This is a genomic window from Rhodococcus sp. AW25M09, assembly GCF_000333955.1.
In the GTDB taxonomy this organism is placed as follows: domain Bacteria; phylum Actinomycetota; class Actinomycetes; order Mycobacteriales; family Mycobacteriaceae; genus Rhodococcoides.
Map to the genome: position 1 here is coordinate 1 of NZ_CAPS01000012.1, position 115,343 is coordinate 115,343.

Annotated in this window: 100 protein-coding genes, 1 tRNA gene and 3 pseudogenes (1 of these 104 running past the window's edge); 60 read left to right on the top strand and 44 right to left on the bottom strand. The window is 64.7% G+C overall.

Annotation, left to right across the window (positions count from 1 at the left end):
- The 5 genes and pseudogenes from RHODMAR_RS01875 to RHODMAR_RS01895 all read left to right on the top strand — a co-directional run.
- Nucleotides 1–833 (top strand): annotated as a pseudogene (locus RHODMAR_RS01875) (Rv1355c family protein); the annotation flags it as partial.
- A 117-nt stretch (nt 834–950) separates the two neighbouring features.
- Nucleotides 951–2,732 carry a putative bifunctional diguanylate cyclase/phosphodiesterase gene (locus tag RHODMAR_RS01880; protein WP_008710689.1) on the top strand — a complete coding sequence of 594 codons (1,782 nt, stop codon included), beginning with the start codon at nt 951–953 and terminating at the stop codon, nt 2,730–2,732.
- A gap of 31 nt (nt 2,733–2,763) precedes the next feature.
- A tRNA-Gly gene (locus tag RHODMAR_RS01885) sits at nt 2,764–2,837 on the top strand.
- Nucleotides 2,838–2,915: 78 nt separating this feature from the next.
- On the top strand, nt 2,916–3,749 hold the full coding sequence (locus tag RHODMAR_RS01890) for a glycoside hydrolase family 16 protein (RefSeq protein WP_008710691.1): 834 nt from the start codon (nt 2,916–2,918) through the stop codon (nt 3,747–3,749).
- A 156-nt stretch (nt 3,750–3,905) separates the two neighbouring features.
- Nucleotides 3,906–4,862 carry an esterase/lipase family protein gene (locus tag RHODMAR_RS01895; protein WP_008710693.1) on the top strand — a complete coding sequence of 319 codons (957 nt, stop codon included), beginning with the start codon at nt 3,906–3,908 and terminating at the stop codon, nt 4,860–4,862.
- 3 nt (nt 4,863–4,865) lie between these two features.
- Here RHODMAR_RS01895 and RHODMAR_RS01900 read toward each other — a convergent pair whose 3' ends face one another.
- Nucleotides 4,866–6,053, bottom strand: coding sequence for a PucR family transcriptional regulator (locus RHODMAR_RS01900; protein WP_008710694.1), 1,188 nt, complete (start codon nt 6,051–6,053; stop codon nt 4,866–4,868).
- 222 nt (nt 6,054–6,275) lie between these two features.
- On the opposite strand from RHODMAR_RS01900, the gene RHODMAR_RS01905 reads away from it, so the two are divergent.
- From RHODMAR_RS01905 to RHODMAR_RS01925, 5 genes are all read left to right on the top strand, one after another.
- Nucleotides 6,276–7,967: an aldehyde dehydrogenase family protein gene (locus RHODMAR_RS01905; RefSeq protein WP_042937620.1), complete on the top strand. Its 1,692-nt coding sequence runs from the start codon at nt 6,276–6,278 to the stop codon at nt 7,965–7,967.
- A gap of 33 nt (nt 7,968–8,000) precedes the next feature.
- Complete coding sequence (locus RHODMAR_RS01910; protein WP_008710698.1) at nt 8,001–9,587, top strand: GMC family oxidoreductase; 1,587 nt, start codon at nt 8,001–8,003, stop codon at nt 9,585–9,587.
- A 162-nt stretch (nt 9,588–9,749) separates the two neighbouring features.
- Nucleotides 9,750–10,448, top strand: a complete 699-nt coding sequence (locus tag RHODMAR_RS01915) for a hypothetical protein (protein ID WP_008710699.1) — start codon at nt 9,750–9,752, stop codon at nt 10,446–10,448.
- 90 nt (nt 10,449–10,538) lie between these two features.
- Nucleotides 10,539–11,009 (top strand): hypothetical protein, encoded by a 471-nt coding sequence (locus tag RHODMAR_RS01920; RefSeq protein WP_008710701.1) that lies wholly within the window; start codon nt 10,539–10,541, stop codon nt 11,007–11,009.
- Nucleotides 11,006–11,671, top strand: coding sequence for a methyltransferase domain-containing protein (locus tag RHODMAR_RS01925; RefSeq protein ID WP_008710703.1), 666 nt, complete (start codon nt 11,006–11,008; stop codon nt 11,669–11,671). The genes RHODMAR_RS01920 and RHODMAR_RS01925 overlap by 4 nt, the downstream gene beginning before the upstream one ends.
- Here RHODMAR_RS01925 and RHODMAR_RS01930 read toward each other — a convergent pair.
- Entirely contained in the window at nt 11,658–13,019 is a 1,362-nt protein-coding gene (locus tag RHODMAR_RS01930; protein ID WP_081605872.1) for a hypothetical protein, read from the bottom strand. The genes RHODMAR_RS01925 and RHODMAR_RS01930 overlap by 14 nt on opposite strands.
- Before the next feature lie 33 nt (nt 13,020–13,052).
- Between RHODMAR_RS01930 and RHODMAR_RS01935 the strand changes: the two genes are divergently transcribed.
- The 5 genes from RHODMAR_RS01935 to RHODMAR_RS28580 all read left to right on the top strand — a co-directional run bounded on the left by RHODMAR_RS01935 (nt 13,053) and on the right by RHODMAR_RS28580 (nt 16,556).
- Nucleotides 13,053–13,850, top strand: coding sequence for an S-methyl-5'-thioadenosine phosphorylase (locus RHODMAR_RS01935; protein ID WP_008710707.1), 798 nt, complete (start codon nt 13,053–13,055; stop codon nt 13,848–13,850).
- On the top strand, nt 13,847–14,905 hold the full coding sequence (locus RHODMAR_RS01940) for an NAD-dependent epimerase/dehydratase family protein (RefSeq protein ID WP_008710709.1): 1,059 nt from the start codon (nt 13,847–13,849) through the stop codon (nt 14,903–14,905). Before RHODMAR_RS01935 ends, RHODMAR_RS01940 begins: the two co-directional genes overlap by 4 nt.
- Nucleotides 14,898–15,551 carry a glycosyltransferase gene (locus RHODMAR_RS01945; protein ID WP_008710711.1) on the top strand — a complete coding sequence of 218 codons (654 nt, stop codon included), beginning with the start codon at nt 14,898–14,900 and terminating at the stop codon, nt 15,549–15,551. The genes RHODMAR_RS01940 and RHODMAR_RS01945 overlap by 8 nt, the downstream gene beginning before the upstream one ends.
- Nucleotides 15,548–16,246, top strand: coding sequence for a TIGR04282 family arsenosugar biosynthesis glycosyltransferase (locus RHODMAR_RS01950; RefSeq protein ID WP_008710712.1), 699 nt, complete (start codon nt 15,548–15,550; stop codon nt 16,244–16,246). Before RHODMAR_RS01945 ends, RHODMAR_RS01950 begins: the two co-directional genes overlap by 4 nt.
- Before the next feature lie 148 nt (nt 16,247–16,394).
- Nucleotides 16,395–16,556, top strand: a complete 162-nt coding sequence (locus tag RHODMAR_RS28580; RefSeq protein WP_198289381.1) for a hypothetical protein — start codon at nt 16,395–16,397, stop codon at nt 16,554–16,556.
- Between the two features lie 6 nt (nt 16,557–16,562).
- Here the strand turns inward: RHODMAR_RS28580 and RHODMAR_RS01955 are convergent, their stop codons facing one another.
- Nucleotides 16,563–16,997 (bottom strand): MarR family winged helix-turn-helix transcriptional regulator, encoded by a 435-nt coding sequence (locus tag RHODMAR_RS01955; protein ID WP_042937664.1) that lies wholly within the window; start codon nt 16,995–16,997, stop codon nt 16,563–16,565.
- Nucleotides 16,998–17,306: 309 nt separating this feature from the next.
- Between RHODMAR_RS01955 and RHODMAR_RS01960 the strand changes: the two genes are divergently transcribed.
- Nucleotides 17,307–17,930: a class I SAM-dependent methyltransferase gene (locus RHODMAR_RS01960; RefSeq protein ID WP_008710717.1), complete on the top strand. Its 624-nt coding sequence runs from the start codon at nt 17,307–17,309 to the stop codon at nt 17,928–17,930.
- 80 nt (nt 17,931–18,010) lie between these two features.
- On the top strand, nt 18,011–19,846 hold the full coding sequence (locus RHODMAR_RS01965) for an acyl-CoA dehydrogenase (RefSeq protein ID WP_008710718.1): 1,836 nt from the start codon (nt 18,011–18,013) through the stop codon (nt 19,844–19,846).
- Between the two features lie 175 nt (nt 19,847–20,021).
- On the opposite strand, the gene RHODMAR_RS01970 is transcribed toward RHODMAR_RS01965, so the two are convergent.
- The 4 genes from RHODMAR_RS01970 to RHODMAR_RS01985 all read right to left on the bottom strand — a co-directional run bounded on the left by RHODMAR_RS01970 (nt 20,022) and on the right by RHODMAR_RS01985 (nt 26,022).
- Nucleotides 20,022–21,008, bottom strand: a complete 987-nt coding sequence (locus tag RHODMAR_RS01970) for a hypothetical protein (protein WP_042937622.1) — start codon at nt 21,006–21,008, stop codon at nt 20,022–20,024.
- Nucleotides 21,009–21,545: 537 nt separating this feature from the next.
- On the bottom strand, nt 21,546–22,037 hold the full coding sequence (locus RHODMAR_RS01975; RefSeq protein WP_008710721.1) for a flavin reductase family protein: 492 nt from the start codon (nt 22,035–22,037) through the stop codon (nt 21,546–21,548).
- Nucleotides 22,038–22,205: 168 nt separating this feature from the next.
- The gene (locus RHODMAR_RS01980) at nt 22,206–24,539 is read right to left on the bottom strand and encodes a VanW family protein (protein WP_008710723.1); all 2,334 of its coding nucleotides are present in this window, start codon (nt 24,537–24,539) and stop codon (nt 22,206–22,208) included.
- Nucleotides 24,540–24,771: 232 nt separating this feature from the next.
- Nucleotides 24,772–26,022, bottom strand: coding sequence for a PucR family transcriptional regulator (locus RHODMAR_RS01985; RefSeq protein ID WP_269744592.1), 1,251 nt, complete (start codon nt 26,020–26,022; stop codon nt 24,772–24,774).
- A gap of 202 nt (nt 26,023–26,224) precedes the next feature.
- Between RHODMAR_RS01985 and RHODMAR_RS01990 the strand changes: the two genes are divergently transcribed.
- Genes RHODMAR_RS01990 through RHODMAR_RS02010 form a run of 5 tightly spaced genes read left to right on the top strand, consistent with a single transcriptional unit; the run spans nt 26,225 to nt 31,024 of the window.
- On the top strand, nt 26,225–27,046 hold the full coding sequence (locus RHODMAR_RS01990; protein ID WP_232433548.1) for an ABC transporter ATP-binding protein: 822 nt from the start codon (nt 26,225–26,227) through the stop codon (nt 27,044–27,046).
- Complete coding sequence (locus RHODMAR_RS01995) at nt 27,036–27,758, top strand: ABC transporter ATP-binding protein (protein WP_008710729.1); 723 nt, start codon at nt 27,036–27,038, stop codon at nt 27,756–27,758. Before RHODMAR_RS01990 ends, RHODMAR_RS01995 begins: the two co-directional genes overlap by 11 nt.
- Before the next feature lie 26 nt (nt 27,759–27,784).
- A complete protein-coding gene (locus tag RHODMAR_RS02000) occupies nt 27,785–28,663 on the top strand; it encodes a branched-chain amino acid ABC transporter permease (protein WP_008710730.1) in 879 nt (292 codons plus the stop codon).
- 1 nt (nt 28,664) lies between these two features.
- Entirely contained in the window at nt 28,665–29,708 is a 1,044-nt protein-coding gene (locus tag RHODMAR_RS02005; protein ID WP_008710732.1) for a branched-chain amino acid ABC transporter permease, read from the top strand.
- Nucleotides 29,705–31,024, top strand: a complete 1,320-nt coding sequence (locus tag RHODMAR_RS02010) for an ABC transporter substrate-binding protein (protein ID WP_008710734.1) — start codon at nt 29,705–29,707, stop codon at nt 31,022–31,024. The genes RHODMAR_RS02005 and RHODMAR_RS02010 overlap by 4 nt, the downstream gene beginning before the upstream one ends.
- Before the next feature lie 151 nt (nt 31,025–31,175).
- Here RHODMAR_RS02010 and RHODMAR_RS02015 read toward each other — a convergent pair whose 3' ends face one another.
- Nucleotides 31,176–32,474: an acetyl-CoA C-acetyltransferase gene (locus RHODMAR_RS02015; protein ID WP_008710736.1), complete on the bottom strand. Its 1,299-nt coding sequence runs from the start codon at nt 32,472–32,474 to the stop codon at nt 31,176–31,178.
- A gap of 140 nt (nt 32,475–32,614) precedes the next feature.
- Between RHODMAR_RS02015 and RHODMAR_RS02020 the strand changes: the two genes are divergently transcribed.
- Together RHODMAR_RS02020 and RHODMAR_RS02025 are read left to right on the top strand one after the other, a co-directional pair.
- Nucleotides 32,615–33,961, top strand: coding sequence for a 3-oxoacyl-ACP reductase (locus RHODMAR_RS02020; protein WP_042937666.1), 1,347 nt, complete (start codon nt 32,615–32,617; stop codon nt 33,959–33,961).
- On the top strand, nt 33,958–34,815 hold the full coding sequence (locus RHODMAR_RS02025) for a MaoC/PaaZ C-terminal domain-containing protein (RefSeq protein ID WP_008710740.1): 858 nt from the start codon (nt 33,958–33,960) through the stop codon (nt 34,813–34,815). Before RHODMAR_RS02020 ends, RHODMAR_RS02025 begins: the two co-directional genes overlap by 4 nt.
- Before the next feature lie 80 nt (nt 34,816–34,895).
- On the opposite strand, the gene RHODMAR_RS02030 is transcribed toward RHODMAR_RS02025, so the two are convergent.
- A complete protein-coding gene (locus tag RHODMAR_RS02030) occupies nt 34,896–35,498 on the bottom strand; it encodes a TetR/AcrR family transcriptional regulator (RefSeq protein WP_008710743.1) in 603 nt (200 codons plus the stop codon).
- A 62-nt stretch (nt 35,499–35,560) separates the two neighbouring features.
- A complete protein-coding gene (locus tag RHODMAR_RS02035) occupies nt 35,561–36,736 on the bottom strand; it encodes a glycoside hydrolase family 3 N-terminal domain-containing protein (protein WP_042937626.1) in 1,176 nt (391 codons plus the stop codon).
- A gap of 154 nt (nt 36,737–36,890) precedes the next feature.
- Between RHODMAR_RS02035 and RHODMAR_RS02040 the strand changes: the two genes are divergently transcribed.
- The 3 genes from RHODMAR_RS02040 (at nt 36,891) to RHODMAR_RS02045 (ending at nt 41,902) form a co-directional block, all read left to right on the top strand.
- Nucleotides 36,891–37,358, top strand: coding sequence for a universal stress protein (locus RHODMAR_RS02040; RefSeq protein WP_008710748.1), 468 nt, complete (start codon nt 36,891–36,893; stop codon nt 37,356–37,358).
- Nucleotides 37,359–37,461: 103 nt separating this feature from the next.
- On the top strand, nt 37,462–37,632 hold the full coding sequence (locus RHODMAR_RS27380) for a DUF2613 domain-containing protein (RefSeq protein ID WP_080730504.1): 171 nt from the start codon (nt 37,462–37,464) through the stop codon (nt 37,630–37,632).
- A gap of 22 nt (nt 37,633–37,654) precedes the next feature.
- Complete coding sequence (locus RHODMAR_RS02045; RefSeq protein WP_008710752.1) at nt 37,655–41,902, top strand: alpha-(1->3)-arabinofuranosyltransferase; 4,248 nt, start codon at nt 37,655–37,657, stop codon at nt 41,900–41,902.
- On the opposite strand, the gene RHODMAR_RS02050 is transcribed toward RHODMAR_RS02045, so the two are convergent.
- Nucleotides 41,880–43,028: an acyltransferase family protein gene (locus tag RHODMAR_RS02050; RefSeq protein ID WP_042937667.1), complete on the bottom strand. Its 1,149-nt coding sequence runs from the start codon at nt 43,026–43,028 to the stop codon at nt 41,880–41,882. The two genes, RHODMAR_RS02045 and RHODMAR_RS02050, sit on opposite strands and share 23 nt — an antisense overlap.
- 168 nt (nt 43,029–43,196) lie before the next feature.
- Between RHODMAR_RS02050 and RHODMAR_RS02055 the strand changes: the two genes are divergently transcribed.
- Entirely contained in the window at nt 43,197–44,333 is a 1,137-nt protein-coding gene (locus tag RHODMAR_RS02055; protein ID WP_008710757.1) for a DUF3068 domain-containing protein, read from the top strand.
- A 148-nt stretch (nt 44,334–44,481) separates the two neighbouring features.
- Entirely contained in the window at nt 44,482–45,987 is a 1,506-nt protein-coding gene (locus RHODMAR_RS02060; RefSeq protein ID WP_008710759.1) for a hypothetical protein, read from the top strand.
- A 27-nt stretch (nt 45,988–46,014) separates the two neighbouring features.
- On the opposite strand, the gene RHODMAR_RS02065 is transcribed toward RHODMAR_RS02060, so the two are convergent.
- Nucleotides 46,015–47,238 (bottom strand): hypothetical protein, encoded by a 1,224-nt coding sequence (locus RHODMAR_RS02065; protein ID WP_008710761.1) that lies wholly within the window; start codon nt 47,236–47,238, stop codon nt 46,015–46,017.
- Nucleotides 47,239–47,263: 25 nt separating this feature from the next.
- Here RHODMAR_RS02065 and RHODMAR_RS02070 point away from each other — a divergent pair, with 25 nt between their 5' ends.
- Nucleotides 47,264–48,988, top strand: coding sequence for a hypothetical protein (locus RHODMAR_RS02070; protein WP_008710764.1), 1,725 nt, complete (start codon nt 47,264–47,266; stop codon nt 48,986–48,988).
- Here RHODMAR_RS02070 and RHODMAR_RS02075 read toward each other — a convergent pair.
- Nucleotides 48,917–50,155, bottom strand: coding sequence for a glycosyltransferase family 4 protein (locus RHODMAR_RS02075; protein WP_008710768.1), 1,239 nt, complete (start codon nt 50,153–50,155; stop codon nt 48,917–48,919). The two genes, RHODMAR_RS02070 and RHODMAR_RS02075, sit on opposite strands and share 72 nt — an antisense overlap.
- 93 nt (nt 50,156–50,248) lie before the next feature.
- Between RHODMAR_RS02075 and RHODMAR_RS02080 the strand changes: the two genes are divergently transcribed.
- Nucleotides 50,249–51,007: a class I SAM-dependent methyltransferase gene (locus RHODMAR_RS02080; RefSeq protein WP_042937632.1), complete on the top strand. Its 759-nt coding sequence runs from the start codon at nt 50,249–50,251 to the stop codon at nt 51,005–51,007.
- Between the two features lie 9 nt (nt 51,008–51,016).
- Nucleotides 51,017–51,895: an ROK family protein gene (locus tag RHODMAR_RS02085; protein ID WP_008710772.1), complete on the top strand. Its 879-nt coding sequence runs from the start codon at nt 51,017–51,019 to the stop codon at nt 51,893–51,895.
- A 34-nt stretch (nt 51,896–51,929) separates the two neighbouring features.
- On the opposite strand, the gene RHODMAR_RS02090 is transcribed toward RHODMAR_RS02085, so the two are convergent.
- The 6 genes from RHODMAR_RS02090 to RHODMAR_RS02115 all read right to left on the bottom strand — a co-directional run bounded on the left by RHODMAR_RS02090 (nt 51,930) and on the right by RHODMAR_RS02115 (nt 58,901).
- A complete protein-coding gene (locus tag RHODMAR_RS02090; protein WP_008710773.1) occupies nt 51,930–52,706 on the bottom strand; it encodes an HIRAN domain-containing protein in 777 nt (258 codons plus the stop codon).
- Complete coding sequence (locus RHODMAR_RS02095) at nt 52,693–53,649, bottom strand: HipA domain-containing protein (RefSeq protein ID WP_042937634.1); 957 nt, start codon at nt 53,647–53,649, stop codon at nt 52,693–52,695. Before RHODMAR_RS02095 ends, RHODMAR_RS02090 begins: the two co-directional genes overlap by 14 nt.
- A 128-nt stretch (nt 53,650–53,777) precedes the next feature.
- Complete coding sequence (locus RHODMAR_RS02100; protein WP_008710777.1) at nt 53,778–55,607, bottom strand: phosphoenolpyruvate carboxykinase (GTP); 1,830 nt, start codon at nt 55,605–55,607, stop codon at nt 53,778–53,780.
- Nucleotides 55,608–55,916: 309 nt separating this feature from the next.
- On the bottom strand, nt 55,917–56,222 hold the full coding sequence (locus tag RHODMAR_RS02105; RefSeq protein ID WP_157225958.1) for a DUF6802 family protein: 306 nt from the start codon (nt 56,220–56,222) through the stop codon (nt 55,917–55,919).
- Nucleotides 56,223–56,256: 34 nt separating this feature from the next.
- Nucleotides 56,257–57,804, bottom strand: coding sequence for a hypothetical protein (locus tag RHODMAR_RS02110; RefSeq protein ID WP_008710781.1), 1,548 nt, complete (start codon nt 57,802–57,804; stop codon nt 56,257–56,259).
- Nucleotides 57,801–58,901, bottom strand: coding sequence for a hypothetical protein (locus RHODMAR_RS02115; protein WP_008710783.1), 1,101 nt, complete (start codon nt 58,899–58,901; stop codon nt 57,801–57,803). Before RHODMAR_RS02115 ends, RHODMAR_RS02110 begins: the two co-directional genes overlap by 4 nt.
- Nucleotides 58,902–59,089: 188 nt before the next feature.
- Here RHODMAR_RS02115 and trmB point away from each other — a divergent pair, with 188 nt between their 5' ends.
- The 4 genes from trmB to RHODMAR_RS02135 all read left to right on the top strand — a co-directional run bounded on the left by trmB (nt 59,090) and on the right by RHODMAR_RS02135 (nt 66,206).
- Nucleotides 59,090–59,866: a tRNA (guanosine(46)-N7)-methyltransferase TrmB gene (gene trmB / locus RHODMAR_RS02120; protein WP_442970018.1), complete on the top strand. Its 777-nt coding sequence runs from the start codon at nt 59,090–59,092 to the stop codon at nt 59,864–59,866.
- A gap of 14 nt (nt 59,867–59,880) precedes the next feature.
- The gene (locus RHODMAR_RS02125; protein ID WP_086000226.1) at nt 59,881–60,567 is read left to right on the top strand and encodes an NYN domain-containing protein; all 687 of its coding nucleotides are present in this window, start codon (nt 59,881–59,883) and stop codon (nt 60,565–60,567) included.
- The gene (locus RHODMAR_RS02130) at nt 60,568–63,807 is read left to right on the top strand and encodes an MMPL family transporter (protein ID WP_008710788.1); all 3,240 of its coding nucleotides are present in this window, start codon (nt 60,568–60,570) and stop codon (nt 63,805–63,807) included.
- Between the two features lie 245 nt (nt 63,808–64,052).
- A complete protein-coding gene (locus RHODMAR_RS02135) occupies nt 64,053–66,206 on the top strand; it encodes an MMPL family transporter (protein ID WP_008710790.1) in 2,154 nt (717 codons plus the stop codon).
- 112 nt (nt 66,207–66,318) lie between these two features.
- Here the strand turns inward: RHODMAR_RS02135 and RHODMAR_RS02140 are convergent, their stop codons facing one another.
- The 3 genes from RHODMAR_RS02140 to RHODMAR_RS02150 form a co-directional block, all read right to left on the bottom strand.
- Complete coding sequence (locus RHODMAR_RS02140; protein ID WP_008710792.1) at nt 66,319–68,247, bottom strand: DUF2339 domain-containing protein; 1,929 nt, start codon at nt 68,245–68,247, stop codon at nt 66,319–66,321.
- Nucleotides 68,248–68,333: 86 nt separating this feature from the next.
- Nucleotides 68,334–68,984, bottom strand: coding sequence for a DUF1707 SHOCT-like domain-containing protein (locus RHODMAR_RS02145; protein WP_008710794.1), 651 nt, complete (start codon nt 68,982–68,984; stop codon nt 68,334–68,336).
- A gap of 38 nt (nt 68,985–69,022) precedes the next feature.
- A complete protein-coding gene (locus RHODMAR_RS02150) occupies nt 69,023–70,135 on the bottom strand; it encodes a glycosyltransferase (protein WP_008710797.1) in 1,113 nt (370 codons plus the stop codon).
- A gap of 110 nt (nt 70,136–70,245) precedes the next feature.
- Between RHODMAR_RS02150 and RHODMAR_RS02155 the strand changes: the two genes are divergently transcribed.
- The gene (locus RHODMAR_RS02155) at nt 70,246–70,635 is read left to right on the top strand and encodes a hypothetical protein (RefSeq protein WP_008710799.1); all 390 of its coding nucleotides are present in this window, start codon (nt 70,246–70,248) and stop codon (nt 70,633–70,635) included.
- Between the two features lie 21 nt (nt 70,636–70,656).
- Here the strand turns inward: RHODMAR_RS02155 and RHODMAR_RS02160 are convergent, their stop codons facing one another.
- The 4 genes from RHODMAR_RS02160 to RHODMAR_RS02175 are packed head-to-tail and all read right to left on the bottom strand — an operon-like array spanning nt 70,657 to nt 73,942.
- Entirely contained in the window at nt 70,657–70,893 is a 237-nt protein-coding gene (locus RHODMAR_RS02160) for a hypothetical protein (RefSeq protein ID WP_008710802.1), read from the bottom strand.
- A gap of 37 nt (nt 70,894–70,930) precedes the next feature.
- A complete protein-coding gene (locus RHODMAR_RS02165) occupies nt 70,931–71,557 on the bottom strand; it encodes a response regulator (protein ID WP_051047730.1) in 627 nt (208 codons plus the stop codon).
- A 35-nt stretch (nt 71,558–71,592) separates the two neighbouring features.
- The gene (gene macS / locus RHODMAR_RS02170; protein ID WP_042937638.1) at nt 71,593–72,762 is read right to left on the bottom strand and encodes a MacS family sensor histidine kinase; all 1,170 of its coding nucleotides are present in this window, start codon (nt 72,760–72,762) and stop codon (nt 71,593–71,595) included.
- A complete protein-coding gene (locus tag RHODMAR_RS02175; RefSeq protein WP_008710808.1) occupies nt 72,749–73,942 on the bottom strand; it encodes an AI-2E family transporter in 1,194 nt (397 codons plus the stop codon). Before RHODMAR_RS02175 ends, macS begins: the two co-directional genes overlap by 14 nt.
- Nucleotides 73,943–74,084: 142 nt before the next feature.
- On the opposite strand from RHODMAR_RS02175, the gene RHODMAR_RS02180 reads away from it, so the two are divergent.
- From RHODMAR_RS02180 to RHODMAR_RS02230, 11 genes and pseudogenes are all read left to right on the top strand, one after another.
- Nucleotides 74,085–75,560 (top strand): adenylate/guanylate cyclase domain-containing protein, encoded by a 1,476-nt coding sequence (locus RHODMAR_RS02180; protein WP_008710810.1) that lies wholly within the window; start codon nt 74,085–74,087, stop codon nt 75,558–75,560.
- 9 nt (nt 75,561–75,569) lie between these two features.
- Nucleotides 75,570–76,700 carry a lysylphosphatidylglycerol synthase transmembrane domain-containing protein gene (locus tag RHODMAR_RS02185; protein ID WP_008710811.1) on the top strand — a complete coding sequence of 377 codons (1,131 nt, stop codon included), beginning with the start codon at nt 75,570–75,572 and terminating at the stop codon, nt 76,698–76,700.
- 113 nt (nt 76,701–76,813) lie between these two features.
- Nucleotides 76,814–77,364: pseudogene (locus RHODMAR_RS02190) on the top strand (YceI family protein).
- Between the two features lie 193 nt (nt 77,365–77,557).
- On the top strand, nt 77,558–77,935 hold the full coding sequence (locus RHODMAR_RS02195; RefSeq protein ID WP_042937640.1) for a DUF3054 domain-containing protein: 378 nt from the start codon (nt 77,558–77,560) through the stop codon (nt 77,933–77,935).
- 131 nt (nt 77,936–78,066) lie between these two features.
- Nucleotides 78,067–79,377 carry a Na+/H+ antiporter NhaA gene (nhaA, locus tag RHODMAR_RS02200; RefSeq protein ID WP_042937676.1) on the top strand — a complete coding sequence of 437 codons (1,311 nt, stop codon included), beginning with the start codon at nt 78,067–78,069 and terminating at the stop codon, nt 79,375–79,377.
- Nucleotides 79,378–79,499: 122 nt separating this feature from the next.
- Nucleotides 79,500–80,756, top strand: a complete 1,257-nt coding sequence (locus tag RHODMAR_RS02205) for an APC family permease (RefSeq protein ID WP_008710822.1) — start codon at nt 79,500–79,502, stop codon at nt 80,754–80,756.
- A 24-nt stretch (nt 80,757–80,780) separates the two neighbouring features.
- On the top strand, nt 80,781–81,137 hold the full coding sequence (locus tag RHODMAR_RS02210; protein ID WP_008710825.1) for an ArsR/SmtB family transcription factor: 357 nt from the start codon (nt 80,781–80,783) through the stop codon (nt 81,135–81,137).
- Nucleotides 81,134–82,213, top strand: coding sequence for an ACR3 family arsenite efflux transporter (gene arsB / locus RHODMAR_RS02215; RefSeq protein ID WP_008710827.1), 1,080 nt, complete (start codon nt 81,134–81,136; stop codon nt 82,211–82,213). The genes RHODMAR_RS02210 and arsB overlap by 4 nt, the downstream gene beginning before the upstream one ends.
- On the top strand, nt 82,213–82,632 hold the full coding sequence (locus RHODMAR_RS02220; protein WP_008710828.1) for an arsenate-mycothiol transferase ArsC: 420 nt from the start codon (nt 82,213–82,215) through the stop codon (nt 82,630–82,632). The genes arsB and RHODMAR_RS02220 overlap by 1 nt, the downstream gene beginning before the upstream one ends.
- Nucleotides 82,629–83,693 (top strand): ArsO family NAD(P)H-dependent flavin-containing monooxygenase, encoded by a 1,065-nt coding sequence (locus RHODMAR_RS02225; protein ID WP_042937643.1) that lies wholly within the window; start codon nt 82,629–82,631, stop codon nt 83,691–83,693. Before RHODMAR_RS02220 ends, RHODMAR_RS02225 begins: the two co-directional genes overlap by 4 nt.
- Nucleotides 83,690–85,027, top strand: coding sequence for an FAD-dependent oxidoreductase (locus RHODMAR_RS02230; protein ID WP_008710832.1), 1,338 nt, complete (start codon nt 83,690–83,692; stop codon nt 85,025–85,027). The genes RHODMAR_RS02225 and RHODMAR_RS02230 overlap by 4 nt, the downstream gene beginning before the upstream one ends.
- Nucleotides 85,028–85,032: 5 nt before the next feature.
- On the opposite strand, the gene RHODMAR_RS02235 is transcribed toward RHODMAR_RS02230, so the two are convergent.
- The 3 genes from RHODMAR_RS02235 to RHODMAR_RS02245 all read right to left on the bottom strand — a co-directional run bounded on the left by RHODMAR_RS02235 (nt 85,033) and on the right by RHODMAR_RS02245 (nt 89,414).
- Nucleotides 85,033–85,782, bottom strand: coding sequence for a sulfite exporter TauE/SafE family protein (locus RHODMAR_RS02235; protein ID WP_008710834.1), 750 nt, complete (start codon nt 85,780–85,782; stop codon nt 85,033–85,035).
- Nucleotides 85,783–85,818: 36 nt separating this feature from the next.
- Nucleotides 85,819–87,480 carry an NTF2-like N-terminal transpeptidase domain-containing protein gene (locus RHODMAR_RS02240; RefSeq protein WP_008710837.1) on the bottom strand — a complete coding sequence of 554 codons (1,662 nt, stop codon included), beginning with the start codon at nt 87,478–87,480 and terminating at the stop codon, nt 85,819–85,821.
- A 104-nt stretch (nt 87,481–87,584) separates the two neighbouring features.
- Nucleotides 87,585–89,414, bottom strand: a complete 1,830-nt coding sequence (locus tag RHODMAR_RS02245) for a penicillin-binding transpeptidase domain-containing protein (RefSeq protein ID WP_008710840.1) — start codon at nt 89,412–89,414, stop codon at nt 87,585–87,587.
- A gap of 89 nt (nt 89,415–89,503) precedes the next feature.
- On the opposite strand from RHODMAR_RS02245, the gene RHODMAR_RS02250 reads away from it, so the two are divergent.
- From RHODMAR_RS02250 to RHODMAR_RS02260, 3 genes and pseudogenes are all read left to right on the top strand, one after another.
- Nucleotides 89,504–90,049, top strand: a complete 546-nt coding sequence (locus RHODMAR_RS02250; protein WP_008710842.1) for a hypothetical protein — start codon at nt 89,504–89,506, stop codon at nt 90,047–90,049.
- Between the two features lie 133 nt (nt 90,050–90,182).
- A complete protein-coding gene (locus RHODMAR_RS02255) occupies nt 90,183–91,784 on the top strand; it encodes an ABC-F family ATP-binding cassette domain-containing protein (protein WP_008710843.1) in 1,602 nt (533 codons plus the stop codon).
- A gap of 64 nt (nt 91,785–91,848) precedes the next feature.
- A pseudogene (locus RHODMAR_RS02260) lies at nt 91,849–92,635 on the top strand (alpha/beta fold hydrolase).
- Nucleotides 92,636–92,703: 68 nt separating this feature from the next.
- On the opposite strand, the gene RHODMAR_RS02265 reads toward RHODMAR_RS02260, so the two are convergent.
- Complete coding sequence (locus tag RHODMAR_RS02265) at nt 92,704–94,419, bottom strand: AMP-binding protein (protein WP_442970016.1); 1,716 nt, start codon at nt 94,417–94,419, stop codon at nt 92,704–92,706.
- A 76-nt stretch (nt 94,420–94,495) separates the two neighbouring features.
- Here RHODMAR_RS02265 and RHODMAR_RS02270 point away from each other — a divergent pair, with 76 nt between their 5' ends.
- A complete protein-coding gene (locus tag RHODMAR_RS02270; RefSeq protein ID WP_042937682.1) occupies nt 94,496–94,969 on the top strand; it encodes a DUF3995 domain-containing protein in 474 nt (157 codons plus the stop codon).
- Here the strand turns inward: RHODMAR_RS02270 and RHODMAR_RS02275 are convergent.
- The 5 genes from RHODMAR_RS02275 to RHODMAR_RS02295 are packed head-to-tail and all read right to left on the bottom strand — an operon-like array spanning nt 94,966 to nt 100,286.
- The gene (locus tag RHODMAR_RS02275; protein ID WP_008710851.1) at nt 94,966–96,072 is read right to left on the bottom strand and encodes an ABC transporter ATP-binding protein; all 1,107 of its coding nucleotides are present in this window, start codon (nt 96,070–96,072) and stop codon (nt 94,966–94,968) included. The genes RHODMAR_RS02270 and RHODMAR_RS02275 overlap by 4 nt on opposite strands.
- Before the next feature lie 11 nt (nt 96,073–96,083).
- A complete protein-coding gene (locus RHODMAR_RS02280; RefSeq protein WP_008710853.1) occupies nt 96,084–96,959 on the bottom strand; it encodes a carbohydrate ABC transporter permease in 876 nt (291 codons plus the stop codon).
- Nucleotides 96,959–97,909 carry a carbohydrate ABC transporter permease gene (locus RHODMAR_RS02285; RefSeq protein ID WP_008710854.1) on the bottom strand — a complete coding sequence of 317 codons (951 nt, stop codon included), beginning with the start codon at nt 97,907–97,909 and terminating at the stop codon, nt 96,959–96,961. Before RHODMAR_RS02285 ends, RHODMAR_RS02280 begins: the two co-directional genes overlap by 1 nt.
- Nucleotides 97,906–99,258 carry an ABC transporter substrate-binding protein gene (locus RHODMAR_RS02290; RefSeq protein ID WP_008710856.1) on the bottom strand — a complete coding sequence of 451 codons (1,353 nt, stop codon included), beginning with the start codon at nt 99,256–99,258 and terminating at the stop codon, nt 97,906–97,908. Before RHODMAR_RS02290 ends, RHODMAR_RS02285 begins: the two co-directional genes overlap by 4 nt.
- Entirely contained in the window at nt 99,255–100,286 is a 1,032-nt protein-coding gene (locus RHODMAR_RS02295) for a sugar-binding transcriptional regulator (protein ID WP_008710858.1), read from the bottom strand. The genes RHODMAR_RS02290 and RHODMAR_RS02295 overlap by 4 nt, the downstream gene beginning before the upstream one ends.
- 116 nt (nt 100,287–100,402) lie before the next feature.
- Here RHODMAR_RS02295 and RHODMAR_RS02300 point away from each other — a divergent pair, with 116 nt between their 5' ends.
- Nucleotides 100,403–101,428: an NAD(P)-dependent alcohol dehydrogenase gene (locus RHODMAR_RS02300; protein WP_042937647.1), complete on the top strand. Its 1,026-nt coding sequence runs from the start codon at nt 100,403–100,405 to the stop codon at nt 101,426–101,428.
- Nucleotides 101,425–102,900 carry a mannitol dehydrogenase family protein gene (locus tag RHODMAR_RS02305; protein WP_008710862.1) on the top strand — a complete coding sequence of 492 codons (1,476 nt, stop codon included), beginning with the start codon at nt 101,425–101,427 and terminating at the stop codon, nt 102,898–102,900. The genes RHODMAR_RS02300 and RHODMAR_RS02305 overlap by 4 nt, the downstream gene beginning before the upstream one ends.
- Here the strand turns inward: RHODMAR_RS02305 and RHODMAR_RS02310 are convergent.
- The 4 genes from RHODMAR_RS02310 to RHODMAR_RS02325 form a co-directional block, all read right to left on the bottom strand.
- Nucleotides 102,884–103,549: a potassium channel family protein gene (locus tag RHODMAR_RS02310; protein ID WP_008710864.1), complete on the bottom strand. Its 666-nt coding sequence runs from the start codon at nt 103,547–103,549 to the stop codon at nt 102,884–102,886. The two genes, RHODMAR_RS02305 and RHODMAR_RS02310, sit on opposite strands and share 17 nt — an antisense overlap.
- Nucleotides 103,542–104,855, bottom strand: a complete 1,314-nt coding sequence (locus tag RHODMAR_RS02315; protein WP_008710866.1) for a TrkH family potassium uptake protein — start codon at nt 104,853–104,855, stop codon at nt 103,542–103,544. Before RHODMAR_RS02315 ends, RHODMAR_RS02310 begins: the two co-directional genes overlap by 8 nt.
- 178 nt (nt 104,856–105,033) lie before the next feature.
- On the bottom strand, nt 105,034–106,413 hold the full coding sequence (locus tag RHODMAR_RS02320; protein ID WP_042937648.1) for a sensor histidine kinase: 1,380 nt from the start codon (nt 106,411–106,413) through the stop codon (nt 105,034–105,036).
- Between the two features lie 4 nt (nt 106,414–106,417).
- Nucleotides 106,418–107,092: a winged helix-turn-helix domain-containing protein gene (locus RHODMAR_RS02325; RefSeq protein ID WP_008710869.1), complete on the bottom strand. Its 675-nt coding sequence runs from the start codon at nt 107,090–107,092 to the stop codon at nt 106,418–106,420.
- A 220-nt stretch (nt 107,093–107,312) separates the two neighbouring features.
- Here RHODMAR_RS02325 and RHODMAR_RS02330 point away from each other — a divergent pair, with 220 nt between their 5' ends.
- Genes RHODMAR_RS02330 through RHODMAR_RS02350 form a run of 5 tightly spaced genes read left to right on the top strand, consistent with a single transcriptional unit; the run spans nt 107,313 to nt 110,506 of the window.
- Nucleotides 107,313–107,576 (top strand): hypothetical protein, encoded by a 264-nt coding sequence (locus RHODMAR_RS02330; RefSeq protein ID WP_008710871.1) that lies wholly within the window; start codon nt 107,313–107,315, stop codon nt 107,574–107,576.
- On the top strand, nt 107,573–108,520 hold the full coding sequence (locus tag RHODMAR_RS02335; protein WP_008710874.1) for an FAD:protein FMN transferase: 948 nt from the start codon (nt 107,573–107,575) through the stop codon (nt 108,518–108,520). Before RHODMAR_RS02330 ends, RHODMAR_RS02335 begins: the two co-directional genes overlap by 4 nt.
- Nucleotides 108,517–109,074 (top strand): ferric reductase-like transmembrane domain-containing protein, encoded by a 558-nt coding sequence (locus RHODMAR_RS02340; RefSeq protein ID WP_042937650.1) that lies wholly within the window; start codon nt 108,517–108,519, stop codon nt 109,072–109,074. The genes RHODMAR_RS02335 and RHODMAR_RS02340 overlap by 4 nt, the downstream gene beginning before the upstream one ends.
- On the top strand, nt 109,071–110,285 hold the full coding sequence (locus RHODMAR_RS02345; protein ID WP_008710877.1) for an NADH-ubiquinone oxidoreductase-F iron-sulfur binding region domain-containing protein: 1,215 nt from the start codon (nt 109,071–109,073) through the stop codon (nt 110,283–110,285). The genes RHODMAR_RS02340 and RHODMAR_RS02345 overlap by 4 nt, the downstream gene beginning before the upstream one ends.
- On the top strand, nt 110,282–110,506 hold the full coding sequence (locus RHODMAR_RS02350; protein WP_008710879.1) for a ferredoxin: 225 nt from the start codon (nt 110,282–110,284) through the stop codon (nt 110,504–110,506). Before RHODMAR_RS02345 ends, RHODMAR_RS02350 begins: the two co-directional genes overlap by 4 nt.
- Here RHODMAR_RS02350 and RHODMAR_RS02355 read toward each other — a convergent pair.
- From RHODMAR_RS02355 to RHODMAR_RS02370, 5 genes are all read right to left on the bottom strand, one after another.
- Nucleotides 110,499–111,158, bottom strand: a complete 660-nt coding sequence (locus tag RHODMAR_RS02355) for a TetR/AcrR family transcriptional regulator (protein WP_008710881.1) — start codon at nt 111,156–111,158, stop codon at nt 110,499–110,501. The two genes, RHODMAR_RS02350 and RHODMAR_RS02355, sit on opposite strands and share 8 nt — an antisense overlap.
- The gene (locus RHODMAR_RS02360) at nt 111,155–112,000 is read right to left on the bottom strand and encodes an SDR family NAD(P)-dependent oxidoreductase (RefSeq protein ID WP_008710883.1); all 846 of its coding nucleotides are present in this window, start codon (nt 111,998–112,000) and stop codon (nt 111,155–111,157) included. Before RHODMAR_RS02360 ends, RHODMAR_RS02355 begins: the two co-directional genes overlap by 4 nt.
- Nucleotides 111,997–112,293 (bottom strand): hypothetical protein, encoded by a 297-nt coding sequence (locus tag RHODMAR_RS28585; protein ID WP_008710885.1) that lies wholly within the window; start codon nt 112,291–112,293, stop codon nt 111,997–111,999. Before RHODMAR_RS28585 ends, RHODMAR_RS02360 begins: the two co-directional genes overlap by 4 nt.
- Before the next feature lie 120 nt (nt 112,294–112,413).
- A complete protein-coding gene (locus RHODMAR_RS02365; RefSeq protein WP_008710887.1) occupies nt 112,414–113,535 on the bottom strand; it encodes a flavin-containing monooxygenase in 1,122 nt (373 codons plus the stop codon).
- Nucleotides 113,536–113,603: 68 nt separating this feature from the next.
- A complete protein-coding gene (locus RHODMAR_RS02370) occupies nt 113,604–114,884 on the bottom strand; it encodes an MFS transporter (RefSeq protein ID WP_232433551.1) in 1,281 nt (426 codons plus the stop codon).
- Nucleotides 114,885–115,090: 206 nt separating this feature from the next.
- Here RHODMAR_RS02370 and RHODMAR_RS02375 point away from each other — a divergent pair, with 206 nt between their 5' ends.
- Nucleotides 115,091–115,343: the 5' end (the start) of a ribonuclease J gene (locus tag RHODMAR_RS02375; RefSeq protein WP_051047720.1), read on the top strand. Its footprint extends 1,457 nt past the window's final position; 253 of the gene's 1,710 nt are visible here — the first part of the coding sequence; it begins with the start codon at nt 115,091–115,093; its stop codon lies beyond the right edge, outside the window.

Here is a 115,343-nt window from a genome sequence, read left to right on the forward strand (position 1 = left end):
CCACCGCGCAGGGCAGATGCGGCAAAGCCGACATCACCGAGCGCGGAGTCGAGATCGCATTGACCGGCGAACCGCGCCCGATCACCGAACGACGCCTGCTCGACGGCGTTCTCGGACGTTGCACCAATCGGGAACTGGGCACCGGCGAGCCCCTCGACGGGGGTATCGCGGCCGACGTCGTCACGGCGGCGGCGGAGGAGGGCGGGCGGGCGGTGCTGCTGACCGCGCGAGAGTCGCTCGCCACCGCCGCAGAGATTCTCGGTGAGGCGGACCGCATCCGATACCTCACGCCGCAGTTGCACCGGGAGATGTTCTCCGAACTACGGTGGCCGGGAGATCCCGATCCCGATCGTGGAATCGACGTGTCCAGCTTGGGGATAGACGATGCGGACCTGTCCAAGCTCGAGATCGTCAAGCGGCCGGACGTCATGGCCCTCGTCGATACGTGGGACGCCGGCGCGGCGTTGGGTAGCGATATGCGCGATCGGGTGCTGTCGAGTTCGGCGCTGGTCGTGATCGTGGTTCCCGGGTCGACCGCAGGACATTACATCCGAGGTGGATATGCAACGGAGAACGTATGGGTGACTGCACATTTGCACGGCGTGGCCGTCCAACCGGTTTCCCCCGCGTTCCTGTACGCACGCTCTGCCGATGACCATCGACAGCTCTCTGTTCACCACGCAGAAGCCTTGCAGCAGTTGACTTCGAGGTTCCGCTCGCTCCTCGAAATCGACGACCCCGAATCGGTCGCTCTCGTGCTGCGGCTCAGTTACGCCCCGAAAACCGGGATATCCAGTCGCAGACTGCCTGTTTCAGCACTCGAATCGGGGTAGAGTCCCGCGGAGACCAGAGGGAACAGTCCTGCACTGCGTCTGTGAAGAGGCGGGAGTGGGGCACTGGAGAGCACACGGACGCTCGAGGTTCTCGTCACCGGCGTCGCAACCGAACTCATGGGAGTCGATGCGGCGACGGTGCGCGAGGCCTACGACTCCGTGCTGCAACAACTCGTGGAGTACCTCGGCATCGACTTCAGCTTCCTCAGACACAACGACTTCGAGGCCAGGGCCACCGTGCTCAGCGCGGAGTGGCCACCGCGATTGAGTAGGCCCAACCCCGATCCACTGGCCGTGGTCAAGTTCGAGGACGCAGACTCGGTGTTCCGACTGGCCGAAACACTGAGCGAACCGGCAGTGTTTCGGCCGGACCCCGAACAGGAAGGCTACCGCCGACGCGTCGAGCAGGGATCAGGATTCTCCGCTACGTCGATGGCGGTGGTGCCACTGCTGCACTCGGGCCGCACCACCGGCATCCTGGGATTCATCAAAATCGGCGACCGAAGCTGGTCCGAGGCAGAGCTGAACGCGCTCAAAGCAATTGCGGCGCTGCTATCACAACTGCAGTCACGAGTGATGGCCGAGGAGCAGCTTCGATTCTCGGCATTGCACGACCACTTGACCAAGCTGCCGAACCGTACGGCCCTCATTCGACACCTCCGCGAACGACTCGACACATCCATGCCGGGCTCCGTGGCCGTGATGCACATCGACCTCGATCGACTCAAAGCACTGAACGACTTTCTCGGACATCTTGCCGGTGATCGCTTCCTCGAGACCATCGCGGATCGACTGCGGAGCTTCGTCGGCGAATCCGCCGGCATGGTCGCTCGGCTCGGCGGCGACGAATTCGTCGTCGTACTGGCCGGACCGTGTTCGGCCCGCGTCGCGACACACCACGCCGAAGTGATCGCCGATGCCATCAACGCCCCGGTCACCCTCGGAGTGGAACGGATCAGCCGCAGTGCGAGCATCGGCATCGCGTTCGGCCAACCCGGAAAGCACGGCGCGGAATCGCTTCTGCGGCAAGCAGATCAAGCGGCGCTGGTAGCCAAACGCGCAGGTGGCCACGATGTCGCGCTGTTCACCGAAGAGATGCACGCCGATTCCAGACTCCGCAACGACGTCGAGATCCATCTGCGCGACGCCATCGCCGGAGACTCGCTGACCCTGCACTTCCAGCCCGAGGTGGATCTCGTCTCCGGACGTATCACTGCGGTCGAAGCTCTGGTTCGGTGGCAGCACCCCACCCGAGGTCTGCTGCCCCCGTCCGCATTCATCCCGGTGGCCGAGGATACGAACCTCGCCGGCGAACTCGGTCGTTGGGTCCTCGATCGCGCCTGCCGCACGCTCGCCGACTGGCAACGTGCAATCCCCGAGCTCGACATCTCGATGCGCGTCAACATATCCCCCGTCCAGCTGGTGACGAACGGTTTCGTCGCCACCGTCGCCAGAGCACTGGCAGAGTTCTCGATAGCAGGCCCCAGCCTCTGCTTGGAGATCACCGAAGTGGCAGTGGTGCAGGATCTTGCGCGTACCCGCGTGACTCTCCGCGAACTGCGTGAACTCGGCGTGCAGGTGGCCATCGACGATTTCGGCACCGGATACAGCTCCCTGTCGCATCTGAAGGAACTACCCGTCGACGCACTCAAGATCGACCGCGCCTTCGTAACCGAACTCGGCAACGGAGCGACCGGCGACCTTGCCATCGTCCAATCCATCATCGGACTCGCCGACGCATTCGGACTGAACATCATCGCCGAAGGCGTCGAAACCCAGAGCGCCAGAGCAACCCTCATAGAACTGGGCTGCAGCCGTGCACAGGGATATCTCTTCTCCAAACCGGTAGCAGCCGACGAGGCCCTGGCCCTGCTGCACGGCGTGCGCATCGACATCTGAGCGCCCTGCTAGCCTGAACGCAGCACATCACGCCGGTGTAGTTCATTGGTAGAATGCGACCTTCCCAAGGTTGAGAGGCGGGTTCGATTCCCGTCACCGGCTCCACCGGACGCCCTAGCGGCGTTGGATCGTTCAATCTGCAACGACAGCACGTGATTCAGAGAAATCCAGCATCATGAGCACATGAAAACAACCTCGATTTTCTGCGTCATCCTGATGGCTTCGGCTGTCATCGCTGCCGCGCCTGCACATGCGTCCCCAGCACGAGCCCAGGCATCGGGGGCAGTCCTGTGGGAAGACCAGTTCAACACCAACGGGCCACCGGACCCCACCAAGTGGGGGTACCAGACCGGACGTTGGGGTGCAGCGGCCGGGGAGCAGCAGTACTACACGTCAGCAACCTCCAATGTGAACGTGTCCGGTGGAACTTTGAACATCACCGCACGACGCGAAAGTCCACCGGACGCGAAGCCAGCTCCGAACAACTTCACCAGTGCCCGCGTGGTCAGTATGTACAAGCAGACCGCCACGGCTCCGGTGCGGATAGAAGCGTCGATCAAGATGCCGAGCGCCCAAGGACTCCTACCCGCATTCTGGCTACTCGGGATGGAACCGGGCAACGAGTACTCCTGGCCGCGTCAGGGCGAAATCGACATAGTCGAGATTCCGGGGCTGAACGGACCGTCGTTCAATGTGCACGGACCGGCACAGAACAACCCCAACCAAGACATCAAAGGCGGCAGCGGAATCGGGCCCGTATCGAGCACGTTCCACACGTACCGCATCGACTGGCTACCGGACAAGATCACCTGGTTCGTCGACGGTGTTGCGCGGTTCACAGGAACCAAAGCCCAATACGAGGGTATCGGCGGTAATTGGAACCCTTTCTCGGGTGCATGGCCGCACTACCTGTTGTTCAACGTCGCAGTGGGGAACAACTGGGTGGGGCAGACGCCGACGTCGACGCCGTACCCGCAGACCATGAATGTCGATTGGGTCCGCGTCAGCACCATCTGACCTCTTTTCACGTGCATCAGGCCCGGCCGCAACGGCCGGGCCTGATGTTTGTGATCTATCGACACAATTTCGACAATGGAAAAATCTATGTGACTTTTACGATCTGAAGCCCTTATCTGTAGGGACATTTCACAGTTCCAGGAATATCGTCGACGCATGCGCAGACCACGTCGCAGTCTGATCACCCTCGTCATCGCCGCTGCCACAGCACTGCTCGCACCGATCGCGCACGCGACGCCCCTGATGCCTATCGCCGCTGCTCCCGCACAACCCGACCACGCGGACGCCATCCGCTACGCGGCAACCAACCGCGACGCGGCCCCACCTGGATCCAACGACATGAGCTGTACGCCCACCGCGGCCCACCCCAACCCCGTCGTCCTGGTACACGGCACCGACGCGACCGCCTACTCGGACTGGGCCGGTTTCTCACCGATACTCCGGGCAGCCGGTTTCTGTGTGTTCGCCATCAACTACGGAACTTCTCCGGACGGCACGAGCAACGGGTATGGCGTCATCGAAGACAGTGCAGCACAACTGAAGTCGATGACCCAATCGATCCTCGACGCGACCGGTGCCGCGGCGGTCGATCTCGTCGGCTATTCGCAGGGAGCCGCCGTGACTCGATACTTCGTCAACCGGCTCGGCGGTGCCCGCATGGTCGATCGCTGGATAGGCATAGCGTCGCCGACCTACGGCGGCACCATGTACGGCGTCGCTCCCGTCGTGCAGGCCATGCCCGGTGGAGTCGGTATGGTGGCCGGCGAGTTCGGGCCCGGACTGGCCCAATTGATGGCCGGATCCGACTTTCTCGAGCGACTCAACGCGGGCGGTGACACCGTGCCGGGCGTCGAATACACATCCATCGCAACCGAGGTCGACGAAGTCATTCAGCCGTATACCAATGCGCTGCTTCGGGACCCGGGTGCCCACAACATCGTGGTACAGGACGTGTGCCCCCGCACCGAGGTCGCGCACTTCACGTTCACCTACGATCCCACCGCGCTGCGCTTGGCCCTCAATGCGCTCGACCCCGCGAACGCGCGTCCGCCGACCTGCGTTCCGGTGCCGCTCGGGGCCGGGATACTCGACGTCGTCCTCGCCAGCAATTGATTCTCAGGTCAGCAGCTGGTGCGCCCTGAGCCCGACGTACAGCTCTGCGGCCTGCACGGGATCGCGGAAGTCGCGGCCGGTCAACTCTGCTATCCGACGAAGCCGGTACAGCACCGTATTACGGTGGTAGTGCAGCGATTCGGCGGCCCCCTTGGTGGACCCGCCGCTCGAGAACCACGCGTCCAGGGTGTCCAGCAGGCTCTGACGCTCGGCCCGCGGCAAGGCAAGCAGATCGCCGAGGATCTGACGCGAGGCGATACGACCGGACTTCGGATCACGAACCAACAACAGCGGCAGCGGTACCGAGTCGTAACGCACTGGCAGCGACGGCGAGGAGTCGACGGAGCTACACGCTCGCGCCAACCGCGCCTGGCCGACCGCGTCACCGATTCCCGATGGAGACCGGAAGATCGAGCTCACCCCCACCCGTCCCGGACACACCTCACTGAGCGTGGCGAGCGCGGCGTCGATCTCAGATTCCGTTGCGGCGCATATCAACCCGACGCTGCCGTCCACCTCTGCATCCCATACCGATTCGGTGCCCGCCCCGCGAAGACGGGCGATCAGCCCGTCGATCCCGACCGCCGTGGTCAGCGGCTCCTGCGAAACCACCGCGAAATATCCGTGATCGGGAATGCGGAACGTTCGCAGCGCATCCGCCGCGGCGGTGGGGTTGGCCGTGTGATCGGCGAAGAGCACGCGGATCAGCCGGCCGCGGGCTTCTGCACTCTCGCGGGCACGCATGTCTGCGCCCTCGCGGTAGGCCTCCGCGGCCTCGTCGGAGTACACGTCGACCAACGCCCACACCTGAGCTGCCATGTCCAGCAGTGCGTGGCTCGCCCGGCCGTCGGAGCGCTTCATCAACTCGTCCCACACCAGCCTGCCGCCGAGCCGAAAGGCGTGCAGCAGTGCCGCCAGCGGCACTCCCTGCTCGGCCTTGAGCCGACCGGCAGCCTGCGCCGACTCGAGTCGAATGGGTGCGCGACCCGACAGCTTGCCCAACATCGACGCCAGATTGCTCCGCGACGCCTCGTGCAGTTGCTCGGGGGTGAGCAGCGTCGATTCGAGGTACGCGTGCTCGGCCCCCAGTATCCGCCGCACCAATTCACTCGCCAGGTCGTCGACCTCGTCGAGCATCGTCGCGGCCAGATCGGTCGGTGACGGATGCAGGTCGAACTCGGTCGCGGTCATGATCGAACTCTAGCCGCACCGGTGTAAGCCACGCCACATCGAAACTGTGCAGTGGCACAAGTCGCCGCACTCGATTGAGAGCAGTGGCCCATAGCGTCCTACCCCTGAATGCGACAACAATCACACTCGAAGCCGTGTATCCGAACGACGAGTGGAGCCGAGAAGTTGACCAGCGAAGCCACACCACGCCTACAGTCCGCGACGAATACGCAGCCCAGCACTGTGTCGGCGGTCGATGCCGCCTTGGAGGATCTGTCCGAGGGCGAGGGAAACTGGGGCCGGCTCACGTTGGCCGAGCGTCGGGCACTGCTCGAACGCATGCACGCCCTGACCGCAACTCACGCGCAGGAATGGGTGACGGCGGCCGCGTCGATCAAGGGACTCGCTCCCGACTCCAGCCTCCTCGGTGAAGAGTGGTTGTCCGGTCCCTACTCGTTCCTGGGCGGACTCGGCACCGTCGCGCACTCGCTCGCCGCCCTCGAGACCGGCAACAGCCCACTCGCCGACGCCGAATTCGGTAACGCACCCGGTGGCCGCACCACCGTCTCGGTGTTGCCGCTCAACACCTTCGAGCGACTGCTACTGAGCGGCTTCAGCGCGCAGGTGTGGCTGAAGCCCGGAATCAACGGTGCAACCGCACAGCGCACCGCAGGTCTCGCCCAACTCGATCCCACCCGCACCGCCGGCATCGGCGTCGTACTCGGCGCAGGCAACATCTCCTCGATCGCCCCGCTGGACGCGCTGTACGAACTGATCGCGTTCAACCGGGTCGTCGCACTCAAGCTCAACCCCATCATGGATCCGCTGCTGCCGGTGTTCGAGAAGATACTCGCACCGCTCGTCGAGATCGGCGCGCTGCGCCTGCTCAGCGGTGGAGCCGACGTGGGGACCTACCTGGTCAACCACGATCGCGTCGACCACGTCCACATGACCGGCAGCTCCATCACGCACGACGCGATCGTCTTCGGCTCGGGGCCCGACGGTGTCGCGCGCAAGGCCGCCAACGACCCGATACTCACCAAGGAGATCTCGAGCGAACTCGGCGGCGTCTCGCCCACGATCGTGCTGCCCGGCGAGTGGAGCCGGGCCGACATTCTGTTCCAGGCCGAACACATCGCCACCCAACGCCTGCACAACAGTGGGTACAACTGCATCGCCTCGCAGGTGGTCGTGCTGTCCTCGGAGTGGAAGCAGCGCGACGAGTTCATCGCCGCCCTGCGCGCTGCACTCGACCGCGCACCCGCACGCGCTCCGTACTACCCCGGTAGCGACAAACGAGTGTCCGACGCCACCGCCTACTACCCGACTGCCGAACGACTCGGCGACGGTGGCGGCCGCGTCCTCATCACCGATCTGAACCCGGGCGAGTACGCACCACTGCTGCAGACCGAGTACTTCGCACCGGTCATGGGTGTCATCGAATTGCCCTACAGCGGAGCAGCATTCGCCGCCAAGGCTGCCCAGACCGCAAACGAGGAATTCGTAGGCACACTCGGCATCAACATCATCGGTACCCCGCGCACGCTCAAGGAACTCGGCGAGAAGTTCGACACGATGCTCGCCGACCTCCGCTACGGCACCATCGCCGTCAACGCCTGGACCGGTATCGGATTCCTCACCGCGGCCGCCACGTGGGGCGCCTACCCGGGCCATACGATCGACGACGTGCAGAGCGGAATCGGCATCGTGCACAACGCATTGCTGATCGACGGAGCCGAACGTACCGTGGTGCGCGGACCGTTCCGACCACTGCCTCGCTCGCTGTTCAAGGGCGAGATGTCCATCTCTCCGAAGCCACCGTGGTTCGTCACCAACAAGACAGCTGCATCCACCGGAAAGCTGCTCACGGCGTTCGCCGGTGCCCCGTCCTGGGGCAAGCTGCCGGCAATCTTCGTCTCCGCCCTGCGCGGCTGACGCACTGCACCCACCCACGATCGAAGGACAATGATGATCTCTGAGCACAAGACCGTCGACTACATCGTGGTGGGCGCAGGTTCGTCCGGAGCGGTGGTGGCCAACCGCCTCAGTGCCGACCCCCGCAACGAAGTGATCCTGCTCGAAGCGGGCCCCGAGGACAAGAACAAGTTCGCCCACATTCCCGCCGCATTCTCCAAACTCTTTCGTAGCGAGGTGGATTGGGACTACCTCACCGAACCACAGCCGGAACTACGCGATCGCAGCATCTACTGGCCGCGCGGCAAGATGCTCGGCGGCTCGTCGTCGATGAACGCGATGATGTGGGTGCGCGGATTCGCCGCCGACTACGACGAATGGGCCGCAGCCACGGACGATTCGTGGTCGTTCGAAAACCTGGTCGGATACTTCCGCAAGATCGAGAACATCGAGGGCACAACCGAACTCGATGCAGGCACCGACGGTCCGCTCGTCGTCTCCCATCAGCGCAGCCCCCGGGCAATGACGTCGTCGTTCCTCGACGCCGTCGAAGAAGCCGGCTACCCGGTGGAAACAGCCAACCTGCCCGAACCCAAGGGCTTCAGCCGCACCATGGTCAACCAGAAGCGCGGAGCGCGGTGGAGTACCGCCGACGCGTATCTGCGGCCGGCGAAGAAGCGGAAGAACCTCACCATCCTCACCGGTGCCCAGGCCACGAGAGTGATCTTCGAAGGCACAGCGGCCGTGGGAGTCGAGTACACCTCGGACGGTGCGTTGCACACCGTGCGCGCACACAAGGAAGTGATCCTCTCCGGCGGAGCCATCAACACCCCACAGCTGTTGATGCTCTCGGGCATAGGCGACCAGGCACAACTCGAATCGCACGGCATCGCCGTCCAACACCATGCACCGGATGTCGGTCGGAACCTGCTCGACCACCTGGCTGCCCTCATCGGCTGGAAAACCGAGTCGGACTCCCTCTTCCACGCCGAGAAGATCCCGGAGCTGGTGAACTACCTCGCTCGCCGACGCGGCATGCTCACCTCCAACGTCGCCGAGGCCTACGGATTCATCAAGAGCCGCGAGGACTTGGCCCTGCCCGACGTCGAACTGATCTTCGGCCCGGCCCCCTTCTTCGACGAGGGACTCATCGCTCAGGACGCGCACGCAGCCGTCATCGGTGCAGTGCTCGTCAAGCCCGAGAGCCGCGGCGAGATCACCCTCCGATCCGCGGACCCCCTGGCCAAGCCCATCGTGGAACCGCGCTACCTCAGCGACCCCGGCGGCCTCGACCGCAAGGCCATGATCGAAGGTCTACGGGCCTGCGTCGCGATCTCCGAAACCCCGTCGCTGAAGGGACTGCTCGGCGACGTCGTACGACCGAGGGTGGCGTCGAACATTTCCCCGGCAGACCTGCTCACCGAGGCGCTCGAGCAGAACGCACACACGCTCTACCACCCGGTGGGCACCGCGCGCATGGGCAACGACGCCGACAGCGTCGTCGATCCCGAGTTGCGAGTGCGCGGCGTCGAACGCCTTCGCGTCGCCGACGCGTCGATCATGCCGAGCATCATCCGCGGGCACACCCACGCGCCGTCGGTGGTCATCGGTGAGAGGGCCGCGGATCTGATCCTGCGGTGATCGGTCGGTGAACTTCCGTGCTCGTTCGGTTTGGAAGTCCGATTTGCCGGGTAACAAGTCGGCACGCCCCCTTGAGGGGGATCGAGATGGGACCCATCCGCTCGGCAAGCAGCGCCGAATGACCCACAACGCTCGAGAGACGAGCACGGAAGGTTGACCGACATGTTCACTGTTCGTAAAGCTTTGGCCGCCACCGCAATCGGTGCACTGACGATCGTTCCGCTGGCCGCATGCTCCAGCGATGATGCCACCAGCGCAGTCGATTCAGCGACCTCATCGGCCGCATCGGCCATGGAAACCACCGAGAGCACCCCCGAGCCCGCAGCAGAGGTCAGCGACCTCAGCAACGGCGTCGACACTGCTGTTGCTCTCGATCCCGGATTCCTCGAAGCACTGACCACCCTCGGCCTCACCCCCGGTGTCGTCGGAACCGCAACTCTCGCAGACGGATCCATCGCCTTCCCGATCACCGGCGGAAACGTCAAGTACTGGGAGCCCGGCACCGTCGATCCCTACGTCCAGGGCGAGATCATGCACGAAGGCAGCGGCCTGTCGCTGACCGCCGGCGAGACCGTCGTCGAGCTGACCAACTTCGACATCGACCCGGGCACTTCGGTTCTGACCGGTGACGTCTCGGTCAACGGCGAAGAGGCTGCATCGGATGCAGTGCTGTTCGATCTCGACGGCCGCACGCTCCAGCCGCTGGCCACCGGACCCGACAACACCGCAATCCTGCAGGGCACCGAGGTCAAGATCTCGGAGACCGCTGCCGGACTGCTCAACGACACGTTCAAGACCGACGCTGTCAAGCCGGGACTGCTCGTCGGAGTTGCGACCATCACGGTCAAGACCTCCGCGTAACAGTTAACTGAACCACCTGCGCGAGAGTCGCCGTGAAAGACGGCGGCTCTCGCGCACAGGTGTTTTCGCAGCAAGACCAGGAGCCAACGGATGAGAGCGTTCACGAAGATCTACGGCGGGCACCCGCTGCACGCGGTCGGCCTGTTGTTGTCGTTCGCTCTCGTCGGCTACGTCGTGGCGATCGCTGGACCCCAGACTCTGTGGAATCGCGACGTCTGGTGGCAGTCCATCATCGTGTGGTTCCTCGGTTCGGTGCTGTTGCACGACGCCGTGCTGTATCCGCTGTACTCCCTGCTCGACCGCCTCATCACCGGAATCCCGCGCCGACGCTTTGCCGTGTCACCGGTCAATTTCGTTCGAGTCCCCGCACTCGGTGCCGCACTGACGTTTCTCATGTTCTTTCCCGGGATACTCTCCCAAGGCGCGGAGTCGTATCGAGCAGCAACCGGATTGACGCAGGATCCCTTTCTCGGTCGCTGGTTGATATTGACGACTGCGCTGTTCACCGTGAGCGCAGCCGCTTACTTCATTCGATTGATCTTCGTACGGAGCCGAGCATGAGCGTCACCGCCGATACACTCTTTCACCGAGCTGCAGCCGGATTACCCTGCTGGATAGGCGATTCCGACGGCAGCAGAGAGCAACTCCCCACCGCGCGTTGGATGGGTGGTACCGCCTCGACCCCGGAGGATCTCCGCGCCGACCAGGCGATGATCAGTCGATGCACCGGGCCGACCATCGATCTCGGCTGCGGTCCCGGGCGTCTGACCGAAGCGCTTGCTCGACGCGGCGTTTCGGCCCTCGGAGTCGACAGCTCGAAGGCTGCCGTCGATCTGACCATCGGCCGCGGTGGCAACGCAGTTCTGAAAGATCTCTTCGAGCCCCTGCCCGAGACCGGCAACTGGTCCTGTGTGCTGTTGGCCGACGGGAACATCGGCATCGGCGGCGACCCGGTGCGGCTACTTCGCCGGGCCGCGGACCTACTGGCACCGGACGGAGCCGTCATCGCCGAGGTGGATGCGCCGAGCCACCACGGAATTCGAAACCGCACCGTGCGCTGGGAAACCGACACCATGGTCGGAGACTGGTTCGCGTGGTCGAGCGTCAGCGCCGACGCCACCGCGAGCATCGCCGACGCCGCCGGACTACAGGTGGTGGATGTGGCCCCGATCGACGGCCGCTACTTCGCCCGAATGACTCTGAGGTCGTTCACCAATTCGTGAACAGCAGGTGATTGATCGCCAACGCCGCGAGTACCTGCAGAGCCAACCAGAACCGGTGCGAGCGTTGCGGCAGCACAGCCGGGGCGAGGAGCATCCACATCGCGAACGGCAACCAGATTCGCTCGGTCTCGGCCTTGCTCAACTGACTCAGATCCGCCATCACCACCGCCGCCACGCCGCCGATCACCAACAGATTGATCGGCTCGAACCGCGTGAGAATCCGCGGGAAGGCCGCAGGCACCGCTACACCCACCGCACAGAACAACGCAGCGAAGTTCGCCCAACCCCAGTACTCGAACGGACGATCGTTGGCGATGCCCTGGTAGTACCGCTCCTGCACCAACTCGTAGCCCTCGTACCACCAGAATCCGTACGCCGTGAAGATCGCAGCGACGATCAGTGCTCCGATCACCGCGCCCAGGAACGGAACAATTCTGCGGCCGGCCACCAGAACCGCAACTGCAGGCAGGCCCATCAACACCAGCCCGTAATTGAGATAGATTCCGAAGCCGAGCAGCACACCCGCACCGACCGACGCCGGCCACAGGTACCGCTTGGTGGAGATCGCCAGCAGCGCGATACCCCACGCGGCGATACCGGCGTAGAACGCATCCGCCGATACTCCGATCCAGATCGCCGCCGGGGCGATGGCCACGAACGGTGCTGCACGCCTTGCCATGTCCTCGTCGCCCAACACGCGAAGCGTGAGTATCACCGCGACCGCGGCACTCGTCCCGACCAGCACACACAGCGTCGCCGCCCACGCTCCGCCGCTCAGGCCGAGCCGGTCGAGCCAGACGAACGTCAGCAAGGCCCCCGGCGGGTGCCCCGACACGTGCGTGGTCCACGAATCCGCCTGGAAATCCAAGATGCGCTCGGAAAAGCCGCGCAGTGTCGCCGGAATGTCGGTGATGCCCGGCACCTCGTGCAAGTACTCGTCCGTCGAAGCCAACCGATCGACGAAACCGCGCTTCCACCCGTCGACCATTGCCAACGACATCGTCCAGGCCGCCGACGCACCCCAGACGACGAACAGCAACCGCGTCCACGAGAGCCGTCGAGCCAATGTGGGGCCCCACAGCACAGTGGCCACGGCGAGGAGCACGGCGAATGGAGTCCCCCACCCGAAGTGAACTCTGCGGAAGCCGAACAGCGGTGCTGCGTCGGCGAAATCGCGCACCTGCTGCGGGGTTCTGTTGATGATGGGAGTGACGAGATCGTTTCCCAGATAGGGCACGATGAACGCGACCACGACGAGCGCGACGGCCAACGTACCGGCTACGGCTTCTCTCCAGTAACGGATAGTGTTTTCTCCCTGCGGAATTCTGACGAACGCGACTGGGAACAAGCATATCGACCGACGGTGATGGAGGATGATCAGATGAACAAGGATGTGCACGGACGCGCCGAGATCGCCGTCATCGGCGGTAGCGGCTTCTACTCGTTCTTCGCCGACGATGCCGAAGAGATCGAGCTCGATACCCCCTACGGCGCCCCGAGCGCTCCGATCACGCTGGGCGAGGTGGAGGGTCGACAGGTCGCGTTCCTGCCCAGACACGGCCGGGGGCACGAGTACTCCCCGCACACGTTGCCGTATCGAGCGAACATGTGGGCGCTCCGAATGCTCGGCGTGAGCCGAGTGTTCGCCCCGTGCGCCGTCGGGTCACTGGTGCCCGAGTACGGCCCGGGCACCGTCGTCGTTCCCGATCAGCTCGTCGACCGAACGTCCGGGCGCGCACAGACGTACTTCGACGAGGGCGGAATCCACGTCGAGTTCGCCGACCCGTACTGCACACAGTTGCGCTCGGCGGCTCTCCAGGACACTGCGATCGACGGCGGCGTCATGGTGGTCGTCGAAGGTCCGCGGTTCTCCACGCGCGCGGAAAGCCAGTGGTTCGCCCGCCAGGGTTGGACACTGGTGAACATGACCGGTCACCCCGAAGCCGTTCTCGCTCGCGAACTCGAACTCTGTTACGCACCGATAGCGCTGGTGACCGACCTCGACGCGGGCATCGAATCAGGTCAGGGAGTCAAGGCCGTGGACGTGTTCGCGGAGTTCCAGAAGAACATCGAACCACTCAAGGCCCTGGTGCGATCGGCTGTACGTGATGCTCCCACCGGCGACTGCCCCACGTGTCGAGTGCACGCCGGGATCACGTTGCCGATCGAGCTGCCATGACGCGGGTACTGCTCACCGGCGCAGCCGGATTCATCGGAGGCCATATTCTCGACGCTGCGCGTGAGGCCGACCTCGACGTCGTCGCCGTGGACGCGATGCTCGAATCCGCGCACGGTCCGGCGGCCGACGCGGAGGGCATCACCGACCTCGATGTCCGAGACAAGGACGCACTCGTCGACGCGCTACGCGGAGTGGACGTCGTCTGCCATCAGGCGGCAGTGGTGGGAGCGGGCGTCGACGCGGCAGATGCACCCGCCTACGCGAGCCACAACGACTACGGCACAGCGGTGCTGCTGGCAGCGATGTACGAGGCAGGCTGTTCGCGGCTGGTGCTCGCCTCCTCGATGGTGGTCTACGGCGAAGGGCGCTATGTCGATTCGTCGGGTAGCACTGTGGTTCCGGGACCCCGTAGCCGAGCCGACCTCGACGCCGGCTTGTTCGACAATCGTGATCCCGAAACCGGTGAACCGCTCGATTGGCAGCTGGTCGAAGAGGATTCGATGCTCGATCCCAGGAGCACGTACGCGGCGAGCAAGCTGGCGCAGGAGAACTACGCCTCCGCCTGGGCGATTGCCACGGGCGGATCGGTAGTCGCACTGCGTTACCACAACGTGTACGGCCCGCACATGCCGCGGAACACCCCATATTCCGGTGTGGCAGCGATGTTCCGATCGTCTCTCGAGCTCGGCCGGGCCCCGACGGTCTACGAGGACGGCAAGCAGGCCCGCGATTTCGTCCACGTGCACGACGTCGCAGCGGCCAACATCGCCTCGATCTCGGCCGAACCGGACGGCTTCACCGCACTCAACGTGTGCTCGGGACACCCGATCACCATCGGTGAGGTCGCCACCATCCTGGCCGACGCGCGCGGCGGACCGGCCCCCGAGATCACCGGCCGGTATCGAGCCGGCGACGTCCGACACATCGTTGCCAGTTCCCGACGGGCGCAGCAGACTCTGGGATTCAGCGCGAAGATCATGCCCCGCGAGGGGCTGACCGCATTCGCCGACGCACCGCTACGTGACGCCGAGGGAACGGGGCCACCGCGTGTCTGACCCGACATCGGTCACGGTCGTCATCCCGTGCATGAACGAGGCCGAATCGCTTCCTGCAGTGTTGGATTCGATACCGGTGGGCTACCGCGCGATCGTGGTGGACAACAACTCGACCGACGCCACCGCCGCCGTGGCCGCCGCCCACGGAGCCACGGTGGTCTCCGAATCGGTACCGGGATACGGCGCTGCCGTACACGCAGGCGTCGTCGCTGCCGAGACCGACATCGTCTGCGTTCTCGACGGAGACGGCTCGATGGATCCACAGGATCTGCCGACACTCGTGGCAGCGTTGGACCACGCCGACCTCGCGGTCGGGCGCCGCCGACCGGCGAAGGGCAGCTCGCCCCTGCACGCCAGAATGGGCAATGCCCTACTCTCACTGCGGCTTCGGACCAAGTACAAGTTGCCGGTACACGACCTGGGAGCCATCCGGGCGGTACGACGCCAGGCGCTGCTCGATCTCGATGTGACCGATCGCCGTTCGGGCTACCCGCTCCAACTGCTCGTCCTGGCAGCAGAAGCGGGGTGGACCGTCGTCGAACACGACGTGGACTACCGGCCGAGAACCGCAGGCACATCGAAGGTCTCGGGCTCGGTGAAAGGGACCATCGTCGCTGTACGAGACTTCTGGAAGGTGCTCTCGTGATCGTCACCGCTCTCGTCGTCGCCAAAGCCCCCGTGCCCGGGCTGGCCAAGACCCGCCTCGCCGCAACCATCGGAGACGACGCCGCAGCCGAACTCGCCGCGGCGTCGCTGCTGGACACCCTCGATGCCGTGTCGGCGACCGCTGTCGATCATCGCGTCGTGGCCCTCACAGGTAACCTCGCCGACGCGGCCCGATCCGAGGAACTGACCCGCGCTCTGGCGTCGTTCACGGTGATCGCGCAACGCGGTGATGGATTGGGAGAACGGCTGGCGCACGCCCATGCCGACGCGGCAACCACCGGGGCCGTGCTGCAGATCGGAATGGACACCCCGCAGGTGACGCCGCGGATGCTCACCGATGCGGCCGCGACACTGGCCGGTAGCGACGTGCTCGGATCGGCCGAGGACGGCGGCTGGTGGGCACTGGGCCTGCGTCACCCAGCCATGGCACAGGCCCTGCTCGACGTGCCCATGTCGGCACCGTCGACAGGCGTCGACACCCGCGCCGCCCTCACTGCCGCCGGAGCGTCGCTGACAATGCTCTCGGTATTGCGGGACGTCGATTTCGAGTCCGACCTCTCCCCGGTATCTCGACTGTGCGAGCCGGCCAGTCGATTCCGCATTGCCGTCGAGAAAGTGCGACGCGAATCGGGCTTATCGGTCCGTTCCGCCAGGTCTGTTTCCGACGCCCAGTAAATCGAACCCGAGTCTCCACACATGTTGTGGAACAGGTCGGTTCGATCCGACCCATTTGCCGGACCGTCAACAATCAATATCGAATCGCAACAATGCGGAACAACCGATTCACGGTCATTTCACAGACTCAGGTGCTAGAAAAGGTGACATGACCGGGTTGTTGATTGGCGTTACCTTGTGGATGGTGTGCGCGACTGTCGTCGCCACGGTCCTCGGTCGCGTCGCGCACCGCGGTGATACCGAGGAATTGGGGTCCATTCGCGAGTGGGACATGGACGCACTCGATCACGAGGTCCACCACGAGCACTGACGAGCGTCAGTCGACGTGTTCGGCGATCTCGGTCAGAATTCTCGCCGCTGCGGCCAATGTCTCCCGCTGCTGCGGCGTCAACTCGTCCAACTGCTCTGCGAGCGCAATTTCTCGAGCGGCAATTTCTCCTCGCGCGGTTGCCGTGCCGACATCGGTCAGCTTCAGAACCACCTGCCTGCCGTCCGTCGGGTGCGGCACCCGATGTATCAGCCCCTCACCCACCAACGCGTGCGAGGACCTGGACACCGACGGTGGTTTGATTCGCTCCCGGGCGGCCAATTCACCCGTCGTCATCGGGCCCTCACGTAGCAACGTCGTCAGTATCGACAGCTGAGCGACGGGCAACCTGTCGCTGGAATGGTGCAGACGTAGCCTCCGATTCAGCCGCATCGCACTGACGGACAAATCCCTGGCAAGCCGGGAATCGGGTAGATCACTCACGATGTCCAGATTACGACACCGCGGTGTGTTTGCCCGATTTCCGAAAACAGCGGATTGCTCGATGTACCGGCCCTGGAACAAACCGCTGATATTTCTCAGCGGTTTACCCGGGTCGGAATTGTCGAAAACAAGGTCGATCCGGCCGCAGCCGGCACCCACTCGGCATCGCGACGTCAGTTCCATCTGCTCGCCGTACATTCATCCGTTCTCGCCGGGCCGAGATCTGCACTTCCTGGCAAACGGTCTACCAGAACTACAACGCCCTGCTGCTGCGCGCGACGCTGTAACGACCCCCACTAGGCTTCCCCGGTGGACGCCGCAGACTGGGATCGAAAGTACGAAGGCCGGGAACTCGTGTACGGCGAGGCACCGAATGCGACCTTGGTGGAAGTCGCGACGACGTTGAACCGCGGTCGTGCACTGGATCTCGCATCCGGGCAGGGTCGAAACGCCATTTGGCTGGCGACCCGCGGCTGGACCGTCGACGCCGTCGACTTCTCCTCGGTGGCGTTGACGGCGGCGAATCGTGTCGCAGCGACGGCACCCAGGTCGGTGCGCGAGCGCCTGACCTGGATTCATGCAGACGTGACCGAACTGCCAACCGCGCCGAACTATGACCTGGTTCTCATGTTCTATCTCCATCTGCCCCCGAATGAGCGGCGCAAGGCCGTTTCGGCGGCAGTTTCAGCGCTGAAACCCGAAGGAATCCTCATGATTCTCGGGCATCACACGGCGAATCTCGACGCCGGCGTCGGCGGTCCCCAGGAAGCCGAAATCCTTTATACGCCTGACGATTTGGTGTCCGATATCGACTCTCGGCTGACCATTGTCACCGCCGAGAACCGGTATCGACACGTGAGCGAGGCCACAGCGATCGACGCATTATTACTGGCGAGTAGGTCTCCCCTTGGCAGCGAACCGGATCGGGGGTAATATCCCTTTATGTTACCGACGAGTAGCTAACTTGGGCGGTACTTAACAGACTGCACCACTGACTGGAGAGCGAACGAGCAATGGGCCATTACAAGAGCAACCTTCGGGACCTCGAGTTCAACCTCTTCGAGCTGTTCGGCCTCGACGAGACACTCGAAGGCGACAACTTCGGCGACATGGACGGCGAGGTCGCCCGCGACATGCTGCGCGAGGTCGTGCGCCTGGCCGAGGGCCCGCTGGCCGAGTCGTTCGCGGACGCGGACCGCAACCCGCCGGTCTTCGACCCCGAGACCCACTCCCTCAAGCTGCCGGAATCGTTCAAGAAGTCCTACAAGGCGCTCGCCGCCGGTGAGTGGTGGCGCGTCGGCCTCGACGAGGAGCTCGGCGGCATCCCCGCCCCCCGTCACCTGCTCTGGGGCATCAACGAGATGCTGCTCGGATCGCAGCCCGCAGCATTCATGTACTCCGCCGGCCCCGGCTTCGCGAACATCCTCTTCCACAACGGCACCGACGAGCAGAAGGAATGGGCCAAGGTCATCGTCGAGCGTGAGTGGGGTGCCACCATGGTCCTCACCGAGCCCGACGCCGGATCCGACGTCGGCGCAGGCCGCACCAAGGCCATCAAGCAGGACGACGGCTCCTGGCACATCGAGGGCGTCAAGCGCTTCATCACCTCGGCCGTGTCCGACGACCTCTTCGAGAACATCTTCCACCTCGTGCTCGCTCGCCCCGAAGGTGCCGGGCCCGGCACCAAGGGCCTGAGCCTGTTCTTCGTCCCGTCCGTCCTCTTCGACTTCGAGAAGGGCGAACCGGGCGAGCGCAACGGCGCCTTCGTCACCGGCGTCGAGCACAAGATGGGTCTCAAGGCCTCGGCTACCTGCGAGCTCACCTTCGGTGGCCACGGCGTCCCGGCCAAGGGCTGGCTCGTCGGCGAGGTCCACAAGGGCATCGCGCAGATGTTCGACGTCATCGAGCACGCTCGAATGATGGTCGGCACCAAGGCGATCGGCACCCTCTCCACCGGCTACCTGAACGCACTCGAGTACGCCAAGGAGCGCGTGCAGGGTGCAGACCTGACGCAGATGACCGACAAGACCGCACCCCGCGTCACCATCACCCACCACCCCGACGTGCGTCGCAGTCTCATGATGCAGAAGGCGTACTCCGAGGGCCTGCGTGCGGTGTACCTCTACACCGCAGCCCACCAGAACCCGATCACCGCCAAGCAGATCTCGGACGCGGACGAGGACATCGCCTACCGCGTCAACGACCTGCTGCTGCCCATCGTCAAGGGTGTCGGTTCGGAAATCGCCTACCAGGTGCTCGCCGAGTCCCTCCAGACCCTCGGCGGCTCCGGCTTCCTCCAGGACTACCCCCTCGAGCAGTACATCCGTGACGCCAAGATCGACTCGCTGTACGAAGGAACCACCGCCATCCAGGCGCAGGACTTCTTCTTCCGCAAGATCGCCCGTGACCGCGGCGTAGCCCTGGCTCACGTTGCCGGACAGATCAAGTCGTTCATCGACAGCGAAGCAGGCAACGGTCGACTCAAGGCCGAGCGCGCACTGCTCGCCACCGCGCTCGAAGACGTGCAGGCCATCGTCACCTCGATGACCCAGCACCTCATGGGCGCGCAGGATCAGCCCACCGAGCTGTACAAGGTCGGCCTCGCATCGGTTCGCTTCCTCATGGGCTTCGGCGACCTGCTCATCGGCTGGCTGCTGCTGCGCCAGTCCGAGATCGCCATCTCCGCACTCGACAACGGCGCGGAAGGCAAGGACAAGGCGTTCTACGAGGGCAAAATCGCAGTGGCCTCGTTCTTCGCCAAGAACATCCTGCCGCAGCTCACCTCCACCCGCGCAATCCTGACCAACATCGACAACGACATCATGGAACTGGACGAAGCAGCATTCTGATTCCCTGACACAACAACGGCCGCACCTGATTCCAGGTGCGGCCGTTGTCATATGTGGGCAGGATCGACTGTGGTTCGGGGTCGGCCGTGGTTCGGGGTCGGCCGTGGTTTTTTCGCCCCCCGAGATTCGCAAACGCGCGCGCGTTCGACAAAGGCGTGCAATATCTCAGCAAAACTCACACTATTCCGCGCGCGTTCGACAAGTGCGCTCGCACTTGTGGAGCACACGAGGTGCTTCGCACACTCCCTAGTGGCGCCGGCAAGCCAGCGGCCCGCTCCAAAGCTCGGTTTATCCGCGCCGTCAACTCCGCCGGATGCGCCAGATCAGCCCAGGTCCAACGCACCACCGGATAGCCGAGATCGCGAACCGCGTCTTCCCGTAGCTTCTCCCTGAACACCACGTCGCCGGGGTTCTCGTCCGGCCGCAGATAGTCGGTGTACTTTGCCTTACCGTCGAACTCGGCGGCGACGACACCGTTGATCAGCCAGTCGATGCGTGCGACCGACCGCCCGTCGGCGTCCAGGATCTCCACTTGCGGCTCCGCATCGAATCCGGCCTGGCGCAATATGATTCGACTCTGAGACTCACCAGGATTTTCACTGCGCCCGTCCATCAGATTCACAGCTCGTCGAGCCTGAGCGATCCCCTTCCACCCCCGGGCTCGCTGCAATTCCGCGTCGAGTTCCTGTGGATCGCAGCGCTCGAGTGCTACGTCACCTGCAATGACCGCCGTCAGGAGTGGCTCGGTGCGGGCAAGATCGATCACCGTCCGCGCCAACGAGGTCACGGCTATACCGTCGACCGTCGATGTCGGCACCCACGGCGCACAGTGCACGATCACCGACGCGTTCTTTCGACCTCCGCCGCGGCGGTCCCTGGTGACATGCACCTTCTCGAATCCGCCTGTTGGCAAGGGTAATCCGTGCAACAACGCGGCCGAACGATGACTGACTGCGCTGCCTTCGGAGATCATCGGGAGTATCGCGTCGATCAGCAGTCGATGCCGCTCCTGCTCCGAGAGTTGTATCAACCGCGACGACGGAACGTAGACGCCGTTCACGAGACGATCCCAGCCTCCGCGTTGATACAGGGCGCGCAACTCGTGGTCGGCGTTCCCGGCTGCCAACGCCTCCGCGCGTCGCACCATTCGGTCATCCCTCATCCTCCGAGTCTCGGCCATGCGCATAGCGATACCAGGGCGAAAGCGGCCGTCTGTGCACAACTTCGAGCCTGTGGATGAATACAGGTACGCAAGTACCAGTATTCATGGGTTCGGTCGGGCCCGACAAGTGCGCGCGCGTTTGCCAGGTGCGTCCGGAATCGCCGATTTTCGGGCACTATTTCGCGTGCGCCCAACGTCTGCGCGCGCGTTTGCGGAATAGTGGACGACGGACGGGGCGGCGCGGAGAACCGAGGCGGGGGCGCCGGTCGAATCCCGCCAGACGCATGCCACTCTCCGCAAGCACAGCCTCAGCAAATGCGCGCGCGTTTGCCATTTGCGCGCGGAATCGCCGATTTTCCGGCACTATTTCGCGCGCGCCCAGCAAATGCGTGCGCTTTTGCGAAACGTGCAGAGGTGTGAACATGCAGAGGGGCGAACGTGGACAGGGGCGAACGTGCAGAGGGGCGAACACGCAGAGGTACGAACGTGCAGAGGTGTGAGCGCGCACAGCTGAACAGACGCACAGCCGCCGAGTAGCTACTGCTGCAGTTTGCGGAATTTGCTGCCGTGGAAGACGATTGGGTTCACTTCGCTCTGGACTTCCAAGGAATGTATGCGCAGCAGCACGATTGCGTGGTCGCCCGCGGGAATCTGCTGCTCGATGGTGGTGTCCAGCCACGCGGTGGCACCAACTATGAAGGCGGCTCCGCCGTCTGTGACGGTGAGATCGAGGCCGGCAAATCGGTCACCGGTTTTGGCTGCCAGAGTGCGGACAGCATCATTGTGCGCTTCTCCGAGAACGCTGACGCCGATGTTGGGAGCCAGTTCGAGTTTCGGCCACGTCGCCGACGTGTTCTGGATGCAGACAGCTACCAGTGGTGGATCGATAGACACCGAGACGAAACTGCTGGCCGCCAGACCTACCAGAACGCCGTCGATCTTCGCCGCGATGGCCACGACGCCGCTGGGAAACTGCGCATACGCCTCACGCAGAGTCTGCTGATCGAGAACGGTACGTGTGAGCGTCATGGGCGAGGCTCCCTTTCGATCGTGATGCAGTTCCGCACCTGTGCTGTTCAACCCCCGCGCAGGCACATTCATTTCCAGCGAACACCTGATATCAGCAAACACCCGATGGAGCGTCGACGCCACCACCGGAATCGACATGATTCGAAGTGCACGCACGTGGCACAGACGTCATTCGTCGGGTGCCGGTGCCGGTTCTGGAGCCGGTTCCCGGGCGGAACGGGGTGCCGGAGGAGGGTCCGGGCGGTCGGGCTCGACACATTTCACGATAGGAATCGGGTCGTATTTGACCGTTCTGGTGTTCCGCGACAATTCCCTGCCCGACGCGGCGTCCCGAATCACCTTGGTATCGCTGGCCGTGAATCCGGGGCCTCCGCCGGATGCGATGCAGCCCGCGCCGGCGGGCAGAGTCACCGTGTTAGGCGAGGTCGGTCTCGTTCGCGGCCCGGTGGTCGATTCGACGTCGACGGTCTTCGTTCCCCAGAGTCGAACGGTGACGCTGGACGAATCCGCAAACGACTCGATGACCACGCCTGTGTCGTATGGGTTGGTGAACTTCAGGTCGATGGCACCCTCGAACACGGTCGCTTCGCGGGCCTCGGGGTAGCGGCTGATGTAGTAGCTGTGCTCGGTGTGGTCGGTGTCTTCCATGCCGGCGAAGTAGGACGCGTTGTAGAGCGTCGTCGCGAACTGGCTGATGCCACCGCCCACGGCGCGATCGGGTCGGCCGTTGTCGATGATTCCCGACTCGACAAATCCTTGCGCGGTGCCTCGCGGACCGGTGTATCCGTTGAGCGAGAAGGTCTCTTTCGGCTTCACGAGCGCACCGTTGACGATCTGGGCGGTGAGCCCGATATTGACGCCCGACGCGTACTCGAACCCGCCGGTGGTGTACTCGGAAATCACTTCCCGGACGCCCAATTTCTGCGCACCTTCGGTGGTGAGCGCGGGCGGGGCCGGCTCGTAGATCGCGTCGGTGACGCGATTTCCGTCCGCAGACAGCAACGCGGGCAGCTGCTCGAGAGTCTTGCGCCACTCCACGAGTTCGCCCATCACCCCGGGCACGACGGTCGGTGCACCGCCGGAGAAAGTGAACGACGCATCCTTCGGCGGTACCTCGGTGCGCACGAGTTGCGGAGCGAGGATTCCGGTGGCCGCATCGGTGTTGTAGATCGGAGTCAGACCACCCTGGCCGTCCGGATCGAAGCTCAGAAGCTCGCCCACTCGATCCGTCTGCAGGACAGCGTCGACGTTCTGCCGGCCCGTGAACGTCACCGGTGCCGAGGTCGCGGGTACCGCAACGTCCGCCAAGGCGCGGTCCACGCCTTCCTGCGTCACCGACACCGGGGTCGATTCGTAGACGACTTCCGTTGCACCCGTGGCCCATTCGGTCTGCAGATTTCGACGCGTCTGCTCCGCATCGAGCACGCGACCGTCCAGCGGTGGGACAGCAACGGGGTTGGGGCCGTCGAACACGACGTCGCCTTCGACGGGAGCGCGATCGGTCTCGGCTCGGAGCCCGTCGACGGCAGCGGTCAATGCCTGGTCGTCCGCGGTCGACACGACTCCGATTTCGCGGCTGCCGAAAAACGACGTCAGCCGAGTGATCGGATTGATCGGCTGCGATCCCGCGCGGTCCAGCGTTGCATCCCAATCCACCCCGAGACCGGCAGCGGCTGGGACTACTTCCACCTGCCGATCACCGACGCCGACCTGTAGTGGTTGCTCCGCCCGTGGGCCGAGCTCGGAACGCAGCACGGCTTCGGCGTCGGAGTGGCTCTTTCCGCCGACCTCGATTCCAGCGACAGTCACACCACGGGGTACACGGTCGCTGGAGCTGACCCAATCCGCGGCATAGAAGAGCGTCAGCACGGCAACAACTGCACCGGTGCCGATGGCGATCTTCCTCCACGGCGGTACGAAGCCGGTTGCCTCCGCCTGCGCAGTACCGTCCTCGGGCGGGATCGACGCTGCTCGAGCGGGTTCCTCGGGCTGCGCCGTATCGACTGGCTGCGCTGTATCGACTGGCTGCGCCGGGACGACTGCCTGGGCGATAGTGGGAGATTCGTCCGCGGCAGGCGTGTTCTCCGGGTTCGAATCCGACGAATCCGACTCGACATCGTTTCTCGCATCTGCGGCGGCATCGAGCTCGGCGGCATCGCCCTCAGGCTCAGCGGTATCGGCCTCAGCGGTATCGATCTCAGCAGGGGCTGCCTCAGCGGTATCGATCTCAGCAGGGGCGGCCTCAGCGGTATCGAGCTCGGCACCGTCAAGCTCGGTCTCGACAGTATCGTCGGCAGCAGAACCGTCGGCAGAAACCTCGGACGCATCCTGCCCGGATTCGACGGCCTCGGACTCCTGCTCTACGTCGGACTCATGACTCGTGTCGTCGACCTCGTCGCTGACTGCCCCGAAGACCTCGGTGGGCGCGTCGTACGGCGGTACGTCGGGCTGAGATTCGCCGCCGATGGGCGCGTCACCCGACCTACTGTTGCGCTCGCTCACGTTCGACCCTTCCAGGACCACCGTTCGATGAAAGTTTCACTGTTTTGGGTGGCGTACCCCGCGCATGAGCTTACGCAAACCGAACACCTGTGCTCACTCGGAGACGGCCGAGTAGAAAAAACAAGGAAGGCCCCGCGCCGCTGCCGGGTCGGGGGTCAGGCAGCAGCGCGGAGCCAACTGGAATATATGCACTCTTCGACTGTCCGTTACATCGAGTCGAAAAACGTCTCATTCAATTCATTCGGTTGAATGATCCGCTGGGCGTCGAACTGTCTCCGTCTCCCACGGCTTTGATCCAGTGCCCGGTCCGGACCAGCGCGAGCGTGAGGAGCAGTCGGTCTCGCGGATCGGTCAGGTCATGACCCGTCAATTCCTCGATCCGGCGCACACGGTAGATCACGGTGTTGCGGTGGCAATAGAGCGCCTTGGCTGCATTGGTGGGCGAACCGTCGGAGGCAAGCATGTGAGCCAAGGTGCCGAGCAGTGTTTCTCGATGCGGTTCGGGATGTGTCCACAAGTTGCCCAGCGCATGCCGCACGAGCAGATCCGACGATTGATCGTCGGCAGCCATGATCACTCGGGGCAACCGTTCCGTCGCCAATGCCACGCCGCTGCCTTCGGTGATGGTCTCGGCAGTCAGCGCCGCGAGGCGATAAGCGGCCGCGAAGGACGACACCCCCTCCGGCGAATGCGCGACACCGACCGGCCCGACGGCCTGAGCCGCAAGCGAATCGACCACCGCGTTCCACGTTCCCGTGCCGAGGGCGACGAGCGCGAACTGATGGCCGTCCCGGGTGTTCCAATGCGAAACCGCACCGATTTGATCCAACGCATCCTCGGGCGCGGAGAGCGGCGGCGATCCCTGATCATCGAGCGGTCCCACCACACAGGCGATTTGCTGCGACGCCGAAAGACCAAGGGTGGCACGGGCTTCGATGACGAACGCCGGATCACCACCCCGCCCCGACCGAAGGCCGTCGAGAATCTCCAGAACATTGGCGATGTCGCGCTGCTGCATTCGAGCACTCTCTTGGCGGTATGCCTCGACGAGAGTCTCGTACTGACTGTCGAGTGCGCGCCACAGCTGCTGACCCGCAACCAGAAGCAGGTGCTCGTCGATTCTGGACCGAAGTTGCTCCCGCTCGAGCATCAATTCCTCCCACAGCGTCCGACTCCCGAGCGTGTACGCCTTGAGAACCAACTCCATCGGAATACCCTGGCGAGCACGCTCCCTACCGGTCCGACGCCACACATCGCGGGTGTTGTCGTTCGCGGCAGGCAGCCCGGACAGCGTGCGAAGACCTTGACCGATGTGCTCGCGGGTACTGCGCCTGATCTCGCCCGCGATGTCCGGAGTAGGGCTGGCCAAATAGGCGGGTTCCTGCTCTATCAGCGCGAGCGTGATGGAGTCTGCGATCGCGTCGGCCCGCGGCGTCAAGGCGGCCCACGCGCTCCGAATCTTCTCCTGATCCGCAGCTGTCACGGCTCCGCGGGCAGCCGAACGCGTCGATCTGCGTCGAGCATCAGGAGCACCCACCCTCACAGTTTTGCGCACAGAGCCCACATCAGGGGGTGATTTGACCGGTACTGGTGCCGAGGGACCCAAAGATTCTGTGCGCAGCGCCCATATCGCCCGTTGTGCGCGACGCACCATAGTGAACTGAACAGATTGTGAGGTGCATCACTTGAATCCAGTCGACACAATGGACCCGGTCCTCACCATGACGGACGTCGACGTGTCCTTCGGCGGAATCGTCGCGCTCTCCGGTGTCAGTCTCGACGTGCGGCCTGGGGAAGTCCTGGGCGTCATCGGGCCCAACGGGGCGGGCAAGACGACCCTGTTCAATGTTGCGTGCGGACTGGTTCGCCCGCAATCGGGATCACTCGGCCGACACGGTAAGCCGTTGACCCGGCTGCGACCCCACGACCTACCCGGACTCGGCATGAGCCGAACGCTGCAGGGGCTCGGGTTGTTCGATCGGATGACGGTGCTGGACAACGTCATGATCGGTGCCGACCGAACAGCCCGTACCGGAATTGTCGCCGGCCTCCTCGGTCTGCCGTCGAGCGCCTCCGACGACGCTGCAGTCCGCTCGACCGCGATGGCCACACTGCAGCGATTGCGAATCGACGACTACGCCCACCGATTGCCGCCGAGCCTGCCCTACGCGGTGCGCAAACGCGTCGCGCTCGCCCGCGCACTCGTCAGCGAACCGACTCTGCTCTTGCTCGATGAACCCGCCTCGGGCCTGTCCGGCGACGAGATGAGCGAGCTCGGCGACGAGATTCGCTCTCTCGCGGTAGCACCCACCGATTCCGCACCGGAAAGACCTGCAACATCGGTCATGCTCGTCGAGCATCACATGGATCTCGTGATGAGTGTGTGCGACCGGATCTACGTACTGGATTTCGGCAAGATCATCGCCGAGGGGACACCCGATCAGATCCGCGAGGACCCTGCGGTACTGGCTGCATATCTCGGAAGCGAAGTGGCACATGAGGACTGACGCCGCGCACCTGACGATCACCGACTTGACCGTTCGCTACGGACCGGTCACCGCCCTCGATTCGGTGTCCATGACCGTCGCGGCCGGAGCGATCACCGCCGTGCTCGGTGCCAACGGAGCAGGAAAGACGACACTGCTGCGCACAGTCTCCGGGCTCATCGAACCGGTGTCGGGACGCATAGAACTCGCCGGTGTCGACGTCGTCGGTGTCGCACCGGATCGCATGTCCCGCAAAGGACTTGCACACGTTCCCGAGGGCCGAGGAGTGATAGCCGAACTGACGGTCGACGAGAATCTCCGGCTCGGCGCGCTGGGACGCAACAGAAGTCACGACGCCGTCACCCTGGACAGAATCTACGACATGTTCCCGGCCTTGACCGGTCGACGAGCCTCCTCCGCACACACCCTGTCCGGTGGGGAACGGCAGATGCTGGTGATCGGCCGAGCATTGATGGCGACACCGTCGGTTCTGCTGCTCGACGAACCGTCTCTCGGGCTCGCTCCGAAAATCGTCGCGCAGATCTTCGAGACGCTCCGCGCACTCGTCGATTCGGAATCGATGACCGTCGTTCTCGTCGAACAGAACGCGAGAAGCGCGCTGGCGATCGCCCAACACGCCGTAGTCCTGGATCTGGGCAAGGTCGCGATGGAAGGCCCCGCCGACACCTTGGCCGGGGACGACGCCCTCCGACACGCCTATCTCGGGTTCTAGAGCAAGCCGAAAGGACGCATGCCACAGTGCAACAACTGCTCACCATCCTCATCAACGGCGTAACGACCGGCATGATCTACGCTGCCTTCGCTCTCGCTCTCGTACTCATCTGGCGATCGACACGCATCGTCAATTTCGCACAGGCCCCGATGGCCATGATCACCACCTACGTCGCACTGGTCGTCATCGACGCCGGGTATTCGTACTGGACCGGGTTCGGAGTCGCGCTACTGAGCGGCCTGGTGCTGGGAGCCTTGATCGAACGACTCGTCATCCGGTTCGTCGACAGCTCCTCGCACATCAACCCGGTGATCCTGACGCTCGGGTTGTTCATAGTCATCCATGCGGTGGCGGCCATCATTTTCGGCAATCAATTCCGTTCCTTCCCAGCACCGTTCGGCCTGACCGGCCAGCGAATCGGTGATGTCAACGTGGCATTGACCGGGTACGACATCTTCAAGATCATCGCCGTCCTCGTGGTGTTGGCACTGCTCATACTGCTGTTCCGCTTCACCGACTTGGGTCTGAAGATGCGGGCCAGCGCATTCGAGCAAGAGGTCGCCAAACTCCTCGGCGTACGAGTGAGCCGAATGCTCACCCTCGGTTGGGCTCTGGCCGCAGTAGTCGGGTCACTGGCGGGCCTGCTCATCGCGGGCGGCTCGCTGGTGCATCCGGGATACATGGACTCGATCGTCGTGTTCGGTTTTGTCGCAGCAGTTCTCGGCGGGCTGGACAGTCCGGCGGGTGCGGTGGTCGGCGGCTTGCTGATGGGTATCGGACTCAGCTTCGTCAGCGGCTACCTCGGTCAGGATCTCGTGTCCAGCGCCGCATTGGTAATCCTGATCGTCGTGCTGCTGGTGCGACCGAGCGGGTTGTTCGCCAGCGCGGCAGCCAGGAGGGTCTGACATGAATGCGACTCTCACTCGTCTCGCGGCAACACCGGTCCGGCGCCACTTCCTCAGCGCGGTAATCGGACTCGTCGTCATCGTGATTGCGCTCGAATCTCTGAGCACCTTCCGCCAGGGCCAGCTGACCTCGGTCGCGTATCTGGCGATCGCGGCCGGCGGTTTGACCGTCCTGACCGGGTTGAGTGGCCAACTCTCGCTCGGACACGGGGCGTTCATGGCCGTCGGCGCATACACCGCGGCGTTGATGCTGCGGGCCAACGATTCGGGATGGTCGGTACCCCTCGTTCTGCTGGCCGCAACCCTCGTTTCTGCCGTGGTGGGTGTCGTGGTCGGAGTGGCCGCCGCGCGTCTGCACGGGCCGTATCTGGCCGGTGCGACGCTGGCGCTCGCCGTCGCCGTACCGGGCCTGGCCCTGTACTTCTCCGACTACCTCGGCGGCGAACAGGGGCTCGTCGTCCCGGCACCGGAAGTGCCGGAGCTGATCGACGACGTGATGTACTTCGTCACCGGAAACGAGCTCAGCGGAACCAAATTCGTGGCCTACGTCAGTTGGATACTCCTCGTCGTCGTGTTCTTCCTGCTGGCGAACATCTCGTCGAGCCGGATCGGACGGCGCTGGCGGGCCATCCGGGACGACGAGGTCGCCGCCGAATTGGCCGGTATCGACCTCGGTCGCGCACGCATTCTGGCGTTCGTGGTGAGCGCGGCCTGTGCGGGGGCGGGCGGCGCCGTACTCGCGATGTCGGCACGGATCGCCGCACCCAGCGGATTCACGCTGACGCTCTCGTTGACGTTGCTCTCGGCCGTCGTCATCGGTGGACTCGGAACCCTCTCCGGGGCCTTGATCGGGGCAATGCTGCTGACCTACATCCCCCCTGCGGTCACCAACCTCGGGCTCGATCTGGGGCTGAGCAGTCTGCAATCCGCCGAGCTCGCACCACTGGTGACCGGAATATTCACCGTCCTGGTCATCCTGTTCGCCCCACTGGGTTTGGTGGGCACGTTTCGAAGGTTGCGTTCAACCAGAAAAGAGATGAAATGAAGAAGTTCGGATCGATGGCGGTCAGAACGACCGCGCTCGTCGCCGTCGTCTCGTTGGCCGCAGCGTGCGGTGCAGGTGGCAGAGACGAGGCGACGGAATCATCGGAAGGGTCGACGGTCGGCATCACGGACACCTCGGTCAAGATCGGTGCCCACTTTCCGTTGACCGGGGTCGCAGCACCCGGCTACAGCGAAATCCCCACGGGTGCAAAGGCGTACTTCGACTATGTCAACGCCGCGGGCGGCATCAACGGCAGACAGATCGAGTACGTGGTTCGAGACGACTCGTACGATCCCACCACCACCACCCAGGTCGTCAACGAACTCGTACTGCAGGACGAGGTGTTCGCGGTCGTCGGTGGACTCGGCACGGCGACCCACAGCGCTGTCATCGACTTTCTGAACGAAGAAGGCGTGCCGGACCTGTTCGTCTCCTCCGGTGCCATCATGTGGGGCAACGATCCCGAGAAGTACCCGAATACCTTCGGCTGGCAGCCCGATTACCAGGTCGAGGGCAAGATCATCGGTGACTGGGTGACGAAGAACCGGCCCGACGCCAAGGTCGGCCTGTTCCTCCAGGACGACGATCTCGGTAGAGACAGCGAGGCGGCGGTACGCCAATATCTCGACGACCAGATCGTCGAGGTCGTGCGCTACACGTCGGGCAACACCGACGTGGCACCTCAGATCGCGGCCCTGCAAGGTGCCGGAGCCGATCTGATTCTCGGCTTCAACGTGCCCTCGTACACCGCACTGAGCCAACTGACCGCCATGCGGCTCAACTACGACCCCGAGTGGTTCTACAGCTCGATCGGCTCCGACGTGGACCTCGTCGGCTCTCTGCTCGGACGCTTCTCCCAGGGGTCCGTCACCGACGGCGCGTCGTCGCTCGAAGGCATGATCTCGCTGGAGTACATCCCGGGCATCGACTCTCCGGAGAGCCCATGGACCCAGCTGTGGCAGAAGGTGTGGGCCGAGAACGGAACCGGTGAACCGCTGACGAACTACCGTATCTACGGAATGAGCCAGGCCTACGCATTCGTGCAAGCCCTCGAGGCGGCCGGCGAGAATCCCACCCGTGAGGGCATCGTCGCGGCGGTCCAGGACGACGGGATGGACTTCGAGGGCCCGCAGCTCGCTCCGTTCAGATACTCGGAATCGAGTCACCTCGGCATCTCCGGTGCCAGTGTTTTCCAGATCCAAGGAGGCGTGCCCGAGTACCTGACTCCCGTCCTGCAGACGGACATCGGAGATTCGGCAGTCGAGGAATACACCGGGGAGGCATCGACCCCACCGGAAAGCGGCATACCCGGCTGATCCCACACAAAAAGGGCACGCAGAGCGAACTCTGCGTGCCCTTTTTCACGTAGTGATCAGCAGATCCGAAAACCTCTCGTCTATCGGATCCGCCGACCCCATGTCCCCCGGATCGTGTCCCCCGGATTAGGAGCAGCCGAAGCTGCAGTGATCAGCGCTCGATGATGGCCGTGACGCCCTGGCCGCCGGCTGCACAGATCGAGATCAGGCCGCGGCCCGAGCCCTTCTCCGCCAGCATCTTCGCCAACGAAGCCACGATGCGTCCGCCGGTCGCGGCGAACGGGTGGCCCGCAGCGAGCGAGGACCCGTTGACATTGAGCTTGCTGCGGTCGATGGAACCGAGTGCCGCATCGAGACCCAAGCGCTCCTTGCAGTACTCGTCGCTCTCGAATGCCTGCAGAGTTGCGAGCACCACCGAAGCGAAGGCCTCGTGGATCTCGTAGTAGTCGAAGTCCTGCAAGGTCAGGCCGTTACGAGCGAGCAGACGCGGAATCGCGTAGGTCGGAGCCATCAGCAGACCGTCCTTGAACGAACCGTTGCCGTGGATGTAATCGACCGCAGCGGTCTCGGAATCCACCAGGTGCGCCAACACCGGAAGGTTGCGCTCGGCAGCCCACTCGTCGCTCGACAACAGCGCAGCCGACGCACCGTCGGTGAGCGGCGTCGAGTTACCGGCCGTCATGGTGGCATCGCCCAGCTTGGTTCCGAACACCGGCTTGAGGGTGGCCAACTTCTCGACGGTCGATCCGGGGCGGAGGTTGTCGTCCCTGGTCAGACCCAGGAACGGCGTCACCAGATCGTCGAAGAAACCGCGGTCGTAGGCGGCCGCCATGTTCTTGTGGCTCGCTGCGGCCAGTTCGTCCTGGTCCTCGCGGCGGACGCCGAATTCCTTGGCGGTGATGGCGGCGTGATCACCCATCGACATGCCGGTACGTGGCTCGCCGTTACGCGGGATCTCGATGCCGAGCATGCCGGGACGCACGTTGCCGAGAAGCTTGATGCGATCGGTGGTGCTCTTGGCCCGGTTCAGGGAGAGCAGGAACTCGCGTAGTTCGTCGTTGACGCCGATCGGGGCATCGGAGGTGGTGTCGACTCCGCCGCCGATTCCGGCATCGATACGGCCCGACGCGATGGCGTCACCGACGGCGATGATCGACTGCAGGCCGGTGCCGCAGGCCTGCTGGATGTCGAAGGCCGGGGTGTACGGGCTCAACGCGCTGCCCAGAACGACCTCGCGGGTGAGATTGAAATCGCGTGAATGCTTGAGCACGGCACCGGCGGCAACGAGACCGAGGCGCTCGCCCTGCAGACCGAATCGCGAGACGAGTCCGTCGACGGTGGCGGTCAGCATGTCCTGGTTGGACGCAAGCGCGTACTTCTTGTCCGAACGCGCGAAAGGAATGCGATTGCCACCGACGATTGCGACCGGTCGTAGCTGCTTGCTTGTCACTGACGTCTCCAAACATCGTCCCCAGCATCGTGGGGAATGGCCCTGGTGGAGTTTCATCTTACTGGCGAGTAAGTTGGTTGTCGACACCCGGTCGTGCGCCTTGCTCCTCGAGCGAGCAGCGCTGAATGAAAGGTACGACAGTGGCAGCCTCCAAGGGAGCCCCAGATCTCTACTCAACGTTCCTCGCGTCCGCGCCGGGAGCCTTCATCGCCAAGCAGGCCGGCCTGCCGCAGCCCGAGAAGCTGCGCCGCTACAAGGCAGGCGAGCCTGCGCTGGCCGGTCCGGTACTGATCGGTGGCAGCGGCCGCCTCGTCGAGCCCCTGCGTGAACTGCTCTCGGACTACCCGCAGTCGCAGCCACACGACGACAAGCACGGCGGGCTGGTGTTCGACGCCACCGGCATCGGCAACGTCGCCGAACTCGAGCAGCTGTTCAAGTTCTTCCAGCCGGTCATTCGCAACCTGGCGCCCTCTGCTCGCGTCGTCGTCATCGGCACCACCCCCGAAGAGACCTCGAGCGTCGACGAGCACATCGCTCAGCGCGCTCTCGAAGGCTTCACCCGCAGCGTCGGCAAAGAGGTCAAGCGCGGAGCGACGGCCCAGCTCGTCTACATCTCCCCCAACGCGTCGACCGGACTCTCCGGACTCGAATCCACCCTGCGCTTCCTGCTCTCGGCGAAGTCCGCGTTCGTCGACGGCCAGGTCATCGCTGTCGGTGATGCCGACTCGCAGGCACCGGCATCGTGGGACAAGCCCCTCGCAGGCAAGGTAGCGGTGGTCACCGGAGCCGCTCGCGGAATCGGTGCCACCATCGCCGAGGTTCTCGCACGAGACGGAGCCACCGTCATCGCAGCCGACATTCCCGCTGCCGGAGAAGCGCTGTCGGAGACGGCAAACAAGGTCGGCGGCACCTCGCTGGCACTCGACGTCACCTCCCCCGACGCCGGAGAGGTACTGAGCAAGCATCTGCTCGAGCGCCACGGCGGAGCCGACATCATCGTGCACAACGCAGGCATCACCCGCGACAAGACCCTCGCCAACATGGACGACGCCCGCTGGAACTCGGTCATCGGCGTCAACCTCGCTGCCCCGCAGCGCATCACCGACGAGCTCGTTGCATCCGGCGCACTCAAGGAAGGCGGCCGCGTCGTCGACGTGTCGTCCATCGCCGGCATCGCGGGCAACCGTGGACAGACCAACTACGGCACATCCAAGGCAGGCGTCATCGGCCTGGTGCATGCCTCCGCACCAGTACTCGCGAAGAAGAGCATCACCATCAACGCCGTCGCCCCCGGCTTCATCGAGACCGCGATGACGGCGGCGATTCCGTTCGCCACCCGCGAGGCCGGACGACGCATGAGCTCGCTGCTGCAGGGCGGCGAGACAGTGGACGTTGCAGAGTTGGTGTCCTACTTCGCATCTCCCGCGTCCAACGCCGTCACCGGCCAGGTGGTGCGCGTGTGCGGCCAGAGCCTCCTCGGCGCATGAGCACCGTCACGCTGACCGCCCAGCCGAAGACGTCCGACATCTACACCCAGGCCGCGCTGGGCGCGCTGCCGTTCTTCGGATCCAAGTCGTCCTCGGTTCCCAGCACGGTCTACGAGCTCAAAGGCCTGCGGGTCGACCCAGAGAATCTGGCCGGGTACTGCCGCGCGACCGGTCTACGATTCGGCGATCGACTGCCGATCACGTATCCGTTCACCCTCGTCTTCCCGACGGTGATGAAACTGATGGTGTCCAAGGGCTTTCCGTTTGCCGCCATCGGTTCGGTACACGCGGAGAACGTCATCGAACAGTTCCGTGGCATCTCCGCCTCCGAGCCGCTGGACGTACGAGTGCACGCGGAGAACCTGCGTGAGCACCGCAAGGGACTGCTGGTCGATCTCATCAGCGAGGTCAAAGTGGGCCGGGAACTGGTCTGGAAGCAGACCTCGAGCTTCCTGAGCCTGCAGAAGACCTCACTGTCCGGTGGACCCCGCGAAACACCGCCAGCAGACGAGGTTCCGCCTCCCCCCACCCGCACTCTGCGGGCCGATCAGCGGATCATCAGTCGATACGCGGCCATCTCCGGAGACCGCAACCCGATCCACGTATCCTCGCTCGGCGCAAAGGCATTCGGCTTCCCGAAGACCATCGCGCACGGAATGTGGAGCGCTGCAGCAGTATTGCAGACGGTAGAAGGTCGCATCCCGGAGGCTGTGAACTACAGCATCCGCTTCGGCAAGCCGATCATTCTGCCCGCGACAGTGAACGCCTACGCCGATGCCGTCGGCACCGGCTGGGACCTGTCGCTGAAGAACCCGAAGAAGGGCTACCCGCATCTGACGGGAACCCTGCGGTAGCTACCGTTCCTTCACGCCCAACTCGAAGTTGTGGACGAATTCCTCGCGAACCTCGTCCATAACTTCGAGTTCGAGGCTCACTAGGTAATTGCGGTTTTCTTGCCCGCCAGGCCACGCCACGCCAGATTCTCCAGCAGATCCGCTGCTGCGTCGACCTCTATTTCGCCGCCCGCCACCCTATCGGCCACGGCCTCGCCGGCACCGACCAGCGCGACTGCCATCAAGCCGAAATTCTGGGACTGCTCCGGGTCTCTGGTGCTCATCGCCAGCAGACCGGCCGTCAGTTCGATCAGACGATCCCGACTGCTCTGCACCTGCGAGGCAAACGCCTGCTGACCGATGGCCTGACGGTAGAGCACCATCCAGGACTTCCGGTTCTCGCCGACGAATCCGAGAAAGCCGATCAGCGCCCTGCGCAACTGCTCGCGCGGAGTCAGGCTGGGATCTGCAGCCGGCGTCAACGCTTCGATGAATTTGGCGCCCTCACGGTGGATGCATGCGGCGAACAGTTCGTCCTTCGACCCGTAGTACAGATAGAGCATCGGTTTGGAGATGGCGGCTTTCTTCGCAATCGAATCCATCGATGTCTCGTGAAAACCGTTGTCGGAGAACACATCTACCGCCGCATCGAGCATCTGCTGCTCGCGGACGGCGCGGGGCAATCTCTTGGTGCCGCCAGCCATGGACCCTCCAATACGTACGAAGTACTAGACGTTACTCCACAGTAAGGTCGAGTAGCGCGCAATCAGGCCCCGCACGCCCCCTTGAACCGCACCACCGTCGCCGCGGCCTCGTCCACCTGCGCCGCGGAGAGGCGTCCCGTCGCCACTGCGTCTTCGAGATTGTCCAATACCGCCGGGACCTGATCAGTAGTCAGCCACAGCGCCACATCGGCTCCCGCGACCAACGCCGCCTCGACCGCGTCGACGATCCCGAGTCGCGCCGTGATCGCCGCCATGCCACTGAGATCGTCGGTGAAGATCGGACCCTCGAAGGGCTGCGCCCCGTACCCGACGCCATCACGCAGCAACGCCATCGCCGCTGGGCTGATGCTCGCGGGAACACCCGGATCGGTCAGTCCGGGAACATCGAGGTGCCCGACCATCACACCGACGCCGGTGGTGTTCAGAGCCGCGAACGGCAACAGATCCTTGGTCTTCAACTCGTCGAGCGGAGGTGTACTCACGGCTCCGGTGTGCGAATCGCCCGAACCCGAGCCGTGCCCGGGAAAGTGCTTGATGACCGGCTTGATTCCTGCATCTTCCAGACCTCGGGCGTACGCCCCCGCGTACTCGATGACAGTCTGCGGATCGTCGGAGAACGACCGATCGCCGATGACCGAATCATCCGGTTGGGCACTCACGTCGACCACCGGCGCGAAGTCGACGGTGACACCGAGATCCTTCAGACCCTGCCCGCGCGTCAACGCCTCCTGATAGGCCTCGTCCACCGACATCGTCTGCGCCAACACCCGCGCCGACGGCGCCTCTCCCAGTAGGTCCGCCACCCGCGAGACCCGCCCGCCTTCCTCGTCGATCGTGACCATCGGAGCCACCGCGGAGGCGTCGAGCACCTGCGGTACCTCCCTGTTTCCCAGCATCGATTCGTCGGTCCAGCTGCCGATGAAGATGCCACCGACCTGCTCGGTGGACATGATCGCCGCCGCATCCTGCGTTCCGGTGACTCCGACGGTGAGCAGCTGCGCCAAACGCTGTCGCTCCGACAACCCGTCGACGAACGCCACGCAGGCGTCGACCGGCGGCAACGGCTGAGGCTCCGTGGTGTCGGCAGCTGCCGTCGTCGGGGCAGGCTCGACCGACTGAGTGGACGCAACCTGCGTGGACTCGGTGGAGCAGGAGACCAACAAGCCCACACCGACCGTCATCACCGCAGCGGACCGAACCGAAAACCGAAGTCGCATGGAATACGACGGTAGCCGAGAATTTCACTGTGGCTCGCGCCCCGGGGTTGGGATCAATGCGCCTTTGTTGCACTCTGAGTGACTGAAACCCACATTGATCCGCGGAGGGGTGGGGGTAATCTGGACGAACGCGACATGAGGAGGCTTTCGAACCATGACCGCAGATCTCATACTCATTGCCTACGACGGCTCCGACAACGCCAAACGAGCGATCGACTATGCGGGACGGTTTCTGACCACCTCTCGCGCCATCGTCGTCACTGCCTGGGAGCCGATGGTGCGTCAGGCAGCTCGAATGTCCGGCCTGTCGGGCGTCATGCAGCCCGAATGGGTGCCCGACGACGAGGCCGAGGACGTCGCGCTCACCGACGCGAAGGTCACCAACAGCGAGGGCGTCGCACTGGCCGAGGCCGCAGGTCTGCAGGTGGAGGGGCAGTGCACCGAATGCACCACCGCCATCTGGAGCGCGATCGTCGAGAAGGCCGACGAGATGAACGTCGACATCATCGTCAGCGGTACCAGGGGAGCCACCGGTCTACGTGCACTACTGCAGAGTTCGGTGGCCGAGCAGGTACTGCGACACAGTCATCGACCAGTCCTGATCGTTCCGCCCGGCAAGTAGTGCGTCCATCGGCCTCCTCGCCTGGTGTCAGTGATACCGTGATGCCCGCATGGGGGTCCACCTCACCCATTTCTGTTTCGTGCCGACTGACTGGAGAACCGAGATGAAGTTCGCTGTCCCGGGTGTCATTGCCGCCGTCGTCGGTGCCGTTCTGGGTGCGGGCGTCGTATTCGGAGTCACCGCCGCAGCAGCGGACAACTCTCGTCCGGATATCGATCGCACCGGCAACGCCGACTCGTCCTTGCTGAACCAGGTTGAGTACGGCAGCCGCTGACGCTGGTCGCTCTCGTGGTTCGTTGATCTCGGCCGAGCCGCTCGGCCGTACATGGCTTCTCGGCGTCTCGGCACTCGCGTTCCTCCTCACTTTTCTGCAGGTCCCCGGCTTCACCGTCGCTGATACCAAGTACGACCTGGCACAGAACCCACTCGGATTTCTCGAACGCGCCTCGCATCAGTGGAACAGCGCCGCACCGTTGGGGCAGGTGCAGAACCAGGCCTACGGCTACTTCTTTCCGCACGGGGCGTTCTTCGCCGGCGGAGACCTACTGTCGATCCCACCGTGGATCACCCAACGCATCTGGTGGGCACTACTGCTCATCGCCGGATTCTGGGGAATCGTCCGACTCGCCGAAGCCCTCGGTATCGGTAGCCGCAGTTCTCGTCTGATCGCCGCGACTGCATTCGTGCTGTCTCCCCGCGTCATCACCACCCTGGCGTCGATCTCCTCGGAGACACTGCCGATGATGCTCGCGCCGTGGGTGTTGATCCCGATCGTGTTGTATCTGGGCAACGGGCCCGCGAAGAATTCTCCGTTGCGTGCGGCGGCGCACTCTGCGCTTGCGGTGGCGTTGATGGGCGCGGTCAATGCAGTCGCGACTGCCGCGGCGGTGTTGGTAGCGGTGATCTGGATGCTCACACATCGGCCGAACCGGCGTTGGGTCGTCTTCGGCGCCTGGTGGGCCGGCTTCCTCGTACTCGCGACGCTGTGGTGGATAGTTCCGCTGTTGCTGCTGGGCAAGGTCTCTCCACCGTTTCTGGATTACATCGAATCCTCGGGCACCACCACGCAATGGACGTCGCTGACGGAGGTGCTGCGCGGTACCGGTAGCTGGACGCCGTTCGTCTCTCCCGAGCGAGTGGCCGGCGCCGTTCTGGTCACCCAGCCTGCCACCGTCATCGCGACGGGGTTGATCGCTGCGGCGGGGATCGCGGGCTTGACGATGCGGTCGATGCCCGCTCGTGGCCGGTTGACGGTGATGCTCTTCGTCGGGCTGGTCGGCCTGGGAGCCGGGTTCGTGGGCGAGCTGGACGGTCCGTTCGCAGCCGCCGTCCGGGTGTTCCTCGATTCCGGCGGCGCGCCACTGCGCAACATTCACAAACTCGAGCCGGTCATTCGAATTCCGTTGGTCCTCGGCCTGGCTCACCTCGTGGGCCGCGTTCCGCTTCCGGGGTCCGCGCCCCGACCACAGTGGCGATCGGCCGTCGCGCATCCCGAGAAGCACCCGATGATGGCCGTCACCGGGTTGATTCTGGTGGCGTTGACGTTGTCCACGTCGCTGGCCTGGACCGGTAAGCTCGCGCCCCGCGGAGCCTACGAGGCCGTGCCGCAGTACTGGCGCGACGCCGCGGACTGGCTCACCGACCATGCCTCCGGCTCGAGTCCCGACGGTTCCGACGCCCAGCGAGCATTGATCGTGCCCGGTGCACCGTTCGCACTGCAGACCTGGGGACTGACCCGAGACGAACCACTGCAGGCACTCGCCACCACCCCCTGGGCCGTCCGGGACGCGGTTCCGCTCACTCCGCCGGGAGCAATCAGGGCGCTGGACTCGGTGCAACGGCTCTTCGCCGACGGGCGACCGTCGACGGGTTTGGCCGACACCCTCGAGGGCCAGGGCATCAGCTACGTCGTCGTGCGCAACGACCTCGATCCCGAGAATTCCCGATCCACCCGTCCGGCATCGGTGCACCAGGTGCTCGACGGTTCGCCGGGGTTGGCCAAGGTGGCCGAATTCGGTGAGGACGTCGCTCCCGGGCAGGCCGACGGCGTTGTGCTCGACGGTGATCTGCGACCGCCCTACCCCGCCGTCGAGATCTATTCGGTGAACGGTTCGGCGGATGTTCCCGCTTCGGGCCCCTATACCGTCGACCTCGACCGAGTCCCGGTGGTGCAGGGTGGGCCCGAGTCCATTCTGCGCTCGAACGAGTTGCGCAGCAACGGGATTCGCACCCCTGCCCCGGCCGGCCCAACACTGCTGGCATCGGACGCAGCTACCGCCGGACTCCCCGTCGACTCGGTGACGGTGACCGACACCCCGATGAATCGTGAGACCGACTTCGGTCAGGTCGACAATCACAACTCTGCACTGCGCGCATCCGACGAACCGCGACGCACCCTCAACGAGGTTCCCGATTATCCGGTGTACGGGGCGCAGACCGTGGACGCGGAGTGGGAGGGCGCGACTCCGACTGCGTCGAGTTCCGCGTCGGACGCAACGCAGATCGGTGGCAGTGCACCCGGCAGCGGCGTCGCGGCCGCAGTGGACGGCGATCTGGCCACCAGCTGGGTCAGCAACGGCATCGACCGCGCTGTGGGGCAATGGCTTCAACTGGATTTCGATACCCCGGTGCGGGGCGGGCTACTGCACCTTCGTACCAGCCCGGGGACGATCGGCGACCCGGTCAAATGGCTCGAGATCACCACCCCGAACGGCTCGACGGCGGCGCGGATCGACAAGGCGGGCGAACCGATGACGGTATCGCTTCCGGGCGGGGACACGCCGTGGCTGCGCATCACTGCGAAGTCGACGGTCGACGGAACGCGCGGAAGCCAGTTCGGTATCAGCGAGGTCTCGGTGGACGACTATTCCGATCGAGACAACCCGCAGCCGGTCCCGATCGTGCGCCGTGCAGTCTTGCCGAGCCCACCGGCCGGGGCGAGAGTCGACGCCTGGGAACTCGGCCAGGAGTTCCCCGGACGCTCCGGATGCCTCGATACCGAGAATCGAATCCGTTGCAGCAGTGGACTTTCCAAGTTGCCGGAGGAACTGGGGCGCTTCTCGCGGACGATCCAGGTGCCGATGGGTACCGCGGTCATCCCCGATCTCACCGTACGCACGCGTCAGTCGCCCGAACTCGAAGCATTGTTGGCACAACCGGGCAGACCGCTGGCCAGTGGGGCGTCGGACGTCGCGGACCTACAGGGGTCCGCCTTTGCCGCCACCGACGGCGATCCGCGCACTTCCTGGACCGCGCCGGAGAAGTCGATCACCGACCGAGCCGGCACCGACCCCACGCTCACCATCCGCTTACCCTCTCCCACACTGGTGGACGGGCTCGAGCTCAGCCCGAGCCTCGGCGCGCTACCGGCTCATCCCACCCGCGTCGCAGTCAACCTCGGTAACGGACCGATGGTGCGCGACGTCGAGACCGACGGTTCGACGACACTCGAGCTGGCGCCCTACCTGACCGACAGGATCGTGCTGTCCATCGTGGACTGGGACGGAGTGCTGGATCGAAACTCGTTGGGCTTCGTGCAATCTCAGCCACCCGGATTCGCCGAGGTCACCCCACTGGCTGCGGGCGAACCGATCGGCGCGCCGTACGACGGCGATCGGGAGATCACCGTCGACTGCTTCGACGGCCCCCTGATGTCCATCGCCGGGCAGACGGTGCGCACGTCGGTGACCGCGACCGCGGACCAATTCCGCTCCGGCGAACCGCTGAGGGCCTCGGTATGCGACGCCGCTACCCCGTCCGACGAGAACTTCGTCAACCCGGTGTCGCTGCCCGAGGGCCGCCAGGACATCGTGGTGGAGCCGGGAGCGTCGTTCTTCGTCGACGGTATTCGATTGCGCACCATGCCCATTCCGGCGGACTGGCCGACCAGCTCGGCCCCGCAGGCCGCTCGGACCACCGCCTGGAGCCCCGATCACCGCGAAGTGACGCTCACCTCCGCGACCGAGGATCGTCTGCTGGTGATTCCGGAGAGCAACAACAGCGGTTGGCGGGCAACGACACCCGGTGGCACGGAGCTGTCCCCGGTGGTCATCGACGGGTGGCAGCAGGCCTGGCTGGTTCCGGCGGGGGCGTCGGGCACGATCTCGTTGGATTTCACCACCGATCGCTGGTACCGATTCGGCATATTCGGTGGTCTGCTGCTGTTGATCCCGCTGCTGTTCGCCGCGATCCGTCGGCCTCGCACGGTGCCGAGCCTCGGCACACCGCCGCGTCCGTGGCACAGCGTCTCGGCGGCGGTCGTGGCGCTGCTCGCGGCGGCCGTCGTCTTGGCCGGGATCGCCGGCGTGGTCACCGTTGCCGTGATCGGGGTCGGTGCGGAGTTGCTGGGCCGCCGTTTCGGTCGCGCGCTCTCGTCGCGTGTATTGGTCGGCACGGCAGGTGGATTCACGCTGTTGGGTGCGACGCTGCTCTCGCTCGGACCGTGGCGATCTCCCGACGGGTACGTCGGCGGGTCCTACTGGGTGCAGCTGGCGTCCCTGATCGGAATTCTCGCGTTGGCGATCAGCTCGATACGGAAGCCGTGACCGCTTTCTTGCGGGGTGCGAGGCGTCGTCGAGCAGGGTCTTCCACCAACGCAAAGCTGGCCGCGGCCACCGGAATCGACAGTGCAAGAGTCACCGGCAACACGAACCACATCCCGCCCGAGAACGGGATGATGCCGAACACCGGGAACACAACGGCAAGCACAGCCAGATGCCAGATGAACAATCCGTACGACCAGCGGCCCAGCGTCAGCATCACAGGATGCTCGAGGAAGCGATGCCGGCGACCGTCCTCGGCGAGAATCAGCGGGGCGAGCATCGCGAAGGCCAGTACCGCGCCGAGCAGGATTTTGATCTCGAACTGCCAGGCCGCCGGACGCACCAAGCCCTGCGGACCCGCCAGAGGAGTCGCCGACAAGGCGAACGCGGCGACTGCGATGGACGACATGACGAATCGGCGACGAGCCAACCGATGCACCCAGGTCGGTGGGCCCACCGAGATCTCGGCGAGCAGCATCCCGGCCGCGAACCACGGGAAGTAGCCGGGAAGCCAGTTGTCGTGGTGGATGCCGTCGGGGGTCGACACCGGAACGAACGCCCACGACAGTGTCAGCACTGCAGCACCCAGAATGACTGGGATTCGGCGGGCGGCGACCGCACCACGCATGCGCACCATCAGCCAGGCGAACACCGGCAGCAAGAGATAGAACGCGATCTCGACCGACAGCGACCACATCTGCGTCAAGCCCTGGGTGAGGGTCAGCGGCACGAACACCTGAGTGAACGACAGGTTGGCCAGCCACACGCGGTAGTCACCGCCGGTATCGGGAAGAAACAGCAAAATCAGCATCACACCGACCCAATAACCCGGCAGGATCCTCGCGAAGCGCGAACGGAAATAGCGGCCGAGCGGCTGGGGACTCCGATGACCGCGGGCTGCTGCCGCGTGCGGACGCCACAGCAGGAATCCCGACAGCGAGAAGAAGATCGCCACAGTCAGGTCGAATCGCCCCCAGATATGGCCCAAAACCGGCGACGTGGCGCCACCGGTCTGAAAGGCCACGTGGGTGACAACGATTCCGATACACGCGACGGCACGCATCCCCTCGAGTGAAGGCACGAACCCACGAAGCGGAACAACGCTTGCCGGACGGGTCTGTGTGCTCATGGTGCCGTCAAGTGTGCCGTGTCGAACCGGCGCAGACGAGACCGGCACCATTGTCGACTGTTACTGTCACCTGCGACGTGTCGAAAGAAATCGGGCATAGCGTCGGGGGTTAACGTCCATCCCGCCTGCGATGTCTTCCAATCAAGCGGTCAACTAAGGAGAGTCAGCATGGCGGAGCGCTCAGGGCCGAGCCGGATACTAGCCCTCGTCCTCATCGGTTTGGGCGCATTTCTGGTGGTCGCCGCCATCCTCATTCCCACATACACGGTCTCGGCGCTCGAGAAGACGCCGCTGGACCTCGAGGTCACCACCGTCTCCACCGGAGAGGGCAGTGTGCTGGACAAGGCCACCCTCACGGCCGGACGCGCAGCCGTGGACCAGAACGTTCCGATCGTCTCGCAGCGATTCGTCACCGTCGAGGATCCCTCGGACGCCGACATCATCACGGTGCAGGCCGGCACGACCCTGCGTCGCAGCGACAAGCAGGCCGACACCGGACTGCTGACCGCCACCGTCGACCGCGTCACCCTCGACCGCAAGAGCTCGATGCCCGTCGACAACCCGGTTGGATCGATCCAGGTGGCAGGCGACAAGCCCGCCGAGGAAGTTGCCCACACCGGGCTGCAGTACAAGTTCCCGTTCAACGCAGAGCAGAAGAGCTACCCGTACTTCGACATCAACACTCGCCAGTCGCAGGACATCGACTTCGTCGAAGCCACCGAGATCAACGGCACGCCCGTGTACAAGTACCAGCAGACCATCGCACCGGTCGATCTGTCGACCGTTGCGAACCTGCCGACCAACAAGGTCACGCTGCCCGCCGACACCTGGGGCGTCGAAGGTGGCGCCGCACCGGTGACCATGACCCGCTGGTACGAGAACGTCCGCACCCTCTGGGTCGAGCCCGAGACCGGCGTCATCGTCAAGGGTGACGAGCAGATCCACCAGTACTACGCACGCGAGGCCGGCAATCCCGAGGTCGACGTGCTGAAGGTACCGCTCACGTTCGACGAGAACACCATCGAATACCAGATCCAGCAGGCCAAGGACGGCCAGGACAAGCTGTCACTCTTCGGCCGCACGGTCCCGATCGTCGCCGGTATCCTCGGTGTCATCTCGCTGATCGCCGGAGTCGTCCTGCTGGTGCGCGGCAACGGCGACGGTGGACATCGTCAGCCCGCCCGGACGGACAACACTCCGCGACCGAGCCCCGCAGGCGGAACCTCACCCGCACCGTCGCGCGACCGTGACTGGACGACCGATCGCACCGAAGAAATCCCGAGGACGAACCTCTCCAAGGAGTAAGTGCCTTCGGCAGGAGTGGATCCTGCGGAACGACCAGATGGAACAGTGGCGTGGTTGAGTGCCCGTGAGGGCACGCAACCACGCCACTCGTCTGTGTGGGGACCGACGATGGTCTACGGTGTCGGAATGCTGACAACACGCAGAAAGAATGTCTCGGCCCACTGAGAACGACGGCGCACCATCGAACAGCGCGCCCGATATCTTCGCCATGACCGACCACATCACGTCGGTGTACGCAGATGAAATAGCGGTCTATCGACGCTTCTTGCGGCACCTTGCCGCCGATCGCACCCTGTCCCACTCTCGCTGGCCGGTCGACGACCACCCGGTAGTAGGGCCCTCGCTCAACGTTCCCGGTCTGCGCATACACGTGCGACACAGCTACCAGGACGCGGCAGATCTGGGATCGTTTCCGGCCGAATCGAATCCGCTCCTTCTGCGTATCCACGTCCAAGGGTTCTCCGACGAATACCGGGACCGCACAGCTGCGCGATCCAATCTTGTGGACTCGGTGACCGATCCGGAGGGCGAGGCCTGGGCGCGTGCGCTCTTGGGCCCGCGATGGGCCGACTATGCGTACGAATTGGTGCGCACTCCGAAATCACCGACGAACACGGCGACGCGAATGTTGTTCGCACAGCGCGTCTATGCGCTGTTGCTCGGTGACGACGGGGAGCCGATGCTTGCGCCGGACAATTTCGCCTTTCGGCGGGTGTGGCACGGGATCGATTCGGCCCGCAAGATCGTCCCGACATCACCTGTGGTGGTGGCGCACCTCGACGCCGTGGGTCCGTTTTTCAGGACCGAGGACTTCCGCGATCCGAATACCGATGCCGATGCCGATGCCGATGCCGATGGAGGGTGGCGTCTCGACATCACCGGCGAGGACGTCGACGGTCTCCCGAAGACAGCGGCTTCGACCGCACGCAGTCTGACGCGCTCGGTGCGTGTTCGAGGTCGAGTCGACACCAAATTTCGGCCGATCCGGGTTCATATCGAGCAGGACCAGGCCCGAGTCTATTTCCACTGGGCGATGAACCCGAATACGTTCGCACTGACGTTGCGATTCCCACAGTCGAAGGAAGACTTTTCCGGCCCACCCTTGGACTCTCCTGGTTCTGTTGTGGCCGAGTGTCTTTCGATTTGGCAGGAAGACCTGCGGACAGGCTTGCTGGTGTGGGGACATCGCGTCCGACGAGCTGACGGTGCCGTTGGTATTTCGTGGCCGATCGCCGAGCTCGACAGCGGTCGAGAGCATGCGGTGGCAGCAGTACCGCGACATGGCACCTCGGGTTCCTGGCTCTCGCGCGCCGGGTTGGAGATCGAGACGGCCCGAGAAGCGCAGGCATCCGGTGTGCTCGCCGTGTGGTTGCAGGCCTATGTCGATAGCCGCGAGGCGCGGCCGTTCGTGGGACACGCCGCGGCGCGATGGATCGACGACACCACCGCGCGGATCGATGTTCTCGAGGTGGTGCCCGGCACCTCTCGGCCGGTGGTGACGCAGCTCGTGCACTCGATCACGCACACCCTCGCCAACGCAGGTGCGAAAGCAATCGAGTTGCTCTTCACAGACGAGACTTTCGTGACGTTCGGGTACGTGCCGAACCCGACGACCGCCCACGGCATGTACCTCGATGTCACTACGATGCCGTAGCCCCATGCAGGCGGACTGCGCCGGGACTCAACTCCGGTCGGGTCCGGTTGGGGCGATTTCGCGGTTCCCCCACAACACCAGCCCGCACACCACCGCCATCGTCACTGCTGCGGTGACCGCGGCGACGGTGACGAATTGCGCGAGCGTCGAGGCCACGAACAGCAACAGCAGCACCTCGGCGGCGAGGGCGAACCAGGCGACGAAGGCAAGGTGGGTGCGTTCGCCCGCAATGGCCCACAGCAACGCGCTCTGCAACACGGCCAGGCACGCACCCTGAAGAACGAACAGCCAGACATAGTTCTGCACACCGGAATACGTATCGCCGACGACCAACGGCAACAGCGGAGACGCCAGTGCACCGCCGATCACCAGAACCGTACCGAGTCCCGCGACGACGGCCAGCGCCGATCGCACCGCGGAGGCAGAATGCAGCGGGTTTGCCATCCGCGGATACAGCACGACACCGACGGCCTGCGGCAACCAGAATGCCGCCTTGGACGCGACGGCCCCGACTGCGTACAGCCCGGCCTCGTTGGAGCTGAGCAGCGTGCGCGCCAGCACCAGATCCAGCGCGGACATCGCGATCAACACCAACTGCACCTGCGACGCCTGGAGCACGGCCAGAACGGTGACCTTGGTTTCCGATACCGCGTGCACCGGCACCCCGGCCGTCCACCGCGCGCCGAGTGAGACCACCCCGATTCCGGCAGCCGTGGCCAACAGAACCGAACCAGGACCACCGCCGAGCACCAACACCAGCACGGCCGGAGCAACCTTTCCGAAGCCGGCTGCGGCCAACACGACGCTCAGGGCTCCGAAACGCCCACGTCCCTGCAGCAAACCCTGTTCGGCGGCCAACAGCACCAGCACCGGCGCAGCGATGACCGCGGACACGGTCGATGCCATCGAGATGTCCATGGCGGCAGACAGTGCCGGAGCCAGCGCCACAGCCAGCACACCGACCACCGCCGCGCACCGATACCCGACGGTCCGCAGCTCACGAGAACTGCGCCCCCGCACCACCTCACGTGCGACGACGGACTGCAACGCCAACGCCGGGACTGCCAGAACCAACTGTGCAGCAAGCAGACTCGCGAACTCGCCGTAGCCCTCGACGCCGAGCATCCGACTCGCGAGCACCTGCAGCACGTACGCCGCAACGTTCGCGAACATCGAACCGGCCGTCACCATCCCCATCCCGGCGACCGACGCACCCGCCGTGTGGTCTGCCTCGGAGGCGCGGAAAGACATGAGCCCACGGTATAGGGTGCCGATCATGGCGTGGTCGAGGTCGAGGTGGACACCGCCCGTCTACAGCCTGCTGCTCTCGGTGCTGATTCTCGGCCCACTACTCGGCCCCGGCTACCTACTACTGCGCGACGCCGTCAGCACTCCCCGCTCGTACTTCACCGACTCCGCCTGGGGCATCGCCGACGCGGCCGCGCGCGCAGTCCCGCAGGATGCCGCGATCGCCGCGCTGTCGACGGTGTTCGACGGCGGACTGGTGGTCAAGACCATCCTGCTGCTGGCACTGTGGCTGGCCGGTTGGGGTGCGGCAGTCATGGCCCGCACGGTGTTACCGACGGCCCCGCTACCCGCCCTGCTCGTCGCCTCGACGGTGGCGGTGTGGAACCCGTATGTCGCCGAGCGACTGCTGCAGGGTCACTGGAGCCTGCTCGTCGGATACGCCGCCCTCCCGTGGACGGTGGTCGCCGGGATGGCTGTGAGATCCGGTCGTTCCTGGTGGGCCCTCGCAGTCTGTCTCGCCGCAGCCGGGCTCACCCCCACCGGCGCGTTGCTGGCCGCGACCATCGCCTTGGTGGTCCTCGCCGTCCCCGGGGGTGCCCGACGCGGCCTGCGCGTGGTCGTCACCCTCGCCATCGCGGCGGTGGCGTCGGCGCCGTGGCTGGTGGCGACGATGGTGTCGGGCAGTGGCGTCGAACAGACCGATCCTGCGGGCTGGGCTGCTTTCGCGGCGCGCGCGGAGCCGGGCCTGGGTACTGTCGGCAGCCTGGCCGGTCTCGGCGGAATCTGGAATTCTCAGGCCGTACCCGCCTCCCGGACAGGACTTTTCGCTCTTGTCGGCACGGCGGTGCTGCTGACGGTGGTGGCGTTGGGCGTGTGGCCGCTGATCAGGCGTCGACGCAATTCCGTGATAGTCGGCCTCGCTGTCGTGGCGATCGGTGTGATCGTGGTTCCTGCGCTGGCGGCGACGGGACCCGGATTGGCGGCCGCTCGCGTTCTGGGCGAGAGCGTTCCCGGAGCCGGATTACTGCGCGATTCCCAGAAATGGGTGGCGTTGGCGATGCCGTTCTATGCGCTCGCCGCGGCAGCCGGAATCGGGCACATGTGCACCCGATTCCGCACCTCCTGGCTGTCGGCGGCCGCCGCGATACTGGCCCTGCTGATCGCGTTGCCAGACCTGGGCTGGGGCGTCGGCAATGCGGTGAAGCCGGTGACGTACCCGGCCTCGTGGCAGGCCGTCGCAACCGAATTGAACGGCGCAGCAGGCGATGTCGCGGTACTACCGGCCGGGATGTTCCGCCGCTTTCCCTACAGCGGTAGCGCTCCCGTTCTCGATCCCGCGCCGCGCATGCTGCCACTGGACGTGTTGCAGACCGGCGAGCTCATCGTCGCGGGCGGCACGGTGCGCGGCGAGGGAGCACGGGCCACGGACGTCCAGAATGCTTTGCTTGCAGGCGAATCCGCGAACACACTTGCAGAATTGGGCGTCGGCTGGGTACTGGTCGAGAACACGACCCCCGGCGAACTCGGCGCATCCGAGCAGACGCTGAAACCACTCGACATTGCCTATTCCGACGAGCAACTCACGCTCTACCGGGTGCCGAATCCGGTGACCGCCGAGAGCCGGTCGGCCGTGGCCGTCGTCATTGCGCACCTGGCCTGGGCGCTGCTGCTTCTCGGGGGACTAGTGGTGGGACTGCGACGCTCCAGCCGAATCAGTTTGCGGCGCAGCGTCGCCCGACCCGACCAGCCCTGACGACCAGGTGCCGCGCGTCGTCGCCTCGAGCACGGAGTACACACCCTGAGCGCACTGCTCCCATGAGAATTCACCGGCACGCACACGCGCTTTCTCGCCCAGACGAGTTCGGGCTTCCGCGTCGAGCAGCAGTTCCGACACGGCAGCGATCAATCCGGAGACGTGGCGGTCTTCGTCGCCGACCGAAAGACCACCCACCAGCACCCCGGTGACGCCGTCGATGATCGAATCGGTGAGCCCCTTGGAGCTTCGGTAGCCCACGGTCGGTACGCCGTGCTGAGCCGCCTCGACGACCGCGAGGCCCCAGCCCTCTTTACGGGAGGGCATCACGTGCACCCAAGACCGACCGAGTAGCTCGTGCTTGCGCTCCTCCTCGACATGCCCGTGGAAGGTGACGTAGTCCTCGATTCCCAGTTCACCCACGTAGTCGCGAAGGTTCTGCTCCCACCAGCCGCCTCCGATGACGTCGAGGTGGATGTCGGGAATCCGGCCGCACAGCGCCGCGACGACATCGAGCGCGTCCTCGATCTGCTTGTGCGGAACCAGCCTGGACAGCACGGTCAGCGACGGATACGGGGTACGGGTGGTGTCGTCGCCCTCCGGCACCGACTGTGGAATCTCGTCGGCCCCGTTACGCACCACAGCGATGCGCTCGCGGGCGACGCCGAGAGCGACCAGCTCGTCCGCTGACGGCAACGACACCGTCAAGTACTGATTCCGCCGGTGCACTCGGGGGGAGACCGTCGATTCGAGCCACCAGCCGAGCTTGGCCATCATCGGCCCCGCAACCGGCCACTGCTCGCGATGGCAGTGGTGCACCAGCAACGTCACCGGAACGCCGAGCGCGGCACGCGAGAAGAAGGGAATGCCGTTCTGGGTGTCGATCACCGCGTCGGGAGCAATGCCTTTGAGTGGGCCGAAACCGAGCCGTCCGGCTGCGATGGCGGCCAGTGCGCGGGGATACACCGACAGGCGTCCACCGCCGCGACTGATGCGAATGCCGTCGACGATCTCCTCGGCGGGAGCTCCGGGGTACGACGCCGTCCTCAGCGTGACGCGGACGCCGCGTCGAGCCAGACCTGCGCCCACCTGCTCGAGGTATCGCTCGCTGCCGCCGCCCTGCGGGTGCCCGGTATCGCGCCAGCACAGCAACAGAACCTCGCGCACAGCTCACTTCACCCAATTTCCGCATGTCGTCTCGACCGCCGTCGATTACCGCTGCCACAGTAACCGCTAGGGTTCGTCTTCGTGACTTCCGCCGTGACACGTCTGTTCGCCTCTCGCGCGACGCTGCGCCGCTCGGTGAGTCTGCTGAAGGACTTCGGGCACGAACAGAGCGCGCCCGACATCTTCTACGGAGCGCTGGCCCGCGATTCGGTGGAACTGATCGGCGACCTGTACCGCGGCTCGACGGGTACCGACATGTCCGCGGCAACCGTATTGGACGTGGGCGGCGGCCCCGGATACTTCGCCGAGGTCTTCGGGGCGAGCTGCGCGCGCTACCTGCCCGTCGAACCCGATGCGTCGGAGATGCACGCAGCAGGGCTGCAGATACCCGGTTCGGTGCGCGGGTCCGGAATGGCCCTCCCGTTCCGAAGCGACAGCGTCGACATCTGCTTCTCCTCGAACGTCGCCGAACACGTACGTGAGCCGTGGACCATGGCCGAAGAGATGCTCCGCGTCACCAAACCCGGTGGGTTGACGGTGCTCTCGTACACCATCTGGTTCGGTCCTTTCGGTGGCCACGAGACCCGGCCCTGGCACTACCTCGGCGGTGAATACGCCGCCCGCCGCTACGCCCGCACCCATGGCCACGAACCGAAGAATCGATTCGGCGAATCACTGTTCGACATCAGCGCAGCAGACGGATTGCGTTGGGCACGAAGCACTCCCAACGCGACGCTACTGGCCGCATTCCCGCGATACCACCCGCGCTGGGCATGGTGGATGATGCGCGTTCCGGTGCTCCGTGAGTTTCTCGGCAGCAACCTCGTCCTGGTCCTGAAACCAACTGGATAACCTGGAACGATGACGGCACTCGCTCTCGACATCGGCGGCACCAAGATGACAGCGGCACTCGTCGGCGATGACGGGCGTCCGCAGAACTCGGCCACGGTGCCCACTCCCGCAGCCGACGTGTGGGCGGCGTGCGCACCGCTGCTTCGAGACATCGCCGCCGGACAGCACATAGATCGCATCGGCGTCGCGTGCTCCGGGCCGGTAAATCTCGAGACCGGAGCAGTCGCGCCGATCAACATCGACGAGTGGAAGAACGGCTTCGAGCTGCGAGATCACCTCTCCGAGATCTTTCCCGACGCCGACATCCGCCTCGCGATGGACGGCAGCGCAGCCGCACTGGGTGAACATCGCTTCGGTGCCGCTGTGGGGATACCGGACGTGCTGAGCCTGGTGGTGTCCACCGGTATCGGCGGCGGATTGGTGCTCGGCGGTTCAATTGCCGCCGGGGCCAGTGGAAACGCGGGCCACATCGGCCACATCGTCGTGCCGGGATCGACGACGCCGTGTGCATGCGGCGGCATCGGATGCGTCGAAACCGTGTCGAGTGGGCCGTCGGCTGTGCGGTGGGCGCGCGAGCAGGGTTGGACAGGAAGCACAGGAACCGAACTTGCCGCCGACGCCACCGCGGGAGAGCCGGTCGCGATCACCTCGTTGCAACGCGCCGGAGTTGCCCTGGGACAGGCCATCGCTTCCGCCGTCGCCCTCGTGGACGTGCGCATGGTGGTGATCGGTGGTGGTTTCGCCCAAGCCGGCCCGCCGCTGTGGAATCCGATCCAGGAGTCGATCGCGCTGCACGCGCGTCTGAAATTTCTCGACGGCCTGCAGGTGGTACCCGCTGCACTGGGGGGACTCGGCACTTTGTACGGCGCAGCCGCCCTCACCGCCTGACCGGGCAAACCCACACCACGAGTCCGCAGTCGAGTCACGTGACCGGTAGCCACTCCGACTTGTCGAAAGCGAACTGCTCGCAACGACCGCTCAAGCGCAGCAGCAATCTCAGATGTGGATGTGTGTCAGCCGCATTCGCGCGTACAACCGTGAGTTCGCAAGCTCCGTAGTTCATTACGGAATGCACGTGGTCCAGAAGCGGATCCGGCACGTACCCGAGGTGCAGTCCTGCACCTGTGATCCGAACAGCGAGCGGATTCGTCTCGTTGCCCGGTTCCGACTCAAGTGTAAGCAGGTCGCCAGGTGAGAGCGTCGAGATAAGGGAGCTGGCGTCCGGACCTCGGTGGCGGACGCCATGCGCCAGAAAGTGCGCAGAGGTCTCGCGGGTCGCGAAATCCCAGGTCGGCAACGAAATGAGCTCGATAGGGTCACCCTCGCGGTGGCCTCCCGATGCGGCCAGGATCTCCCAAGCGTCGGCATCCGACTCCAGATCGAGCCCGGCGAGATAAACAGGTCGATCCGGTCGCTTCGCGCTCATCACTCGGTCGGCGAACGACGGGAACAGCCGGGTCGAACGATAACGACGACGTTCATCGCCGAATCCAACCATCGGGAGAAACCATGGCTCGCGCGACGCAGCGTCGAGGTAGACGAATTCATAGACCGGCGCATCACCACCGGTGAGTTTGTCCAGATATCCGACCGCTCGATAGGTGCCGTCCTCTACACCCCGACGAGTAACGATGAGTCTCGACCTGCATACACCGAGGTCAGCACCGACACCTATCGGGGCGAATTCAGTGGAGATCATCGAGGAGTCGCTTTCGGTTCGTGGCTACGGCTATCTGTACGAAGGTACGGGTGTGGTCCGACAAGTTTGGTGCCGCGTTGATGACATCGTTGCATAGGTGCAGGTCGAGGCCCACTATTTGTTGGCGCCAGTACCGCTGCGCATCCTGGGTCGCCAGTGACAACGCTCGCACTGCGAGGTCGATCAGGCCAACCGCCTCCTGGCCGTCGAACCGCTTGGTCGCACCCTTGGAGCACCACCGCTCGACCGCTGCGGTTTTCACTCGTTCTGCGCGATAGCTGTCTCCATTGCCGCTCGACAACGCCGAGCCGTGATCGAAAGAGGGGCTCAGGCATAGCGCGCCAGTAGACGGATTCTGCAGGACTCCCCAGTTGTGGGCGTGTCTGTCGGTGTTGGCTATCAGCGCATCGAGCACGAGATACCCCGCGAAGACGTCGAACGCCGGCTGATCGGCAAACTCGGTACCCACAGGCCCTTTCAACCGAGCAAGCACCGCGACCACAGCAGTCAGTGTGTGGCCCACACAGGATTCCGAATCGAACTCGTCGTCACGCTCGGCAAGCAGCGCGGCACCCGGAGTCCACGCCCACCGGGCAGGCCTCATGTCTCGACTGATGGAACCGAGTACCGATTCCCCTGTGAATCGTCGAACGACAGTGGCCAACTCTGTCTCGGCTGCCGGTACGTTGATCAGACGGGCAAGCTCGTAAGAGATCTTTTCCGCCCAATCCTCACCTCGCACCAGGAGATCGGGTGCGTCACCGCGCGCGCGGCGCTCCCGAGAGAGCGTCAGTTCCTTGATTCGCCGCGGCTTGAACAGCCAATGTCCGGCGTGGGGCGATGCCTCAGGTGCCGTGAACCATCGCTTCTCCTCTGCACCACCCGGCTCGCTTTCGCCGCGGGTCCAATCAGCCAGGTCGACAACGCGGAACGGTTCACCCACGCCCAAAACACTAGGGCGCACTGCAAGACGCACCATCGCGGCTCGCAGATAGCTGGCAGAAGCGACATTTACCCACACAGCCAGAACGGGGCCCACCCCTCGGTGAGCCCCGTTCCGTGTCGTGAATACTACGCGCCCAGACGCTGCTTGAGGGCGTCGAATTCGTCCTGAATTCCGGTGGGCAGCTTCTCGCCGACGAAGTCGAACCACTCCTGGATCAGCGGGATCTCCGCCTTCCACTCCTCGGTGTTCACCGCGAGTGCCTCGGCGACGTCCTCGACGGTGGTGTCGAGTCCGTCGATGTCGAGTGCCTCGGCAGTCGGGACCACACCGATCGGCGTCTCGACGCCCGCGGCCTTGTGCTCGATGCGCTCGACGATCCACTTGAGCACGCGGGAGTTCTCACCGAATCCGGGCCACAGGAAGCGCTTGTCGTCGCCGCGACGGAACCAGTTGACGTAGAACACCTTCGGCAGCTTCGACTCGTCGGCGTTCTTGCCGAGGTCGATCCAGTGCTGGAAGTAGTCGCCCACGTTGTAGCCGAGGAACGGCAACATGGCCATCGGATCGCGTCGGACGGTACCGACGGTGCCTTCGGCGGCGGCGGTCTGCTCGGAGCCGACGGTGGCTCCCATGAACACGCCGTGCTGCCAGTCGCGGGCCTCGGTCACCAGCGGAACGGTGGTCTTGCGACGACCGCCGAACAGGATGGCCGAGATCGGCACGCCCTGCGGGTCGTCCCACTCGGGAGCCATCGACGGGCACTGGGCCATCGGCACGCAGTAGCGCGAATTGGGATGTGCGGCGTCGGTGCCGGACTCGGGAGTCCAGTCGTTGCCCTTCCAGTCGATGAGGTGATCGGGCGTTCCTTCGAGGCCTTCCCACCACACGTCACCGTCGTCGGTCATGCCGACGTTGGTGAACACGGAGTTGCCCTGATCGATGGTCTTCATCGCGTTCGGGTTCGAGTCCCAGTTGGTGCCCGGCGCGACACCGAAGAAACCGAACTCGGGGTTGACGGCGTAGAGGCGGCCGTCCTCACCGAAGCGCATCCAGGCGATGTCGTCACCGATGGTCTCGGCACGCCAGCCCGGAATGGTCGGCTGGATCATCGCGAGGTTGGTCTTGCCGCACGCCGACGGGAATGCCGCCGCGATGTAGTACGCCTTGTCCTCGGGGGAGATCAGCTTGAGGATCAGCATGTGCTCGGCGAGCCAGCCCTCGTCGCGGGCCATCGCCGAGGCGATACGCAGCGAGTAGCACTTCTTGCCGAGCAGCGCGTTACCGCCGTAACCGGATCCGTAGCTCCAGATCTCGCGGTCCTCGGGGAACTGGGTGATGTATTTGGTGTCGTTGCACGGCCACGGGACGTCCGCCTGGCCCTCCGCGAGCGGTGCGCCGAGCGAGTGCAGCGCCTTGACGAAGAATCCGTCGTCGCCGATCTTGTCGAGCGCGGCCTGGCCCATGCGGGTCATCACGCGCATGGACACCACGACGTACTCGGAGTCGGTGAGCTCGACGCCCAGCTTCGGGTCGTCTGCACCGAGCGGGCCCATGCAGAACGGGACGACGTACATGGTGCGTCCGCGCATGCAGCCGCGGTAGAGCTCGGTCATGAGCGACCGCATCTCGGCGGGGTCCATCCAGTTGTTGGTGGGACCGGCGTCGATCTCTTCCTTGGAACAGATGTACGTGCGCGATTCGACGCGAGCGACGTCCGACGGATCGGAGTTGCCGAGGAACGAGTTGGGCTTCTTCTCGTCGTTGAGACGAGTGAAGGTGCCGGCCTCGACCAGCTTGGTGGTCAGGCGCTCCCATTCGGCGTCGGATCCGTCAGCGAACACCACTGCGTCCGGTTCGGTCAGTTCGGCTACCTGAGAAACCCAGGCAAGCAGTTCTTTGTGTCGAGTCGGCACGCTGTCGGTGCCGCTCAAACCGGGAATGGTCGCTGAGGTCATCTAACTCTCCTGGGGTTAGCCGGAACCGGGAAGAACTCGCACGATCATGCTGGGCAAGCATCTGCGAGTAGATCTCGGTTTTCCCCTCTCGGCGGGGCGCTGCTCGACCGCTCGAGCTGCGGTACACCATCTTACCGGGTACTGCAAGCCGAGGACCGAGCGCCGGATGTCCTGTTCATCAGGTTAACGCCGCACGACGTGAAACCAGAAACAGGGTGTTGTCCGATTAGTCACAGGACCGATTCAGATAGGGAAAGATCCGCGCAAGAAGGCTTCGACCAGCGGTGATGCAGAGGCCCGACATTGAAGCTACAGCTCGCCGAATTCGATCATTTCGCCCCGACCGATACCGTTCGCCTCTCGAAAAATCTCCCAGGTTCGGTATTGTCCGTCACGTCCGAAGGCGGTGAACTTGTCCGTCACACCGTCCCCGTCGATATCGGTCGCCACTGTGATGCCGGCGTCGGTAGCTCGCACGGTGGTCTCGTAGTGACCGTCTCCGTCGAGATCGAACACGTCCGTCGAGAAGGTGGACGCACCCCCGCCGTCGAGGTCGGGTTCCGCCACCTCGTCTGCGGGCAGATCCCCTGCCGCGAAGCCATCCACCGCGATCATCGACACTCCCCACTTCACCGAACCGACATTGCACCTACCGACTACGACGCACCGGCAGATCGAACGGTTCCACGAGTGCGGGCGAAACTCGAGCGGGTTCTCGATCCACGACCACGCCTCGGTCGGGTTCGCGGAATCGCTCCAGCCCCCGCTCGAGGGCAGACAGATCTCGATCGCACGCCGACAGCAACGCCGATCGGTGGTCGGCGATCGTGCGCAGGTCGGCGTCCACCTCGGCGAGCTCGACGTCGATGCGAGCTGCTGCCTCCCGGTCTGCGGTAGCGACGGCGACCGCGAACACCGACTCCGCTTCGAGAATGCGAGAGAGCAACCGCTGCTCGATAGCAGATTTCACCCGGGCCACACTTTCCTGCGTCCAGCCCCGCAGGTGTGCCCGGTCGGCCACCAGTGCCCGCGAGCGCGTCAACCACCAGGCCAGCACACCGCCCAGAACGAGGGTGATCACGGTGTTGGCAACGGCCCAGGTCGGCATCAGGGCCATCGGGGAGACCACCAGCCGTCCCAGACCCACCCCCGCCGACGCCCCGACCACGATCATGATGGCGTCCTCGATACCTCGACGCCGGGGCGGTGGCTCGATATCGACAGACGTGTCCGCCGCATTCGGCTGCGCCGGCGTCGGGCTCAGCCCCAGATCGGTCTCCACCGCTCGCAGTCGGGCAGTCAACGCGGCGTCGGCTCGGTTCTGCGCACCACGCGCGGACTCGGTGACATGGGCGGGCAGATGCTTCAGTTCTGCGCGTCGGGCACTGTCGATCGCCTGCTTGGTCTCGACGCCCAGCACACGGAGATCTTCGGCGGCGCCGTGGAGAGACTCCACCCGTACCCGTTGAATTCGGTTGTGCAACAGTGCACGTCGGTCTCCACCGAGGCTCTCCCGTTCGCGCACGAGCTCGGCCCGCCGCGCCCGCAGCGGGGCGGTATCACCACCGCCGGTCACCGCGCGCGCTCTCGCCACGATCGACGCCCTGGCTATGGCTGCGCAGTGCTGCACTGCCGCCGCATGTTTGCGCTGCGATCCGATCGCCGTGGCCTGCAGCAGCAGTGCACCGAGCCGGTGCGCTACCGACTCCAGACGAGATTCGGCCGACATCGCCGCATCGCCGCCCTCCCGCCCCGTCTGCGCCAGCCGAACCGAGATCGGATGAAAGGTGCACTCCACCGCCCGCGGGACGCACTCGGCAACGAGCTCGCTGTCTGCGGTCACCACCTCTCGCCAGTGCCGATGCACGTCGATCTTGTTCACCACGAACACAACCGGCGTCGATTCGAGGGCAGCTCGCCACTGCTCGATCTCGATACGGCCGACCGGTGCCGACGCGTCGACGACGATCATCACGACGGCCGCACCGGACATCGAGTTCGTGAATTCGACCGAGTCCGTGGATTCGACGCCGCTGAGTAGCGCCAGCTCGTGGTGCAGCTCCGACTTGCCCGATCCGGCAGTCCCGGTGAGGTAGACCCCGGCGGGTCGACTTCTGCGAGCGGCTTCGATCTCATCGAGGGCATCCGAATTCCACCGACGCAGAACGCTTTTCATGTCCTCAGACAGCGGGGTCATCGACCCAGCATTCGCACGTACCCTCGACACAGCGCCAGTGCCGATCGGCGCACGTGAAGGTCCTCGGCCGCAGCCGCGCGCTGCTTCCACAGGACGGCCTGCTCCGCCGTATCCCGCTCCGTACCGGTCTCGATCGGAACTCCCAACTGCAGCGCAGCGCAGCGCATCTCGGCGGCCACCGCCTCGTCCGAGGCCAAGTACGACTCGACGGCGCTCCGGACATGCCGATGCCGAGCGGAAATCTGCTGCAAGCTTCGGTGCAGATCGGCGTCACGGGTTGCGGTTGCTGTCGACACGGCCGCCGAGACCGCCGCGATCAGGGCATCGGCACCGGAGGCATCGGCCAGCACGCGCTCGAGCTCACGGTCGGACGCGGCGGGTCGCCGGCGCAGAGCGCCGACGAGTAGGGCCAGGCCACGCAATTCGATGCAGTCGACCAACGCCTCCCGGCGACGCGTCGACAGTGCGATGTCGGCGGCATGAAACCGGTCGACCGTCAGCAGGTCGGCCGGCCCGAGGTCGGTGGCCGCGACGGCCCGCACGTCGGCCATGACGAGCGGCGCACCGGACCGTCCGATGCCGCGCAGTCCCACCGCCGTCGTACCCATCACCGGAAGGACGGTCCGACCGAGCTGTTCCGACGCGGCCGAAGCCGCCGCCTGGGGGTCGTCGAGCGTGTCCGCCTTGGTCAGCACGACGACCACTCCGTCCGATGTGCCACCGGATCCAGCACTGTCGCTGGGCCGAGAACTCAGGAATGCACTGTCGACCGGCGACACCGCGCCGGCGAACACGTAGACGAGTACGTTGCCCTCCGATTCGCCGCTCTGCGTTCTGTCTCCACCGTCTGTTCCGCTGTCTTCGCGCGAACGAACATCGAGGCCGTCGGCGTCGAGTGGTATCGATTCGAGCAGCGCGAGGATCGCGGACTTACCGACTCCCCGCCGACCCGTGACCCGGACGGTCAGCGGCTTCAGGCGGTGATGCAGGGCGATATCGATCGATTCCCGGGCCGCCGCACTCCCAGTCGTACCGCTCGCGCTCACTGCGGTGCGCTCACGCAGTCGGCCCAGATTCTCCTCGGCGACGTTCGTCATCGATCCCCCCAGAACGACCCGCCGTCCACCCCGGACCCGGCGCACAGCCCCCTGCTGCGGCACCGATTCTGGCACATCCGGGCCCATCCGAGCCGCTGGACAGAAATTGCACCGTTGTAATTCGGGAGGGTCATTCAGCCGCTGATCAGCGGTCGAACACGAAGTCTCAACTTCAACTTCAGACCCACCTGTCACACACTCCGTGGATGCGCGACAATGGACAGGTGAACGAGCCCCAGGACACCTCTGTCGACACCGAGGACAACGCATCGCGGACCCCTGAACGGGGCTCACGGCTGCACCCCCGAGTGACGAGCTTCCGCTCTCGGCGCGGTGCGCTGACCGAGGCTCAGCAGCGCACGTGGGACACACTGTGGCCGCGTATCGGCAGTGACGTGGCCGACGAGCAGATCGATATCGACTCCTGGTTCGGTCGCAGCGGCCCGGCGATCCTCGAGATCGGGTCGGGCACCGGCACCGCCACCACCGCGATGGCCTCGGCCGAGCCGCACGTCAACCTCATGGCCGTGGAGGTCTACCGCCCTGGCCTGGCGCAGACGCTGCAGCAGATCGAACGAGAAGGCATCGAGAACATCCGGTTGCTGCGCGGCGATGCAATGGACGTCCTCGAGAACATGCTCTCCTCGGAGTCGTTGACCGGCGTTCGCGTCTTCTTTCCCGATCCCTGGCCCAAGGTTCGCCACCACAAGCGTCGCCTGCTGCAGGGGCCGACGTTCGCGATGATCGCGGATCGACTGAAACCGGGTGGCGTTCTGCACGTGGCCACCGATCATGCCGAATACGCTGAGTGGATCGCCGAGGCCGGGAACGCAGAACCCGGTTTGACCGTTCTCGATTGGGAGTCGCCCATGACTCACGAGCGGCCGGTGACCAAGTTCGAGGGCAAGGCACAGCAGGTCGGTAGCTCGGTGACGGAATTGATCTGGGGAAAGAAGACAGCATGAGCGTCAGTACGGACATGCCCGACACCGTGGTCGACCCCTCCGAGCTCGGTGCGATCGGTGAATCGCGCCACAACAAACGGGTGCTGCTGGTCTGGGACGCGCCCAATCTCGACATGGGCCTCGGCGCAATCCTGGGTGGTCGACCCACCGCCGCATACCGCCCGCGGTTCGATGCACTGGGCCGATGGCTGCTCAGCCGCACCGCCGAACTCTCCACCTCGGGCACCGCGACTCTCGAACCCGAGGCCACGGTGTTCACCAACATCGCTCCCGGCAGCGCCGATGTCGTCCGACCCTGGGTCGAAGCATTGCGTAACGTGGGCTTCGCGGTGTTCGCCAAGCCCAAGGTCGACGAGGACAGTGACGTCGACGAGGACATGCTCGACCACATCGACTTCCGCAACCGTGACGGCGGTCTCGCCGGGGTCATGGTCGCGTCCGCCGACGGTCAAGCGTTCAAGGGGCCTTTGGAGGCCATCGCAGCAACCGGAGTGCCCGTACAGGTGCTGGGCTTTCGGGAGCACGCAAGCTGGGCTGTCACGTCGGACATTCTGGAGTTCCTCGATCTGGAGGACATCCCGGGCGTCTTTCGTGAACCACTGCCTCGGGTCAGTCTGGATTCGCTTCCCGACGAAGGCGCGTGGCTGCAGCCCTTCCGACCGCTGTCCGCCCTGCTCGTCGGGCGCCAAGGAGTTTCTTAAGTGTTCGCCAGATGGGGAGACATCGTCTACCGCCTTCGGTACACCGTCATCGGTGTCATGGTGGCCGGACTGCTGGGCTTCGCTGCCTACGGTCTCGATCTCAACAGCCATCTCAGTCAGAGCGGTTGGGACGATCCGACCTCGGAATCGGCTCAGGCTGCCCGTCTGGCGGACACGACGTTCGGTCGCGACAAGCAGGGTGACGTCATCGTCCTCTACACCGCGCCCGAGGGCTCGACCATCGACGATCCGGCGTTCCAGTCTGCGATCGTCTCGAATCTCGATTCGCTGGTGGCCGACCACCCCGACCAGATCGACAGGGTCAACGGCAGCTACTTCAAGACTTCCGGTGCTCCCAATCTCGCTGCGCTCGGTACCACCGACAAGCAACAGGCAATCGCCAGCGTCGCCATCAAGGGCGACAACGACACCGAACTGACCAACAACTTCCAGGAAGTCAAAGACGCCTTCTACGTAGACGGCGTCGATGTGCAGGTGACCGGCCTGCAGGCCGTGGCGGGCGCGTTGCAGTCGACCATGGCCGGCGACATCCACCGCATGGAACTACTGGCGATCCCGGCCGTTGCGGTGCTGCTGTTCTTCATTTTCGGTGGCGTCGTGGCTGCCGCTCTGCCGTTGATCATCGGTGGGCTGACGGTCGTCGGAGCCAACGGCATCGTCAAGGTGTTCACCAACTTCACCGAGGTCAACTCGTTCGTCGCTCCCGTGGTCTCGCTCGTCGGCCTCGGCTTGGCGATCGACTACGGATTGTTCATCGTGTCGAGATTCCGAGAAGAACTCGGCGACGGCTATACGACGCCGCAGGCCGTACGCCGGACCGTCATGACGGCCGGCCGCACCGTCGTGTTCTCCGCAACGATGATCGTTGCGTCCCTCGGTGGTCTGCTGCTGTTCCCGCAGGGCTTCCTCAAGTCGGTTGCGTACGGCTCCATCGCCACCGTCGCACTCGCAGCGCTGACCGCCATCACGATTCTGCCCGCGATGCTCGCCATCCTCGGCCCACGCGTCGACGCACTCGGCCTGAAGTTCATGCGCAAGACCAAGTCGAGCGAAGAAATCGAGAACGGCATGTGGGGCCGGCTCACTCGCTGGGTGATGCGCAACCCGGTCAAGGTCACCGTGCCCATCGTCCTCGGACTCGTGCTTCTCACCCTGCCTGTCGGCAACATCAAGTTCGGCGGCATCAACGAGACCTACCTGCCTCCCGACAACGTCACCCGCGTCGCGCAGGGCGAGTTCGATTCGCTCTTCCCGGGCCAGCGCACCGAGCCCATCAAGTTGGTCATCGAAGATGCGCAGGGTCCCAACCTCGCCGCTATCACCAACCAGGCCAACAATGCTCCCGGACTGGTGGAGAAGTTCACACCCGTCGGTGCCAGCAAAGACGGCATCATCGTGTTCAAGGCCGGACTCGTCGATCGCAACGACTCGAAACCGGCAATCGACTTCCTCCGCAGCATCGACGTCCCCGATGGGGCGACGGTTCTCGTCGGCGGCACTCCTGCCATCGAACAAGACTCGATCAGTGCGCTCATAGACAAACTTCCGCTGATGGCCATCCTGGTGGTGTTCATCGTGACGCTGCTGATGTTCCTGACGTTCGGATCACTGGTGTTGCCGATCAAGGCGGTGCTCATGACCGTCCTCGGCCTCGGTGCCACCATGGGCATATTGACGTGGATATTCATCGACGGCAACGGTGCGGGGCTGATGAACTTCACCCCGGGGCCGATCATGGCCCCGGTGCTGGTGCTGATCATCTCGATCGTGTTCGGTCTGTCCACCGACTACGAGGTCTTCCTGCTTTCACGCATGGTCGAGGCTCGCGAAAAGGGTGCCAGCACGAGCGAAGCCATCCGGATCGGCACCTCACACACCGGCCGCATCATCACCGCGGCCGCATTGATTCTCATCGTCGTCACCGGGGCCTTCGCGTTCTCCGATCTGGTGATGATGAAGTACATCGCCTACGGCATGATCGCGGCCCTCATCATCGACGCCACCCTCATCCGGATGTTCCTCGTGCCCGCCACGATGAAACTGCTCGGCGACGACTGCTGGTGGGCCCCGCAGTGGATGAAGCGCATTCAGCGCAAGCTGGGACTCGGCGAAACAATTCTCGAGGACGAGCTTCTCCCCATCGCCGACGTGCCCGAGCTTGCCCTCGCCGGGGGCGCACCGTCCACTACGGTTGCACCTCCGATGCGACCTGCACCACGCCGCAGCGAACCACTCACCGAGCCCATTCCTGTTGTTGCACCTCACGGTTCGGGCCCCATCAGGGCGACACACTTCGCAAAGGAAGAGTCTCGCCGTAGCGTGACAGGTCGGCCGGCAACACCGCCCGAGCACGAGCCTCAGGCCGCCCCCCAGGTTCAGCAAGCTCCCCGGCCCGCCCCCAGCCAGCCGACACCTCCGCGTCCCACCGTCGAACCTGAACCGACCCAGGCCGCCGAAGTCGTTCGACCTGAGCCCACGGTAGATCCGGTCGCCGCTCCCCCACCGGCTCAGCCCCCGCGGGCACCGAGTGCTCCGCGCACACCGGCCACACCGCCCAGTCGAATCCGCGCTGGTCGCACACCTCGCGCCGACGAGCCTGACGGACGATCCATCGAGAGCTGGCTCGCCGACCTGCGAGCACCCAGCGCATCGCCGCCGTCGAGTCGCTCGAATACGTCGAGTCACTCGAATACGACGAGCAATGGCACGAATTACAACGGTTCCAACCACAACGGTTCCACTACCAACGGCACGAACCACAACGGTCACGTCGAAAACGGTTCGACGCAGAACGGTCACGTTGAAAACGGTTCGGCGCAGAACGGTTCGGCGCAGAACGGTTCGGTGCAGAACGGTCACGTCGAGAACGGTTCCGGAGAGAGAAGCTCCACCCGGAACGGCCACGGCAGCAATGGATCCGAGCATCGCGGAAGCAACGGCTACAGCAGCAACGGGTCCGAACACAACGGAACCAACGGCCACGGCAGCAACGGATCCGAACACAACGGAACCAACGGAACCGCACGCAACGGCACCGACCACACTGGCTCCGAGCGCAACGGAACCAACGGGTCCGCGACGAGCGAGTCCCCCAGAACCTCGGGCCGGCGGGCAGCACCATCCCCCGAGAGCGGCGACAGTGGCCGTCATCGCGGCGGGGAGAACGGGCAGGTAGTCAGCGTCAGCGAGTTGCTCGCCCGCGAACGCAACCGTTCGTGAAAGCGGCCCATCCGAATCGGTCGTTTCGCAAGCTACACTGCTGGACTCGATAGGTCGTTTCGCAAGCTACACTGCTGGACTCGATAGGTCGTTTCGCAAGCTACACTGCTGGACTCGATAGGTCGTTTCGCAGGCTACACTCCCGGCCTCGATAGGTCGTTTCGCAGGCTACACTCCCGCTTCAGGGATCGGGGTTCACTCACGAGACGGAGTCGTCGCGTGTACCGAGGGGGAGTTCTACACACGTGTTCGTTCGATGGGGAAACTTCGTCCACCGTCTCCGGTACACCGTTCTCGGGGTCATGGTGGCCGGATTGGCGGTCCTGGCCGCCTACGGCTGGGATCTCCCGAACCATCTGAGTCAGAGCGGCTTCGACGATCCGACGTCGCAGTCGGCCATGGCCAGCGACCTCGCCAACGAGACGTTCGGCCGTGACACCGAGGGCGACGTCATCGTCCTCTACACCGCCCCCGAGGGCTCGACCATCGACGATCCGGCATTCGACGCAGCGATCACCCAGAACCTGGATTCGTTGGTAGCCGACCACCCGGACCGCATCGCGAAGATCAACGGTAGCTATTTCGGGACAGCCCAGGCTCCCGTACTGGCGGCCCTCGGCACCGCCGACAAGCGGCACGCCATCGCTAGCATCGCGATCGTCGGTGCCAACGACACCGAACTGACCGAGAACTTCCTGGCCGTCGAGAATGCCTTCTACATCGACGGTGTCGACGTAGAAGTCGCCGGTCAACAGGCGGTGGCCGCCGCCCTGCAGTCGACGATGACCGACGACATCCATCGCATGGAGATCCTCGCCATTCCGGCCGTCGCGGTGCTGCTGTTCTTCGTTTTCGGCGGCGTCGTTGCCGCCGCACTGCCACTCGTCGTCGGTGCTCTGACCGTGGTCGGAGCCAACGGCATCGTCAAGCTGTTCACCCACGTCACCGACGTGAACACCTTCGTCGCACCAGTGGTGTCGCTCGTCGGACTCGGCTTGGCAATCGACTACGGCCTGTTCATCGTCTCGCGATTCCGAGAAGAGCTGGGCGACGGCCGGTCGACGGCCGATGCGGTCCGGCGATCGGTGATGACGGCCGGGCGCACCGTGGCGTTCTCGGCGACGATGATCGTCGCATGCCTCGGTGGCCTGTTGCTGTTCCCGCACGGGTTCCTGCGGTCGGTGGCCCTGGGCTCGATTGCGACGGTGGCTCTCGCGGCGCTGACCGCAATCACCGTCCTGCCGGCCCTGCTGTCGATTCTGGGCCCTCGCGTCGATGCCCTCGGGCTTGCGTTCATGCGCAAGACCAAGTCCTCGGAGGAAATCGAGAACGGCGGGTGGGGCACGCTCACTCATTGGGTGATGCGCAATCCCATCAAGGTAGTCGTCACCGTAGTGCTCGGCCTGCTGATTCTGACGCTGCCGATCGGCAACCTCTCGTTCGGCGGGATCAACGAGACGTATCTGCCGCCGGACAATCCCACCCGGGTGGCGCAGGAACAGTTCGACGAGTTGTTCCCCGGTCAACGCACCGAGCCGATCAAGTTGGTCATCGAGAATGCGCAGGGTCGCACCCTCGGCGACATCACGAACCAGGCCAACAAGGCACCCGGGTTGGTCGAGCAATTCACCCCGGTCGGGGCCAGCAAGGACGGCATCATCGTCTTCAAGGCGGGGTTGATCGACCGAAACGACAGTGCACCCACCATCGAGTTTCTGCGTGGCATCGACACGCCCGAAGGGACATCGATGGAAGTGACCGGAACGCCTGCCATCGAACGAGATTCGATCGACGCGCTGGTAGACCGGCTGCCACTGATGGCAGTGCTGGTCGTCCTCATCGTGACCGTACTGATGTTCCTGACCTTCGGATCGCTGGTACTGCCGATCAAGGCGGTGCTGATGACCACGCTCGGACTCGGGGCCACGATGGGCATTTTGACGTGGATCTTCATCGACGGCCACGGAGCGGGGTGGATGAACTTCACTCCGGGTCCGATCATGGCAATGATTCTGCTCCTGATCGCCGCAATCGTCTTCGGCCTGTCCACCGACTACGAGGTCTTCCTGCTCTCACGCATGGTCGAGGCTCGCGAAAATGGCTCCAGCACAAGTGAAGCCATTCACATCGGCACCTCCCATACCGGACGCATCATCACCGCAGCGGCCTTGATCCTCATCGTCGTCACCGGGGCCTTCGCGTTCTCGGATCTGGTGATGATGAAATACATCGCCTACGGCATGATCGCCGCTCTGATCATCGACGCAACGGTCATTCGCATGTTTCTCGTGCCAGCCACGATGAAGCTGCTCGGCGACGCCAGCTGGTGGGCACCGGCCGGCATGAAGCGAATGCAGAAGAAACTCGGACTGGGCGAAACGACTCCCGCGGACAGCTGACGCGCCGCCCCCCACGTCCCGCCCACGTCCCGAAACGCGTGAATGGACCGTTGCACCGCCCTGGGCTTGAAACTGCCCAGACGTATGCAATGGTCCATTGACGCGGAGGGGGTCAGGGGGTGGCCGCACTCTCTCGATCCGCGAACACCTTGGCGTATCGGGTACCGGCGATCAACAGCAACACTCCCACCGCAATGAACGCGATGACGCGGAACAGGCCGTCGAGAGCGACGAGGTCGAACAAGAACAGTTTCGCGATGGCCGCTGCCGTCAGGGACAGACCGGCCAGCAGCGCCACATGGGCCTGAGTGACGCTGCGCAGCCCGAAGGCCAGTAGCGCGAAGGCCGCGATCATCCACTCGATGGTCGCTGCGGTGTGGCCTGCCGTGAATCCTGTTGTTTCGCCGCCGATTCCGATGCCGAGGGTCACCGTCGCCGCCGTCAGCCCGTAGAGCGCGAGTACACCGGAGACGATGGCCAGGGTTTGCAATCCGTCGTCGACCGGCTTCAGTTCGGCCAGTACGTAGGCGAACACGAAAGCCGTTGCTGCAAGCAGAATTCCACCGATTACAATGCCGGCGCTACCGACGGCGTGATCGGAGTCCAACAGGGCACGCGGCGGGCAGACCGAGACGAACATCAGTGCAGCGATCACGCCGAATCCGCTGCCGATCGAGAAGGCAAGTGCCGATCGGGTGCTGTGCGCCACCGCGATCAGCGCCAGCGCGACGGCGAACAGCACGACCGGACGAATCTCGAGGGTCGTCGACTCGACTGCGGCCTGCAACGTGGCCAGGGCACCGATCACCGCAACGGTGACGCGAGCATGTCCGGGCAACCAGCTCACCAGCATGACGATCGCCAGGGCACCTGCAGCAAGGACCAGCTGAACGGTGACGGTGGCCGCCCTGTCGAAGACGTTCACGCAGAGCAGAGTCGGCAGTGCCGCAAGGGCGATCATCACGGTAGCTACAAGATCGGAGACGTTGCGGCGCAGCAACTCCAGCGACGAGCCGATGCCCAGGACTGCCACCAGCACGATGGCAACCAACAGCCAGTAGTCGCCGGTCGATCCGCTCAGGTCGGCGCTGGCGACCGCAGTCAACACTGCACCGACGAGGGGAACGGTCCGAACAACCTGCAGTAGTTGCCAATTTCGGCCGATCTGGGCGGGGAAGCCGGCGACATAGGTAGCGATGAAGAACGCGATCAAGGTCAAGGTGAGCCCGTCGGTCAGCACCGGACCACACACCGCGACGCCGGCCAGGATCAATACCGCCATCGGCTGCGACTTCCACTGCACCGCGAGTGCCGTTCCAGCAGCAGCGATTCCGAAAGCGGCGACAAGACCGATGACGGGATCGAGCCAGCCGTACAGCACGGACGTCGCCAGGACGTCGAGGTACAGTCCGGAAATGCCGGTGGCAGCGAGGGCGATTCCGCCGACGCGTCCGCCGGAGCGACCGAACACGCGCACGCCTGCACCGATCAGCGCCAGCGAGAACACTGCACCCGCCGCGACGCGCAGCGGCGGGCCGAACCAACCGGCCTGCGCGGCGAGAACCAACAGCATCACGACGCCGACGAGAGTGACGCCTGCGCCGGCGACGGCGAGCAGACGGCTGATGACCCCGTCCCGCTGCCACCAGGGCTCTCGGGCCGGAGCAGGCGGACGCGGCGATACCACCGGTCCCCGCGGCGGTGCGACCTGGCCAGGTGCAGGTGCAGGTGCCATCGGCTGACCAACCGGCCGACCGTGGTGCTGCGGCTGAGGCTGCGGCGACACGAACGGCGGCGCATAGGACGGCGCAGCAACCCCAGGCACAGCAACCCCGGGAGCAGGAGCGTCAGGAGCAGGAGCAGGAGCAGGAGCGGCAGGAGCAGGAGCCCGAGTGGGGGCAACGCTCGCGGCACCGAGTTGCGACTGCAAGGTCTGCAGATCGACTGCCACCTGACGCATGTGGTCACCCAAGGAATCGAAGCGACTGGACAGGCGCGCGACGAGTTGCGGATCCAGCGCGGAGTTCTGGGAAGAAGTCATGGCAAGGATTCTGCGAGCATTGCCATCGAAAAGCGTGAGTAGTGCTACTCGGTTCCCTCGAGTAATCGACCGGGTACGGCGAACCGCTAGCCGAACATCCTGCGGATCGAGCTACCGAACGGATGCTTCGCGGTCACCGAGCCCAAACGGACCTTGCCCGAGACGACGAGATGGAGCGGACCGTACGGCGGCCCGGTGCGGACCTTGTTGGTGACGCTGCCCGCGATCGTATCGACGGCGTTGACATCGACGGTCGCCTCGGTCGGCACGATCAGTGTCACGGTGCTGCAGTAGTCGTCGACGCGTATGTCGACCACTTGCGTGGTCATGACCGCCTGCGTGAAATCGAGTGTCACCGAGGACATGCGGGTGGAGAGACGAAGTCTCGGCGGAACATTCCACGGCCCCTTACGGGTGATCGTGGACATGGTGCCGCGCAGGGTGTCCGATGCGCCACCGCTGTGGCCCCGATGCTCGTGCACCACGGAGCGGGGCGCGGTGTGCGAGGTCGGCCCGGCAAGGGGCTGTGCCGACGGTCGATGCTCCTCGGCGATCTGCATCCCGGGCAGGTCGACCAGTACCGAGTTCAGCTCACCGCGGGTTTTCGATGCCAGAGCGGTGTCCATCCGCTCGGTGAACTCGCCGAGCGAGAGCATGCCCTGCCCCACGGCGCGTTGTAGCAGTTCTCCGACGTGTTCGCGTTCGGCATCGGACACTCGCAGATCCCTTGCCTCCATGAAGTCAAGGTAGCAAAAGTCCCAGGCTAGTGATGGTCTCAGGCCGCGCGATCACCCAGAACCGAGAGCATTCCGGCCACCGACGCGGGCCAACCGAACTGTTCGGCGCGCAACCGGGCGGCGATCCGGCGGCCGTCGACCGGTAATTCGAGTACTCGCGCTATCTCCGAGGCGAACCCGTCGGCGGTGTTCTTCGAAGATCCCCCGCAGTGCGGGGTGACGATCTGCGCCAGCGCCGAGGTCTCGGACACGACGACGGGTGTGCCCACCGCCAGTGATTCGAGCGCGGCGAGCCCGAAGGTCTCGTGGGGTCCGGGGGCGAGAGCGATGTCGGCCGAGGCCAGCAGCTGCGCGACCGTCGACCGGCCGGCGACGAAGCCGAGGAAATGGACCGGCAGGCCGCGGGCGCGTCGTTCGAGACCCGCCCGGCGGGGACCGTCGCCCGCGATGATCAATCGCGCCCGAACCCCGGAATCACGCAGGGCAGCAAGCGAATCGATACTTCTCTCGACGTGCTTTTCCACCGACAGTCGGCCGCAGTGCACCAACAGCCGATCGACGCTGCCCAGCCGTACCGAGTGATCGCCGATGTGCCGACACCGCGGATGGAACAGGTCGAGATCCACACCGAGAGGCACTCGGTGCACGTTGCGGACACCGATGCGCTCGAACTCCTGCTGAGCGAACTCCGTGGTGCACACGACGGCGTCGTACTGCTCGGCAGTGCGACGGTTGGCCAGATCCGCGATGGGGCGGGCGCAGCGCATGGGCATCGTCTGCGCGAGCAGACGATCGAGCCGTTCATGGGAGATCATCACGCTGCGCACGTCCCGACGCGCCGCCCATCGGCCCATGCCGCGCAGGGTGAGTCGATCCGATACTTCGATCACGTCCGGTGCCAGTCCGGACGCCACCGAGGACACCCGGCGCGGGTCGGCCACCCGGTAACCGCCGGTGCCCGGAATCTGCGGTGCGGGTACCTCGATCCGCACCACTCCCGACGGCAGCAGTTCCTCCCGCCACTGCACTCCCGGCACGATCAGCGTCACCTCGTGACCACCCGCCACGTAGCCCGATCCGAGCTGGTCGACGGCCGTCCGCAAGCCACCGGACCGTGGTCCGTAGAAGTTGGCGAGTTGGACGATGCGCACTCACTCAGTCTTCTCGGTCGAGAATCCATCGGACGGCGCGACGATGGACAGTGGCCGAACCCTCGCGGAATTCCTGTGTGGGGATCGCTACCAGCGGGTAGGTGGAACCTATGCGAGTGACACTGCAATCCACCGGTAACGCCGCGGCCCCCGATGTCTGGGAGCGCTACATGGAACCCACGGCGTGGAAGACCTGGGCTCCTCAGATCATGGGCGTCGAGTACCCCGGTAAACGGCTCGCCGCAGATACCACCGGTCGAGTGCTGGGACCGCTGGGCGTGCCCATCGATTTTCGGGTGAGTTCGGTCGACGAACAATCGTGGACCTGGGCGTGGTCCGCGTGGTTCCAGAACCAGGCGATCGGGATCGATCTGGCACACGGGGTCGTCTCACGGCCGAGCGGAACCAGGGCCTGGCTCACTGTCGACGGACCGTTGCCGCTGGTTCTGCCCTACCTACCGGTCGCCAAGTTCGCGTTGGGCAAGCTCTGCGCGCGCTAGCGCCGACGGACCCGGGTCGAGCTATTCGGACCGGGTGACGGTCTTCTCCTCGGACTGGTCGGCGACGTCGGTCGGCTCGGGAGTCGGCAGCGACGGCGCGTCGCCGGAACCGTCGAGATGCCCGTCGAACTCGTCGACCGCCTCGGTTCGTTCGTCGCCGGTCTGGTCGTGATCGGCGTCGACACCTTTGGAGTGCTGAGCCGGGTCGACTGTGGTGTCCACTGCATTGTCGTCAACTGTGTTCTCGCTGTCGGTCATGGGATGCAGAGTGCCCCGCGGCCACCGTCACAAACCCCTACAGTCCCTTTTCGATGACGTAGCGGGTGAGCTCGACCCGGTTGGCCAGCTGCAACTTTCGTAGCGTTGCCTGCACGTGGTTCTCGACGGTTCGGTGACTGAGCGTCAATCGGGTCGCGATCTGCTTGGCACTGAGCCCCTTGGCGACCAATCGCAGCACCTCGGTCTCCCTGTCGGTCAACGTCGGGCGGGTATCGGATTCCGGTTCCGGTGACGACGACATTCGTCGGAACTCCCCCAGAACCAAGCCGGCAAGACCGGGAGTGAACACCGCCTGCCCGGCCGACGTAGCGCGGACGGCGTCGAACAGTTCCTCCGCCGATGCACTCTTGACCAGATAACCCGTCGCCCCTGCCTTGATCGCGTCGAGCACATCGTTGCGTTCCGCCGAGGCCGAGAGCACCAGGATCTTCGTCTGGGGCGACGCGTCCAAGACGGCCACGGTGGCGTCGGCTCCGTTGCCGTCGGGCAGGTGCATGTCCATCAGTACGACGTCCGGTGTGGTCGCCCGGGCGCGCCGCCCGGCAGCCGCAACGCCGTCCGCGGTGGCGACGACCCGAAATCCGGCGCTGTCGAGATCGCGGGCGACGCCGTCGCGCCACATCGGGTGATCGTCGACGACCATCACCGCGATCTCGGCGTTCGTGTTCTCGTCCCCGGTCATGCCGATCCTCTCGCTCGTGGAACTCGGATCTCCCATTCGGTTCCCTCCCCCGCGTCGGTGTCGAGTATCGCAGTGCCGCCCAGAGATTCGACGCGGCCCAGGATCGACTTCGAGACGCCCATACGGCCTTCGGCTTCGGCGTCAGCGAGCCGTCCGGCAGGGATTCCGCGGCCGTCGTCGCGAATACTCACGATCAACTCCCCGTCGACGTCTTCGAGCAGTACGTAGGCCGTGGCAGCGCTCCCTGCATGACGTTCGACGTTGGACAGTGCAGTCGCCACGACGGCGGCCAGTTCCTCGGCTACCTCGGATTCGACGAGAACCGGATCGGCGGGTGTCGAGACGGAAACAGAGTTGCCCGCCTGCGTGCGCAGCAGCGCCCTGACGTCGACGATCGAGCCGGTGTGATCGCCGCGCGGAGCTGCCTGTTCGGAGATCAACACCCGCAGAGCGACCTCCTGTTCACCGGCCAGCTCGGCGAGTTCGGCTGCCGGCCCGCCTATTTCGAGACCACGCCGTCGCACCAGGGCCAGTACCTGCAGTACACCGTCGTGCACTTGCCGGGCCAGCCGTTCGCGTTCTTCGGTGATCGCGGCCGATCGTGCTGCGCGACGGAGTTCTTCGTGGGCGCGCCGGGCGGTGTTCGACGCCAATCCCAGCGCCAATCCGGCCGAGAGCAGCACCGGGGCGGTGGCGTCGGACCACAGGTCTGTATCGAAGCGGTCGCGGACCAGTGCGCTGATCACCGACATCACCACCCCGGACGCGATTCCACCTTTCGGTCCCCACAGGATCGCGGCGGAAATGACGGCATTGGTGGCCCACAGGGTGGTCGGCAAGGTTTGGCGGGTGCTGTACCAGTCGTAGTCGGCCACCAGGCGAGTCGACGCCATCAGGGCAATGACGATGACCTGATCGGTGAGAACCACCTGCCAGCGTGGAAGCGTTGCGCGAGAGAGCAACAGCGCCGAGGCCCCCGACCAGACGGCCATCAGGGCAACGAACACCCAACTCAACCGTGGGTTGGTGTAGTTGTCGACGGTGGCGGCCTGGTAGCTGATGGCGTAGACGAGGGTGATCAGTCGAAAGGCCTGGGAGGCCCGCCACAACGGGGTGTCGGGATCGGACGAGGTGAGGGTGGTCCGCACCCGATCAACCGTCCGCATCGGTCTTCGGGTCTGCGGCCATCTCGTCCGGAATCTTCAGCTCTCCCTTGGCAAGACGCTCCGGCTCGGAGGCACCCGGGGGCGTGTGCGGATCGCTCGGCTCGGCGGAGTACAGCGGGTCGTCCTCCTCGAGTTCCTCGTAGACCTCGTCCGGGTCGTCGGCGAGCAGAGACCGAACGGCGGTATTGAGAACTGCGACGATAGGGACTGCGAGCAGGCCGCCGACGATGCCCGCGAGCAGAATGCCGACGGTGATGGACAGCACCACCGCCAGCGGATGCAGTCGCACCGCGCGTCCGAGTAGAAGTGGCTGGAGCACATGCCCTTCGAGCTGCATCACGGCCACCACGATGCCCAGGGTGATGACTGCCGTGATCAGTCCCTTGGTCACCAGTGCGATGAACACGGCGACGAACCCGGTCAACACGGCTCCGATGATCGGGATGAAGGCACCGATGAACACCAGCGAGGCCAAGGGGAGGGCCAGCGGCACACCGAGAATCACGAGACCGGCACCGATGCCGATGGCATCCGCGGCCGCCACGGCAACCGTCGCGCGCACGTATCCCACCAAAGACCCGAAACCCTGGATGCCCGCGGTGCGGATCTTTCTGCGGCTCGCGGTCGGTGCCAGACGGGTGACGAACTGCCAGATCTGGTCGCCGCCGTACAGGAAGAAGATCAGAGTGAACAGGGTGAGCAGCGCGCCGGTGAGGATCTCGCCGATCACCGCCGCGGTGGTCAGCGCTCCGCTGGTGACGGCTTCCTGATTGTCCTGGATGACCTTGACGAGATTGTCGGTCGCCTGCCGAATCTGATCCTCGCTGATGTGCAGAGGTCCGGCACTGAGCCAGTTCTCGACACTGTTGATCGATTGGGTGAACTGATCGCCCACCTGCGGCAGACCTTCGATGAACTGCTCGACGATGAAGGTCATGATCCCGGCGACGACGCCGAGGCTCGCAACGACGACGATGATCACCGCGAGGGGCCGCGGCACCCCGCGCCGGTGCATCCAGTCGACCAGGGGAATTAGCAGCGCCGACGCCAACAAGGCAAGGCCCAACGGAATGACGACCGTGCTGAGCCGGGCAACGACATAGGCGAAGGTGATGAATCCGGCAAAAAGGACAAGGACCCGCCACGTCCATTCCGCCCCGACGCGCACGAGCGGATGCACCGAATCTGCTGCCGAAGTGGGGCCCGGGGACGCCCCCGTACCTTGCGCCCGCAACTCTTCGGTGCTCACCAGCTAAATTTAACCCGTGCTGGCATCTTTCCGAGCGGTCTCGCTCACCCTGAAGAGTCGCTGGCCGCTTTATATGCTGTCGATGCTCGTCGCCAACGTCTTCGGTGCCGTGCTCGTGTTCGCCTTCGTGCGGTACGGCCTGCCCATCCCGGAGTCGCAGGCCATCGTGGCCGACCGGGTTCGCAACGTGTACATCTTCGGGGCGTATCTGGGCGTTGCCCTGGTGGTCAGTCTGATCTACGCCTACATTCTGTTGCGCTCTGTCATTCGATGGCAGCTGCGCGGTGGCCCGCCCACGCGCAAGGAACAGATGACGACGCTGCACGCGCCGTTGCGGCAGGCGATCGTGCACCTGATCCTGTGGATCATCGGCGGCATCATCTTCGTGCTGTTGACCATCGCCGAGATGCCGTCCCTGTCGATCGCCGTCATCGTCACCGTCGGCATGGCCGCCACGGTCACCTTCGGGTTCACGTACATGCTCGGCGAGCGGATCCTGCGACCGGTCGCCGCGCTGGCCTTGAGCGAGGGCCGGTTCGATCGTACGATGACGCCCGGCGTCGGCACCCGCATGGCCATGACGTGGGGATTGGGCACATTGATGCCCGTCATCGGCATCATCCTGCTGTGCGCCACCCAGCTGACCACCGACCTGGTGTTCTCCCCCAACGCGCTCGCCGTTGCGATCATCCTGCTCAGCGTGCTGGCGATCGTGCAGGCCTTCGTGCTCTCGATGCTCACCGCGAGCCAGATCTCCGACCCGATCAGTGCGCTGCACAGCGCCATCGAACGAGTACAGCGCGGCGAGACCGACGTCGAGGTGGATGTGTTCGACGGCAGCGAGATCGGTCGCCTGCAGGTGGGCTTCAACCGAATGATGGAGGAATCGGCCGAACGACGCGTCCTGCGGGAGCTGTTCGGCCAGCACGTCGGAGAGGACGTGGCGCGTCGGGCATTGCAGTTCGGAACCGAACTCGGCGGCGAGACCCGATTCGTCGCGGTGCTGTTCGTCGACATGGTCGGCTCCACTGCAACTGCCTCCGAGCGTCCACCGAGCGAGGTCGTGGTGTTGCTCAACGAGTTCTTCCGAGTGGTCGTCGACGTCGTGGGGCGCCATCACGGTTTCGTCAACAAGTTCATGGGCGACGCGGCCCTCGCGATATTCGGAGCCCCACTCGATCGCCCCGACGCACCCACCGCCGCCCTGGCCGCAGCACGGGAACTGAGATTCGCCCTGAACGAGATCACCGGCCTCGACATCGGCATCGGCATCTCTGCGGGCCTGGCCGTCGCCGGCAACATCGGTGCGGCCGAACGCTTCGAGTACACGGTCATCGGAGACCCGGTCAACGAGGCCTCACGGCTCACCGAGCTGGCGAAACTGCGTCCGGGCCGCGTCCTGGCATCGACCTCGGCCCTGTACTTCGCCGACGACGAGGAACAGGAACAGTGGGAGTTGGGAGACCAGGTACAGCTGCGTGGTCGACGACGGGCCACCCATCTGGCGTGGCCGGTGGCGTTTCCCGACGCCTCGCCGAGCGACAGTTAGTCTGGCAAGGTGCCCGACCCCAGCTCCAACCGCGGACCCGCAGTGCGGCGTCCGCGAAACCGACTGCGATGGGTCAAATGGATAGCCGCGATCGCCCTGGTGACACTGCTGGTCGCCGAGGCGATCTATCTGTGGCCGCGGCTGCACGAGTCCTGGACCGCCGTCCGCGAAATCCATTGGGGCTGGCTTGCGGCCTGCGTATTGGCGCAAGCGGTGTCGCTGAGCGCCTTCGGCAGAGTACAGAAGCAATTGCTCGACGCAGGCGGCGTGAGCGTGCGCCAGCGGAAGTCCGTTGCAGTCATCTACGGCAGCACCGCCATGGCACTCACCCTCCCCGCCGGACAAGTGTTCTCGACGGCGTTCACCTACCGCGAGACTCGCCGGTGGGGAGCGAGCCCGGTCGTGGCGTCGTGGCAGCTGGCCATCTCCGGCGTCATCGCCGCGGCCGGACTGGCAGTCCTCGGGGTCGCCGGCGGGCTCGTCGTCGGTAGTTCGTTCAACACGTTCACACTGGTGCTCCCGATCGCCGGTGTCATCGCGATCGTCGCCGCCGTCCGCTACATCTCCAACCATCCGAACTCGATCAAGACCGTCGCACGTTGGGGATTGCGTCGATACAACGCGCTGCGCAACCACGAGCTCGACGCCGGTGCCGAGGGCATCGACAAGATCATCGGCCAGATTCAGTCGGTCCAGCTCGGTAAACGTGACGGCGCGCTGACGCTTTCGTGGTCTGCGGTCCATCGACTCGGCGATGTGGCGTGTCTGGCGTTCGCGTGCTTCGCCGTCGGCGCAGATCCGCGGCTGTCCGGATTGCTCATCGCCTTCGCTGCGGGCAAGGCCGTCGGATCCGTTCCGCTCGCCCCGGGCGGTCTGGTCGTCGTCGACGCCACCCTCATCGCATTCTTGACCAGCGCTGCATCGATCAGCGCATCGCAGGCCGTCGCCTCCGCGCTGGTGTACCGCGGGGTCAGCTTCATCCTCGTCGCCATCGTCGGGTGGATCGTGTTTCTGGTGCTGTTCCGCAAACATCAACACGCCGATCTCGAATTCGACATCGCGCTGGAGCAGCAGGAGACGACCCAGCTGCGCGTAGCCGAGGACATCCGTGACCCGAAAGGCAACCCGGAGCCCGCATAGCGCGATCGGACGGCCTGTGGCGTTCGTCACCTCTTGTTCACTCGGAATATATACGGACCCTGGTCCGCTTATGTAATATGAGTATTGAAACTTCAACCCAACAAGGAGTCCTCATGACCACCGCCATTGCACTTCCCGAACTCACCGCAGGCACCTGGGCCATCGACGCAGGCCATTCCACCGTCGGATTCACCGTCCGCCACCTGGTGGTCAGCAAGGTTCGCGGCCGCTTCCAGGCCTTCACCGGCACCATCACCGTCGCTGAAGACGGCACTCCGACCGTCGATGCCGAGATCGACGTCACGTCCATCACCACCGACAACGCGCAGCGCGACGGCCACCTCAAGACTGCCGACTTCTTCGAGGTCGAGAAGTTCCCACCGCGACATTCAAGTCCACCTCGGTCAAGGCCGACGGCGGAGACTTCGTCGTCACCGGCGACTTCACCCTCCACGGCGTCACCAACTCCATCGACATGAAGCTCGAGTTCAACGGCGTCAACGCCGGAATGGGCAACGGCCCGGTCGCAGGCTTCGAGGCCAGCACCGTCATCAACCGCCGGGACTTCGGCATCAGCATCGACATGCCCCTCGAAGGCGGCGGCGCTGTCGTCGGCGACAAGATCACACTGAACCTCGAAATCGAAGCCGGACTCCAGGCGTAAACCTGCCCCGCTTCACCCCTTCGTCACCCCTCCGTCACCCCTCCCCCGCCGGATCAATGCGGCTTTGTTGCAGTCCAAGCGACTGGAATCCACATTGATCCGGCCGGGGATGTCCACCGAACGGCCCGCACCGCATTCGACGGCGCGGGCCGTTCGTCGTGGGTGACCACAGTCGGTGTCTACAGTGGGGCGCGTGAAGCTTCGTTCTCCTGCCATTGCCGCCGTCCTCGACCTGCTCGTGGTCGTGCTGTTCGCCGCAATCGGCCGTCGCAGTCACGCCGAGGCCACCGCACTGTCCGGCCTGTTTCACACCGCCTGGCCGTTCGTCGTCGGTGGCGCCATCGGCTGGCTCGTCACGTTCGCTCTGTACCGCAACAAGTTCGACGCCTTTCTCATCGTCCCGACGGGCATCGTCGTGTGGGTGACGACGGTCGTGGTGGGCATGGCACTGCGCGCGCTGACCGGGCAAGGAACAGCTGGGTCCTTCATCATCGTCGCCACCGTGGCCACCGCAGTTCTGCTGCTGGGTTGGCGGGCTCTGGCAAGATTGGTGCCCAGCGTTCGTCGATGACGGCCCGCTCGCGATAGACTCGACCTCGGTGCGCCGGGAAGTCTGGTCGGCAACAACTCTGTGCTGCGTACCTACTGTGTGATGTTCGGTTGGTTCGCGGTTCGACGAAGCTACCGAAAGGCGTTGTGTCCGTGACAGATCCATCCAGTTCGAAAACGAGATTGCCGCTGTTCTCGCGCGGTTCCTGGTCCGAGGCCGATCGCGTCGCGCAGATCCTCCGCAAGGAGACAGTCGGCGGTGCACTGTTGCTCGTCGCCACTGTCGTCGCACTCGTCTGGGCCAACTCACCGTGGTCCGCTGCATACGACTCGCTGATGGACATCCGCGTCGGCCCCTCGGCGCTACATCTCGATCTCACGCTCTCGACGTGGGCCGCAGACGGACTGCTGGCGATCTTCTTCTTCGTCGTCGGGCTCGAACTCAAGCGAGAGTTCGTAGCGGGCGATCTCCGCGATCCCGCACGTGCGGCCCTGCCGGTGGCTGCAGCTATCGGCGGAATGGCAGTTCCAGCAATCATTTTCGTACTGATCAACCTCGGGACCGGCGACGGCGCTCTGCTCGGCTGGGCGATCCCCACCGCAACCGATATCGCGTTCGCTGTTGCCGTTCTCGCTGTCATCAGCACCCACCTGCCGACCGCGCTGCGGACGTTCCTGTTGACGCTGGCCGTGGTCGACGACCTCCTCGCCGTCACCGTCATCGCAGTTTTCTACACCGATGACATCAACTTCGTCGCGCTCGGCCTGATGCTGATTCCGCTCGCACTGTTCGCGGTCGCCGTGCAGATGCGCGTGCGCTCGTGGTGGGTTCTCATTCCGCTGGCGGTCGTGACCTGGGTACTCATGCACGAGTCCGGTGTGCACGCCACCGTCGCAGGCGTTCTGCTCGGCTTCGCCGTCCCGGTGATCCGCAGCAAGGCCGCCGGTGGTCCCGACGCGGGCCCCGGCCTTGCCGAACACTTCGAGCACAAGATTCGGCCCATCTCGGCAGGCGTGGCGGTACCGCTGTTTGCGTTCGCCGCGGCCGGCGTAACCGTCGGCGGATTCTCCGGTCTGCGCAGTGCACTGACCGATCCCATCGCCATCGGCATCATCGCCGGTCTCGTCATCGGCAAGACCATCGGTATCTTCGGCACCACGTACCTCGTCTCGCGCTTCACCCGGGCGACACTGGATGCAGGACTGAAATGGCTCGACGTCTTCGGAGTCGCGATGCTCGCAGGTATCGGATTCACGGTCTCGCTACTGATCGGCGACCTCGCCTTCGGTGAAGGATCGGTACGCGACGACCACGTCAAGGTCGGCGTGCTCACCGGCTCGATCATCGCGGCGGCGTTGGCGGGAATCATCCTGCGTAGCCGCAACAAGGCCTACAAGGCGTACCACATCGAAGAAACCCGCGACGACAATCACGACGGCATCCCGGACGTGTACGAGAAATAGCGCGCAGTTCCCGGCTGCAGGCCGACACCGACCACCGAGTAAGGCCCGCCCCACGAGGAGGCGGGCCTTACTCGTATCTGGACCTCTACAGTTGTCGCCGTGATCGAAAACCGGCTTCAGGCGTGACGACTCCGCCGCCACTGGCCCGTCGACTCGGCCTGTTCGATGCCATCGTGATCGGTGTCGGTTCGATGGTCGGAGCCGGGGTGTTCGCGTCGTTCGCCCCGGCGGCGGCCGTCGCGGGGGCGGGCCTGCTCATCGGTCTTGCCGTCGCTGCCGTCGTGGCGTTCTGCAACGCCACCTCGTCGGCGCAGCTCGCCGCGCAGTACCCGACGTCGGGTGGCACGTACGTGTACGGCCGTGAGCGGCTCGGTGAATGGCCCGGATTCCTCGCCGGGTGGAGCTTCGTGATCGGAAAAACGGCCAGCTCGGCGGCCATGGCATTGGTGTTCGCAGCCTACGTCGCACCTAGCGGCTACACCGATCTCGTTGCTGTCCTTGCCATTACGGCCCTGACAGCGGTGAACTACTTCGGCATCACCCGCACGGCGTTGCTGACGAAGATTCTGGTCGCCGCCGTGCTTGTCGTCCTCGTCATCACGGTGGTGCTCGGCGTCACCGGATCGTCCGGTTCGGCCGCCGAAGGGCTCGGCTCGTTCACCGAGCGTGGGTGGTACGGAATCCTGCAGTCGGCCGGCCTTCTGTTCTTCGCCTTCGCGGGCTACGCACGCATCGCCACCCTCGGGGAGGAGGTAGTGCGGCCCGAACGCACCATCCCACGCGCCATCGTCTCGGCTCTGGGAATCGCTCTGCTGGTCTATGCCGTGGTTGCGCTGACGCTGTTGTCGGTTCTGGGCCCGGAGCTGCTCGCGTCGTCGTCGGCTCCGTTGGTCGACCTCGTCGCTACCGCGGGGCATTCGTGGGCCGCGCCGCTGGTGCGTATCGGTGCCGCGCTGGCCGCGCTGGGAGCTCTCCTCGCGTTGATCGCCGGAATCGGACGCACCTCCCTGGCGATGGCCCGGCATGACGACCTGCCGTCGTATCTCAACGCAGTGCACCCGCGCTACTCGGTTCCCCATCGCGCCGAGATCACCGTGGCGGTGCTCGTCTGCGTTCTGATCCTGACGATCGATCTGCGTAACGCGATCGGCTTCTCCTCGTTCGGAGTGCTGCTGTACTACCTCATCGCCAACGTCAGCGCCTACACCCAGGATTCCTCGCATCGCCGTTACCCCAAAGCTCTCCAGCTCGTCGGCAGTGCCGGATGCATGGTTCTCATCGCCACCCTGCCGGCATCGTCCATCGCCGTCGGCACCGTGGTCGTGCTGGCCGGGGTCGTCTACCGACTGATCCGGATCCGACGTTCGGTTGACGGCTGATTCGACGACTGTCAATATAGACGGGTGTCGAACCAAGAACAGGCGACCGAGTGCTGCTCGCCGCTGATTCACGAACCCATCACTATCGATAGGGCCGGGGACCTGGCCCGCATGTTCAAAGCACTCGGCGATCCCGTGCGTCTACGCTTGCTCAGCCTCGTGGCCGGTCATGCCGGCGGCGAAGCATGCGTGTGCGACATCTCCCCCGCATTCGACCTCTCGCAACCGACCATCTCCCACCACCTCAAAGTGCTTCGCGAGGCCGGCCTACTCGGCTGCGAGCGCCGCGGGACCTGGGTCTACTACTGGGTGATACCGGCTGCGCTGCAACAACTGTCGTCGATCCTCAGTGCCGCCGACCCGACGGCGGTCATGGCGTGAGTACACCCACCGACACCGTTGTCGTCGGCAAGCTCTCCACCCTCGACCGATTCCTGCCCGTATGGATCGGCGTCGCCATGGTCGTGGGGCTACTCCTCGGACGGATGATCCCCGGCCTGAACGATGCCTTGTCGTCCATCTCCGTCGACGGCGTGTCTCTACCGATCGCCATCGGGCTGTTGATCATGATGTATCCGGTGCTGGCCAAGGTCCGCTACGACCGCCTCGACACCGTGACCGGAGACAAACGACTGCTGATCGGCTCGCTGCTCCTCAACTGGATCGTCGGCCCGGCTCTGATGTTCGCTCTCGCATGGCTTTTCCTACCGGACCTGCCGGAGTACCGAACCGGCCTGATCATCGTCGGCTTGGCTCGATGCATTGCGATGGTCATCATCTGGAACGACCTTGCCTGTGGGGACCGGGAAGCCGCCGCGGTGCTGGTGGCGATCAACTCCGTCTTCCAGGTGTTCATGTTCGCCGTCCTCGGATGGTTCTACCTCTCGGTCCTTCCGGGCTGGCTCGGCCTGGAACAAACGACCATCGAGACCTCGCCCTGGCAGATCGCGAAATCGGTGCTCATCTTCCTCGGCATCCCGCTGGTAGCGGGATTCGCGTCTCGATTCTTCGGCGAACGCGCCAAAGGCCGTGCGTGGTACGAGGAGAAGTTCATCCCTCGAATCGCCCCGTGGGCGCTGTACGGGCTGCTGTTCACCATCGTTATTCTCTTTGCGCTGCAGGGTGATCAGATCACGTCACGGCCGTTCGACGTGGTTCGCATCGCACTGCCCCTGCTGGTCTACTTCGCAGTGATGTGGGGCGGCGGATACGCCCTGGGAGCCGCGATGGGTCTGGGCTACCAGCGCACCACCACCCTCGCATTCACCGCGGCGGGCAACAACTTCGAGCTGGCGATCGCCGTTGCTATCGCCACCTACGGCGCGACGTCGGGGCAAGCACTCGCCGGTGTCGTCGGACCGCTCATCGAGGTGCCGGTGCTGGTCGGCCTCGTCTACGTGTCGCTGGCACTGCGCAATCGCTTCTCTCCCAAAACCACAGCGACAGAGGTGCTCTGATGTCCGAGGCACCGAGCGTTCTCTTCGTCTGCGTCAAGAACGGCGGCAAGTCGCAGATGGCGGCCGGTCTGATGCGAAAAGTGGCGGGCGACTCGATGGAAGTGCACTCTGCCGGAACGAAACCCGGCGGATCGGTCAACGCACTCTCCGCCGAGTCTCTCCTGGAAGTCGGTGTCGACCTGTCCGGTGAACAGCCCAAACCGATCGACACGGCTTTGCTCGCCCGCATGGACTACGTGATCACCCTCGGCAGTGAGGCGAAGGTCGACGCCGTCGACGGCCCGGCATTCGAGAACTGGGACACCGACGAGCCGTCCGAACGCGGGATCGACGGGATCGAACGAATGCGTCTGGTACGGGACGACATCGCCGCACGTGTCGAGGAACTCGCATCTCGAATGCTCAGCGCGAAGCCCTGAGCCGCGTGAACGTCGACGTGGTGGTGATCGGCGGCGGCCAGGCCGGACTGGCCGCCGGCTACTACCTGCGCCGAGCCGGGCTCGACTTCGTCGTCCTCGACGACCAGACCCATCCCGGCGGTTCCTGGCAGAACTACTGGCCCTCGCTGCATCTGTTCTCGCCAGCCGAGCACTCGCGCCTGCCCGGCTGGCCGATGCCTCCGTGGCACAGCGGTTTTCCGCCGGCGTCGCATGTGGTGGACTACCTGCGGGCGTACGAGAAGAAGTACGAGCTGCCGGTGCACCGACCGGTCCGAGTTCAGTCCGTTCATCGAGTCGAAGGCGGCTACCGAGTCGATACCGACGGCGCCGTGTATGTCGCCGCAGCGGTCATCAATGCCACAGGAACGTGGTCACGGCCCTTTTGGCCGAGCTATCCCGGCATGCGTGAGTTCCGCGGCAAACAACTGCATGCCACCGACTACGACACTCCGGATATGTTCGCGGGCAAGCGAGTCGGCATCGTCGGCGGCGGAAACTCGGCTGCCCAGATCCTCGCCGAGGTCTCCACCGTCGCCGAGACTCTGTGGTTCACCAGCCGCGAGCCTCGCTTTCTGCCCGACGACGTCGACGGCCGAGTGCTGTTCGATGTCGCCAGCGACAGGGCCCGCGCCCTGGCCTCGGGCGATGCGGATACCGGCGGAGTCGCAGGTCTGGGAGACATCGTCATGGTCCCGCCGGTGAAGGAGGCCAGGAACCGCGGAGTTCTGCACGCTCGGCCGATGTTCACGGCGATCACAGCCGACGGCGTCACCGATGGTGACACCATCGACAAGCTCGACGCCATCGTGTGGTGCACCGGGTTCCGGCCGGCGTTGCGGCATCTGCAGCCGTTGCATCTGCACGCCGAAGGCTCGGTAATTGCATTGGACGACAACCATGTTCGAGACGAGCCGAACCTTCTGTTCCTGGGCTACGGCGACTGGACCGGGCCTGCCTCGGCCACACTGATCGGCGTGGGCCGCACTGCGCGCGCAGCCGTGAACACTCTCGTTCGACGAGGAAAGGTAGACCAATCATGACCACATACCCCGTAGTAGTGGTCGGTGCCGGGCCCATCGGTCTCGCTGCCGCCGCGCACCTCACCGAAACCGGCTCTGCCGTCGTTGTTCTCGAGCGAGGTCCGTCCGCCGGCTGGGCAGTGTCCGAATGGAACCACGTTCGATTGTTCTCACCGTGGTCCGAGGTAGTGGACCCCGCTGCCGCACGGTTGCTCGAGCCGACCGGCTGGAGGGCACCGGACGGCGATACCTATGCGACCGGAGGCGAATGGGTGGAGCAGTATCTCGCGCCTCTCGCCGATGCCCTCGGCGGCGCTGTCCGGGTGGACTGCGAGGTGACCGGCGTTGCGCGCCGCGGACGCGACCGCGTCGTCGACGCCGGACGCGATACCGAGCCCCTGTCGGTACACATTCGACATTCCGACGGCAGCGAGGAACGCATCCTCGCCCGCGCGGTCGTCGATGCGTCGGGCACCTGGGGATCGCCCAATCCGTTGGGAAGCGAGGGACTTCCGGCGATCGGCGAGAAGTCGTCCGCCGACAGAATCGACTACCGGGTTCCCGATCTGACGGATCCGGAGACTCGCTCCCAGTTCGCGGGCAAGCACACCGTCGTCGCAGGCAGCGGCCACTCCGCCCTGACCGCCGTCATCACCTTTGCCGAACTCGCCGCAGAGGAGCCAGGAACGTCGCTCACCTGGGCTGTGCGCCGAGGGGTCACCGCGGAGGTGTTCGGCGGCGGAGAGGCCGACGAACTCGCTGCCCGCGGCGCATTGGGCCAACGTGCGAAGAAGGCTGTCGACGACGGCTTCCTGACCGTGATCTCGGGATTCCGCACCGAAGCCGTTGTAGCGGTGGGTGATCGACTCGCTCTCGTCGGCGATACCGGAGCTCGCATCGAGAACCTCGATCGCGTTGTCGCGCTGACCGGGTTCCGCCCGGATCTGTCGTGGCTGTCCGAGGTGCGCCTCGATCTCGATCCCACCCTGCAGGCACCGAAGTTCGTCGCGGAGTTGGTGGACCCGAACCTGCACTCGTGCGGATCGGTGTCTCCGCACGGAGTCGAAGAACTCACCCAACCCGAGCCCGGCCTGTACCTGGTGGGCATGAAGAGCTATGGCCGCGCCCCGACGTTTCTGGCGATGACGGGCTACGAGCAGGTTCGCAGCATTGCAGCCGAACTCGCAGGAGACCACGAGGGTGCGCGCAGGGTGGAGCTGACATTGCCCGACACCGGCGTCTGCGGAGGCGCAGGATTGTTCGACGAACCCGACGCCCCAGCGACCGGTGGCTGCTGCGGTTCCTCGGCGGCACCGGAGTTGATCACCCTCGGGCGCAGCGGCTCAGCCAACTGACCTGACTATCGGCCGAAGGCCTGATACCCCAACCATCCGGCGAGACCGAGTCCCAGAATCCCGACGCCCACGCGCAGCACGATCGGCGAGATCACCTTGACGGTCGGTGGCCCGCAGGCACCGCCGACGAAGCACCCGATCGCCAGGGCAAGGGCAGCGAGCCAGTTCACCTGGCCTGAGAACGAAAAGATTATGGCAGCAATGAGATTGGCGACGCCGAGGAAGAAACTCTTCAGAACGCTCGCACGCCAGAAGGTATCTGCCGTGCAGATCAACGCGAGTGCGAGGAAGATGACGCCGGCCCCGGCGCCGAAGTAGCCGCCGTAGATCGCGACGGCGAACAATGCCAGGGGATACAGGGTCGGAAACTGCTTGTCGCCGGACAGCTTTCGAATGTTCGGCTGCAGCAGCAGTGCAACGGCCGCCATTGCCACCAAGAACGGCACGATCACCTCGAACGAGCCGTCCGGGGTGGTGAGCAACAGAATTGCACCGGTGGTACCGCCCAAAGCCGAGTAGATCGCATACCGGACCAGTTGCTTGCCGTCTTTGGCCAACTCGGCCGACGAACTCGCCGTCGCCCCGACGCCGGCCGCGACCAGCGCCACCGTGTTAGTGACGTTCGCCGACACCGGAGGAAGACCCGCCGCGAGCAGCGCCGGATAGGACACGAGCGAGGCAAGCCCGGTGACGAATCCGATGAGCCCGGCGAAGAACCCGGCCACCACCAGAAGTCCGAAATCGAGAACCGTCACCGAATAAAACTACCGTGCCTAACTATTTGCTCGACATCACTCGACCGGATTCGCCATTTCCTGCAGTAGGCGGCTCGTCATCCGCACTGCCTGATCGCCGCCGTCGGCGTCCTCGATGTACACCGCAAATGCGACATCGCCGCTGGTAGCGAGTACGAATCGGTCGTCGCCGCTCTCTCCGGCAAATCCCTGCACACCGTCGAACGTATCGAGGCCGCTGCTGCTCGACGAGTCGGCCAGTATGCCACGCAACCGCTGTGCCGCATCGGACCCGAGCGGCTCGGCCGCACGATCGGCGACAGCGGTCTGCCCGGCGACGATCGTCGGAGTCGGCGCGCTGCCACGCGAGATCGATGCCGCCATCTGGGCAAGCCCGAACGGCGTCACCGTCGCCTCGTCCCCGGAGCTGGTGGACACGGTCCGGATGCCGTCGATCGCGCTGCGGCTGTCAGCGGGGGTGCCGGTGTAGGCGTCGAGGCCCGGCATCGAGTACTGGATTCCGAGACCCAGCTGCGCAGCGGCATCCGCGGCAGTCTCGTCACCGCGATCGGCCTGCACGGCGCTCACGAGATCGGCTGCGGTGCCCGCCGGGTACGACCCGCCGAACGCCACGTCACCCTGCTCGTTGGCGTAACTGTTTTGTGCCGCACCGAGAATCGCTCCGGTCGAGGTCGACAGTGCGACGATCGACGCCGAGCTGCCTGCCATGACGACTGCGTTCTCGGCGGCCAACTGGATATGCGGATCGAGCGTCGCGTGCAGGTCGGGCCCGCCGGGTCCTTGGAATCCGACGCGGCGCTCGCCGGTTCCGTCGACTGTGTAGGTGTCGACGGCCCAGCCTGCAGTGGCGTCGCGTCCGGCCTGCCAAGCGTCACGCAACGAATCCAGCACCGGTGACGTGTTTCGCCGATCGTCGACGATCAGCTTTGGCTGGGGTGAGACCACCACTCCGGGAATCGCCCGCAAGTCGTCCTCGAGAACGGCGAAGTCGTCGTCGCGCAACGTCACTGCGGTGATCGGCGCGCCGCCGGACGAATTGAGCTCTGCCAGCATCGATTCGGAGGTGATGAGCGGTGCGACGACATCGATGACGTCGGCCAGTTGCTGCGTGGACGCGACCGGATCACTCATCTGGGCAGGATCGAGAGAGATGGAGTTGATCGTGCGCTCGCTCATCAAGACGTTGTTCGCAGCGTCGAAGATCAGCGGTGGTGCGGCATCGGTGCGGGTGTAGCGCACCGATCCTCCCGAGGTGAGGTCGGGAACGAGGGTGGCCGGATCCCACGCGATCCGCCAGCCGATACTGAGCTTCTTGGTCGAGCCCTGTGCGCTGTACTTCCAATCCTTGCCCTCTCCGAAGTTCCAGGCGGACGCCAGAGTGAAGAAGCCGCTCTCGTCGGAGAGGTCCATGTACTGGGCCAGATCGAAGTCGCCGGTGGACTGGCCGTCCGCCGACAAGCCGTCGAACATCTGGGTGAGCGCAGCCGATGCGGCGTTCGGGTAGGTCGTCAGCGCTGCGGCGGCAGCCACATCGCGCTTGTCCAGCGCATCGACGAACTTCGAGACCAGTACCTCGGCCTCACTCGGTGGGCTGTCGACCATCCAGAACGCGGCCGAGACCGTCAATGTCGCCGACGCGGCCACGGCGACGAGGTAGCGACCGCGAACCTTGCGCGGGCCACGACGGAGACGACTCATAGAACTCATGAGTCACAATATTCACTGTAGTCACACGAGTAACAAGCACGGTATTCATACGAGCCGGTCACGATTGAGATACGCCGTGGTCGGTTTCAGCGCGCTTATCGCAGAAAACGGCCCGCGGCCTCGACAGCGGGAGTCGAACTGCCCGCGTCGTTCACGAAGACCGCGAACGCGAGATCGCCGGATATTCCGACGAACCACCCGTGCGCACCTTCGTTGTTGGCACCGAATTCAGCGGTTCCGGTTTTGCCGAGCAACCCCGGAATATCGCCCAGCGATGTCGCCGTACCGCCGGTGATGGTCTCGCGCATCATCGTCTTCAGTTGATCGGTGACCTGCGAGTCCACCGCCGCCGGCTCCATGTCCGGTACCCCGGGACGACCTGCGATCACCGTCGGCGGAAGCAGACCACCGTTCGCGATCGACGACGCAACCAGCGCCATTCCGAACGGTGACGCGGTCACCTGGCCCTGCCCGATGGCGGACTCGACCCGTTGCGCCGGAGTATCGGCAGACGGCACCGAGCCGGTCACGGTCGTCAGGCCCGGGGTCACATAGTCGACGCCGAGTCCGAACTGTGCGGCCGCGTCGCTCAGTCCGTTCGGCGGGAGTGCCACGCCGAGTCGGCCCATCGTCGTGTTGCACGATTTTGCGAAAGCCGTGTGCAGCGGGACGTCACCGAGATCGAAATTGTCGTCGTTCGGGATCTGCCTGCCCTCGATGTTCTCGGTCGCCGGGCAGGGCAGAACGGTGTCGGGAGTGACGGCACCGGACTGAAGAGCAGCCGAGGTGGTGACCGTCTTGAATGTCGACCCCGGCGGGTACAAGCCGGTCAGAGCAATCGGGCCCTCGGCGTCCGCCGCGGCATTCTGGGCCACTGCCAGAACATCTCCCGTCGACGGCCGAAGTGCGACGATCGCCGCCTGTTGCGGCAACGATGCGAGCGCGTTCTCCGCTTTCAGCTGCAGCGCAGAGTCGATGGTGGTCGCGATATCCTCGCCGGTTCCGGCATCGCGTCCGGCCAGCTGAGTGACGCTGCCGTCTGCGGCGACAGCTTGGACGGCCCACCCTCGATTGGCCGCCCGCTCCTGCTCCCACACTGTCGCCAGGTCGTTGAGTACCGGGGAGACCAGGTTGCGATCGGTGGCCAGCAGACGCGTCTGCGGCGCGAGGGTGACTCCGGGGACGGCCGCGAGTTGGGCACCGATCGGATCGAGATCCGACTGTCGCAGCGTGACCACTGTCGCGGTCTTACCTTGTGCAGTTGCAATATTCGCAGCCACGGACTCCGCGGTGATACTGGGAACGACCGATCCGAGGAGGTTCGCGACGGCCACCGGATCGGCCGTAGCATCGACGTTGACGAGGGTGACCACCTGCTGAGACATCAACTCGACGCCGTTGGCGTCGAAAATTCGCGGTGCGACGAGCGCGTCGGTCGGAGTGAACCGCACCGAGGAATCCGCCGTGAGCCCGGGCACCAACATCGCCGGGTCCCAGGTGATCTTCCACCCCTGCTCGGTCTCCGCAGCAGTCGCAGAGGTGGTGTAGTTCCACTCCTTCGGTTCACCGTCCGGTTCGGCGGTGCCGTCGGTGGTCGTCGAAAAGCGCCAGCCGGCATTCAAGGTGAAGGTGCCGGCATCCTCGTCGGCGTCGACCGCCTCGAAATCGGGAGTGGCCGTGACCGTCCCGCCGCCCGACAAACCGTCGTACAACTCGGTGAGCGCTGCCGTCGCCCCGGCCGGATCGGTGGTCAACGCCGCCGCCTGCTCGATGTTCGAGCTGTTCACCGCATCCGCGAACTGCTCCGCGACGGTCTGCGGCTGATCGGGCCCACTCTGGCCACATGCGGCAAGGGTGAGCGCCAGGACTGTCACGCTCGCGGCCAGAGTCGTCGTTCTTGTCGATGTACGCACGAATTCGATCATGCCTCAGCACCCACGCGAACCCCTGGTGGCGCGATCACTCTTTTCGGTGTAATCATGTAATCAGTATTACAACGCCAAAAGGAGCCATCATGAAACCCAACGGACGCTCGTTCGGCCGCCCCGGCGGCTGGCAGCACTCGGACATCCCGAATGCCACCGACGCCGAAGACTGGTTCGGCGGCAGACTCCCCGACTCCTGGTTCGACGGGGACGCCTCGATCGAGGTCGACCGCGAAGAGATCGTCGTCGTCGGCACATTGCCTACGGAACAGGACAGTTCACCTGCCGCCGTCGAGGGCCGCATCGCTCGTTTCCGGGAAGCGACCCGTGGTGACCGCATGCAGATCGCCGCCGAGGCGGAGAAGCGCTACGGCCGCAAGGTCGCCTGGGGAGTGCGGACCGAATCCGAGGTAGTCCTGTTCACCCACCTCGCCGTCCCGGTCATGACTCGCCTGCGTCAGCCCGAGCGCCGAGTCCTCGACACCCTCGTCGACGCCGGCGTCGCTCGCTCTCGCGCGGATGCCCTGTCCTGGGCCGTCAAGCTGGTCGGCGAACACACTCAGGAATGGTTGGACGAGCTCCGCGGGGCCATGGAGACAGTCGACGAGCTGCGCAAGAAGGGGCCGACGGTCTAATTCGGTTGCGCGCTCGTCGAGTTCGGGTCTAACGTGGCATCAGCCTTGTTGCCCACAGATTCGGAGAGGCCATTGATCTTCCAAAGGTTCTAGACGCCTGCAGCTCGTCCGCATGCACACCTTTGGAGCGCCCATGCCTCATTCATCATCCCTGTCTGTCTCGAACCTGACGTTCACCTGGCCCGACGGTGACCCCGTGTTCGACGCCTTGTCGGCCATCTTCCCCAGCGGCACAACAGGTCTCATCGGCTCCAACGGTGCCGGAAAGTCGACGCTGCTTCGGTTGCTCGCCGGAGACCTGGCCCCGCAGCACGGGTCGATCACGATCCCCGGTGTGCTGGGCTATCTGCGTCAGGACATTGCTCTCGACCCGGGCCTCCCAGTGGACTCGGTACTGGCCATCGGCTCGGTTCGAGAAGCATTGCACCGCATCGAATCCGGAACATCCACCGAGGACGACTTCGCAATTGTCGGATCCGGGTGGGACGTCGAGGAACGCGCACTGGCACTGTTGGACAAGCTCGGACTCGGCAGCGTCGTCGGCTCGATCGAGGACCTCGATCGGCGAGTCGGCACGCTGTCGGGTGGCGAGGCCATGTTGCTCGCCCTCACCGCGCAGCTGTTGGCCGAGCCCGATGTACTGCTACTGGACGAGCCGACCAACAACCTCGATCACGTTGCGCGAGAACGGCTGTACGCAGCGGTCGACTGGTACGCGGGCGTATCGATCGTGTGCACTCACGACCTCGAGCTGCTCGAGCGGGTCGATTCCATCGCCGAGGTCCGTGCCGAACGCAGCGGCATCTCGCGACTGCGTATGTTCGGTGGCAACTTTCAGCACTATCGAGCTGTCGTCGACGCCGAACAGAACGCGGCCCGTGCGAGCATCCGTGACGCCAAGAACGACGTCCGCAAGCAGGAACGCGAATTGATCGACACGCGAATCAAACTCGATCGACGTCTGCGCTACGGCAAGAAGATGGAAGAGCAGAAGCGCGAACCCAAGATCGTGATGGGTCAGCGCAAGCGTTCTGCCCAGGAATCGGCGGGCAAACTCCGCGGCACCCACACCGACCGCGTCGACGATGCCCGGTCGTCCCTCTCAACGGCCGAGGAACTGCTGCGCGACGATCGAGAGATTCGCGTCGATCTGCCGGCAACGAGAATCCACCCCGGGCAGGTAGTTGCGACCCACGAGGACGTCCACATAGTGGGGCCGGAACGCATCGCCCTGATCGGACCCAACGGCAGCGGCAAGACCACCTTGCTGCGCAGTCTGGATGCAACCGGGGCGGAGGTGCCGTGGAAGTATCTGCCGCAGCGACTCGACGTCTTCGAAGAAGACCGCACCGTCGCCGACAATGTTGCCGACGTGGCACCGCACGCCACCGCCGAACAGATCCGGGGGCAACTCGCCCGCTTCCTGTTCCGCGGATCCGACGCAGACGCCGTCGTCCGCACCCTCTCCGGCGGAGAACGACTGCGGGCGGCACTGGCGCGAATTCTGCTGGCCGAACCGGCCCCGAAACTGCTGATGCTCGACGAGCCCACCAACAACCTCGACATCGCCAGCCGACAGCACCTCATCGACGCACTGGGGACATTCGAGGGTGCACTGATCATCGCAAGTCACGATCGACCGTTCCTCGACGCCATCTCCCCCACCCGCACCATCGACCTGGGTTCGTTCACCGCGGAAACCACAGAAGAACCCTCCCGGGAGGAGTCAATGTGACATCTGGTGGCCCTTTCGGGGGTCAATGTCACGTTGAGTGGACTCCCGAGGCGAGAATCGGGGGGTGGAGTACGCCTCGAATGCAGACGATGGAACACGGATCGCGTACACGGTGGTGGGGTCAGGGCCGCCGTTGTTGATGGTCCACGGCAGTTTTTCTGACGCACACGATCTGGCGAACGTTCGGGTATGTGAAGGCGCTGCGAGGAAGTCGGCAGTTGATTCTGATCGACAGTCGCGGGCATGGCCGCAGCGAGAAACCGCGTACACCCGACTCGTATGCGATGAAAAACATCGTCGGCGATCTGACGGCGGTGCTCGACGCGGTGGGCGTGGACACCGTCGACTACCTCGGGTATTCGTTCGGGGCGCGGGCCGGGTTGGCGTTGACGGCCGCGGCTCCCGAGCGAGTGCGATCCCTGGCTGTCGGCGGCGGTAGTCACGGCGCTCAGGCCGGTGCCTTCGATCGGCTCTTCTTCCCCGGGTGCGCGGACGTGTTGGAGCAGCGCGGAATGGACGGTTTTCTCGAGGCGTGGAACAGCCACCGCGTGTTTCCCATCGACGCCGGTACGCGAGCAGTGTTCTCCGCCAACGACGCCCAAGCCATGGCGGCATACATCCGCGCGTCCGACGCCGATCCCGGCCTACCCGACGAGGCGCTGCAGCACTTCACGCAACCGTCGCTGTTCTACGTCGGTAGCCAGGACGGCACGAGGCTCGACGACACCCAGGCTGCCGCTGCACTGGTTCCCAACTCCGAGTTGCACATCATTCGCGGATTCGACCACGCAACGACGATGGCGGCGTCCACTGAAGTGCTCAGCGTCCTCGAACGGTTCTGGGACAGGTGACGTCAGCGCCCACAATTCGAATCGAGAATCGGAATCCCGCCTCTCACAGCGAATAGTGGACAGCCACATCACCTCTTCAGCGCAGGGAACTGGTCATCGCGCCACTCGGTCGCCAGTGGTCCCACGGCCGCGTCCTCGCGGGCGCGCAGTTCCACGCGACGGATCTTGCCCGAGATGGTTTTCGGCAACTCGAAGAACTCGATACGGCGCACTCGCAGGAACGGTGCCAGGTGCTCGCGGGCGTACTTCAGGATCTCGAATGCTGTGTCCTCGTTGGGTTCCCAGCCCGACGCCAATGCCACGTAGGCCTTGGGGACGGCCAGTCGCGTCTCGTCGGGGGCGGGCACCACAGCGGCCTCGGCCACTGCGGGGTGTTCGATCAGCACGCTTTCGAGCTCGAACGGGGAGATCTTGTAATCCGAGGCCTTGAACACGTCGTCGGTGCGGCCGACGTAGGTGATGTACCCCTCGGAGTCCCGAGAAGCCACGTCTCCGGTGTGGTAGTAGCCGTCGGCCATGACAGCGGCATTGCGTTCGGCGTCGCCGAGGTAGCCGGTCATCAGGTTGAAGGGCTGTTGCGCCAGGTCGAGGCAGATTTCGCCCTCGTCGGCGAGCTCACCGGTGCCCGGATCCACGATCACCACGGGCACGCCCGGTAGCGGCCTACCCATCGAACCGGACTTGAGCACCGCTCCCGGCGTATTGGCCACCAGCGCAGTGGTTTCCGTCTGCCCGAACCCGTCACGAATGTTGAGGCCCCATTCCCGCTGTACCCGAGAGATCACCTCGGGATTGAGCGGTTCACCGGCCCCGATGGCCTCACGGAGCGAACCTCCACCGCCGGCGAGATCAGCCTGAATCAGCATGCGCCACACAGTCGGCGGTGCGCAGAAGGTCGTCACCTCGGCGCGGCGGATCTGTTCGAGCAACGCCTTCGCGTCGAACTTGCCGTAGTTGTAGATGAAGATCGTCGCCTCGGCGATCCACGGAGCGAAGAAGCAGCTCCACGCATGCTTGGCCCAACCCGGCGAGCTGATGTTCAGGTGTACGTCTCCCGGACGAAGTCCGAGAAAGTACATCGTGCTCAGATGCCCTACGGGATAGGAAATCTGAGTGTGTTCGACGAGCTTGGGCTTGCTGGTGGTGCCGGAGGTGAAGTACATCAACAGCCGGTCGGTGGGCGCGGTGACGGACTCGAACGGCCGGGCTTCGACAGAACGAGCCTCGGCATAATCGAGCCAGCCATCGGCAGCGGAAGTTGCGATGCGCAGGTAGTCGCCGGGAACGTCGTCGAATTTGCCGGTGTCCGAGGGGTTCACGATCACGGCGCGCGCATTGCCGCGTATCACCCGGTCGGTGAGATCAGCGGAGCCGATGGCCGTCGTGGTCGGCATCAAGACCGCGCCGAGCTTCATCACCGCGAGCATCGCTTCCCACAGTTCCACCTGATTGCCGAGCATCAGGATGACCGAATCGCCTCGGCCGATTCCTTGCTGCTCGAGCCACCGGGCGACCTGATCGGAGCGGCGCGCGATGTCGTCGAAGCTGTACTTGGCCTCGCTGCCGTCTTCTTCGACGATCCACAGCGCGGTGCCGTCGTTGCCGCGAGCGAAAGCGTCGAACCAATCGATGGACCAGTTGAACGTCTCACCGAACGACGGCCACTCGAAAGTCGCTACGGCACGGTCGTACTCACCGTACGAGTCGAGCAATAGATCGCGAGCGTTCCTGAATGCCGTATGTGCCGAATCGACCATGTTTCCTCCTGCGACTGTGATGCCCATCACCACAACGCTAGGGAATCACCGGAACTCCCGCTACCCCTGAACGGGGGTGCACAATCCGTTACCCTGGCTCACCGTGGCCATCAGGTACTTCGGAATCGCATGTGCACTCGGGATTGTTCACGCAGCATTCTCCGGCTATTGGGCCGCCGGTGGACGCTGGATGCTGGGCACCGTCGGGTCGTTCGCAACCGACTGGGTCGACAGCGAACCGGAGACTGCCAGAACGGCACTGCTGGTACTCACACTCGTCAAACTCGCTGCGGCGATTCTTCCTGCCCTCGCGTTCATGAACCGACCGCGCCTGGCAGCACAGAACCGGACCCGGATACCGTCGTTCATCCTCGGTATCTCCTGGCCCGGCTCTGTACTGCTGATCCTGTGGGGCGGACTGTCGTTCCTCGGTGCGGTGGTCGGTTTGATCGCCTCGGACGAGAACCGAAACGTCAAGTACGGTCACCTGTTCTTCGACGGCATCTTCCTGCTCTGGGGGGCAGCTCTGCTTACCGCCCTGATCCTTGCACGACGAACGTCGAACCGGACGTCCTAGATGCGGTCTCCGGTCTCCGGGTGGAAGAGGTGGATCGCACCCTCGAGTCGCGTCAGTCCGATGCTCTCCCCGATCTTCGCCGGCGCACGCACTGCCGAGCGGGCGACGAGCGAGACCGGACCACCGTCGAGACCCTTGACCTTCGGATCGTCGAGGTGTGCGTAGAGGTAGGACTCGCTGCCGAGTTCCTCGATCAGATCGACCTTGCCCTGGAAGCCTTCACCGCTACCGTGCACGATGCCGAGCTGCTCGGGGCGGAGCCCGACGGTGACGTTGTCGAGACCCAAGCTGGCGATCTTGGTCAGCTCGTCACGTTCGAGGGGCAGCAGGAATTTCCCGATCTGCACACCACCCGAGCCGATGGGGACCGTCATCAGGTTCATCGCCGGTGAGCCGATGAAGCCTGCGACGAAGGCATTGACGGGGTTGTCGTACAGGTCCGTCGGCGACGCGAACTGCTGCAGTTTGCCACCACGCAGCACGGCGACGCGATCACCCATCGTCATGGCCTCGACCTGATCGTGGGTGACGTAGACCGTCGTAGTGCCGAGCCTGCGCTGCAACGCCGCGATCTGCGTACGCGTCTGCACGCGCAGCTTCGCGTCGAGGTTGGACAGGGGCTCGTCCATGCAGAACACCTGCGGCTCGCGAACGATGGCGCGTCCCATGGCAACTCGCTGACGCTGACCACCCGAGAGCTTGCCCGGCTTGCGGTCGAGGTACTCGGTGAGGTCGAGAATCTTGGCGGCCTCCGCTACCTTCTTCGTCCGCTCTTCGAGAGAGACACCGCGCATCTTGAGGGCGAATCCCATGTTCTCCCCGACGGTCTTGTTGGGGTAGAGCGCGTAGTTCTGGAACACCATTGCGATGTCGCGATCCTTGGACGGGACGCCGACCATGTTCTCGCCACCGATTTCGATGGCACCGCCGTCGATCTCCTCGAGGCCGGCGAGCATCCGCAGGGCAGTGGACTTGCCGGAGCCGGAAGGTCCGACCAGCACGACGAATTCGCCGTCCTGGATGTCGAGGTCGAGTGAATCGACGGCGAGCTTGTCGGCACCTTCGTAGACGCAGGATGCCTTCTTGTACGTGATTGCAGCCATGAGACTTTCTCCTATTTGATGGCGCCGAAGGACAGGCCGCGCACGAGCTTGTTCTGCGCGAACCATCCGGCAAGGACGACGGGGAGGGCTGCGAACGTCGCAGCGGCGGACAGCTGGGCCCAGTACAGGCCCTGACCGGTGATGAATCCGACGAGATACACCGGAATCGTCTGGGCCTGAACGGCAGTGAGGTTGACGGCGAAGAAGAACTCGTTCCACGAGAAGATCACGCAGATCAACGACGTGGCCGCGATGCCAGGCGAGACCAGCGGCAGAATCACCTCACGTACCGAGGTCCACAGCGACGCACCGTCCATGCTCGCGGCCTCGAGCAGTTCGCTCGGCACCTCGAGGAAGAACGAGCGCATCATCCACACGGCGATCGGAAGATTCATCGCGGTGTACAGCACCACCAAGGTCCAGATGTTGTCCAGCATTCCGATGTCGCCGACGATGACGTACAGCGGAACGATCGCGGCGACGACCGGGAGCATCTTGGTGGAGATGAAGAAGAACAGCACGTCCTTCGTCTTCTTGACCGGACGCAGCGACAGCGCGAAGGCCGCCGGAACACCCAGCAGCAGAACGAAGAGCGTCGAGACGACCGTCGCGAACGCCGAGTTCAGTAGCGTGGTGCCGATGCCGCTGTCGAGGACGCCGCGGTACTGATCGAGAGTCGGGGTGAAGAACAGCTTGGGCGGGTCGGAGTAAGCGTCGGCCTCTTGTTTGAAACCGGTGAGAACCATCCACAGCACCGGGAAGAAGAAGGCGATACCTGCGACCCAGGCCACGAAGGACCAGATCGAACCCGGCCCCCACTTGCGCTTACGCTTGATCGGCGCAGCGTCGGTCGTCGCCTTCGTCGTGTTCACAGTTGCAGTGCTCATCACGCAGCCTCCTCGGTTCCGCTGAAGCTCTTGAAGATCAGTCTCAGCGCCAGGGTGCTGACGATGATGGTGGCCACGACGGTGACGACGCCCATGGCCGCGGCCTGGCCGATGTCGAAGCCGAGGAACGCACGCTGGTAGATGTAGAAGGGCAGGTTCGCGCTGGCCACACCGGGTCCGCCCGAGGTCATCATGTAGACGGCGTCGAACGTGTTGACGAGATAGATGGCACCGAGAACGGCACCGAGCTCGATGAATCGGCGCAGGTGCGGCAGGGTGAGCTCACGGAAGAGCTTGACCGGGCCCGCACCGTCGACCCGTGCGGCCTCGGCGATGTCCTTGGGCATCGACTGCAGACCGGCGAGGATGAGTAGCATCATGAACGGAGTCCACTGCCAGATCAGGTTCGCCATGACGGCCGGCAGCGGGTAACGAGAGACCCAGTCGATCTGATCCACGCCGAACGGACTGAGCGCGAAGTTGATCAGGCCGAAGACCGGATCGAACATCGTGGTCTTCCAGATCAACGCACCCGCCACCGGGGTGATCAGGAACGGCGTGATCAGCAGCGTGCGGATCAGGCTGCGGCCGATGAACTTTCGGTCGAGCAGCAGCGCCAGGAACAGTCCCAGAACCACCGAGATGATGACGGTTCCGACGATCATGATCACCGTGTTGAGGGCGACCTGACGGAACTGGCTGTCCTGGAAGACCGCCACATAGTTGCCCACGCCGTTGAACTTCTGTGAACCCGGACGAACGAGGTTCCACGACTGCGTCGAGTAGTACAGCGTGAACAGGAACGGAACCTGCGTGACGAGGATCGCGAACACCATCGCCGGCAGCAGCGGACCGCGGCGACGCCAGCCTTCTGCTTTCGAGATGGTTCTGGGTCTCGGTACGAACTCTTCGGAATCGGCGTGTGCCGACCGCGTTTCGGTGGTGGTCATCCCTGGCCCTCCTGATACGTCTTGCCGACCACTTCGGCGTACTGCTGCGCTTGTTCGAGCGCGTCATGGACGCTGATTCGTCCTGCCACTGCTGCGCTGATCTGTTGGCTGACGCGGGTTCCCAGGTCCTGGAACTCGGGAATGGTCAGGAACTGCACTCCGGTGTAGGGAACCGGATCCACGGTCGCATTGTTCGGGTCGGCACCGTTGATCGAATCGAGGGTGATCGGGCCGTAGGCCGCGGATGCTTCCTTGTACTCGGGGATCTCGTAGGTGGACAGGCGGCTGCCGGGAGGAACTCGTTCCCAACCCAATTCGTTGCCGACCTTCTTCAGGTACTCCTTGCTGGTCATCCACGAGACGAACTTCCAGGCGTCGTCCGGATGCTCGGACGTCTTCGGGATACCGAGAGCCCAGGAATACAGCCACCCGTTGTCGCCCTTGACCGCCGACGGTGCCTTGGCGTATCCGATCTTGCCGACGACATTGCTCGACGTGGGATCCTCCAACACCGACACGGCGGATGTTGCGTCGTACCACATTGCGGTGTTTCCCTGGGAGAGCTGCGTGCCACATTCGCTGAAACCACTTGTCGCTGCGCCGGCTTGGCCGTGCTCGCGAACCAAGTCGACGTAGAACTGAACGGCCTGTTCCACCTCTGGGCTGTCGAGCTGCGCATTCCAGTTCTCGTCGTACCACCGGCCGCCGAAGGCATTGATGACGGTATCGAGCGGAGCCAACACCTCACCCCAACCGGGCTTACCGCGCAGGCAGATGCCCGAGACATCAGGACTGTCGAGCTTCGCTGCGGCATCGGCTACCTCCTGCCATGTCGGCTCCTCCGGCATCGTGATGCCCGCGTCCGCCATCAGATCCTTGCGATACATCAGGAACGACGACTCACCGTAGAAGGGAACCGAATACATGCTGCCCTCGTAGGACAACGACTCCTTCAACGTGGGAATGAAATCGTCCTGGTCGTAACCCGGTGTGGCATCGGCATACTCGGACAGATTGGTCAGCCACCCGTTCTCCGCCCACTGCGGAGTCTCGAAGTTGCTGATCATCACCACATCGAACTCACCGCCGCCGGTCGCCACCGACGCCGTGATCTTCGCGCGCGCCTCGTTCTCCGACAGCGACACGAACTTCAGATTGATACCCGGATTCTCCGCCTCGAAATCCGGTGCCAGAGAAATGGCATCGGACATCTGCGAGTTCGAGACAATCGCGACGGTGATCGTCGTGCCATCACCGCCACCACCGAACGAGCCGGCTCCGGCACATCCGGACAGCACCAAGGTCGTCGCGAGCGAGGCCGCGACAGCCACTTTCGGTAAAACCCTCACTGAAACACCTTTCCATTCGAGGTCGCCGTTGCTCGTGATTGCTCCACGAGCCAACGGGCACTTTCGATATCGGTCACCAAGATCGACGCGAGTCCACCGCGCAGAGCACCGAGCAGCGCTTCATGTTTGCGCTTGCCGCCGGTGACGAGCACAGCGCGCTCACACGCTCTGATGGCGTCGAGCCCCACCGAGACGGTTCGGCCCGGCAGCGATCCCCCGGTGTCGTTACCGTCGGCGTCGTAGAACCGTCCGCCGATCTCGCCGACCGCACCGAGTAGGCGCAATTCGTCGAGCACATCGAGGTCGATGAAGCTGCCCTCGAACAATGTGGTGGACGTGGAAACAGGACCGATGCCGTAGATCATCACATCGGCATCGGTCCCGGCCTTGAGTGCGCGAGAAATCCCGGAATCCTGCTCCAGTGCAATCACTGTCGCCTGATCGGCGTACAGCGGCGCATTGAGCCTGATGGGTGTCGCCTGCAGATATGCCGCGCACCGTCCGAGGGTGTACTCGACACCGGTCTGGTAGTCGGCCGAGGTGATGGAGCCGTCGAGTTGCACCACCGCAGCACATTTCGTGGATCGAGTTCTGAGCGAGCCGGCCACCGCCACGGTCTCGGGGCCCCAGGTGAACCCGAGAACGTCGTGATCCTTGAGCCGCCGAGAGAGCAAGGTAGCTGCCGCTCGGCCGAGCGATCCGTAGCCGGAGTCCGTGCCGTCGATGAGGTCGGAGACGACCAGCACCTCGGTGAGCCCGTACTGCGTCTCGAGCTCACGCTCGACGTCGGCGTACACCGTTCCCTGCAGATCGTCGGGCACGTTGATCTCGATCGTCACGAGCCCCTGGTTGCGTGCTCGTGCGACCAGCCTGCCTGCGGTCGGACGCGAGACGCCCAGCTTCACGGCAATCTCGGCCTGAGTCGCACCTTCGAGGTGGTACATGGTCGCGGCGCGCAGAGCCAGGCGGAGATCCTCACCGGACCGCGAAGGCTTTGCCCCGGCGGCATCCGACGTCGATCGGTCCATGACACCTCCTCGAATTGTGAGCACATTCTCAGCTCGTGTTCATCTGCTCATTAAGCTAACATTAAGGTGTGATCTACACAACACCCCCTCACCTCGAGCGACCTGTGCCACAGTCGATGCAGGCCAGCGTGCTCACCGGCGTCCACGAGATACGCATGGAAGACCGGCCGGTTCCCGACCCGGCCCCGGACGAGGTACTCGTCCAGGTCACGGCAGTCGGGGTCTGCGGTTCGGACGCGCATTACTACCGCGAGGGACGGATCGGCGACTATGTCGTCGACGGTCCGCTCGTACTCGGACACGAGGCGGCAGGGATCATCGTCGCCGTGGGGTCCGCAGTCGCCGACACCCGCGTCGGGCAGCGTGTGTCCATCGAGCCGCAGCGACCCGATCCCACCAGCAGTCAATCCCGCGCCGGCCGCTACAACCTCTGCCCGGCGATGGAATTCTTCGCGACGCCGCCCATCGACGGCGCGCTCGCCGAGTACGTGCTGATCCAATCGACGTTCGCGCACGAGGTTCCCGAGAACATCTCCGACGAGGCCGCGGCTCTCTTCGAGCCCCTGTCCGTCGGTATCGCATCGGCGCAGAAGGCGCGGATCACGCCTGGTTCGAGCGTCCTCATCGCGGGCGCAGGCCCCGTCGGACTCGTCACCGCGCAGGTTGCGCGCGCATTCGGAGCCACCGAGGTCATCGTCACCGACCTCGACGCCTCCCGCCGAGCCAACGCGACGACATTCGGTGCTACCCGGGTCCTCGATCCCACCGCCGAGGACGTGCAGTCCCTGACGGTCGACGCGTTCATCGACGCCTCCGGCGCCGCGCGAGCCGTGTTCGACGGCATTCACGCGGTCCGGCCCGCCGGTACCGTCGTCCTCGTCGGAATGGGCGGATCGGACTACCCACTGCCGATCTCGGTGATCCAGAACCGCGAGCTGGTACTCACCGGAGTGTTTCGATACGCCAACACATGGCCCATCGCACGGGCATTGGTGGCGTCGGGCATGGTGGATCTCGACGCAATGGTGACGGCGCGGTTCGGGCTCGATCGCGTCGAGGATGCACTGAACGCCGACAAGCAGCCCGGGAGTATCAAAGCTGTTGTCATACCCGGTTTTCGAGAAGATGGAGAGAACGCATGAAGCTTCGGTCGAACAGTCTCTCAGAGATCCACAGTGACGTCGAGGTACCGACCTACGACCGCAGTGCGGTCACTGCGGGGATCGTGCACTTCGGTGTCGGCGGCTTCCACCGCGCCCACCAGGCGATGTATGTCGACCGCCTGCTCGAGCGCGGCGAGGCGTCGGACTGGGGCATCTGCGGGGTGGGCGTGCTGTCGCACGATCGGAAGATGAAAGAGGTGATGGATCAACAGGATTGCCTCTACACCCTGGCCCTCAAGCACTCCGATGGCACCTGGGAGACGCGGGTCATCGGGTCGATCGTGGAGTACCTGTTCGCCCCCGAGGATCCCGAGGCGGTCATCGAGAAGATGGCGTCCGAGGCCGTGAAGATCGTCTCGCTCACCATCACCGAGGGCGGCTACAACTTCTCGGCGACGACGGGTGAGTTCGACGCCGAGAACCCCGCGATCGTGGCCGATCTCGCGGACGACTCCGTTCCGGCCACGACTTTCGGGCTCGTCGTCGAGGCGTTGGCGCGGCGCAAGGATCGTGGCATGAGGCCGTTCACGATCATGTCCTGCGACAACATCGAGGGTAACGGCCACATCGCGAAGTCGACGTTCATCGCGTTCGCCCGGTTGAAGAATTCGGATCTCGCGGACTGGATCGAGTCAGAGGCCACGTTCCCCAATTCCATGGTGGACCGCATCACTCCGGTGACCACTCCCGAAGTGATGCAAGAGCTGTCCGATCGCTACGGCATAGAGGATGCGTGGCCGGTCGCAGCCGAACCGTTCACGCAATGGGCACTCGAGGATGCGTTCACGCTCGGTCGTCCGCAGTTCGAGAACGTCGGCGTGCAGGTGGTCGAGGACGTCACTCCCTACGAGTTGATGAAACTGCGACTGCTCAACGCCAGCCACCAGGCCCTGGCGTATTTCGGCTACCTCAGCGGATACCGTCTCGTGCACGAGGTCTGTCAGGACTCACTGTTCGCGGAGTTCCTCCTGGCCTACATGGACGAGGAGGCGACGCCGACGCTGCAGCCGGTGCCCGGCATCGACCTGGCCGACTACAAGCAGACGTTGATCGAGCGCTTCTCCAACCCCGAAATCCGCGACACCGTGGCACGACTGTGTGCTGAATCCTCGGATCGAATTCCCAAGTGGCTGTTGCCCGTAATTCGAAAGAACCTCGACACCGGCGGAGAGATCGTTCGGTCCACCGCCGTCGTGGCGAGCTGGGCGCGCTACGCCGAGGCCGTCGACGAATCCGGCGAGCCGATCGAGATCGTCGACCAGCTGAAGGATTCACTGGTGCCGATCGCGCAGAGTCAGGGCGAGGATCCCACGGCGTTCATCGCCAACCGCGCGGTGTTCGGGGACCTGATCGACAACGAACGATTCGTCGCCGAATACACGAAACAGCTTGCATCACTCCACGAGAACGGCGCGCGCGCAACCCTCGAGGCGCTCAGGTCGACTCACTGAATCGCTCGGTGTCCTTGACCTGACCGGAGACGATGACGGTATCGCCCTCGGCGATCACCGTCTCGGCCGTGGCGTAGGTGAATCCTTCGCCCGGCCGCTTGACCGCGACGACGGTGACGCGATACTTGGTGCGAATCACACTCTCGCCCAGCTTTTTTCCGATGATCGAGGCCGGCGGTGAGGTCTTGACCATCGCGAAGCCGTCGTCGAATTCGATGTAGTCCATCATCCGGCCGTGCACCAGGTGGGCGACCCGCTTGCCCATGTCGTGCTCGGGCCGCACCACGTGGTGGACGCCGATCTGGGTGAGGATCTTGGCGTGCGCGTTGCTGATCGCCTTGGCCCAGATGTTGGAGACGGAGAGGTTGATCAGCGCGGACGCCGTCAGCAGGCTCGCCTCCAGATCGGATCCGATGCCCACGACGGCACGGTCGTACTCGTGCACGGACAGCTGCCGTAGCGACTCCTCGTCGGTGGTATCGGCGACGGCCGCATGAGTGAGTCGATCCGAGACACGTTGCACCACAGCCGCGTCGGTGTCGATCCCCAGGACCTCGACGCCCTGGCCCATCAGTTCCAGTGCCAGCGACTTACCGAAGCGGCCGAGACCGAGGACGACGACAACATCGGAGGACGGTTTCCTAGCCAATGAACGGCCTTTCCGTGGGGAGCGTGTAACGCCGACCGCGGTCGCGGGCGGCAAGGGCGCTGACCAGGGTGATGGACCCGATGCGGCCCAGGTACATCAGGACGATCAGAATCACCTGCCCCCAGCCGGGCAACTGTGCGGTGATCCCGGTGGACAGTCCCACCGTGGCGAACGCGGAGACCACCTCGAACAGCAGCGCGTCGAGGTCGAATTCGGTGCCCTCCAGCAATGCCACGACCGGCAGCATGACCAACGCGACCCCGATCAGCGCGACGGTCAATGCCTGGCGCTGCACGCGCGCATCGATCCGACGATCGAATACCGTCACCTCACGGTCACCACGAATCTCGGCCAGGATCACGAACAGCAGGAGTGCGAACGTGGTGACCTTGATGCCACCCGCCGTGCCGCCGCTACCACCACCGATGAACATCAGGACGTCGGTGATCAGCAGCGTCGCGTTGTCCACATCCGCGTAGTCGACACTGTTGAATCCGGCGGTTCGGGGCATGGTGCCCTGGAACGTCGCGACGAGCATCTTGTCCCAGAAGCCGAACCCGCCCAGCGTGCGGGACCACTCGAAGGCCAACACCACAGTCGGTCCGAGGACCAGCAGAACGCCGGTGACGGTCAACGTCATCCGGGTGTGCAAGGACCAGCGCCGATGCGGTCGACGACCACGAGCACGGGAGCGAACACGGCGGGCGATCTCGAACAGAACCGGGAATCCGATGCCTCCCAGCACCACGGCCGCCAACAGTGGGACACAGATCCACGGGTCGGTGGCGAACCCGATCATGCTGTCGCTGAACAGCGCGAACCCGGCGTTGTTGAACGCCGAGACGGCATGAAAGATCCCCAACCACAGTGCGCGACCGAGCGGCTCGTCGTACCCGAAGAAGAAGCGCGCCGCCAGCGCTGTCGCGACGACACTCTCGATGATCAGGCTGGTGCGGAACACCCCGACGACGACACTCCTGACGTCGCCCAAACCCGAGGTACGTACCTCGGCGGCCGCATTGAGCCTGCCGCGCAGACCGATTCGATCGGCGAGAAACAGCCCTACCAGGGACGCGATCGTCATGATCCCGAACCCACCGATCTGGATCAGCCCGAGGATCACCCCCTGCCCGAAACCCGACCAGTACACCGGAGTGTCCACCACGATCAGGCCCGTCAAACTGACCGCGGAGGTGGACGTGAACAAGGCCTCCAGAACACCGGGCTCGCGCCCGGTCTGGGTGGCACCTGGAATCAGCAGTACGGCCGCGCCGAACACGATGGCCAGCGCGAATCCCGCCGCCATGACCCGAACCGGCGTCGGTCTGAAGACCGCGGACCACCGCGATGCCTGGTGAGCGTCTGCCACCCGGGAAACAGTACTGTGCGCTCCGCGCAGTGGTGTGGCGAAGCCCACGGGTCGTTCCGCAAGCTCCACTCCCATGGGCCGCCAGGTGCACTTAAGCACACCACTGCCGCCGGCACTAGGGGAGGCGGATCTCGAAACGAGCCCCGCCAGCCGGTGAATCCGTCACTCGCACGCTCCCCCCGTGCGCAGCCACGGTGTCTGCCACGATCGCGAGGCCGAGGCCGGCACCGCCCTCGTCCCGCGTCCGCGAGGAGTCGAGTCGAACGAAGCGATCGAACACTCGGGTGCGCTCGGGCTCCGGCACTCCGGGCCCGTCGTCGTCGATCACCACGAGCGCTTCACCTCCGGACACCGAGCACGACAATGTGATCCGGGTTGCCGCATGCCGGACCGCATTGTCGACGACGTTGCGCACCATGCGAGCCACAGCGTGGGGATCACCGGTGACGCGAACCGGGACGATGGACAATTCGGCGACGATCTCGGAGGTGGCCTGGACGCGTTTGGCTTCCTCGTACAGCAGATCCTCCAGGTCGACATCGCCGGAGGCAACGGCCGTTTCGGTCTCGTCCGACCGCGCGAGAACCAGCAGATCCTCGATGAGCTGACGCATCCGTCGCGCCTCGGGAAGCAAGGAGTCGTTCAACAGCGCTGCGTCGAGCAATTCGGGCCGTGCCTCGGCGAGCTCCAGCGCCGCGGTGATGGTGGCCAACGGGCTGCGCAGTTCGTGAGACGCATCGCTGACGAAACGTTGCTGAGCGAGCCGGCCGGTCTGCAGACGTTCGAGCATGTGGTTCATCGTCAGTGCGAGGCGAGCGATCTCGTCGCGAGTATCGGGAACCGGCACCCGTTCGGTCAATCGCGCCGCCGAGATGGACGCAACCGTGGACCTGATGTTCTCGACCGGGCTCAAGGCCGCACCCACCAGCCGATAGGTGGCAAAGGCGACGAGCGCGACGACGAAGGGACCGACAGCGGCGAGCAGAAGCGCCACCGTGGACACCACCTTCTCGACCGGCTCTCGGTCGGCACCGACCACGACGGTCGCATCGCCCCGAGACGAGGACACTCCCGTCGCGGACACCCAGAAGTCCCCGATCTCGGCAACGAACACTCGTCCGAGATCTCGCACCGCCGACGCAGGAACCTGCTGCCTTGTCAGCGGTGCAGCCGCATCGCCCTGTGACGAGGCGAGCACCGTCCCCGACGCGTCGACGATCTGCACGATCCCGACCTGCCCGTCGGTCGCCAGCAGAGAGTTCTCCACGCGCGGACCGTCATCGTCTCGGTCACCGGATCCCCACTGCTGGGCGATGAGCGTGACGCGGGCGGTGGCGGCAGAACGTGCCGAGTTTTCGAGCGACGTGTAGAGAACACCGAGCAGCGCACCACCCGCTGCGATCAAGCAGACCGCCACGACGAGCGTCGATGCCACCGCCGATCGCACCCGGACCGTCCAGGATCGGGGTCGAAGCAGATCTCGATGAAGACGCACCGTGTCAGTGTCCCGCGGCGATTCGATAACCGGCGCCGCGCACCGTCTCGATCAGTTTTGCCTCGAACGGAAGATCCACTTTCTTGCGCAGATAGCCGATGTAGACCTCGACGATGTTCTCGTCACCGTCGTAATTGGTGTCCCATACCGAACGCACGATCTCGGATTTGTTCGCCACCATCCCATTTCGCCGCATCAGGTATTCGAGCACGCTGTACTCGCGCGGAGTCAGCGACAACTCCGTGCCCTGACGGGTCACCCGGTGGCGGGAGGGGTCGAGTTCGAGGTCACCCACCACCAGCACGGCCGGACGCGCCGGTGCACCCCGGCGAACGAGGGCGCGCAAACGAGCGATCAGGACGACGAACGAGAACGGTTTCACGAGATAGTCGTCCGCACCGAGATCGAAGGCATCGGCCAGGTCGTACTCACCGTCCTTCGCCGAGAGCATCAATATCGGCGTCCACACCCCCTGCTTACGCAGGTCTCGAACGACGTCGTACCCCTGCTTGCCCGGCAACATGATGTCGAGCACGATCGCGTCGAAATCGCCGGTTGCCGCACTGTGAAATCCATCGAGGCCGTTGTGTTCGACGTCCACGACGAACCCCTCGGCGTCGAGACCCCGGCGGACGGTCTCGGCCAGCCGCTTCTCGTCTTCGACCAGTAGTACTCGCACAACGCCCTCTCGAATCGCATGGGCGGTAGGAAACACGAGTACATCAGATCGACGGTCCGTCCGCGCAGAATCTTTCAGCGATCCTTCAGCTGCACCGCCGCACACTGATGATCATGACTCCTCGCTCCGCACCGGTCGCACAGCCGGCGTCCAGCGTCTTCGCAGCGAACGGAGGCACTGTCGAGCACATCGACGCCCGCCCCTCCCCGAAGGAACTGCAATGAACACACCCGAGCAGGGCTACCGCCGCACTCGGATCGCGACCGCAGCGATGACAGCGCTGGGGGTCACGGTGTTCGGTGGCTCCGCAGCACTGGCCTACCTCGACACTCACGAACCCGCCTCGGCTGCGACCGTGACACAGAACGAGGCTTCGACCAGCATTCCGTCGTTCGGTCCGGCACCCCGCGTCACGGCACCCAGTACATCGTCGGGCAGCATCGCCGGTTCGGGATCTACGCACGCCAGGACGCAGGGGTCATGAACGGTGTCGCCACGGCCACGGCCACGTCGAGCTGGACCGTCTGGGGTTGCGAGGCACAGCTGACGGTCACCGACCCCGGCAGCATCGCGCGGGCAGAACACATCGTCCGCGCCGAGCTCGCCGCTGTCGATGCGGCCTGCAGCAGATTCAGACCCGATTCGGAGGTGTCGATGCTCGCGCACGCCGGCGGTCGCCCCACCTCCATCAGCCCGACTCTGCACACGTTTCTCGACGCCGCACTCACCGCTGCACGACTGACCGACGGCGACGTCGATCCCGCCGTCGGATCGGCACTGGTGAATCTGGGATACGACCGAGACTTCGACGCGTTGTCGCAGTCTCCCTCGAACCGGATCGCATCCGCTCTCGGTACCGCGACCGTCGTCACCCGGGCCGACTGGACGATGGTCGCCCTCGACGACGGTCGCGTCACGATCCCCGATGGACTCACGCTCGATCTGGGCGCGACAGCAAAGGCGCTGACGGCAGATCGCTGCGCCCACGCGGTACACGGGGAGCTCGGAACGGGCGTGCTGGTGTCCCTCGGGGGCGATATCGCCACCAGCGGGCCCCACCCCGACAACGGCTGGCGTATTCGGGTGTGCGACGGAGAATCCGAGCCCTCCACTGTCGTCGAGATCGGATCCGACACCGGCGTTGCAACGTCGAGCACGCTCCGGCGACGCTGGCTGCACGAGGGGCAGATGCTTCATCACATACTGAATCCACAGCTGGCGCGACCAGTCGAATCATACTGGCGCACAGTGACAGTCATCGCTTCCAGTTGCCTCACCGCCAACACCGTCAGTACGGCCTCCATCGTCCGTGGGCCGTCGGCAACGGCCTGGCTCGGACACCTCGGCTTGCCCACTCGGTCGGTCGCCGCCGACGGCGCGGTCATCCGCACCGGCGGTTGGCCCGACGACGAACAGGATCGATCATGAGCGAAGCACTGTGGGCCCTGGGACGCGGATCGGGCATCGCCGCTCTGGTCTTGCTGACCCTTGCGGTGGCGTCGGGAATTCTCACGAGATCGGGTCGGCCGCTGTTGACCGTCCCCCGGTTCGGGGTCGTCGAATTACACCGAAGCACTGCGCTTCTGGGCTCGATATTCGTTGCGATCCACATCGCGAGTCTGTTCTTCGATCCGTACGCGCAACTGAATGTGGTCGACACCGTGATTCCCTTCGCCGGTGCGTACAAACCGTTCTGGCTCGGCCTGGGCACCCTGGCTTTCGACCTGCTGATAGCGGTAACCCTGACCGGTGTACTTCGGCACAGGCTGGGACACCGCACGTTCCGCGCAGTGCACTGGCTGTCGTACGCCCTGTGGCCGGTCGCACTGGCCCACGCCCTCGGCAACGGAACCGACTCGGGCAGTGGATGGTTCCTCACAACGGCATTCGTGTGCGCCGTCATCGTCAGTGCAGCCACGACCTGGCGACTGCGCGACAACTTCCAAGAACACCAGCACACCAGAGTGAAGGTTGGCCGATGACCGCTCCGACATATCTTGCCGATTCATTGCTCGCACAGGACCGCTCCAACGATCTGCGCCGCCACACCGAGCTCTACGGCGCGCGCCCGGCCACCGACGAATCCTTGGTCGACGCCGTCGTCCGTTCGGGTCTGCTCGGACACGGCGGAGCGGCGTTCCCCACCGGCGCGAAGATGCGATCGATCTCGGGGCGCACATCGGTGCTGATCGCCAACGGTGCCGAGGGAGAACCGTTGAGCAGTAAAGACCGGGTGCTACTCGACCGGTCGGTGCATCTGGTTCTCGACGGTATCGCTGCGACGGCCTCGGCCCTTCGATGCAGCGACTGCTACCTCTATGCGCCACCGGAGAGCATCGCCACCGTACGAGCGGCGGTCGACGAGCGCCGTCGCAGCGGGTGGGATCGCACTGCCGTCCAGGTGCGTGCGTCCGCATCCGGCTTCGTGTCCGGGGAGAAGTCGGCGGTGATCTCCGCGATCGAGGGAGGTCCGGCACTCCCCCGTGACAAGAAGATCAGCGCGTCGGTGGCCGGGGTTCGCGGGCGACCCACCCTGGTACTCAACGTCGAAACCTTCGCGCACATCGCACTGATCGAGCGACGGGGACCGCAGTGGTTTCTTTCGCGGGGAACGGAGTCCGAGCCCGGCACGATGCTCGTCACCTATTCGGGTGCCGTCCGACGACCCGGCGTCGTCGAAGCCCCTCTCGGCGCATCGATCGAGGACATGCTCGTCCGCGGTGCCGGGGTCGAGCTACCCTCGGTTCGGGCAGTGCTGCTCGGCGGGTTTCACGGCACCTGGGCAAGCCGTCACGCTCTGATCGGACGAGTCATGTCCCAGGAGTCGTTGGCGCACATCGGCTCCCGCCCCGGAGCGGGCATCGTGCATGTCCTGGGTGCCGGATCGTGCGGCCTGACGGCCACCGCCGAGTTCGTCCGCTACCTGGCCGACGAAAGTGCCGGCCAGTGCGGTCCTTGCCTCAACGGACTACCGCGATTGGCCGACGCGTTCTCACGACTGTCGATCGGCCAGGACGTCGACGCCGCGATCACCGACATCGCGCGCTACACCCGTCTGGTCGACGGCCGAGGCGCGTGCCATCACCCCGACGGCACCGCACGCCTGATCCGGTCGGCGATGTCGGTCTTCGCCGACGACGTGCGCCTACATCGGTTGGGCTCGTGCGAGATTCACCGAGGAGGGACGCGATGACCACCCGAGACGCACACGAGGCAGTCCTGCACATCGATTGGACGCGGTGTGACGGACGCGGCGTGTGCACCGAGCTGCTCCCCGACACCCTCACCAGGGACGAATGGGGCTATCCACTCGCCCGGCGCGCCGGAAACGATCTCGTCATCGACGGTCACGACGCCCGACGGGCGCACGATGCCGTGCGTCTGTGCCCGCGAATGGCATTGCGCATCAAGTAGATTCCGGCAACACCGACAGCGGCTCGACGACATTTCCCAACATCGTGGCGATGGTCGCGACGACGATGCGCCGTTCTGCGGCATAGTCACTGAGGAACCAGGTCAGGGCCGTATGGCTGATACCTCCGACAGCCGCCGTGGCGAGCAGGTCGATGTCGAGGTCTGGAGTGGACGGAACCGGGCCGGCGAACGTGCCGAGGTAACCGAGCAGCATCGACCCGAACTGTTGCATCACCGCCAGGTACGTCCGTTCTACGTGTGGGCTCACGCCGAGCACCTCCAACCACACCACTCTGGCCAGGTGCGGGTCCTCGATCACATGAAAGAACGGATCGAGGACCTGCCGTGCGACGGCGCGCACATCACTTCTGGGATCGACCTCGGGCATCGCCTGGAGGATCGAATCGGTCAGGCGGGCAATGCATTCCTGGTAGACGGCGAGCAGAAGATCCTCGGTCTTGTCGAAATACTGGTAGAAGTGCCGATCGGCTACCTTCGCCTCACGGCACAGCCCGCGGACCGTTGCAGCTCGGTAGCCCACACTTCCGAACACCCGCAAACCCGCGTCCAGCAGCTGCCTGCGTCGACGAAGGTCGCGATCGGCCGCGCTCTCACCACCGTAGGCTCGGCCCGATCCCGGGGCTTCCGTCACCGCTTGCGCGCGTCGAGCTGCCCGATGAGGGCGCGTACGTCACGGTCTCGCCCCAGAATCGCGTCGTACACGGGGTTGATCACGCCGCGCAACAGCGACATCGGAATCCATCGAGCGGGAACCTGAATCCGTGGTGCCCGGCGCTCGATGCCCCGAACCACACCGCGCGCGAGCTTGTCCGGGGAAATGGGACGACGCAAGAGCGCTGGAAAACCCTTCGCTACCAGCGCAGTGGCGATCTCGTCACCGCCGAAAGCCACGTCCACGATCGGTGTCGCCACCCATCCCGGGTACAGCACTCCTGCCGTCGCTTTCGTGCCTGCCAGTTCCAGCCGGAGTGCCCGACCGAGCTGTTCGACGGCTGCCTTCGATGCCGCGTACGGCGCGTTGGCCAGCCCGTTGAGGTACGCGTACGTCGAGGAGGTGAGCAACACGTAGCCGCCGGAATCGACGATGTGCGGCAGGGCGGCACGCACGGTGTTCCACACCCCGACGAGGTTGACGCCGATGACCCGCTCGAAGACACCGTCCTCGATGGACCGAACGGTCGATGCCGTAGCACCGCTGGAGATTCCGGCGTTCGCCATGACGATGTCGAGGGTGCCGAAGGTGTCGATCGCGGTGGCGACGGCCGCGTCGAGCTGCTCCCGCACGGTGACGTCGGCGTAGGCGATAGCCACTCGCTGGTTGCCCAGCTTCGCCGCCAGCGATTCGAGATCGGTCGATTGCATGTCGACCAGAACGATCGAGGCACCGCGCCGGTGGAGCGCAGTTGCGACGGCGGAACCGATTCCGCCCCCCGCTCCGGTGATGAGCGCTACCTGTCCCGAATGATTCTTCATGCCGATACCTCGTCCTTCGTCGCCGTCTCGGTGGATGACCGGTGGATGTGATGGGCTTCCGGCCGAAAACGCTTGGCCCATCGGCGGAAGGTGAAGCTGAAACCAGGGAACATGGCGACGACGTGCCCGGACTTCGACTGATACCAGCTGTGGCAGCCGCCGTCCTTCCAGACCGTGCCGTCCATCTCGCGGTGAATGGTGTCGGTGTAGTCCTGCTCGGCGGCGGCGGTGACCTCGATGGCCGTCGCGCCCGCCTCGCGGACGGCGTCCACGGCCCGCACGATGTACTCCATCTGGGCCTCGATGAGGAAGATCGCGGAGGTGTGTCCGATGCCGGTGTTCGGTCCGGTGACGACGAAGAGATTCGGGAAGCCGGGAATCGTCGTGCCGAGGTAAGCGCGGGGGTAGGGATCTCAGACGTCGGCCAGGGCCCGGCCGTCACGGCCGATCACCGGGTACGAGATGACGCCGTCGGTGGCGTCGTATCCGGTGGACCACACCAGCAGGTCGACATCGACGTGTTCGCCTGTAGTGGTGAGAATTCCGGTGTCGGTGATCTCGGCGATGCCGTCGTTCTTGTCGTGCAGGGTGACGTTCGATTGCCCCAGCGCGGGATACAGCGTGTTGGACAGCAGTACCCGCTTGCACCCGATGACGTAGTCCGGGGTCACCTTCGCTCGAAGCTCGGAGGCGGGAACCTGAGACTCGATGTGCTGCAGAGCAGTTCGCTGCGCCACCGCCTTCAGCATCCGCCGTGAATACTTGAAGCCGAGAATACGAGTTTCGAGACTCCAGTAGATCCCCGCGCGCACCAGCCGTCGAATCGGTTCCATGCGCAACAGCTTTCGTTGCAGCGGCGTGAACTCGCGGTCGTGCCGCGGCATCACCCAGTGCGGGGTGCGCTGAAAGACGTGCAGGTGCTCCACATCGGGTTGGATCGCGGGGATGATCTGCGCGGCACTGGCCCCGCTGCCCACGATAGCCACTCTCTTGCCCGCATGGTCGTACTCGATGTCCCAGTCGTTGGTATGGAACTGCTTGCCCTGGAACTTCTCTCGGCCGGGAAACGGCGGCACGACAGGCGTGCTGAGCGGTCCCGAGGCGTTGACGACGAACTTCGCCGCGTAGTCACCACGAGAGGTGGCGATGGTCCAGTGATCGCCCGCCCACTCGATCTTCTGGACGTCGGTGTTCGCGTGTGTGCGCTGCGGCAGTCCGTTGGATTCGAGCACGTACTGGGTGTACCGCTCGAGCTCCTCCCGTTCGGCGAACATTCGCGTCCACTCGAACGGCTCGGAGGCGATCGAGTACAGCGGGCTCTGCACGTCGACGGCTGCCCCCGGGTAGCGATTCTGCTTCCAGGTGCCACCGAGGAAGGACCGTCTCTCGAGGATGACGAGGTCGTCGATGCCACGATCGAGCAGCGCCTTCGCTGCGCACTGGCCACCGAAACCACTACCGATGATCACCACGGTGTGAACATGCATGCTGACGAACTCCTCCCGCACGAAACGCCATCCGATGACGCGTGTCATCAGATTAAAGTGATGCTGCGCGATTCCGCAACGGTTTCGAGGTATCGATGTGAGTCACCGACGAGGCCTCATTCCTGCGATGGTCGGGTTGCTCGCGGGTGAAGCTTCGGTGCCGGAACGAACGCAACCACAACTCCCACGACGGCTGGAATCACGGCCAGGCCGAGAACCACTGGGACGTACCCACCGACAGCATCACGACCCAACGACAGTGCCAGCGGTCCGAATGCAGTGGAGCCGACACCGATCATCGTCGCCACCCCACGTATTCCGCCGATGTGTGCGGTGCCGAAGTAGTGCGCGTACGCCGCGGCCTCGATGGCCCGCACGGCGCCCGACGCGCAACCCAGGATCAGCCCGTAGACGATGGCCGTGAAACCGGGCGCAACCAGCGGTATCGACACCAGCGCTGCACACAACAGTGCCATCGATATCGCGACGCCGAGTTTCGGTGCCATCGAGTCGGCCAGCGCCCCGATAGCGAGGGTGCTGACCAACCCGGCCACGGTCTGCGGAATGAAGTTCGCTGCCGCCGCGGTCGCGCTCAATCCCTGCTCACCCAGTAGGGACACCTGATGGAAGTTGACCGCCGTGCTGAGCATTCCGGACGAGGCCAGACCAGCAGCGATAGCCCAGAACATCGGGGTGCGCAGCGCCTTCCTGGTGGTCCACACGTCCCGTTCCACGGGAACATCCGGTTGGTCACCAGCCGCCGACTCGACCGTTACCGCGGACACCACTCTCACTCTTCCGGCCGATCGGAGTCCGATCAGAGCCACGGGCACAACGATGAGCCACACGGCAATTCCCTCGTAGCGCCACACGGCATCGACACCGTGGCCGGCGACGAGACGTTCGAGAAGCACCGGCGCCATCGAGATCCCGGCCGACCCAGCCGCAGCCGTGATGCCGAGCGCGAGCCCGCGACGGTGCGTCACGTGCACCGCGACTGCCGTGGTCGCCGCAAGTCCGAGCGCACCTTGGCCGACCATTCGGATGCCGACGAAGCCCGCCGTCAGGCCGAAAACATCGGCAGCAAAACTCAATCCCACGAGGACGGCACCGAAGATCAACCCCAGAACCGTCATGACTGCCCTGACGCCGTATCTGTCGAGAGCTCTGCCCACCATCGGCATCGCAGCCGCTCCGGCCAGCGTGCCGATGAGGTAACTGAGCGAGAGATCGGTCCGGCTGATTCCGAGCTCGGCGATGAGGGGATCGGTGAACACCGAAATAGCAGCCGTCTGGCCGGGGGCGGTCATGATCGACGCAATGCTGGCCATGGCCACTATCAGCCACGGCGAGCTCGATCGTGCCCCGCCGTCAGGGGTCGCGGGAAGAAGGCGCACGACGTTCGGCTCAGCGTCCGCCGTAGAGCAGATCGATGGTGACGTTCTGGGAATCGTCGACGTTCATAACCGTAGGATAAGAGCACGCGTATCCCTACTGTTACGCAACAGTAGAGTCCCCGCGATACCCGAACGGTCCGACATGCGGAACACAGGAGCGGACCGGCTGTGAACCGTCCTGCGCAACCTCCCGTAGCGTAAGACACATGTCGAGATCACCACGCCAACGCAGATCCCCCGCCGCACCTCGAAAGCGATCCTCCTCGGCGCTGTCGGCAGGGCACCTTCGCGTGATCGCCACCGGCGGTCTCGGCGAGATCGGCCGGAACATGACCGTCTTCGAATTCGACGGAAAACTGCTCATCGTCGACTGTGGCGTGCTGTTCCCCGAAGAGCACCAGCCCGGCGTCGACGTCATCCTGCCCGACTGGAGCTGCATCCGGGATCGTCTCGACGACG

What these genes read in the sequence shown, in the direction of transcription:
- RHODMAR_RS02165 (WP_051047730.1), bottom strand. Translation starts at nt 71,557, where the DNA reads ATGGTCGTCGACGATCACCCGATGTGGCGCGACGGCGTCGCCCGCGAT.
- RHODMAR_RS02115 (WP_008710783.1), bottom strand. Translation starts at nt 58,901, where the DNA reads ATGACGAACGTCGCCGAGGAGAATCTGGGCCGACTGCGTGAGCGCACC.
- RHODMAR_RS02280 (WP_008710853.1), bottom strand. Translation starts at nt 96,959, where the DNA reads ATGAGCACTGCAACTGTGAACACGACGAAGGCGACGACCGACGCTGCG.
- RHODMAR_RS02155 (WP_008710799.1), top strand. Translation starts at nt 70,246, where the DNA reads ATGCGAGTGACACTGCAATCCACCGGTAACGCCGCGGCCCCCGATGTC.
- RHODMAR_RS02070 (WP_008710764.1), top strand. Translation starts at nt 47,264, where the DNA reads ATGGCGTGGTCGAGGTCGAGGTGGACACCGCCCGTCTACAGCCTGCTG.
- RHODMAR_RS02100 (WP_008710777.1), bottom strand. Translation starts at nt 55,607, where the DNA reads ATGACCTCAGCGACCATTCCCGGTTTGAGCGGCACCGACAGCGTGCCG.
- RHODMAR_RS01895 (WP_008710693.1), top strand. Translation starts at nt 3,906, where the DNA reads ATGCGCAGACCACGTCGCAGTCTGATCACCCTCGTCATCGCCGCTGCC.
- RHODMAR_RS02240 (WP_008710837.1), bottom strand. Translation starts at nt 87,480, where the DNA reads ATGAGTCGTCTCCGTCGTGGCCCGCGCAAGGTTCGCGGTCGCTACCTC.
- RHODMAR_RS02360 (WP_008710883.1), bottom strand. Translation starts at nt 112,000, where the DNA reads ATGAAGAATCATTCGGGACAGGTAGCGCTCATCACCGGAGCGGGGGGC.
- RHODMAR_RS01940 (WP_008710709.1), top strand. Translation starts at nt 13,847, where the DNA reads ATGACGCGGGTACTGCTCACCGGCGCAGCCGGATTCATCGGAGGCCAT.
- RHODMAR_RS02350 (WP_008710879.1), top strand. Translation starts at nt 110,282, where the DNA reads ATGACCACCCGAGACGCACACGAGGCAGTCCTGCACATCGATTGGACG.
- RHODMAR_RS01910 (WP_008710698.1), top strand. Translation starts at nt 8,001, where the DNA reads ATGATCTCTGAGCACAAGACCGTCGACTACATCGTGGTGGGCGCAGGT.
- RHODMAR_RS02365 (WP_008710887.1), bottom strand. Translation starts at nt 113,535, where the DNA reads ATGACACGCGTCATCGGATGGCGTTTCGTGCGGGAGGAGTTCGTCAGC.
- RHODMAR_RS27380 (WP_080730504.1), top strand. Translation starts at nt 37,462, where the DNA reads ATGAAGTTCGCTGTCCCGGGTGTCATTGCCGCCGTCGTCGGTGCCGTT.
- RHODMAR_RS02340 (WP_042937650.1), top strand. Translation starts at nt 108,517, where the DNA reads ATGAGCGAAGCACTGTGGGCCCTGGGACGCGGATCGGGCATCGCCGCT.
- RHODMAR_RS02050 (WP_042937667.1), bottom strand. Translation starts at nt 43,028, where the DNA reads ATGAGCACACAGACCCGTCCGGCAAGCGTTGTTCCGCTTCGTGGGTTC.
- RHODMAR_RS02025 (WP_008710740.1), top strand. Translation starts at nt 33,958, where the DNA reads ATGAGCACCGTCACGCTGACCGCCCAGCCGAAGACGTCCGACATCTAC.
- RHODMAR_RS02180 (WP_008710810.1), top strand. Translation starts at nt 74,085, where the DNA reads ATGCTGTCGATGCTCGTCGCCAACGTCTTCGGTGCCGTGCTCGTGTTC.
- RHODMAR_RS01965 (WP_008710718.1), top strand. Translation starts at nt 18,011, where the DNA reads ATGGGCCATTACAAGAGCAACCTTCGGGACCTCGAGTTCAACCTCTTC.
- RHODMAR_RS01915 (WP_008710699.1), top strand. Translation starts at nt 9,750, where the DNA reads ATGTTCACTGTTCGTAAAGCTTTGGCCGCCACCGCAATCGGTGCACTG.
- RHODMAR_RS28585 (WP_008710885.1), bottom strand. Translation starts at nt 112,293, where the DNA reads ATGGAGTACATCGTGCGGGCCGTGGACGCCGTCCGCGAGGCGGGCGCG.
- RHODMAR_RS02220 (WP_008710828.1), top strand. Translation starts at nt 82,213, where the DNA reads ATGTCCGAGGCACCGAGCGTTCTCTTCGTCTGCGTCAAGAACGGCGGC.
- RHODMAR_RS01890 (WP_008710691.1), top strand. Translation starts at nt 2,916, where the DNA reads ATGAAAACAACCTCGATTTTCTGCGTCATCCTGATGGCTTCGGCTGTC.
- RHODMAR_RS02230 (WP_008710832.1), top strand. Translation starts at nt 83,690, where the DNA reads ATGACCACATACCCCGTAGTAGTGGTCGGTGCCGGGCCCATCGGTCTC.
- RHODMAR_RS02305 (WP_008710862.1), top strand. Translation starts at nt 101,425, where the DNA reads ATGAAGCTTCGGTCGAACAGTCTCTCAGAGATCCACAGTGACGTCGAG.
- RHODMAR_RS02255 (WP_008710843.1), top strand. Translation starts at nt 90,183, where the DNA reads ATGCCTCATTCATCATCCCTGTCTGTCTCGAACCTGACGTTCACCTGG.
- RHODMAR_RS02065 (WP_008710761.1), bottom strand. Translation starts at nt 47,238, where the DNA reads ATGTCTTTCCGCGCCTCCGAGGCAGACCACACGGCGGGTGCGTCGGTC.
- RHODMAR_RS01970 (WP_042937622.1), bottom strand. Translation starts at nt 21,008, where the DNA reads ATGAGGGATGACCGAATGGTGCGACGCGCGGAGGCGTTGGCAGCCGGG.
- macS (WP_042937638.1), bottom strand. Translation starts at nt 72,762, where the DNA reads ATGCGGACGGTTGATCGGGTGCGGACCACCCTCACCTCGTCCGATCCC.
- RHODMAR_RS02275 (WP_008710851.1), bottom strand. Translation starts at nt 96,072, where the DNA reads ATGGCTGCAATCACGTACAAGAAGGCATCCTGCGTCTACGAAGGTGCC.
- RHODMAR_RS02145 (WP_008710794.1), bottom strand. Translation starts at nt 68,984, where the DNA reads ATGGAGGCAAGGGATCTGCGAGTGTCCGATGCCGAACGCGAACACGTC.
- RHODMAR_RS02110 (WP_008710781.1), bottom strand. Translation starts at nt 57,804, where the DNA reads ATGACCCCGCTGTCTGAGGACATGAAAAGCGTTCTGCGTCGGTGGAAT.
- RHODMAR_RS01880 (WP_008710689.1), top strand. Translation starts at nt 951, where the DNA reads ATGGGAGTCGATGCGGCGACGGTGCGCGAGGCCTACGACTCCGTGCTG.
- RHODMAR_RS28580 (WP_198289381.1), top strand. Translation starts at nt 16,395, where the DNA reads ATGACCGGGTTGTTGATTGGCGTTACCTTGTGGATGGTGTGCGCGACT.
- RHODMAR_RS01935 (WP_008710707.1), top strand. Translation starts at nt 13,053, where the DNA reads ATGAACAAGGATGTGCACGGACGCGCCGAGATCGCCGTCATCGGCGGT.
- RHODMAR_RS02245 (WP_008710840.1), bottom strand. Translation starts at nt 89,414, where the DNA reads ATGATCGAATTCGTGCGTACATCGACAAGAACGACGACTCTGGCCGCG.
- RHODMAR_RS01920 (WP_008710701.1), top strand. Translation starts at nt 10,539, where the DNA reads ATGAGAGCGTTCACGAAGATCTACGGCGGGCACCCGCTGCACGCGGTC.
- RHODMAR_RS02040 (WP_008710748.1), top strand. Translation starts at nt 36,891, where the DNA reads ATGACCGCAGATCTCATACTCATTGCCTACGACGGCTCCGACAACGCC.
- RHODMAR_RS01995 (WP_008710729.1), top strand. Translation starts at nt 27,036, where the DNA reads ATGAGGACTGACGCCGCGCACCTGACGATCACCGACTTGACCGTTCGC.
- RHODMAR_RS02085 (WP_008710772.1), top strand. Translation starts at nt 51,017, where the DNA reads ATGACGGCACTCGCTCTCGACATCGGCGGCACCAAGATGACAGCGGCA.
- RHODMAR_RS02265 (WP_442970016.1), bottom strand. Translation starts at nt 94,419, where the DNA reads ATGGGCATCACAGTCGCAGGAGGAAACATGGTCGATTCGGCACATACG.
- RHODMAR_RS02285 (WP_008710854.1), bottom strand. Translation starts at nt 97,909, where the DNA reads ATGACCACCACCGAAACGCGGTCGGCACACGCCGATTCCGAAGAGTTC.
- RHODMAR_RS02035 (WP_042937626.1), bottom strand. Translation starts at nt 36,736, where the DNA reads ATGCGACTTCGGTTTTCGGTTCGGTCCGCTGCGGTGATGACGGTCGGT.
- RHODMAR_RS02030 (WP_008710743.1), bottom strand. Translation starts at nt 35,498, where the DNA reads ATGGCTGGCGGCACCAAGAGATTGCCCCGCGCCGTCCGCGAGCAGCAG.
- RHODMAR_RS02330 (WP_008710871.1), top strand. Translation starts at nt 107,313, where the DNA reads ATGAACACACCCGAGCAGGGCTACCGCCGCACTCGGATCGCGACCGCA.
- RHODMAR_RS02300 (WP_042937647.1), top strand. Translation starts at nt 100,403, where the DNA reads ATGCAGGCCAGCGTGCTCACCGGCGTCCACGAGATACGCATGGAAGAC.
- RHODMAR_RS02140 (WP_008710792.1), bottom strand. Translation starts at nt 68,247, where the DNA reads ATGACTTCTTCCCAGAACTCCGCGCTGGATCCGCAACTCGTCGCGCGC.
- RHODMAR_RS02090 (WP_008710773.1), bottom strand. Translation starts at nt 52,706, where the DNA reads ATGATCTCCACTGAATTCGCCCCGATAGGTGTCGGTGCTGACCTCGGT.
- RHODMAR_RS02105 (WP_157225958.1), bottom strand. Translation starts at nt 56,222, where the DNA reads ATGATCGCGGTGGATGGCTTCGCGGCAGGGGATCTGCCCGCAGACGAG.
- RHODMAR_RS02345 (WP_008710877.1), top strand. Translation starts at nt 109,071, where the DNA reads ATGACCGCTCCGACATATCTTGCCGATTCATTGCTCGCACAGGACCGC.
- RHODMAR_RS02060 (WP_008710759.1), top strand. Translation starts at nt 44,482, where the DNA reads ATGTCTCGGCCCACTGAGAACGACGGCGCACCATCGAACAGCGCGCCC.
- RHODMAR_RS02250 (WP_008710842.1), top strand. Translation starts at nt 89,504, where the DNA reads ATGAAACCCAACGGACGCTCGTTCGGCCGCCCCGGCGGCTGGCAGCAC.
- RHODMAR_RS01900 (WP_008710694.1), bottom strand. Translation starts at nt 6,053, where the DNA reads ATGACCGCGACCGAGTTCGACCTGCATCCGTCACCGACCGATCTGGCC.
- RHODMAR_RS02005 (WP_008710732.1), top strand. Translation starts at nt 28,665, where the DNA reads ATGAATGCGACTCTCACTCGTCTCGCGGCAACACCGGTCCGGCGCCAC.
- RHODMAR_RS02160 (WP_008710802.1), bottom strand. Translation starts at nt 70,893, where the DNA reads ATGACCGACAGCGAGAACACAGTTGACGACAATGCAGTGGACACCACA.
- RHODMAR_RS01975 (WP_008710721.1), bottom strand. Translation starts at nt 22,037, where the DNA reads ATGACGCTCACACGTACCGTTCTCGATCAGCAGACTCTGCGTGAGGCG.
- RHODMAR_RS02315 (WP_008710866.1), bottom strand. Translation starts at nt 104,855, where the DNA reads ATGGCGGCGGGATTCGCGCTGGCCATCGTGTTCGGCGCGGCCGTACTG.
- RHODMAR_RS02335 (WP_008710874.1), top strand. Translation starts at nt 107,573, where the DNA reads ATGAACGGTGTCGCCACGGCCACGGCCACGTCGAGCTGGACCGTCTGG.
- RHODMAR_RS02295 (WP_008710858.1), bottom strand. Translation starts at nt 100,286, where the DNA reads ATGGACCGATCGACGTCGGATGCCGCCGGGGCAAAGCCTTCGCGGTCC.
- RHODMAR_RS02055 (WP_008710757.1), top strand. Translation starts at nt 43,197, where the DNA reads ATGGCGGAGCGCTCAGGGCCGAGCCGGATACTAGCCCTCGTCCTCATC.
- RHODMAR_RS02010 (WP_008710734.1), top strand. Translation starts at nt 29,705, where the DNA reads ATGAAGAAGTTCGGATCGATGGCGGTCAGAACGACCGCGCTCGTCGCC.
- RHODMAR_RS02125 (WP_086000226.1), top strand. Translation starts at nt 59,881, where the DNA reads ATGCCCGACACCGTGGTCGACCCCTCCGAGCTCGGTGCGATCGGTGAA.
- RHODMAR_RS01925 (WP_008710703.1), top strand. Translation starts at nt 11,006, where the DNA reads ATGAGCGTCACCGCCGATACACTCTTTCACCGAGCTGCAGCCGGATTA.